This is a genomic window from Flavobacterium sp. MMS24-S5, assembly GCF_050320125.1.
Classification (GTDB): domain Bacteria; phylum Bacteroidota; class Bacteroidia; order Flavobacteriales; family Flavobacteriaceae; genus Flavobacterium; species Flavobacterium tyrosinilyticum.
In genome coordinates this window covers 5,135,296-5,250,638 of the sequence record NZ_CP190016.1, presented here as the reverse complement: position 1 = coordinate 5,250,638, position 115,343 = coordinate 5,135,296, and the positions used below count along the sequence as shown (strand labels likewise).

The following is a 115,343-nucleotide window of genomic DNA, read 5'->3' as shown; positions in this document are numbered from 1 at the left end:
TTGAACGAAAAAATTCGCTGGGTAACCAACGATGCTAAGCGAAATGTAAATGCTGTGAGCCTTCACACTTTCCGTGGAGGAAGCCAAAGCTATTGGACAGCTCCTGTAACAAGCTCTATCTACTATCCTAGTGCATCTTGGGATGCTCTATAGTGTTTAAAACACTTTAAAAAAAACATTTGAACCGAAAAAATAAACCCAGCAACTTCGATGCTATCTATTACCATAAAGCATCGAAGTTGTTATTAGTTAAAAGCTTTCTATAATTCCTTTTTGAAGCAAATACTAGTTTCTATTCCGGCATATTGTCCGTAATTTTCGATAACAGTATACGTTTTAGTGTACAATGCAACTGCTTCTGTTTGCACATTGCTGGTTTCTAAAACGGTCGATGCATAACCTAATTCTTTAGCCCAGTTTTCCAGCTCATTTAAAACCTTAGATGCTATGCCTCTTCCTCTATATTCGTCGGAAACAAACATGCGTTTTACCTCAACAGAATCATCATCAAATTGCTTTATTGCTCCGCAACCCACCGCAATTCCGTTGATATAAGCAATAATGACGTGTTTAATGGCATCAACCTTATTAAATTGGTTGAAGTATTCCTGCATATTACCATTTCGGCTTGCTAAATTCTCATCTAGTTTTACAATTAAACTGGCGAAATCTGCATTTTGAGAATTCGTTCTTACGAGTTCCAGATTTTCAGTATATGCGTATATTTTCATATCTGTCAAATCTTCTTCTCTTTTTCTATAATCTTTTTTTAGAAGCCCTTCATATACAAATCCAGAACGTTCGGCTACTTTAATGCTTGCAGCGTTTTCTTTTGCAATTTTCATAAAAAGTCTATTAAACTTTTTAGTTGCAAAACACCAGTTTTTAAAAGCCGTTAATGCTTCGGCAGCATAATTATTACCATTATGTTCTTTTAAAATGAAATAAGCGAGTTCGCCTTTTGGAATTCTCCAATCGATTCCCCGTACAGATATATGGCCTATAAATTCATTATTTTCTTTTGAAAATATACCGCAAGCATAACTTTTATTTTCTTGCCAATCTATCTCTTTCTGTTCGAGATATTTTTTTGTTGATTCTAAGCTATCATTCACTTTTATCATGTTTGCAAAGTAATCATACAAATATTCGCTGTTGTTGGTAATACTTTTAAAGAATCGTTCTGAATCTTCTATTCTGTAAGGTTTTATTAAAAGGTTTTTGGTTATTATCATTTTATGGTTCTTTGGTAGTGTTTTTCTAGGGATAAAACTAGACAAAAACCTAATGCGCAAAAATGCTATTTTTTAATTTGTTAATGCGTTTTTTGCATTACGCTCCTTTTTTTGACAATTCGTTAAAGTACATTAAAAAATAAATACCAAAAATTAAAAGTCGACTCGCATCTATTGGTATTTTTTAAACAACGCCGACATGGTCTCAACATCCAAAGCCTCAAGATCATTTAGCTTTAGCGACTTGACCATCTTAAGTGTAGATGTTTTGTAAAGTAAAAAATGAGGCGTTTTTAAATGAGACTGATATGCTTCATTATTAGCATAAATTTCTAATATTTTTATCTGATTTGGACTGTCTTTTTGAAACATCGGAAAAATAGCAATCACTCCAGGCTCTAATCTAATAGACGCCTCTGCTTCTTCTTTAAGAATAGCTTTGTATTGCTCAAGATAATCAGGCATTATCTCAACTTCTGCAATGCGAACCATTTGATCTTTATTTTGTGCCATAATACCAAGTGAGAAAAAAGTAAATAAAAACGATACCTTAATTTTATTCCAAAATACATTCATAAATTAATTCTTTTGTCTTGAATTTATAATTACTCTAGTTTTAATCCATTACTAGCGCGTTTAAATATACTGAAAATATAAAGATTTGGCTGTATAATTGTTTTGGCTAATAGTTTTAAAATTGAAATATTTTACTAAATCAGCTTGTTTTTAATCTCTTTATATTTCGAACGTCCAATGGGTAGTAAGTCACCGTTTTTTAGCTGCATGCTGTACTTTCCTCCTGCTTCAACGACAATCTTGTTTGCTTGTTCCCAACAGAGAATATAGGATTTATGTATTCTTTCGAATGTTTCAGGAAGCAGTTTTTCTAAAGCTTCAAGCGATTTATCGTGTAATTCTATTTTGTTATTTGCCAAATGCAATTCGGTATAAATCCCCGCCCCTTTAATGTATAGAATCTCATTAATTGGCACGAGTCTAAATGTCTTTGCTTTTCTTACCGCCAAAAAACGAACATCTCCGCCCGATTGTTTTCCCTGTGTCGTAAAACGTGTAAAGGCTTGCTCCAATCTGTGTTGATCGAAAGGTTTGGGTACAAAATCCAAAACTCCATAATTAAAAGCTGTAATAGCTTTATCGGTATAGGCAGAAATAATAATGGTCTGAAACGGCCTGCCACAAAAGTCTGCAAGATTTCAAATCCGTCTTCTCCATTCAGATTTAAATCTAACAGCAGAAGATCGATTTGATTATTCTCAATCGCTATCAATCCGCTTTCTAGAGAATCAGAAAGTAAAATTTGCACATCTTTGTCAAAGAAATCACGTGTCATTCTTTCTATTCTTTTGGCAATACGAGCTTCGTCTTCAATTATGAGTATCTTCATCTTAATCAAAAATTTTAATGATGGTCTCCCACCCTTTTTCTACAGCATGAGAATCAAAAGACCAATTGGTGCCATAACTTTCTGTTAGTCTGGCTTCGATGTATTTAAATCCAGTTCCTACTCGCTTATCTTTTTTAGTTTGTCTATTTTTAGCTAAAGTCAATAAAGTGTATTCTTTGTATTGCTTCTCTCGGGTGAATTTTAAACAGAAAACAATACAGCCTTCTTTTGGAGGAAGACTATGCGTAATTCCGTTTTCTATTATGGTATGAAAAATAGCTGGCGGAATCGTTTCGTTTTCGTCTATTCTTTCTTCCTGCCATTTATAACAAATTTCTTTACGAAAAGACATTACTTCCAAATGTCTTCGGCACAAATCAATCTCTTGTCTAATTGGAATAAGTGTATCTTCGGCAATATCGTTCATTATATCAAATTCTTCCGCCAGAGCGCGAATAAAAATAACTCCTTCTTTAGGCGATTCCTCAATCCAATCAATCAGCGAGGTTAAAGTATTTCGAAGAAAATGCGGCTGAATATTTTTCTTAATTAGTTCTAATTGCAATCTGGAAGAAAGCAGCAATGATGCATTATGAGCTTCTTCCATTGCTTTTGCCCGTATCGTATGGAGATAGAGCATACAAAGGACCAAAATGGTAAAAGCTATAAACAATCCGAAGTCATAAAACATAAAATAGTTGACCACTACTCCTGCCAATAAACCCGCTGCAACTATAAGTCCGCCTTTTGCTTTTCTAATGGCGGCTTCAATAGCGATTACAATAGAAAAGAAACGAGCAGTAATAGTAAAATAAGCAGCCGAAATATCATAATGACCATAATAGCCAATATAAATCGCTAAAAGGACAATGAACAAAAAAAACAGCACTAGTTTCTTTCTTTTAAATTCAAACTGCAACATAAAATACCACGGCACGAGCATTGAAACAGCAAAAGTGAGCCAACCAATAATCTTTAAACGAGTATAAAATTCATTATAAGGAATATCTAAATAATACTTGACATATTCGATAATGAGCAAACAAAAGAAAAGCAGACAAATAATTCCGAAGAGCAAAACGGCTAGTTCTTTTCGGGTACTATTGAGATAGAGAAAAAAATAATAGATGCCTGCAATAAGAAAAGCACCTGCCATAATATTCATAAAAGAAACCACAATAAGCGGTGAACGTTGAAGTTGCAGATAATCTTTAAGTTTTACATCGATACCGCGCTGTGCTTCTCTATTGTAGGTTTGCGAACCCATTAAAACAACGGTGTGTTTCCCGAGTTTAGACAAATTGTTTGGTATTTGATAATAAGAGGTTTCTGTTCCTGGCACCTCAACACGATCTCCTTTTGCCATTTGACCATTTCTCCCAATCAAAACTCCATCCCAATACACATCAAAAGCACCAAAGGCGTTTATTTGAAGCCCTAACGATTGGGAAGTATTTTTTCGTTCTTCTATTTCAACGTCTGTTTCAAATCTAAAACTTGAACTATCCGGTTTACCCCAATCCATCTTCTGATGATCGTAATCAACATCATATGTTACATCGGTTGTAACGTACTCTTTGTAATAGTTACAAGAGGTACACATGAGAAGAAGTAAAACGATAAAAAAGTAAGATTTATACATAAGATAAAGATAGAACAAATATCGAATTGCCAAATGCTTTTGAAAAGCTTATAGAGCCGTTTGAATGTTTTCGAAAACGGTGCTTTCTTTTATGAATTAATCTTGTACAAGAAAATCAATCAAAATGAAATCTCTAATAATCAAAACCTTAATTCTCTTTATTCCGTTTTTAGGAATAGGACAGCAAACCATTATTTCTGGTAAAGTTCAAGACAGCGCTACAAAAGAAGCACTGCCTTACGTAACGGTAACCATACAAGACAATGCATCAAAAACATTGGCCACAGCCATAACAGACGATCTTGGTTTATTTACTATTGAAGTAGCTCCAAATGTTTCGACCACTATCTCGTTTAGTTACACGGGGTATCAAAATCATACGCAATCTTTAATTGCAGGAAAACAAAAAATTGATTTGGGAACAATTGAATTAATTACCAATATGGTACAATTAAAAGCAGTTGAAATTAGCGGTCAAAAATCGAATGTTAGTTTAAAACTTGACAAAAAGGTTTTTGAAGTGGGTAAAGATGTGCTTTCGCAAAATGGTTCTGCTCACGATGTATTAAATGGAGTTCCATCTGTGGCTGTTGATGCTGCGGGAACGGTAAGTCTTCGTGGAAATAGTAATGTTTTGATCTTAATTAACGGAAGACAGTCTGGACTTACCCAAAGCAATGCGCTTGATCAGATTGCAGCCGACCAGATTGAACGAATTGAGGTTATTACCAATCCTTCTTCAAGATATGATGCTGCGGGTTCTGCGGGGATTCTTAATATTATATTGAAAAAGAACAAAAAAAGTGGTTTTAGCGGTCAGGTTAGATTGGTTACGGGATCGCCCAATGATAGTCGTCTTAATCCGAGCCTTAATTTTAAATCAAACAAAATCAATATTTTTTCCAATTTCAGTATCCGTTCTAGCGATTATGTGGGTTTGTACACAACCAATCAGGTAACTAATAGTACCACTTCTCCAAATTACATGCATCGCGTGCAGAATGAAGACCGTCACGACGATGGAAAATTGCTTTATATGGGTGCCGATTATTTTATTAATGAACATCAAACGATTACGGCTGCTTTTTTAAAGAATGCCACACATGATAATGATAAAACCGATTTGCGTTATCAGTACGATAGTGATCAAGGTAATACCACAGCTGATAGTCTTTTGACGAGACATGGAAAATCATTGGAAAAACGGGATTACAGTCAAATTGAGTTTAATTATACGCGAACATTCCAACAGAAAGCAAAAAAATGGACTATTGACGTTCAATACGATTGGTGGAACAGCGACAAAAAATGGGATCTTTCTACACAACGTTTGCTTCCAGACACAATGGTTTATCCTGGCATTAGAACAAGCTCTGTAGGAAACAGCAAAGATTTTCTGGCTAAGACCGATTTTATACAGCCTATTGACAGTCTTTCTACTTTGGAATTTGGATTAAAAACTGAAATTAGAACGGTTACAAGCAATTATTTGGCAGAAGAACAACAGGACAATAATTGGATCGTTTATCAGAACATTGATAATGATTTAAATTACGACGAAACCATTACGGGCGCTTATACGCAATTTAGCAGTAAAATCAACAAGTTTAGTTATATGTTGGGCTTAAGAGCCGAGTTTACAGATATTGCCATTAAAGATGTAGAAAATGCGTATAGCGATAAAAAAAACTATAACAAACTCTTTCCTACTATCAATCTAGCTTATAAGTTTGATGCTTCGTCATTACAGTTAAATTACAGCAAACGCATTAAACGTCCGTCATTATATGCTTTATATCCTTTCAATGAAGTCACCGATTTAAATGCACAATATATCGGAAATCCTGATTTAAATCCTTCTTATACGGATGCATTTGAAATGGCATTTCTTAAAAATTGGAAAACATTTACTTTGAATCCTTCGGTTTATTATCAATACGAAAAAGGCTTTATTCAAGATTATACGTATCGTCAAGATGATATCTTTCTGACCACACCCATAAATATTGATTACGAAATAAGAAGCGGAATTGAATTATCGACATTATATAATCCGTTAAAATGGCTTCAGGTTAATGCCGAGATGAATTATTATCACTTCAAACAAAAAGGAAATTATAGAGACGAAAACCTAGATTACAGCAGTCAAAACTTTACTGCTCGATTAAGCACGCAGATTAAACTTCCTGCTAAATTTAGTTTTCAAGGCCGTTATAACTTTCGTGGAGAAAAACGCAATGCACAAATTACCAGCGAAGCATTACAATCAATTGATTTCGGGTTTAGCAAACTCCTCCTTAAAGATAAAGCTACTATTGTTTTTGATGTTACCAATGCTTTTAATCTTCGTCAATACAAAAGCGTTACAACGGGAACAGATTATGTCATTAAAGATAATAGCATTCCAAATGCAGCGAGATATCGCTTGAGTTTTGTTTATCGTTTTAATCTAACCGATGCAAAAGCAATTCGACAAGCCAATGATGCTAATAGAGATTGATGTTCGTACAATAGCTAAGAAAAACAAGAAGTTGTAGTATAAAACAGAAATAAATGAAGAAAATAATCATTATATTCACAGTACTTTTAACTGCATGTAATTCTAAAAAAAATAGTATGAGTTCAACAGAAATATTTCCAAAAGGAGAACCTCTTTCTAAAGATTGGTTTACAGGCAATGCATTTTTGAAGCCTTTGATTGCAAGAGACAAGAACAATGAGTTTTCAGCAGGCAGCGTAACTTTTGAACCTGGAGCGAGAACAAACTGGCATACACATCCAAAAGGTCAAGTTCTGTTGGTTATTGAAGGTCATGGACTTTATCAAGAAAAAGGCAAACCTGCTCAAATCATTCAAAAAGGAGATGTAGTCAATATTCCTGAAAATGTAGAACATTGGCACGGTGCTAGCGCAACAACTACAATGGTTCATGTGGCAATCACTAACTTTAAAGAAGATACTCAAGTTACTTGGCTTAATCCTGTTACTGATGAAGAGTATAAAACTGCAAATGAAAACTGAATCATAAAAAAGCCCTCTATAAACAGAGGGCTTTTTTCATTCTTTTTATCAAAACTTATCGCCAGCCCAATGCAGGTGCAACGTGTTCTAAAATAGAAGACAAAATATGAATATTGTAATCTACACCTATGGTATTCGGAATAGTTAACAATAAAGTATCTGCTTCTTGAATAGCTTCATCTTGAGCAAGTTCTTCAATTAATTTATCGGGTTCTGCAGCATAGCTTTTACCAAAGATGGCTCTTTTGTCTTGCTCGATATAACCAAAACTATCATTGCCTTTGGCTTGTCCGCCAAAATAATATCGATCCTGCTCATTAACCAATGCAAATATCGAACGACTTACCGAAACTCTTGCTTCACGCTGATGCCCAGCATTTTTCCAAGCTTCTTTGTACAATCTTATCTGTTCGGCTTGCTGCACATGAAAAGGTTTTCCGTTTTCATCATACTTAAGCGTAGAACTCTGAAGATGCATTCCGTTTTCGGCAGCCCAAACAGCAGTTGCATTCGACGCCGCTCCCCACCAGATTCTTTCTCTTAATCCTTCAGAATGCGGTTCAATACGCAACAATCCAGGCGGATTTGGAAACATTGGGTACGGATTTGGTTCTGCAAATCCTTCTCCTTTAAGTTTATCCAAAAATTCTAGTGCTTTCTTACGGCCATATCGGCATCAGTTTCTCCTTTTTCAGGTTCATAACCAAAGTAACTCCAACCGTCAATAACTTGTTCTGGTGATCCTCTACTAATTCCTAACTGCAAACGACCTTCCGATATTAAATCGGCAGATCCAGCATCTTCTACCATGTACAATGGGTTTTCATAACGCATATCGATTACGCCAGTTCCGATCTCGATTTTACTTGTTTTCGCTCCTACTGCCGCAAGCAAAGGAAAAGGCGATGCCAGTTGCTGTGCAAAATGATGTACTCGAAAATAAGCACCATCTATACCTATTTCTTCAGCAGCCACTGCTAAATCAATGGATTGCAACAATGTATCTGCCGCTGTACGAGTTTTATATGACGGATGATTAGCCCAATGCCCAAATGATAAAAATCCTATTTTTTTCATAATGGCTTTATTTTTTTATTCTCTCAAATATACGCATAACTAATAAGAAAAAGAAAACCATGTCTTTTCTAGAAAAGTACATGGTTTTGCTTATCTATAAAATTATCAAAGCAGATAATTTTGCCTTCTAATTTTCTAATTATTGCTTAGGGTCTACGCTTAAAGGAGGAAGATTAACTTTCTTTTCATTCATCATTTTTTCACTTGTTCGATAGTTCTATATCGTTCAATCTGCATTTCACCCGTAAAAGTTTCGCTCTGAGGTGCTCTTGGAGGAATCTGAGCATAAGTTTTCATCAGATCAGCAATAGCTTGATTAAAAATTATTGCAGTCCATGTTTTCTCTGTCCAGCTGTTCATAAACAAATCATAACGTTCTTGTGGATCTTGCCATAAATTATAAATAGCAGGAACTGTCGCTACATAGCTTTCATCTCCTCGCCAACCAAGCTGTTGTCCAGGTGCGTCACTTCCGGCAATAGCACCATTATCTCCTCGGGTATTAAATACTGCTTTGAATTTTCCGATTCGTACAGCACCTGGCGATAATTCGGCTTCTGTAAAATAGAACCATCTATCACGAAGTGGCGTTCCTTTTTTAAACAACACGTTTGACATATCATAACTATCAAAAACCATATCGGCACCAGCTCTGTCTTTTTTAGGAAGTTCCACTCCAGCAAGGCTGGCAAATGTCGCCATAAGATCAAGCCCACCTACAATATCATGGCTTTGGCTTCCTGCTTCAATTTGTCCTGGCCACCAAGCAATTGCAGGTACACGACTACCTCCTTCTCTATCGGTTCCTTTTGTACCTCTAAAAGGAGTATATCCAGAATCAGGATGCACATCTTGCCAAGCACCATTATCTACTGTGTAAATAACAATAGTATTTTCGGCAATACCCAAAGAACGAATCTTATCCATAATTCGGCCTACATTGTAATCCATTTCTACTACAGCATCTGAATATTTGCTTTTACCTGGAGATTTGCCAACAAATTGTTTTGAAGGAAGGTTTGGCTGATGGTTTTTAGCAAAATTGATGCACATAAAAAACGGATCTTTGCTTTTTCCATATTCATCAAGCTGCTTTAAGTTATTTTCTACCATCATCATATCCAGCTCAGCAATATTCTCTTCTGTTACTTTACTTACCTCTCGGGCTTTTCCACCTGCTTCACCTTCAAGTACACCTGTAGTCACTTTTTTGAAAAGTTCTAGCATCTCTGAAGACATCTCCGGATTCCAAGACTGGAAAGCATAAGTATAAGCATTTAAATGATAAAGCACTACATTCTGCATTTTATCAAAACCATGAGCAATCGGCATCGAATAGTCTGCTTCTCCAAGGTGCCATTTTCCAGAAAAGTAGGTTTTATAATTGGCTTTTTTAAGCACCGAAGCCAGAGTCCATTCTTCTTTGGGCAATCCGCCTCCTTGTCCCTGAAAAGCAACGGTAGTCATACCGCTTCGATTCGGAATACGCCCTGTTAGCATCGCAGCTCTTCCTGGTGTACAACTTGGCTGTCCGTAAAAAGACCAAAACTGCATTCCTTCTTTAGCCATTTTGTCCAGATTAGGCGTAGGCATTCCGCGTCCAACTCCTCCGCCGTACACTCCTAAATCTCCCCAGCCAGTATCATCAGAAATTACCATAATAATATTAGGCTTCTTTTTGGTTTGTCCGTTTATGCTTCCCATGACAGTGCAACATAACAGACCTGCAAAAATTAATTTTAAGGCATTTTTTTTCATGGTTTTAAATTTTAATTAAATATGAGTTGTTTAAAATCTTGGCAAAAAAGTGCAGTAAGAAATAGCGTTTTTTACTTCTCAAAGAATTCCAGAATGAGAAACTTTTTTGATAACCTAAATTACTGCTAATAAGAGAGCCGTTTTTTCTAAAGTGGTTGCAAATTATAATATGCAACGAGAATATAAATTTTCTAAATAAACCTTTCTTAAAATTTAATTCTTAAAAACGCTGCTTGATTTATAAATTTTCACCTTATTATATTTTTTCAAGCTTAGGAGAGATTTCTTTAAATTTCTAAAAAAACAAAGACAATTCGAGCAAATATCTTAATTATCAAAATGTTAAGTTGCAAGTTTTCTTGTTCCAAATTATAATTTGGAACATCTCCACCTGTCATTTTATGCAATTATTCTCACTTTATGAAATATTTTTGAATGGCTTAAAAAATTCCTTCCTAAACGCCTCTCCCCATATCTTTTTGTACTCCTCGATTTTCATAATCAATTATTGATACATCTAAACTAAAAACAAATAATTATGGATTGGATTATTACTACATTAAAAGATTATCCCGAACTGGCCATTTTTCTCACCCTGTCACTAGGTTATTTTATCGGAAAATTTAAAATAGGAAGCTTTTCTTTAGGAACGGTTACCAGTGTTTTGCTTGTGGGAGTCTTAGTCGGACAATTAGACATTGTCATTTCTCCCAACGTTAAATCGGTCTTTTTCCTTATGTTTCTTTTCGCTGTTGGATACAGTGTCGGACCCCAATTTTTTGGAGGTTTAAAAAAAGACGGACTGCCTCAAATGCTTTATGCCGCAGTAGTATGCGTTTTATGTTTGATCTGTCCGTATCTAATAGGGAAAATTATGGGCTACGACATGGGATTAACCTCTGGAATGCTTGCAGGCTCTCAAACCATATCTGCGGTAATTGGTGTCGCTTCTGACACTATCAATCAGCTTAGTATTCCTGCCGATCAAAAAGCAGCATTAATCAACAAAATTCCAGTTGCATACGCTGTAACTTATATTTTCGGAACTGCAGGATCTGCTTGGCTATTGGCTTCTATTGGTCCAAAGTTATTAGGCGGTAATTTAGTCGAAAAAGCAAAAGAACTCGAGATTCAGCTTGGAGGCGATGCCATTGGCGATGATCCAAGTATTGCCTCTGCTTATGATCGTGTAATATATAATGCATATCAAATCTCTTCAAACTCGTATGCTAATAACAAAACAGTGGCAGAAGTTGAAAATGAATTGGAAAGAAATAAAAGACGTTTGTTTATACAGCGCATCAGAAGAGGAAAAGAAATTATAGATGCTTCTCCAGAATTTGTAATTCAAGAAAATGATGTTGTTGCACTCGGCGGAAGAAGAGAATACATGATGAATTACGTTGCTGTAAATGAAAAAGAAGTTTTAGATATCGAACTTCTAAATTTTCCAGTAGAAGTATTAAGTGTACTCGTTGTAAAGAAAGAAGTAATAAATAAAACCCTTGCCGATTTACGCCATTTAAAATACATGCATGGTGTTGTCGTGAGATCTTTAAAAAGAGCTGGAATCCAGATGCCCATATTACCCAATACTGTTCTTCAAAAAGGAGATATGATCGAATTAATTGGAATTAAACGAGACGTAGATCAAGTTGCGACACATATTGGCTATCCAGATCGTCCAACAAATTCTACCGATATGGCTTTTGTTGGTTTAGGAATAGTACTGGGAGGATTACTTGGAGCATTAACCGTTAAAGTTGGCGGAGTGCCAATAAGCCTTAGTACAAGTGGTGGTGCCTTAATATCTGGGCTTTTCTTCGGATGGCTAAGAGGTCAGCATCCTACTTTTGGGCGAATTCCAGAGCCTGCCTTGTGGATTATGAATAATGTGGGTTTAAACATATTTATTGCTGTAGTGGGTATTACAGCAGGACCAAGTTTTATAGTAGGTTTTCAAGAAGCTGGCTGGGGACTTTTCATTGCGGGTGCTGCAGCAACAGCCATTCCGCTAATACTCGGACTTCTTATAGGAAGATACATTTTCAAATTCCATCCTATTATTACTTTAGGATGTGCTGCCGGGGCAAGAACAACTACTGCCGCCCTTGGAGCTCTGCAAGATGCCGTAAAAAGCAAAACCCCTGCATTGGGTTATACCGTGACCTATGCCGTTGGTAATACGCTACTCATTATATGGGGTGTCGTCATTATTTTAATCATGAGTTAGTCGAATTTTTTATATAATCTCTAAACATTTTAGTTATGGCAATTGATATTTCAAAAATAAAAACATCAAGAGAGGTAGAAAAAACACTTCAGACCCTCAGCCCATTTGAAATTAAAAATGAATTAATTCATTTGGCAGATGAAAGTGCGCTTAAATCTACAGCGATTACACTTAATGCCGGAAGAGGAAATCCGAACTGGATTGCTACAGTTCCTAGAGAGGCTTTTTTCCTTTTTGGACAATTTGCTCTAGAAGAATGCCGTAATGTTATGGAAGAACAAGGCATTCTAGCAGGAATTGTACAAAACAAAAGCGGAGTGGCTTCTCGTTTTGAAGCTTTTTTATTGAAACATAAAGATACTCCTGCCGCTGCACTTTTAGAAAAAACATATCATTATGGTGTAGACAAACACGATTTTGATGGTGACGCATGGATCCGAGAATGGATAGAAGCTGTAATCGGATTTAACTATCCTGTCCCAGATCGTATGCTAAGTCAGATAGAAATTATTGTTCATGATTATTTGGTACAAGAAATGTGCGGTGCAGGAAACGACAAGGGCAAGTATGATATTTTTGCTGTTGAAGGCGGAACTGCTGCAATGTGTTACATTTTTGATTCGCTTATGCAAAATCACCTTACCGAACGTGGCGATAAAATAGCCTTGCTTACGCCTACTTTTACTCCTTATATCGAAATTCCGGAATTAGAACGATACAAATTTGATGTCGTTTATGTAGAAGCTAGCGGAGTTGGCGAAAACGGATTCCATACTTGGCAATATCCAAATTCTGAATTAGACAAACTAAAAGATCCTGCGGTTAAAGTGGCTTTTGTGGTAAACCCAAGTAATCCGCCATCTTCGGCGATGAGTACTGAGACGCTCAATTATATCGCTGATATAGTAAAAAATCATAACCCAGGTTTGATGGTTATTACAGATGACGTTTATGGAACTTTCGTTAATAATTTCAGATCATTAATGGCTATTATTCCACAAAATACGATCACGGTATATTCATTCTCAAAATATTTTGGCTGTACAGGCTGGAGACTTGGAACGATTGCCATTCATCAAGACAATATTTTCGATAAAAAAATTGCCGATTTAAGTCCAGAACTTAAAAAAGAACTGCACGATCGTTATTCTTCTCTCACATTAGAGCCAGAAAAAATCAAGTTTATTGACAGACTCGTTGCCGATAGCCGACAGGTAGCTTTAAACCACACGGCAGGATTATCGTTACCGCAGCAATTTCAAATGATGCTTTTCTCTGCATTTTGTTTATTGGATACTCAGGATGTTTATAAAACCCTTACACAGTCTATTATTCACAAACGCCTTAGCTTATTATGGGAAGGATTAGAAGTTCCGATTCTAGAAGATCCGATGCGTGCAGGATATTATTCTGAAATCGATATTATGGTGGCGGCAAAACACTTTCACGGGGATGATTTTGCCAATTGGCTGAAAACAAATTTTGAACCCGTTGATGTATTGTTCCGCTTGGCAGAAAAAACAGCAATCGTACTTTTAAACGGTGGCGGTTTTGCAGGACCTGAATGGAGTATCAGAGTCTCTCTTGCTAATCTTCCAACGGATAGTTATCTGATACTTGGAAAAAATATCCGTAAAATTTTATTGGAATATGTAACCAGCTGGGAAAACTCAACAAAATAATAGAAGCTTAAATTAAAAATATTAAACCTATGAAAAATTTATTTACTTTATTATTGTCCGTTTTATTGGTAACAGGTATTTATGCCCAAAAATTACCTAGAATTAAGATACTTGCAACTGGAGGAACAATTGCCGGACAAGGCGCATCTGCAGATCGCTCTGCTTATACTGCAGGACAATTGCCTATAAAAGATTTAATCGCAGCGGTTCCAGGAATTGATAAAGTTGCCGAAATTTCTGGAGAACAGATTTCAAACGTAGGGAGTCAGGACATGACTGTCGAGATTTGGATTAAGCTGAATAAAAGAATCAACGAAATTTATAAAAATAATGAAGCCGATGGCATCGTAATCACTCACGGAACCGATACGCAGGAAGAAACAGCTTATTTTTTATCGTTGACGGTACGATCTGATAAACCCGTAATCGTTACCGGATCTATGCGTCCAGCAACAGCCATAAGCGCAGACGGTCCAAAGAATTTATACGATGCCGTAACTTTAGCAGCGTCTAAACAAGCAGCACACAGCGGTGTTTTACTGGTATTTAATGAATATATCTTTACGGGAAGAAATGCCGTAAAAACGAGCACTACTCACTTAAATGCTTTTACAGCACCAAACAGCGGTCCAATCGGACAGGTTTATGACGGAAAAGTTTCTCTTTACGAAAATCCGATAAGAAAAACCAATAAAAATACTCCTTTTGATATTACAGGCTTAACCACTTTACCAGAAGTAGCTGTTGTCGAATTATATGCTGATGCGCCGGCAACTGCCATAAATGCGTATGTAGCTTCTGGAGTAAAAGGAATTGTAACTGGCGGTTTAGGCAACGGAAATCTAAACAAAGTAAACTCTGATGCTGCGGCTAGCGCTATTAAAAAAGGAATTGCCGTTGCAAGAGCTTCTAGAGTACCGTCTGGAAGAGTTACTTTATTTGACGAAACCGATGATCAAAAACTTGGTACTATAGTCGCAGATGATTTAATTCCGCAAAAAGCGAGGATTCTATTAATGTTGGGACTTACCCAAACTACAGACAGTAAAAAACTCCAAGAATACTTCTTTGAGTATTAAACCATTTGATATTGTAAACTATGCGTATCTTAACTTCAATAATTTTGAGTGTTTTTCTGGCCGCTGGTGCCTATGCCCAGCAGGAAAAACAGACTGATACCGTTCTCAATCATAAAACTCCCCTAATAAAAGCAACCAAAGTTGATTTGCTCAATAATGTCGATTTAATTTTCAATACTCAGGTTGGTTTTAACAGCTATATTGAAGACGGAAAATATACTAGCAGTAAATTTGAAGTGAACCAATTTAGATTGGAAGTAAAAGGGAAAGTGTATAAGGATAAAGTATTTTTTAGGTTTAGAGACCGATATACTAAAGAGACTGAACCACAATCTACAGACAATATCAGCAGTTCTACAGACTTGGCTTTTATTGGGTATAATATATCCAACAGGACAAGTATTGCCATTGGAAAAATGACCGCAAACTGGGGTGGTTATGAGTTTGACATGAATCCAATTGACATTTATCAGTACAATGATATTGTCGATAATTCAGATAACTTTTTAACTGGAGTTCAGTTAAACTGGGAACTCAATAAGGATCATGTTTTTTCTGCTCAGATTTTAAATTCTCGAACTAAAACTTTTCCTGAACTCTATCAAAATGTGCCAAATGTCGAAGAAGCAAAATTCCCTGCTGCCTATGTTGGAAACTGGAACGGTAGTTTTTTAGATGGAAAATTTAAAACGATTTACAGTTTCAGTATTTTTCAGGAAGCTTCAAAAAATGGACACCCCGTAAATATGTATTATACGGCATTAGGAAATCAGTTTCGAACCAAAAAATGGCTTTTTCAATATGATTTCAAATGGAGCAGCGAAGATCTGGATCGAACAGGAGTTGTGACTTCTTTAATTCCAGACACGGTTTTAGATCATGCGGCAGAAAATGTATATTATATCGAACATTGGCTGAGAACTGTATATTCATTGAATGAAAACTGGAAAATTTCGGCAATTGGAATGGTTAGCACGGCTTCATGGAAAGATATACCCGATCCAAATATCAGTTCTAGCCGAATCCGTACCGCATGGGGCGTTATTCCGACAGTAGAATTTTATCCAATTAAAAACTTTAATTTAAAGTTCTTTGCTACTTATGTCGCTCGTTTTTATGAGTACAGCGATTATTCAAAAACAAGTTTAGGGCAATCTAATAGCACCACTGGAAGAATTATGATTGGTATAATTTCGCCTCTAGTTGTATTATAAAATTTTAAATAATTAACTCCATTAGAAATGCTGGAATAAATCGAGTTTTACGATTTATTCCAGCATTTCTAATTTGTTCTCTCGCAGATTAGGCAGATTTAAGAATAATTTAAAATGCTTTAAGTTAAGCTTCTTTTCGAATAGCCTCCAGCTTCAGCTGGAGGTATTTAACAATCTCAAGAATAAGGCTTTAGCCAAATCGCTATTTTTGGCTAAAGCCATTATGATTCTCTTTATTTAAACTTTAGCTAAAGCTGGAGCCAATTCAAATTAATAACTGGTTTATAAACATTTCACCCGTGTCCCCGTGGTTGAAACCACGGGCTATGTTTAAATATATGCATAATGATTAGGCAACACGCATAACTCATCCCGCATCCCCGTGGTTAAAACCACGGGCTATATTTGAATATATGCTGCGTAATGATTAGGCATAACTCACAACTCTTAATCCTTTAATCTTAATTCTTTAATCTTTATTCTTTATTCTCTCCTCATCAAATATTTTAAACGAATAAAACAAATCGTACTATAAAAAGCAAAAAGCAGAATAAGATGCAATAAAACAGACGGATTATCCCATAAACTGGCACCCGATTGTACAATGGAGGTATACAAAACAATAAAAGGCGTTGTAGGTAAAAGATTAGACAGCCACTGCAATGCTAGCGGAAGCGATTCAAAAGGCCAGCTGTATCCTGTAATCAAGAAAATCGGATAAGTTGAGAAAGCCATCATCTGCAAACAAAGCAATTGTGATTGGAACAAAGAACCAATAAACTGCGCCATCGGAATTAAAGTAACAATAAACAAAAGCAGCAATAAGCTTAATTCAAATCCGCTGCCTCGCATGGGTAAATTAAGTAGTTTATAATTTACATTTAAAAAGAAAAAGCCGTACGAAGCAAATAGTATCAGATAAAACAATCCTTTGCCCCAAATACCATTAGAAATGCCCGAACCAAGCCATTCTCCTAAACGAGAACGCTGCCGCTCGCCTGCTACACTTTCGCATAAGCCAATTAATAAGGTCTGCTGTAGAATTAAGGCCAACAATCCTGGCAATAAAAATGCGCCATAACTGGATCTTTCGTTAAATAGAGGACGATAATCTAAATTTACAGGCATCACATTTTCCATAGCAATAGTAGTGCTCATGCCTTCTTTTTTCTGATAATATTGAAGACGTACTCCTGCTCCAACTGTCAGGCATATATGCTGTACATTTAACAACAAATCACTCGATGGCAGAAATCTTGCAGCATTGATTGCCAATACTACATTGCTTTGTTTTAAACTCAGCAAATTGGCTTCTGTTCCTTCTGGAATATAAAAATATCCCTGACAATTGCCTTGATACATCTGCTCCTTTGCCTGTTCCAAATTCGAAAAATGAATTAGTTCTACAATTGGAGAATCATCTATATTCTGCTGCAGCAAACGTGATAATCTCGAGCCATCATCATCTACGACCGCTAATTTTACATCAAATTCTTCTTTATTGATATAAATACTTCCATAAAAAAAAGCATAAAGCAAAGGAGCGATAAGAAGCGTCAGCAGCAAACTATGATCCTTTACTACTTGCGAAGCTTCTCTCAAAAAGAGATTAATCAGCGATTGATGCGGTTTCTTTTTCATCTTTAATCGAATTAAATTGACGTTTAAACAACAACATCGCAGTAGGATACATGACCAAGCAAAACAGCAAGAGTTTGGCGAATTCGCCTTGAGCATATTTTAAAGGCAAATTCATATAATACACCTTAAAAAATCCGTCTAAAAAAGCGGTATAAGGCATAATAAGCGCATAATACTGATCGTACCAAGGCATTGCCCATCTCGGAAAAGTAAATCCGCTGAACACAAAAGCGGGCGAAGTATAAAAAAGAGCCACATCTCCCGAAAGCATTACATCTTTAAACAAAGCCGATATAAACATTCCGATACCAATGCATGCCAAAGAAAGCATGGTGTATAGTACAAAAAACTTCCCTGTGGCTACGGGAACCCCGATATCGAAAAAAGTAAAAATAATTCCCGTAATAATGAGAAAATTAATCCAACTGATGGCTAAATGAGCTATTGTTTTTCCAACAATTACTCTGAGAACAGAACCATTTGATGAATCGTACAGTTCGTGCATCGTTCCTGTAATCCATTCATAATTTAAAGCCAGCATAGAACTGATAATTAGAATCATCTGCATTCCGACTGTTATTAATCCCGGAACCAAATATTCCTGATAATTGTAAGTTGGATTATAAAGCTGATAGGTTCTCAGACTGATCGGATTTGCAATCGCCATGGCCTGATCAGATTTCATTCCAGTTTTTACCAATTTCTGTAAAATTACGCCTGTACTTCCTGTAATTACAACTTCGGCAACAGCCTTATAAACTAACTTAGCAGGAACAAGCGCGGCGGCATTGGTGTACAAAGTAACATTACTCGGATGACGGCTGTAGATGTTCTTTTGCAGATTGGCAGGAAAATGTACGGCGCCCAGTATTTTCCCTTCTTGAATCAGTTTTTTAACTTCGGCTTCGCTGCTTACTCTTCTCGTAATCTGCAAGGTTTCTTTCTGTTCTAATAAAAAAATCAGCTCTCTGCTTATAGCGCTTTGATCTTCATCCCAAATCGCAAATGCTAAGTTCTTGGCATCTTGTTTTTGGTAAATAAGAGCATAGAAGAAAAACAAAGCGACAGGAACTATAAGCATTACCAAATAAAATACCTTTAGACTTAGAATGCGCTTCCATTCCCTAATCATTATGTTCAGCATCAAAATCATTGAGGAAGAATTAAAGAAGCAGTCATACCAGAACGAAGTCCTTTAATTTGTGTAAGGTTTTCGGGTTTCACTTCTATTGTAAAAGTTCTAAGTTCAAATTCTCCTTTATCTTTTGACGGAACCCAATTGGCAAATTCTAATGTAGGCGCAATAGAATGCACAACGGCATCAAAGGTTTCAGGTTCGCAACCTGGAACTTTAACCGCTGTCTTGCGCCCAACTTTTAGCAGATTTGATTTATCCTGTCTGATATTAAACTTAATTATAGTAGAGTTTTTCTTCTCTATGGTCATAATCGGATATCCTATAGAAATAATTTCGCCCTGATGCGTAACCAAGTTAGAAATTACGCCATCTGCTGGCGCATAAACTCTAGTATTATCTCCAAGCGCTTTAGTCAGTTCATAAGCTTGTTCTGCTTGTTTTACGATAGCATTTGCAGTTTTTAGTAATTCTGGTCGAGTTCCGTTTTTTAGCATCTGAAGATTTAACTGAGCGGTTTCCATTTCCTTTTTAGCCGCTTGAAACTTAAAATAGAAAACATCTTTTTCCTGTCCTGATATTACATCTTCATTATACAATCGTTCCATGCGATCATAAGTCGTGCTAAACAATTTATATTGTTCCTGACTGATCTGATAGAGTTTAGAAGTCGCTTCTATCAACTCTGGTCTTGCTCCTTGTGTAAGCAGTTCCTGCTGACCTTTTGCTGCATCAATTGCCGATAATGCCTGCGCTTTTATGGCGTTTATTTCGTTAGATCGAAGTACAGCCAGCAATTGTCCTGTTTTTACAGTATCGCCCTGTTTTACAAGCAACGAATCCAATCTACCTGGGAATTCGGCCGCAACGTCAACACTTGTTGCATCAACCATTCCTATAAAATTATCGTCTTCTTTGTTATTGTCTTTTAAGAAAAAAATCAGTCCTGCTATTACTACAAAGATTGGAATGATCAGCGCCCAGTAGTTTTTAAATATATCTTTCATCTATTTAATAAATTGCGTTATTTGACTTGGATTTCCTAAACTATTAAAATATTCAGCTAATGCCAGATAGTATCCTAAAACAGCGGTATAATACCCTTTTTCTATCTCTGTTTCTACCAGCAAAGCATCATTAACGTCTTTTGGCGATGATAGCTGATTATTCATTCTTTTGGTAATTAAACTGCTGGTTGTATTGGCTTCTTTTCTCGCCGCATCCATAGCCATAACATCATTTTGCAGCGAACTCATTTTATTCTTTGCCACTCTCGACTGCACCTGAAGCATTAAACTAGAATTTTCCTCTCCTAACTTGGCTTCTTCTATTAATTGTTTTGCAGCTAAAGTTTTTTTGCTAGTCTGTCCGTTATACAAAGTCCATTGCAATTCCAGTCCTACAAACCAATCTGGAATAGAAACCGGTAAATCTTTCTGATATAAATTGTAATTTCCAATGGCAAAAACATTCGGCAAAGCCAATGATTTACTGATTTTTTCAGCAGTTTCTGCATAAGAGATTTTATTGCTTGCGATTCTATAAACCGGATTTGTAAGCCAATAATCTTTCATAGGTTTTTCTAGATTGATTTCGGTATATCGTAAAGTGTCAGAAATCACTATTGTGGTGTCAAGATCAACTCCCATTAATTTATTCAGTTCAAGATGGGCATTTTGTTTATCCATCTTAATATTGTTATACTGACTCTGCGCCTGAATTAAAACCACATTCGTCCAGTTTTGTTGGTACGGAGGCAATATTTTATTTTTGACCAATTCTTCGGCGTAAATTTTATTTTTATCTAAAGCATTTACAATCTGTTCCTGCTTTTTAATTAAAGAGTTGAGGTATAATATTCTGAGGTATTGCACAACAATTAAAAAATCAACTTCTTTACCTGCTATCTCAACACCAATTCCTGCTGAATTGGCTACTGATTGAGCTAGATCTATGCTCGAATTTATTTTATTTCCAAGAAAAATAGGCTGACGAACTCCTACTCCTGCAATAAAATAAGACTGCTTGCTTAAACTAGGATTATAATCGGGATAAATACCTCCAATAACCGTTTTTGATGCATTATAAATACGATCCTGTGCTGCCTGCGATAAGTTATTTCCAGTAATTTCATGATAAATTTCGTTTGCCGTATTCACACTTTGCTGTGATGAACCCTCAACAACTCCGTCTTTAACGGTCTGCAGATTTATCGTAAGCGGATTACTCAAATAAGAATAACTCGATAAAAGATCTACTTTAGGCAAGTAGCCTTTCTTTTCGGCCTGAAGATTATATTCGCCTGTCTTTAATGCAGATTTTGCTTGTTTTATGGTAATATTATTTTGCTGTGCTATAGAAAAACATTCTTCCAGAGAAGTGGTCTGCGCTTTTGTTTCCAGACCGAACAAAAAGCAAAACAAGATAAATGGCTTTAGAAAATTTAGTTTTATGTGCATCTATATAATATTCTTATAAATTGAAATTACTTTTAACTAGCGACTTCTTTGCTGTCTAATTAAAAACAGCAGGATAAAATAGAAATGAGATAAAAACTTATTATTCAGATAAATTCTGAAATGGTTTAAATTTATTTAGAATATACTGCTTACGAAAATTTGGGTACTTAACCTAAACAGCGAAAAAAGTATACCAGCAAAAATCATATATATACCGATATACCAACTAGTTAAAGATAAAGATTTTATTTTATAAGTGCTATTTTAATTTACGGAAAATCAGCATAATGCAATCTCCTTATCTAAAACCATTTTTTACATCGCTCCTCTGGAGCTTTTTTGTAGATGCGAAATAGATTCTTCTATAAATATTTTGCTCCTGTGGAGCATTTAAACACAGTTCTTAATAATTTTGCTTTTATAACGTCATTCCCCACTGGCACATTTCTTGAAAATAATTATCATTATTAACTGATTTAAAACTATTTATCATGAAAGTTACTTACTACGGGCATTCGTGTTTTTCTGTTTATGCTGGCGGAAAACACCTTCTTTTTGATCCTTTTATTACACCAAATGAGTTAGCAAAAGAAGTTGATGTAGATGCTATAAAGGCAGATTACATTTTTATCTCTCATGCGCATTATGACCATATTCTCGATGTCGAGCGAATTGCCAAAAATACGGGCGCAAAAGTGCTCGGAAATTTTGAAATCTATAATTGGCTACTGAAAAACGGAATCGAAAATGCACATCCCATTAATCCAGGAGGAAAGTTTGATTTTGATTTCGGAACCGTAAAATGTGTGATAGCCCAGCATCCTAGCAGTTTTATATACGGCTCTTACGGCGGAATTGCGTGTGGTTTTGTGCTTTCAACCACAGATGGAAATTTCTATTACAGCGGCGATACGGCTCTAACTTTAGACATGCAGCTTATTCCGAAATTTACCAAACTTGACTTTGCTGTTTTCCCTATTGGCGACGGACTTACTATGGGAATTGAAGAAGCTATTGAAGCCGCAAAACTCGTTGGGGTAAACAAAATATTAGGTGTTCATTACGATACTTTTGGATTTATTGTAATGGACAGATCAAAAAGCTTTAGAGGAGTTTAACAAAGCTTCTTTTCAATTATTCTTACCTAAAATAAACACAACTATCGAGATTTAAATTGGTTATTTTTCTTTGCTATATTTCGCTAAAATGTGGGTTTTAGCGAAATATCATTTTATAAAAAAGAACACAGAAAACAACACCAAATTTTTTTCATAAAAAAAAGGAATAGCTGCTGACACTATTCCTTTTGCATATAATGAAGTTTTGCTGATGAACTTCAAATTATATGTATTCCACAAAATTAATGATATATTGCGCGGTAAGTTCCGGATATTGATGTTGAGGTTCCGTGCCCTGTTGCGGCATAAACAATCATTTGAGCATTTGTCATTTGATTGATAATCGGATACCAATTGTCTACGGCAAAACTGATATCATGATCTCCAGAAATAATTAGAATGGGAGTTTTGGTCTTTTTCAGCTGTTCTCTAAAGTTTAAAGCATCTTCTCTAAAAGTATCTCCTCCGCCAAAATATAATTGAAAAACATCCATTGTAGAAGGAATTTTATCTACGGCTATCTTTTTATGAATTCTATCGTGCGAAGCTTTTGCTGCCAAACGGCTTGATTCTGATTTTGGCTCAAAAAACAGCACAATTTCATCATCAAAGTCATTTAAAGGTTTGAGTGCGGCATCAAAAAACGCTTGCTCAATAGGAACTTTGTTTTCTCCCGGCGGATTTGTTCCTACCAAAACGGCATGCGTTACCAAATTAGGATAAAGCAAAGTTGCCGTCTGTGCCACCAACCCACCATAAGACCATCCTAAAACAACAACCGAATCTAATTTTAAGGCATCTGCCAAATCTTTTACATCTTTGGCTACAACGGTAATGTCTGGAGCGAGACTTCCTGTAGAAGAGCCAATTCCAGAATAATCAAATACGATAACGTTGAACTTTTCTGCCATCGATGCCACAAACAACGGATCCCAAGTATCTAGTGTTCCTCTAAAACGGTTCACAAAAATTACAGCTTTTCCTTTGCCGTACGAACGATAAGCAATTTTACGATCGCCTAAATCGGCAAAACGTGTCTCTGCGTCATAAATTTTTTCCATAATTATAAGTTAAAGATTGAAATCAATATTCGTTTTCATCAAGTAGACAAAGATTAAACCAAAACGCAGAACACTAACAATAAAGCATTTAACGATTATTCGTATACTAAAGAATTATGATATTTCAAGAATCCAATCTTCTTTTTAACGATATATAATAATTCCTAAATCTGTTTTACAAACAATGCTTTTAGAATCAATACTTTATAAAAAAGGCATTCCTTTTGTTTTTTGTAAATGAAATAGTACTCTTTTCAAAACATTAATCTAACAGCTTCGATATGATGTATTTATCTACTAAAAAAACGATTATGTTTATTACTGGAACATTCATCAGCCATGCTTGCTGGAAAGAATGGATTGTTTTTTTTGAAAATGAAGGCTATAAAACGGTTGCTCCGCCTTGGCTTTACAAAAACGAATTGGCAGTCGATTTGAGACAAAACCATTCAGAGTCCAAAATTGCTTTAATCCGTTTAGATAACTTATTGGATTATTATACTGAAATCATTGACAAGCTTCCTGAAAAACCAATTTTGATAGGCCATTCCTATGGCGGACTTCTAACGCAGTTACTTCTTCAAAAAGAATTGGGATCGCACGGAATCTGCATCAATTCTATTCCGCCTGGCAATCTTATGCATTTTAATTTTTCGTTTTATAAAGCAATTTGGAATCTTTCCGATGGTCTTAGTTCAATAAATAAGACCTTTTTAATGCCTTTTAAGACATGGCAATACTATTTTGCGAACCAAATGCCGTTTGACAAGCAAAAAGAAGCTTACGAAGCTCTATTGATTCCCGAATCTAAATCAGTTATACGAAACATTTATTCCAAATCAGCTAAGATTGATTTCAAGAAAAAACACAATCCGCTTTTGTTTGTAGCGGGTTCACAAGATGCTTTTGTTCCTGCTTCTTTAAATAATTTAAACTTTAAAAAATATAAAAACCTTCATTCTATCACTTGTTACAAAGAATTTCAAGATGGCAATCATTTGAGTATAAATCAAGAAAACTGGCAGACTACAGCTGAGTTTATCGCCAATTGGCTAAAGAAAATTTCTTAATGGATTGCGGATTTTTTTTGTGTTCCCGTGGTGGAAACAACGGGCTATATCTTTAAACATGACTAAAAAACGGAATCAATAAATCTGCTAAATAATCCCTTTCTTTATTTCCAATTTTTTAATCTTAGAATTTAAAGTCGACGGATGAATGTCTAAAATTTCGGCAGCGCCACCCGCTCCAGAAATTTTTCCGTTGCATTTTTTAAGGATATATAAAATATAATCTCGTTCATTTTCTAATATCGTTTTTATTGAAAATGATTCTTGTACTGGTTCAGGATGAATTTTGGAAGACATAGAAAGTTCAATTTCTTTAATCGTATTTCCTTCTGTCAGCAAAATGGCGCGTTGCATTACATGTTCTAGTTCTCTAATGTTTCCTGGCCAATTGTAATTTAGAATCTGCTGCAAAGCAAAATCGGAAAGAATGGGCGCTTTTCTGCCCATTTTCTCACTATAAACTGCTATAAAATGATTGGCTAAATCTGGAATGTCTTCTTTTCTCTTTTTTAGCGGCGGAACCATAATCGGAAAAACATGCAAACGATAGTACAAATCCATTCTAAATCGTCCTGCTGCCACTTCTTCTTCCAAATTTTTATTGGTTGCAGCAATAATCCTAACATCTATTTTCATTGACGAAGTGCCGCCCACACGCTCAATTTCTCTTTCTTGCAGAACACGAAGCAGTTTTACCTGCAATTCGAGAGACATCTCTCCTATTTCGTCTAAAAAAATAGTTCCCCCATCTGCCAATTCAAATTTACCGATACGTCTGTCCAAAGCGCCTGTAAAAGCTCCTTTTTCATGTCCAAAAAGTAATGATTCGGCAAGATTTTCAGGAATAGCACCGCAATTAATTATAACCAAAGGTTTGTCTTTTCTCGGAGATAAAGCATGTATGCTTTGCGCAATTTTTTCTTTTCCTGTTCCGCTTTCTCCTAAAACCAAAACCGAAGTGTCTGAAGGCGAAACCTTTCGAATATAATTAAAAAACCGTACTCATTTGCGAACTATTGCCAATAATGCCTTCAAAGTCTTCTTGTGGCTTTACAGGAGAAATTGTGCTTTTGACTTCCGTTTTTTTAATAGGCAGATTTAAATCTTCTTTCGAATAAATTTTAGCAATAAATTGATGAAAAAGTGTTTCGAGCGACTCCAATAATCGTAAGTGTTCTTGAGAATAAACAGTAAGATTACGACTGTAAAAAGTAAAATGATAGCTCTGGATCGAGGCAATAGAAAGTGGAAAAACCAAATAAGATTTGATCCCAAAATTATGTGCAATTAAAGCTTTAATTGGCGCTTCTTGTAGGTTGTTAATCAAGGTTTCTTCGCTATAAATTATAGGTTTCTTGTCTACTTTTGATTTCCTGTAGGTTTCATTGATTTCCTTTTCAGATAATACCGCTATTTGCGAAAGTTTCTGCAAATTGATGATTTGATATTGCTCTAAATTTCTGCGCACAATTCCGATGTTATCATAATGTGTCGAGGTGACAAAACCGGTTTCCAAATAATCAAAAGGAATAAAAGTTTGAGCCACTTTTGCAAATGCCAATAACGCCTCTTCTTTCTTCAGGTTTGAATTTATAATTTCTGTAATTGCGGCCTGAAGCTGAAACTGCTGCATTAGCTGACTTTCTAGGCTATACTGCTGACGATAAAATGCAATTTCAAGAGTCGTTAGCACATCTTGATCTCGAAAAGGTTTTACGATAAACCCATAAGGATGAGTAGTTTTGGCTTTATCTAATACAGTTTTACTTGAATTGGCAGAAATAAATATGAAGCCAATATATTTCTCTTTAAGAATATGCGCCAACTCAATACCATTTCGGCTTCCTTTGAGCATAATATCCAAGAAGACCAAATCTGGTTTTTCAATTTCAATTTGCTCTAAAGCCTGTTCTACCGACCGCGCGATTCCGATCACTTCATAATTTGCTTTCTCGAGAATTAACTGTAAATCGTGAGCTTCAATAAATTGATCTTCTACAATTAAAATTCGTTTTTTCAAACTAGCAGCAACAGTTTCATGTCCGTTATCGGGAGAGTTTTTCATAAGTGAGTATTTTTTATCTTATCTTGCACTTAATTTATTGATACAAAAATAGTTAATTATCGTAATTAAAATTAGTCGTTTTCAAATTACAGGCCGTTCCGCTTGGGCTTATTTTAAACGAAGCGATTACCAATTCAATAAAATACGCTTTTCCAGACAACAGGACAGGAATGATCTATGTAACGCTCCAAGCGACAACCGAAGACAAATACCTGCTGACCATTGCCGATAACGGAGTGGGCTTTGATGCAAACATCAGCAACAAAAAAATCAATTCGTTTGGCTTAAGCCTAATAAGAGGTCTTAGCGATGATTTGGATGCGGCTTTTTCTATGGAAAACAATAACGGAACAATACTTAAAATAGAATTCTCTAAAGAGTTTCCAATCAATGAAAAAAGAAGATAGTATAAAAAACAAAACCTAATTTCTTTTGTAGCGAAATCTCACGAATCGAAATGGGTTTAGCGAAATATAGCGCTTTTAATCTCCATAAAAAGCGCTAAAACCGTATTATTAAAGCTTTTATTGCCATGGCATGTAAATTGGTTTTCTAGAGAAGTTAACCCTTAAAAACCAATTTATTATGAAAAAATCAATATTGCTAATCATCATTTTATTTCTAAATTTTAGCGCTGCAAAAGCCTGCGACAAATGCAGTTCCTACAATAACAGTGATTTTAAAATAAAATCGGCCACAATAACTCATAAAGCAGATTTAGGCCTTACGGTTTGGGACATTAAAGTAGAAGGAACTGCAGGAAAAACAATGCCCAAACCAGTTGGTCAATTAAATGGTGCGCCAGTTTTGGCCTATGTTTTTCCGACTACTTTAAAATCTTCTGATATTGGTTTCGGTCAAGCCGAAGGAATAGTAGCACTTGCACTTACTTCTCATCCCGATTTTGAAGACACTCCGCTTTGGGATGAAAATCTTGATGGAAATTATCTAAATGATGGTTTAATCTGGCATGCACACTGGGTTTTGTTAGTGGAAGACAAACGTGTTGCCGGCGGACTTTCGGTTAGAGAATTTACAAAAGGAGATCCAAATGTGGTTCTTCCTCCAACAAATCCTGGAATGGCAATGTATATGGATAGTCCTGGTTTTAATATCGTGGCTAAAGGAAATTCTATAAAAGTAATCGTACCCGATTTTAGAATCAACAACAAAACCAATTTTAAGTTTGATGCTGTAAGCTGCTATATGGAAGTTAGCACAGGAGCTGGCGGTTCGCATGATTCTGAAGGTTCTAAGCCAATGCTCGGGGTATACAAAGTTTATACTGTTGCCAGCGGAAATCTTTCATTGCCTTATTCTGTAAAATAAAACATAATTCTAAAGCTTAAACACAATGAAAAAATCAATTCTCTTAAAAATGATCTTTATCCCTTATATTATTCTAAACACTTTAACAACAAAAGGTTATGCGCAAGGCGATTATGCTACAGATCCGCATTTGACTCCAGCCGTAAAAGCCTTTTTAAAACCTCTAAATTCTGGAGGAGCTCCATTAGAATCGCTTCCGGTTGCAGACGCCCGAAATGTATTGGTCGGCGCTCAAAATGCTTTTAAAGTTGATTTGTCTGGAATTGAAGAATCGGAAAAAGAAATTACAGCCGACGGTTACAAAATCAAATTGAATATTGTTCGTCCCGCTGGCGCAAAAGGAAAACTGCCTGTTTTTATGTTCATTCATGGCGGCGGTTGGGTACTGGGCGATTATCATACGCACAAAAGAATGGTTAGAGATTTAACCGTTTTAACGGGTTATGTGGGCGTTTTTGTCAATTATTCTCTCGCTCCAGAACACAAATATCCTCAGCCTGTAAACGAGGTTTATGCAGCTGCAAAATGGATTGCTGCGCATGGAAGCGAAATCAATGTGGATGGAAGTAAATTAGGAATCGTAGGCAACAGTGCAGGTGGAAATCTCGCTACAGCGAGTGCTTTGATGGCGAAAGAAAAAGGAACGCCGCTCTATAAAGTGCAGATTCTTTTCTGGCCTGTAACCGATGCCAATTTTGAAACAGAATCGTATAAACTATATGGCAAACAGCGCTTTCTGACCGATTCTTTAATGAAATGGATGTGGGATCAATACGTAGATCCTTCCAAAAGAAAAGAAATATACGCTTCGCCACTGCAAGCCAATTTATCTCAGCTGAAAGGCCTGCCTCCAACTTTGATTCAGGTTGCCGAAAATGATATTTTGAGAGATGAAGGAGAAGCTTACGGACGTAAATTGAGTGATGCTGGAGTTGTCGTTACAACTGTTCGTTACAACGACGTCATTCACGATTTCGGATTATTGAATGGTTTAGCTGAAATTCCGCAGACAAAAGCACTTTTTATTCAAGCCGCAGCAGAACTTAAAAAGTATTTGAAGTAAGACTAATTCTTGAACAAAACAAACATAACAACCTGTAATTAAATATTTTACAATAAAATAAATTTGTAAATTTAATTCTCAAAAACAATAAAAAGAAGTCGTTATGCTTGTACAAGAAAAAACTGGATTGATTGTAATTGATTTTCAAGGAAAATTGGCCGAATGGTGCACAACAGCGAAAAGCTGACCGCTAATTTGGAAAAACTTATCCGAGGTTGTCAATTACTTTCAATTCCGATAATTTGGGCCGAACAAAACCCAAAAGGACTTGGCGCAACGATACCTGAATTAGAAAAGCTTTTTCAGGATCAGAAGCCAATTGAGAAGTTTTCTTTCAATGCTTTGGATAATGAAACCTTTAAACAGGCGATTATAGATTCTGGCAGAAAGCAATGGCTAATCTGCGGTATAGAAGCTCATATCTGTGTGTATCAAACGGCAATAGGATTATTGGCCTATAATTTTGAAGTCGAAGTTGTAGCCAATTGTATTTCTTCCAGATCAGAGGAAAGCATTGAAATTGCTTTGCAAAAACTGCAGCACAAAGGAGCTTCAGTAACCAATGTTGAAATGTGCCTTTATGAACTTGTAAAAGATTCGAGACGGGAAATTTTTAAAGAAATTCTAACATTAATCAAATAAAAGAATCATGTCAAAATCGAAAAATATTGTACTCATTCATGGAAATTTTGTGAACGACAAAACGTGGACAGAATGGAAAAAGTACTATGAACAAAAAGGATATACGGTTTATACTCCCGCAAATCCAGGACACGAAGGAGTTCCTGCCGAATTGAGAGCAAGAGTCCATCCTGATCTTACCAAAACTGGATTTATAGATATTGTTACGGCTATCAGCAAATTAATAGACACTTTACCCGAAAAGCCTTTGGTAATTGGACATTCTATGGCTGGTATGGCCACCTTAAAACTGGTTGAATTAGGTAAAGCAGCGGCTGGAGTAAGCATTGATGGAGCGCCTCCAAAAAATGTGTTTCCGCCATTTCAAACCTTAAAAACAGTAATACCGGCTTTTGGTTTTTTCTCTACAAGCAAATATTTTATGGGAAGCAGAAAATGGTATGATTATGCTTTTTTTAATACCATTCCGGAATCGCAAAAAAGCATTGCTTTTGAGAAATTCGCAGTGCCTGAAAGTTATAAAGTGAGTAGAGAATTGGTTTTGAATTCTTTCTCCAATATCAATTTCAAAAAACCGCACGAACCTATTTTGTTTATTGGCGGTGGAAACGACCATATCTTCCCTCCTAGTTTAACGGAAACAATTGCAAGCCGATATAAGGAAAATACAGGTCGTGTTGATCTAAAAATATTTGATGGCAAAAGCCACTTTATTTGCGGAGAACCGGGTTGGGAAAGTGTTGCCGATTATATCTTAAATTGGTATGAATCGTTATAGAAATTATATATTTCAACTTTAAAAAATATATTAAAATGCTAGATCTTTTGGATTTAGCATTTTTAATTTTCTTTCAAACCATCATTCCGATTAAGATTGCTGCTCCTTTTTTATTTCTTCAATTCCGCTTCTATAGCTTGTTACTGCAAAATCCGGAAAACGCTTTCTAAATTTTGAATCATCAAAAACATTGGCATGCTCATATCTTGGAAGCAATTCCTGGAGTTCTTTTGCTTGTTTACTGAAAAACGCTCCAATGGTAAAAACAAACTTTGGAATAACTTTATATTTTAGTTCTCTCCCATATATTTCAGAAGCTAAGGCAATGAATTCTTTATAATTAAGATGGCTTTCATCTACTGGCAAATGCCACGTCTGCCCAAAAGCATCTGGTGTATTGCCTATTAAAGCTGTGGCACGGCTTGCGTCTGGTGTCCAAATTAGGCTTCTTTTTTTAGAGTCTTTCAAAGGCACTTTTAGTTTTTTATTTTCTTTAATAGCCTTAAAGATTAAAGTATTGGTAATGCTTTGCGTTTTGGCAGGTTGCCATAAAATTCAGGCGCACGACAGATTACGGCTTCCAATTGTCCCGTTTTTATTTCGCTTAGCACCATTTCCGTCATTTGTTTTCTAATTTCTCCCTTTCTGCCGACAGGTTCAAAAGCCGTTTCTTCGGTAAGCACTCTGCTGTCTTGCGGATACATATAGGTATTATCAAAAAAGACCAATTTCGTTTTATTGATTTTACAAGCTTCAATAACATTTCTTAAAATCAGCACAAACTGTTTTTCCCATAAATCAGTATCCATTGGAAGTCCTAATGTAAAATAGGCTATTTCACTGCCTTTGACGGCTTCTATTGCATTTTCTTTAATGGTTAAATCTGCCGAAAAAACGGTATCTGTATCATTTACTTTTTGTGCTTTACGGCTTACAATTCGTATATCTGAGGTATAATTTCTTTTTAGTTCTCTGGCCAATTCTTCTCCAATCTGTCCGTTGGCTCCTAATATAGTTTGCATACTGCTTAACTTTTTAAATTGCTTTATTTTTTCTAACACTTGTATTTACTGCAGAAATTGCAACAAGTCTCATAAACTCTAACTCATTTATATTCTACTTTATTGCTACTTTAAAACCTATAAATCAGTTAATTTATTTCTAAATTACAACAAAAAAACATACCATTTTTGCCGTCTTTCTTATTAGTAAAATCAAAGAAAGTTTTGTTACTGAATTCTATAACTTTTTTGCTTTTTTAAATTGAACTATGTAGAAATGCGAAAGCAAAAGCCCTGTATCATTTAAGATACAGGGCTTTTTTTTAACTCAAAAAAACAACAACATTTTTTATTTTACATCAAACCATAATTTGGTTGTCAATAAATCTTTTCCTTGTTCCGCTACAGCTGCTTGGTAACTAGCACCGTTTAGTGATTGTTCTGTACCCGGATAGAAAAGACGAGAAGGAACTTTTCCGTCCAAAACAGTAGCAGGACCAGCTGTAAGAACTGGATAATCCAATCTTCTCCATTCTGTAAAAGCATCTAAACCTTGTCCGAAGAAAGAAATCCATTTTTGTGTACCAATAGATTTAGCATAATTTGACGCATCATATTTCACACTTGCTTGATCTAAATAAGTTGAAATCGTAGTCGCATTCGTAATTCCAAACTGATTCAAAGATGCTGTAATAGCATTTTTGTAATACTGTTCTGCATCTCCCGAAATATATCCGCGGGCTGCTGCTTCTGCAAGATTAAACAATGTTTCCGAATAAGAAGCAATTATCGCAGGAGAAGCCGATGTTAAGAAATAAGTTCCTGGTTTTGATGTTTTAGCAAAACCTTGGCTATTGGCATCACTATTTGATAAGCCGTTTGCACCTCCAACATATTTCCCTACAGTTGCATCTGAAGGCAATTGTGCAAAAACAGGCAAACGTGGATCAGACAATGCATACAATTGATCGACCATAGTTTTTGAAATACGGAAATCATCTCTAGTTTCAAACCAAGCCGAAGCTGGATTTTGCTGTGGCGAACTTGTATAAACAAATTGGAAGGTTTCTGCATTACTGCCAATTAATCCTCCTGCGTCGCTTGTAGCGTCTATAGCAGCTTGTTTTGCCAAACCTGGTTCTTTGTCTGAAATTCTCAGCGCAATACGCAAACGAAGTGAGTTTACCAGTTTTTTCCATTTCAAAATATCGCCTTTGTAAGCCAAATCACCCGTAACAGAACCATTTGCTGGATTTAACAAAGATTGCGCTTGTTTTAAATCGTCAAGCAATCCTGTATATACTTCTTTTTGTGTGTTATATGCAGGCGTTACATTTTGACCCGCTTCTTTGTACGGAATGCTTCCGTAAGCATCTGTCAGCAATAAAAATGTCCATGAACGCAACGTTAAGGCGATACCTTTATAGTTAGAGTTTGCCTGAGCATCGGGAAATTTTAAAATCGTATTCAAATCTGTAATTAGAGTCGAATATCCCTTATCCCACAATGTCGTGAAAGAAGCATTAGAAACATCGTAACGATCTGGTTCTGTATATTGAATTTTAGCCCAATGCTGCACAAATAGTAAAGTCGAGTTAAAGTTATTTGCATCTCCCCAGTACAAATCGGCACTTTGCTTTAAAGTACCAGTTAAAAGATATGGTGCAAGCGGGGTTTCAGTTGCATTTGGATTTTTATTAATATCGTCCAAAGTATCACTGCAAGAGCTCAGTGTCAATGCAAACAGTATTGTATATGATAGTTTTTTTAGCATGATTCCGAGTTTTTAAAATTTAACGTTAAGGTTTAAACTGAAATTTCTAGTTGTTGGTAAAGCTAAACTTTCCAATCCTTGTGCATTTCCAGTATTGAAAGCCGTTTCAGGGTCAATATTTGGAGCATCTTTGTAGATAAAGAATAAGTTACGGCCAGCAGCGGTAACGCTTGCTCCTTCTAAACCTAATTTTTTAATCAGCTTTTTATTAAAATTATAAGTCAGTTTTATCTCTCTCATTTTTACGAAAGTTGAACTATAGATGTAAGCTTCACTAATATTGTATGATGCTTTATAATATTCTTGTGCGCTAATCACTTTATTATTAGGAGTTCCGTCTGCAAATACACCTCCGAAAATCATTCCGTCATCATAAATTGTTGCACCACCTGGAGCTGCTCCGCCTGTTACCAAAGTTTTCGGATTAGCGGTATTGTTTCCTGGATAATAGTAGCTTAAACCACCATTTTCAGCACCACGACCTGGAAGAGTCTGTGCTAAAACCCCTGTATAGTTACCTGTTCTGTTTGTTCCTGAGAAAAGTTCTCCACCAACACTAGCATCAACAAGGAAAGAAAGCTCAAGATTTTTGTAAGTCAAAGTATTCGTAAGACCAGCTAAATAATCTGGAGTATAATGTCCTAATACTTTTTTTGTCGGATCTGCTTTTGGAAGACCATTTGCTCCTACTACAATATTCCCACTTGCATCACGCTCGTAAGCTGTTCCGTAAAGTGCTCCATACGCTTGCCCTACAGACGCCAATACATCTACACCTCCAGAAGAACCAATCGTATAGTTTTTAATATCTCCTGCGTAATCTAGAATTTCTACTTTACTTTTATTTTTAGAATAATTCACCGCAACATTCCACTTAAAGTTTTCTGTTTGCACAGGATTTCCGTCTAACTGTATTTCAATACCTTGGTTATTAATTTTACCTGCATTGATTAACTGCGAAGTATAACCGCTTGCTGCTGTAGTTTTGATTTCTAAAATCTGGTCAAAACTATTGGTATTGTAATACGCGATATCAAAATGAAGTCTGTTTTTCCAGAAAGAAGCTTCACCACCTATCTCAGTAGAACGTGTCGTTTCTGGCTTCAAATTTTCATTCAGTTTTCTTTGAGAAGAAGTCTGGATCGGATTTCCGTCAAATGCAGTCTGGAAATTATAAACTGTAGCCAATTGGTACGGATCTGCATCGTTACCTACTTCAGACCATCCTCCGCGAAGCTTTAAGAAATCTAATGTACTGCTCTTAATATTTAATGCATCTGTTAAAACCACACTACCGTTAATAGATGGGTAGAAATAAGAACGGTTGCTGCTTGGTAATGTAGAAGACCAGTCATTACGCGCCGTAACGTTCAAGAAAGCATAATTTCTAAAACCAAACTGAGCAGAAGCGTAAGCACTGTAAACTCTCAATCTAGATAATGAGTTTGATGATGTTAACGGATCTCTAGAGTTTGTTAAAGTATACAAATCTGGAACCGCTAAACGAGGCGCTTTCTGATAGTTGTTGGCATCGCTATGGTTACGAATGTTGAATCCCGCAAGTGCATCTACAGTAAAATCATCGTTAAGCTGTTTTGTATATTGAAATATACCCTCAGTATTTTGCTCATTTACAGTGTAAGCATCTTCTGCGTACGATCCGAAAGGAGTTCCATTTGTACCATATTTAATAGTATATTTTCTTCTATCGTTATAATAATCAACTCCTGTACGGAATCTGAAGTTTAATCCTTCAGCCAATTTCGCATCTAAATGGATATCTCCAATTAAACGATTACGCTGTTGACTTGTTGTATTGTAATAGGCATTCCAATACGGGTTGCTGTAATAGCTGTTATTCCAGTTGGTATTTCTATCTTTTTCCAATTCATTAATATCAACCTGACGTCCGAACCAAAGAAACTGAAGCATTACCCCAGCCGCACGACCACCAGATGGACCACCTGGCAATTGAGGAGCATTTGTAGCGATATAATTGGCATTAACCCCAACTTTTACACTTTCAGAAATCTGATAATTAGTATTAATAGAAAAGTTGGTTTTGTTGATTTCACTGTTTGGTACAGTTCCAAGCTGTTTTTGATTGTTTACACCTAAACGGAAATCTGATTTATCGTTAGCTTTTGCGATAGAAACACTATTATCGTAAGTAAGTCCTGTGTTGAAGAAATCTTTCACGTTATTTGGGTGCGCAATAAAAGGAACTGCTTCTCCTTTAGAGTAAAATTGCGGAATAAGGCGTCCGTCCATTCTTGGTCCCCAGCTTTCATCAACACCATCATTAACTCCTCCACCTTTTCCGTCTACATAGCTAAATCTTCCGTTAGATCCTTGTCCAAAAGTGTTCTGGAAAGAAGGCAAAGTAGCCACTTGAGAAACAGTTAGACCTGTATTAAAAGTAACACCAAATCCTCCTTTTTGTCCTTTTCCTGATTTTGTTGTAATAAGCACAACACCATGAGCAGCACGCGATCCGTAAAGAGCAGCGGCATTTGGCCCTTTTAAAACAGTCAAAGTTTCAATATCCTGCGGATTCAAATCGGCAATTGCATTTCTGAAATCACGAGTAGCTCCACCAAAATTCAATTGAGAGTTATCTACAGGAACACCATCTACCACAAAAAGCGGTTGGTTGTTTCCTGCAATAGAAGTTTCTCCACGAATAATAATACGAGAAGATCCCATATCTCCTTGCGAATTGGTAATACGCACACCCGCTACTTTACCAGAAAGAGCATTCAAGAAGTTGGTTTCTTTGGTAGTCGCCAATTCTTTTCCTTTTACTGATTGAGTTGTATATCCTAAAGATTTCTTTTCTTTTGAAATCCCAAGTGCTGTAACCACAACTTCAGATAAAGCGTTTTGTTCTTCGGTAAGATCGATCGTAATATCGTTTTTGTTTACTACAACTTCTTGTTTTTTATATCCTAAATAACTAACTAAAAGTACATAAGGGAATTTTTGTCCTGTTTGGAAATAAAATTTTCCATCTGTATCTGTAATAACACCATGTGTAGTTCCTTGAATCGTTACCGAAGCCCCAATAATAGGCTCTTTTGTAACGGCATCGACAACTGTTCCTTCCAGTTTAGACTGAATTAGTGGCTTTGTCTCTTGAGCTTTAACTCCTATGGAAATCAAGAAAATACATAGCCAAGCATATCTTTTTAGTTTTATTTTCATTACTTTGTTTTAGTTTAATAAATAAGGCGAGCTTAGAGCGCTTTATGCTATTCTAGCTTTCCCTTTTAGAGATGACAATTTCTTTTTAAGCTTCTACCATTTCTGCTGCAACAGAAATGGTTTTTTCTTTTTATCTGCAGCACATTCGTTTTTTCATTTTTATTTTTTTTTTGGATTACTATTCTTTTAAATTGGCCTATAAAATTTTAACCCCTATTCGGGATTATTGTACTTTTTAAAATTTATAATGAATTAAAAAAGAGGAATTTTAACCGTAGAATGCATAAGGACGAAAACTGCCGAATGCTTTTGCGTATTTTGAAATGAAATATCGTGGTTCTTAATCTCTGGCTTTTAACTTATATTTTTAAACTCTACTAATTTGATAGAACAAAAGTAAGTTAAAAATAATATTACCCAAATTTTAATTAAACTTTTTGCAAAAAAAATGTTAACCTTTTTAAACGGATGGACATAAATATCTAAAAACAAATAAGTTATAAAAAACAAGCGTTTTTATGGTTTTATAAGAATTGTACTAAAATCTTAAAATTAGAAAACCTTTTTTGGCTATTTTAAATTCCAATTCAGGAAGTTTAAACCAAAAAAAAACTCCACGATCATAAGACCTTGGAGTTTCTATTTTTTTTGTATTTCTTACTTATTATAGCTCGTTGAATTCGTGTAGAGATTTCAATGTAGTTTCATAAAATAAAATCGCTGCAATGAGATTTCCTTTATCGGAATAAGGCATCATTTTTCTCTGAAACTCTACTGTAGTATCTAAGAAACTAGTTGTACCTAACGCCTGACCATCTAATATTTTTTTATTGTCAGCTGTATCAGGAATACCTAGATCTGCCATTGTAACACCTGGCTTAGTAACCAAAGCAATGTAAGGAAGTGTTTTTACTAGAACTTTAATACGTTCAATGTACAATTCTAAAAGCTCTCCTTTTTGCATACCGCTTAATTCTTTTTGATCGTGGTATTTGCGAATTAAGGCTGTTGTACTAATGATACTTCTTGGTGCGTTTTTTGCCTGTGCAGAAACAGCGGCAGTCGTCAAGAAGAAAAGTGCACATAATAAAATAATTTTACTCTTCATTTTCTTAATAGATTTGGTTCTTGAATAAAAACAAAAATATATAAATTAACTTAAAATGCAATTTTTGGAAGTCCTTTTTACTAAAATTATAATAATCTTTTAATGTTATTAGCAAAATAGAAATAAAACGCTTACAAATTACGATATTCCAATCGTTCTTTTTTAAGACTTAATGATTCTAAAACGTCCTGGATATTTGATCCAAATGCTTTTCTTGTTTCCGTAGTAATCCATAAAGTCTTCGCAAACAAAAACAGCATGAGCTTTAGACCAAGCTACAACTCCGCAATATTCGCTTCCAGATTCTCTTTTTAACTTCTGAATTTGTTTGCCTAATTTAAATCCTAAATATTTGTAGATTGTTGGAGTGTATACAGTGCCTTCTTCTAATTCTTCTAAGGCTTTCTCAAAAGTGGGTTCTTTATCGATAATCTGCATGTATTTTGCCATAACAGCATACGTTAAAATAGCATAATCACGTATTTTTTCGCTGTCGCAATTATCTTTAATATAAACAAAACCTGCAGATTTTCTCGCTTTAGTAACTTCGCTGCTGTCCAAATTAAAGGTTGCATTGTTTTTTAGCGTAATCCTATAAGAATTATTGTGTAGTTTTTCGCTTTCAAATAGATTATCTAATCCGTACACATTTAAAGAAGCTTTAATAAATGCTATCGATGAACAATTTGTACGTTCACCTTGCTTAAAGCTTTCAAATATTTTGTCTGCACTCAATTGCGAATATGAACTTGAACAGACAAAAATTAAAAGTAAAAAAAATGAAGTAACCGATTTCATGCCTTATTATATATTATTTCTCAATTATGGTTTGAAAAACTGTATTAGATTTTTACAAATCTATAAAAATCCAACCATACTTTTACTTCTTTACTTTTATCAATTAAAAAAAAAGTGCTTTCCGAGTGAAAAAAAAATGAAAAAACGTCTCAAATAAACTTTGAGACGTTTCTGGATTATTTTTTTTCTTCGTTGTTCAATTTATCATCGAGTTCAGGTTCTTTGCCTTTAAACTTTTTCGTATCAACATCATAGTTTTCATCATTTGTCAAAACTTCGTCATGTTCTTTATATTGATGTTTTCTCGTATCGTTTCGATGATCTCCTCCACCCTGTTGTTTAGGATTCGGGTTTTTCTGAGTTTGATTATTCTTCTCCATAATTCCTAGTTTTTAAATGATTATTAAAATTAGCTCAAATACAATGGCTTGGTTTATATAATCATTTTTAAAAATTATAAAATAAAACTGCTCCTATTTATATCACACCTATTCAATAATTTGACAATTACAAAACTTCAACATTGAAAATCAAATAGTTTAAGCTTAACTTTGCATCCATAATACTTAAAGAGGTTATACAATAGAATATGTGGACTATATGTCATGAATGCCAGGGACAGGGTAAAATAAATCGCGGACTCAGTAAAAAAGTGCAACGCCTTTATAAAACGGAATTGGCTTTATATGAGAACAAGCAGAGTAATACTGCTCCAATACGCCCTAAGGCACATTTGCATTTGTGCACAAATTGTTCTGGGTCCGGATTGATGCAATCTAAAAATTATCTTGAACCCGATCTCACAAAACCGCACGTTGCCATTATTGGTGCAGGTATTGGCGGAGTTGCTCTAGCGGTAGCGTGTTTGCATCGCGGTATTCCGTTTACGATTTATGAAAGAGACAGCAACTTTGATGCCCGATCTCAAGGTTACGGACTTACGTTACAGCAAGCCAGTAAAGCTATGAAAGGGTTAGGAATTACTTCTTTAGGAGGTGTAATTTCTACAAAACATATCGTACACAATACCGAAGGAAAAATATTAGGCGAATGGGGAACCAGAAAATGGCTGGAAACCGCAATTAAAACGCCTACAAAACGCACAAACATACATATCGCAAGACAATCGCTTCGTTTAGCTTTATTAGAGCAACTTGGAGGAAATAATACTATCCAATGGGGACATCAACTAATAGATTTTGCAGCATCTGAAAATGGTGTAGAGTTAAGTTTTCAGGTAAACGGCGAAATAAAAACTGCAAAAGCCGATCTTGTTGTCGGTGCCGATGGTATTCGCAGTACCGTGAGGAATCTAATAATTGGTGAAGAGGCAACACCGCTACGTTATTTGGATTGCATTGTAATCTTAGGAATTTGTCCTTTAAGTTCGCTCGAAGGACTTTCGAGTGATTTACTTGATGGTGCAACAATATTTCAGACTGCCAACGGAAATGAACGTATTTATGTAATGCCTTATACTGCAGATTCTGTCATGTGGCAATTGAGTTTTCCGATGTCTGAAGAAGAGGCCAAAGAACTAAGCGCAAAAGGACCGAAAGCCTTGAAAGAGGAAGCCTGCCGAAGAACGCAGTGGCATACTCCTATTCCTCAGATTTTACAGGCAACACAGGAAAATCTAATTTCTGGATATCCGGTTTATGATCGCGAGTTGTTGAGTTCTGAATTATTAGAAAAGAATCAAAATATTACTTTAATTGGCGATGCCGCGCATCCGATGAGTCCGTTTAAAGGTCAAGGTGCCAATCAGGCTTTATTGGATGCTTTAAAATTGGCTAGAAAAATTTCGAAAGGCTGTAACGCTAAGTCCAAATGGAAAGAAAGAGGATTGAGAGAATGTGTATTAAACGAATTCGAATCTGAAATGCTTGAACGCAGTGCCACGAAAGTACTAGGTTCTGCTGATGCCGCTCAGTTTTTACATTCCGAAATTATACTTCTAGAAGGTGATGAACCGCGAGGAAGGTGTTCTAAAAGGAGTAAAGAGTAAAGAGTAAAGAATATAGGATAAAGAGTAAAGAATATAAATTGGAGATCAATAAAAAATGCTAAACCTATTGTTTAGCATTTTTTGTATAGAGTTATTATTCAGTCATATACATGGGAATTAAACAATAATTTAATATTTTTTTATAACTGATTCTGACGCGATCTATTTACTTTTATGATCTCATTTACAAACAATTAAATAGTTGCGCCATGAAAAATACACAAATAAATTTCAGTCCAAACAATAAAACCTGTACAGGCCGAACTTTGGTTTGTGATGGTGATAATAATGAATTAATATTTCGTAAAACTTATGTAGGAGATTGGGGAGATTGGGACGAGAAACCAGATGAAATTTTAAAAGATCAGCATCTTTACCTGGATCAAAATACTAGTTTTACAAATGCAATTTAAACTAAAAGCTACTTATTAAGTATATAATTTAAGCAATACAATCTTGCGATTCTATCTATTAGGCTAGAACGCTGATTGTATTGCTTAAATTTTCTTTGTTTATAAAATCCAAAATAAATTCTCTTACCTCTTTACTTGCTTCTGTTTTGGTTGCAAAAGAGTTAATGTAGAATTCATCGTCCTTGTCACTAATATGGATAATTTCTGTGTAGCCTTTGGTTATTAAACTCCCTTTTAGTTTAATAATGTTTACTTCTTGTTTTCCATCAAGTTCTTTACGAACCTGTAATTTTATAGCTCTTTCCATATTCAAAAATTTTTAAATAATTAACTATCATTCAGTTATAAATTTAAAACATTTAATCTATCGAAATCAGATTTTAACACAGTTCGCAACGTATTATTTATCAACATATTATAAACATTTTCCTCTTTTTTAAAAAGAAATGCAAAACATCAGTAAAATCAATACTTTTCAAACTAATTTCCTGTAAAATCTTTGTCGCTCAGGGTTTTCATAAATGCAAGAAGATTCTCTTTTTCTTGTTCTGTAAGCGGAATTCTATTGCCATTATTTTTAAAAATAGGATCTAAATTCTCTGCACTCAAGACTCCAGTATCAAAATAATCCAAAACAGCTCTTATGGTAGCAAACTGACCAAAACTTCCGTAAGGGGCTGTATATTCAACATTTCTTAAACTCGGAACTCTAAAACTCATAAAATCAGCCGGAATTCCGGTAACTCTGCCTCGTCCTGCCTCATTAGAATCTATGTTTAAAGGAAAACCGATATTTCTAAAACTCTGATCTGTAAACAATTCGGTACTATGACAGCTAGCGCATTTCTGCTGAAATGTGGCATAGCCTGCCGCTTCGCTTTCTGTAAACGTTTGCCCTTCTTTTCGTTTTACTTTATCGTATTTGCTGTTAGCAGAAATTAAGGTGTATTCGAACTGAGCAATACTTTTATAAATTCTATCTGGTGTAATTTCCTGATCTCCAAATGCTTTTTTAAACATCTCTTTATACGAAGCATCATCTTTAATTTTTCCGATAACTTCTAGAATTGAAGAATCCATTTCTTCGTGAGTTATAATAGGAACCAAAGGCTGTGTTTCTAATTGCAATCTGCTTCCATCCCAATTAAAGAATTTTAAAAATATCAAATTCTGAAGCGGTGGTGCATTTCTAAGTCCAACTCTTCCTTCAATTCCAATAGCTCGCGCATTATGATCTGCAAAAGCATTCGCTTGGATATGACAGCTTGAGCACGAAATGGTATTGTCTTTACTAAATCTTTTGTCTGAGAAAAGCTTTTCGCCCAATTCGGCACCATATTTTGTGGGTTTGTTCAAACTCACATAACTGTTTACCTCTGGAAAATCAGTCGGAATAGGCAATGAAAGCTCAGGATTATCAAAATAAGTCTCATCAGAATCACTACTGCTACAAGAAGTGAAAAAGAGTACCATTAGGATAAAGCCAACTATTTTTTTCATTTTAATGAATTTTAAAATAGAGCCGTCTTTTAAAATTTCAGACGGCTCTGAAATATTTTTACAACATTTAGATTAAATTTAATCTGTATAAATCTGCTTTAATCCTTTTTAATCTGCGTGAAAAAATCTATTCGGAAAAATATTTCACGCAGATTTTAAAAGATTTTAGCAGATTAAATTTGATTTTTGCTTGATTAAAGTTTTCCAATAGCCCCTAGTTTTAACTATGGGATTTTAGAAATGTAAATTAGCTAGGCTAAAGCCTTATTTGCGCAAATTTTATTTACCTCCATCTAAAGATGGAGGCAATTAATCTTCAAAACCTAAGTGTTAATTTAGTTTTCTACACTAGTAATAGAAAACATACCTGTAATGTCGTTTGTTCCGTTTCCTCCTAAATTATCTACAAATTTTACCATTTGCGCTGCAGTATGAACATTCGGAGTTGCATTATCGCCCATTCCTGTTCCTGTAGACAACGTAATTGTATTGATTTTTCCGCTCAACAATTTGTCGAAATCAGCTTTAATTTTGATTTTCGGAGCATTTTTACCTACAGTTGCATTTGTAGTAAGGTTTAGCGTAATATCTCTGTATGCATTTACACCTTGTGTGTAAGCCCCTTCAGTACCCGCAACAGTACTTCCTGTATGAATAGATAGGGCTTTATTGTCTGTATCATAAAAGCCTTCAACTTTTGTAAAACGATATCCTGTTCCCCACTCCCACATCATTGCCGTGTCGTTGGCACCAGCTGCTGCGTAAAACTTAGGAAATCTTGTTTGGTCTAGCGTATTTTGTTCTGTTTTAATACCTAAACCAAATTTTATCTGCTTGTATGACGCAGAAGGCACATTGCTCAAAACATAGCTTAATGAAGCTGCTTTTGCCTGATCGATTACTGTTGCACCTTTGTCTAAATCATTTACATTGTAAGGCACTTCACTTCCGTCATCTTTTATTAGACGAATATTGCTAATCACATATTTTACTTCAGAAAAATGATGCACTTGTCCTACCGCTGAAGTATTTGTAGACGCAGATGCTGAAGTTGCATCTCCCAAAACAATGGTTTTATCTTTAAACGTATTGTTGAATTCCAACGTTACATTGTTTGCTGCTGGAGCATCGTCATCGTTTGAACATGAAACAAATGCCAAAGCGGCCACTGATAATAAAAGGTATTTTTTTAAATTTTGCATTTTTATGATTTTAATTTTTGTACTGTATTTTATGAATCGAAAGGAAGATTATAAAATAGGCGGCGGTACAAAAATTTCAAGGCAAGGTTCTAGTCGATCCGATTCTTTGTAAATCGACACTTTCTTGGGTGTTATAGTTTTTAATAGTGGAACCTGAAACTCAAATGTTGTGTTTAAAGTAATATCGATCTTTTTGCTAATGCTTCTCAATTCCAAATCGGTATTTTTTTCCGATTCTTGAAGTTCTTTCTTCAAATGGCATTTACCATGACATTGCAATTCTGGCTTGGCTTTGTTAACACAAAATTCTTTTTCTATAGCAACTTGATTCAGTTTAAAGTGCACCACGATAAGTGCCTGCTGGAAAGAAACCAGCAGGAACAGAATCGTCATTGTGATACTAAAAACTTTTTTCATTTTTAATTATAATTATCCTTTTTATGCACTTTTTTGTCATCCTGACAAACGTTGTTGTAGAACTATGTGTTAGAAACTAGTTTCTTTCTTTTTTCTATTCTCTATTTTCTATTCTCTATTTTCTTTTTTCTTTTCAACATTAAAAAAACTATGTTTCTATGTGTTTCAATTTAATTTTACTAAACAGATTAGAAATTCAATTTTAAAGAAGTGAAAATATTACGTCCCATTCTCGGGATATTTCCCCAGTCAGCATAAGTACTGTAATACGCATTTAATACGTTCTCTCCACCAATTTGTATCCTACTTTGCACCTTATTAATTTTAAAAGAATAATCGGCAGAAATATTCCAAATAGCATAAGATGCTGTCTGATCTTCTCCATATTCTGGACTGTAATTAATCTGTTCAAAATCACCATTTACAGAAGTCTGAATTCCGAAATTTTTATACATATAATGAATCGAAGTCAAATAGCTTAACGGACGTATAAAAGGCAGATTTCCTCCTTTATTATCCATTCCGCGTGCATAGGTAAGTGTTCCTTTCCAATGTAGATGCTCTAAAATATCGTAACTCACATTGGCAGACATATTTAAGAGCGTTGCATAATCTAATGACGTATACCCTTTTACTCCAACCGATTGATAATTCATCGGACTTCCCATGCTCAGGATTTTACCAATAATATAGTTCTGAATATAGAAATAGTTGACTTTTCCTTGAATGCTCAATCTTTCGGTTTTAAAACCTGCGCTTGCATTTCCTTCATACGAAATTTCATTTTTTAGATTCGGATCTCCGATGTAATCATAACGGTCAAAACTATTATAGATATAATAACCGTAACCCTCAGAAACAGAAGGTGCTCTATGGCCATAACCCGTTCCGACAGAAAAATTAAACTGATCAATATTTAAGTTATATGCCGCATTTAGACTCGGCAGAAATCTCGTTTTTTCTTGAGGCGCTCCTGGATGAAAAATCCAATTGAATTCTACATATTTAGAATAATTGTAATTGACTCCCAAAGAACCTCCCAAATGCACTTGACTTTTTTCAGAAATGTCCCAAGAATTATTCATAGAAAGTCCTGCATAACGAGTCGTAACCCAAGGCCAGCTGTAAGCAAACATCGTTCTTTCGCTTCGATCTTGCGGATACATACGCATTTCTGCAATAGACAAATTATCGTAAGCATTGAGCTGAATTTCAGAAGAGTAATCATTCTTTTTCAAATTCGCTTTCGAAACCAATCCGTATGTTGTGCTCCAACCCGGCATATCCATGTGAACCAAGTTTTCTGGTCGTGTTGTATCGTCCATATAATGCTCAATGGCATTAAAATATACTTTCGTGTCCACTACTCTAACCAAACCTTCTTCGAACAATTGTTTATAAGAAGCTGAAGTAATTAGCGCTCGCGAAAGCCACAAATCCATTGGCAAAGCAGGATAACCCACATCTTTTGCCACATCAAAAATCGCGTCTAATCTAACCGATGATAAATCGCTGGTTTTATAAGCCAAACCTAACGAAGTATTGAATTTATTGTATTGAGAATGCTTTACTTCGTTGTTATTTCCGTCAGAATAATTATCGGCAGTACGGTACGAAATGCTTCCGTCGGCCACAAATTTTGTTCCTGAGTAAGCAATATTTCCTAAATTGAAAAACTGCTTATTATTAAATTCAAATCCTGTTTGATACGCTCCATTCCATTTCTTTTGAAGTCCAAAGGGCGTGCTTTTTCTTTTTAAATCGATACTTCCTGCAACAGTTGCTCCATGCAAGCTTCCCTCCTGACCCGATTTAATATCTACTGCCGCCAGATTATTACTTTCAACATAAGACGTAATCGGATCCATTTTATCGGTACAAGCGCCAAAAACATGCATTCCGTCAATGGTAACCGTAGAACGTTCTGTACTCATGTTGTTTAATAAAGGTTCCCAAGCGTAAGCTCCGCGTTTTATAAAACTAATATTATCAGATGAAGACAAAAATTCATCAACAGAAACAGCCATTTTCATCTCGGTTTCTATTTTCTTTTTCGTCGCGTTTTTTACCGTTACTTCTTCTAAGTTTTTTATGCTATCGTGATGTGCATGCTGATTTTGAGCTGTAACTGAAAAACCCAAGAAAAGCAGCATTATAATATATTTCATGTTTTTAAAATAAAGTATCAATATAAAGTTCACTTTTCACGCCTTCTACTCCTGGCGTATGATCGGTTGGAACTATAGTTCCTTTTACGATTAAACCGTTTTGGTTCATCATAATTAAGTTTAAAGTCCAGTTACCTGTCATCGTATAATTAACAACACCGTGATACAAACCATCGTTTTCTTGTGTCAAATCCTTATTATTTGGCGAAGAATGATTTCCCATAGAAGGTTCTGGCATTCTAGGATCTAATTTTAAAGTGTATCCCACCACTTTAGAATAAGAAAACTGTGACGGATCTGGAAAAGTTCCTGCTGGAGTTGTTGGTTTGTTGTATTTGTAAACACCAGCAACCAAAGCGTTTTCTGAAACTGTAGGCTTTTGAGGAGAAATCAAGGCAATTACATATTGCTCGCCGTCATTTCCTGCAAAAGCAGTCATATTGAGGTTTTTATTGCTTTGTTTTTCAACCGTAACATCTTTATTGATCTCATATTTTTGGTTATCAGCGGTAAAACTGATGTACAATTTCCAGCTTGCTGTTGTAGTGCTTTCTCCCGTAAAAACAGCATAACCGTTGTAGTATTTATTGGTAGAATCATATAACACATTATACTCGTGCGGACAAGAACTTTTGCTTCCGTCGGCATTACTTATTATGGGTAAAAAAGTTACCGCAGCTGTCGTTAATTCTTGGTTGTTTTGAGTATTAATAATTTTAAAATGAAGCTCATTATATCCTTTATAAAAAGCTCCGTTTAAAGCTTCTATACTAATCTTATAGTTACCGCTTGTAAGAGATGTTGCTTCTTTAAATTCTAGATTTTCAGGAACTTCAGAACCTATTTCAGCTTCGTAATCTGTTTTATCAATTGTACAGGAAGTAACCGCAAACAATAGTGCGATTATCCAAAAATTAAAAGATTTCATTTGATGATGTTATAAAAAACGTTTAAAAAATAGCACCCTGCCATAAATTTTTGAATACCAAAAAAAGAGCCAAAATGCTGTGAGTGAGCCAAAAAAATGGCGACGTAAATGAAAATGGAAGAGTTTTCCTTTTCAATTACAAAGAAGATCAAAATCAGTTTTTAGAATAATAAATTATATCATCCTAGCCTAAACTTAGAATTTTTAATCCCAGCAAGTGAATCAAACCATTCAATTTCAGAATTGGAATTTGGAATTTAAAAATATTGGAATTTAAAACTAAATGTTGATCTCTAAACTGTGTAGAGAGGAGGATGAAAAGTAAGATTAGAAGCACCGATTGGTTTCTTCTCAAACAAAATTGAAGTGTTATTTTTTGATTCCATCACTGGAATTGCGCCAAAAGTGATTTCAGCAGTATTTTGAACATACACAAGCTCTAATTTGTCTTTTAGACTGTCTTGCATTTTTCGTTCATTATCAGAATATTTTTTAATGCTTTTTTGAAGTTCGCATCGACCGTTACAACTGTTAAAAGCTTGTTTACGCTGAACGCAAATCGTTTTAGCAATTTCTTTCTGATTGATTTTAAAAGAAGCATAAATAAACAAGCTGCCAAAAGATGGCGACATAAGTAAAATAGAAAGTGCTATGATGATTAACCTTTTCAAGTGCTTGTTCAAATAGTTTGGTCGCAAAAGTACATACTATTTTGTATTTATTTTAACTAATTCAGATTTTTTATTTAATAAAAGACAAATCCATTTTTATTTACAAAAAACGGAATATTCATAAAATAACGAAATATCGTAAATAAAAAAAACGTCCATTTTTAAACAATCCCCTTAAAATAAAGGCACTACGAATAAGGCACGTTAATTGGCAATAGTTATGGCATTCTGCTAAATCACTTAAAAATGCTAAACATTATGAAACCAAAACTACAGTCATTTTCAGGTCAAGATCCAGCTTTTTGTAGAAAAGAAAAAGCAAACTTGTCTAGGAAAGATTTCGATAAACTAAAATTTTTAACATCATTTTTCACTTCTTAATCTAGGTTAATCGATGTACATGCTTTTCCGTAATAAGTTTGCATCAGAAACATAACAACATCGAACATATATCAAACTATATGTTAAAAAACTAAACATAATTATTAAGTATTCAAATATTTCAAAATAAAATTAATCCTAAAATCAAAAAATCATGAGCACATTTACAGTAAAAGACGGAACACAAATTTATTACAAAGACTGGGGAACAGGACAACCAATTGTTTTTCACCACGGATGGCCTTTATCAAGTGACGACTGGGATGCACAAATGATGTTTTTCCTTCAAAAAGGCTACAGAGTTATTGCACACGACAGACGCGGACATGGTCGTTCTAGTCAAGCCTCTGAAGGAAATAACATGGAAACTTATGCATCTGATATTGCTGAATTGGCTGAAGCTTTAGACTTAAAAGATGCTATTCATGTTGGGCACTCAACAGGTGGTGGTGAAGTAATTCGTTACGCTGCAAAATACGGAAAAGGTCGTGTTGCAAAAGCGGTAATCATAAGCGCAGTTACACCAATAATGATTCAAAACGAATCTAATCCAGAAGGAGTTCCATTGTCAGTTTTTGACGAAATCAGAAAAGGAACAGGATTCAACAGAGCACAATATTTCTACGACTTCCCTATTCCTTTCTACGGATGGAACCGCGAAGGGCAAACTGTTCAAGAAGGCATCAAAGCAAACTGGTGGCGTCAAGGAATGATGGGTTCTGTATTGTCTCACTACGAAGGAATTAAAGCATTCTCTGAATCTGATTTTACAGAGGATTTAAAAAGTTTAGATATTCCAGTTTTAGTATTGCACGGAGAAGACGACCAAATTGTTCCTTATGGTCAAGCACCAAGAGCTGCAAAATTGTTGAAAAACGGAAAATTAATTTCTTATCCTGGATTTCCTCATGGTATGCCTACAACAGAGGCAGAAACGATCAACAACGATATTTTAGATTTCATCAAATAATCCATAACAACTACCTGTAAAGGTTTATTTACAGGTAGTTTAATCTTCTCACATTATGAGTTTTTTTCAACAACCTTCTTTTGATACGGTTACAGAAGCTTTGCAATGGTTGAGTACACAAGGTTTTACAGAAAACTTTAATCTGGATTCTAACTGTATTCGCTACAATAACAATACGCAGAGTATGTCGCCAGAAGAATTCAAAATCGAATATTTATTCCGTTTTGAAGGAGATACCGATCCAGGAGATGAAGATATTGTCTACGGGATTAAATCTGAAATCTACAATATCAAAGGTGTTTTAACTAGCGCTTTTGGAATTTATGCCGATTCAATTTCTTCCGAAATGATTAAGAAATTGTCTACACACTAATCTTAAAAAAAACACGAAATATCGCTAATGATTACTCTATTTCATTAGCCTAACCAATTAAAAATCTTAAAAATAAATAGTATGAAACCATCAGTTAACTTATTATCACCAGATAATCACGCATTAGTATTAATCGATTTTGAAGGACAAATGGCCTTCGCAACGCACAATATTCCAGTAAGCGAATTACGCACGAATGTGGCAATTGTTGCTGGAGCATCGAAAATTTTTAACGTAGCAACAGTTGTAACTACAGTTGCAGAAGAAAGCTTTTCTGGACCTGTTTTTCCAGAATTAGAAGAGTTTTATCCAATTGCTACTTCTGGGTACATTGACAGAACTACCATGAATACTTGGGAAGACGAAAATGCTTATAAAGCTATCGTAGCAAAAAACAAAAAGAAAATTGTGCTTGCTGGACTTTGGACAGGCGTTTGCATTGTAGGTCCTGCATTGTCTGCAATTGAAGAAGGTTACGAAGTGTACATTATTACAGACGCTTGTGGTGATGTTACTGCCGAAGCTCACGAGCGTGCTGTACAAAGAATGATACAAGCTGGAGCAATTCCGGTAACTTCTATCCAATATTTATTAGAACTTCAAAGAGACTGGGCACGCGAAGCAACTTATGGTCCTGTTACTTCTTTAATGAAAAAATATGGCGGTTCTTACGGAATTGGTATTCACTACGCTCATAACATGTTGAAACACTAATCGGACTAATTCATTTTATTATAAATCTCTTACGCTTCATTATGTTGGAATCATCAAAATCCATATTATCAAAAATCCTTTTCCTTTGTATTGTTTCTTTTCTTTTAATAGGAAACACGGCATCGGCTCAAAGTTTTAAGCTGCTCCGTTACGATGAAAATTATGAATTCTTAAAAGATTCAAATAGAAACTTTTACGAACGATTAAAGTTCATTCCCTTAAATCAAGATAAAGACGTTTACATGTCAATTGGTGGCGAAGCCAGATATGAATATGTTGATTTCAACAATGAAGACTGGGGACGATTCAATATTGGACACAACAATTTCTTACTGCAGCGTTACGATCTTCATGCCGATGTGCATTTAGGAAAACGCGTTAGAATATTTGCCCAATTGAGAAGCGCCCTAGAAGATGGCCGTGTAAATGGCGCTCGCGGTATAGACGAAGATCAGCTGAATGTACAGAATCTTTTTGTAGATGTGAATGTATGGCAGCAAAAAGACAAAAAAATAACCGTCCGCGCTGGAAGACAAGAGTTGGACTATGGTTCTGGAAGGTTGATTTCTGTTAGAGAAGGTTCAGAATACGAGGCTTTATTTTACAGGAGGAAAACTAATGTATAGTTCGTCAAGAGTATCAGTTGATGCCTTTGCCATGATGGCCGACACGGTTCACAAAGGTGTTTTTGATAATAAAATGTCTAAACAGCTTAACCTTTGGGGAGCCTATTCTAAAATAATTTTTCCAAAAGCAGGAAATCTTGATCTGTATTATCTCGGATTCAGAAGAGATGAATCTGTTTTTGAAGAAGGAATTGCTCCCGAAAGAAGGCATACAATCGGTTCGAGATTATGGAAATACGGTGGCGGTTTTATTTACAACCTCGAAGCAGCATACCAGTTCGGAACTTTTGGTTCTGGAAATATCAACGCCTGGACTGGATCTGTAGATATTGGGTATATGTTTGAAAACGTAAAATTTAAACCCACCATAAATCTTAGAAACGATTATATCTCAGGAGATAAAAATCAAGGCAACGGAAATCTTCAGACATTTAATCCGCTGTATCCAAAAGGAGGATATTTTGGTTTTAGTCCGCAAGTTCGGACCAGTAAACCTTATCGATATTCATCCGTATGCAACGATGGATTTATTGCCACAGCTAAAGATGCAGGTCGATGTGGTTTTAAACTGGAGATTTTCAACACAAGACGGAGTTTATAGGCCAAGCGGAATTTTAAATCTTCGCGGAAACGATTCTGACGAAAGATATATCGGAACTGCCTATCTCGCCAATTTTACCTATAGCGTAAACAATTATATTTCGGTTGTCAGCGGTATCCAGTATTTCAAAACCGGCGCTTTTATCGATGACATGATTCCGAACTCAAAAGACGGGGTTTTCTTTAATGCCCGACTTGGATTCAAATTTTAATCAAATACATAAATTAATTTTTAACACATAGAAACATAGTTTTTGAGGCGTGAAAAGGCCTTTCACTTGCAATACTACACATAGAAGGTGTACTAGCACTATTTGCATTACAAACTTTGTCAAAGTTTAAAACTTTGACAAAGTTCTCACAAATCGTTAAAGGAGCTATGTACTAGAAACTAGTTTCTTTCTCTACTCTTTTTCAAAGTAAAAAAAATCTATGTCTCTATGTGTTTAAAAAATTTTAACAACACTAAACCCTTAACAATGAAAACAAACACTTCAAAATACAGTTTTAGATTTTCCCATCTAATGCTGCTAATTATAGCATTTGCAGGCTCTCTTAGCAACAATGCTTTTGCACAAACAGCTTCAATTGGTTCTACGGTAACTTGGGGGAAAGTAGACGGAATTGCAGTAAACGGATTGGTTCAAGGGCCATCTGCAGCAGAAGCTGACTTGCAAGTTGCCTGCGTTTTTGAATATACAGAAGGTGATATTTTTAACCCTCCTGCCCTTCCTGCCAACTTAAACGGAATGGTGCATTTAGACGACGCGTTAAAAGGCATTATTACCGAATTACGCAAAAGTGGCAGATTTACAGGCCATTCTCTTGAAACTTTATTGATTACACCTCCAAAAGGAACTTTAGCATCCAAACAATTACTATTAATCGGATTGGGAGACCGCAATAAATTTACTCCAGATTTAATGATTAGTGTGGGAAGCACTGCCATGCGCGAAGCTTTACGTTTAGGGGTTTCAAACTATTCTTTTGCAAGTGATATTAAAGATGCAGGGATCGATTCTCCAACTGCTCTAGTAGCCGAAAATGTGGTTTTAGGTTCTTTTGAAGCTTATAGAACTCAATCTTATTTAAAAGAAAAAAAGCTAACAGATTATAAGCCTCTAACCAAAGTTATCTTGCTTGCTGGCCCTGCTTTTTACACCGTTGCCGGAGAAGGAATAAAAGAAGCAATTACCAAATTGAACGCTAAATAATTAGACTATGAAAGCAGATTTAATTTTATTCAACGGGAAAATTCATAGTTTCAATGCTGAAACTCCAAACGTTACAGCTGTTGCCATTAAAGACGGAAAATTTATTGCAGTAGGAAATGACAGCGATATAATGGATTTTGCATCTGAAGAAACCAAAATAATTGATCTTCAGAATAAAAGAGTCGTTCCTGGAATTAACGATTCGCATATTCACCTTATTCGAGGCGGATTAAATTATAATCTTGAACTACGTTGGGATGGCGTTCCTTCTTTGGCAGATGCGCTTCGAATGCTGAAAGAACAAGTAGATCGCACTCCAAATCCGCAATGGGTTCGTGTCGTTGGCGGTTGGTCAGAATTTCAGTTTGCAGAACGCAGAATGCCTACCTTAGAAGAAATCAATGCAATTGCACCAGATACTCCTGTTTTTATTCTGCATTTGTACGACAGAGCCATTATGAACCGAGCAGCGCTGAGAGCCGTTGGTTACAACAAAAATACGCCTGCGCCTCCGGGAGGACATATTGAACGTGACTCCAACGGAGAACCGACGGGACTTATTATTGCGACTCCAAATGCAATGATTTTGTATTCGACTTTGGCAAAAGGCCCAACACTTTCTTACGAACATCAGATTAATTCGACGCGTCATTTTATGAAAGAATTGAACCGTTTCGGAATCACAAGTGTTATTGATGCTGGAGGCGGGTTTCAGAACTTTCCAGATGATTATAAAGTGGTTAACGAATTGAACGAAAAGAAACAATTGACCGTAAGAATTGCCTACAATCTTTTCACTCAAAAACCAAAACACGAATTTGAGGATTTCTCCGATTGGATTGATACCGTAAAATTATATCAAGGAAATGATATGTACCGTCATAACGGAGCTGGTGAAATGTTGGTTTTTTCTGCTGCCGATTTTGAGGATTTCCTGCAGCCAAGACCAGATCTTCCGGAAAACATGGAAGCTGAATTGGAAAAAGTAGTTCGCCTTTTAGTAGAAAATCGCTGGCCTTTTAGACTTCACGCGACTTACAACGAAAGCATTACAAGGTTTTTGAATGTTTTTGAAAAGATCAATCAAGATGTTCCTTTCAACGGACTTCCGTGGATTTTTGATCACGCAGAAACGATTGATGAAAGAAACATCGAACGTGTAAAAGCTTTAGGCGGAGGAATCGCAGTTCAAAGCAGAATGGCGTATCAAGGAGAATATTTCACCGATCGTTACGGAGCAAAAGCTGCCGAAAACACGCCGCCAATCAAAAAGATGATTGAAATGGAAGTTCCTGTTGGTGCAGGTTCAGACGCTACACGTGTGAGCAGTTACAATCCGTGGGTTTCAATGTATTGGATGACCGTCGGAAAAACTATTGGAGGATTGCAATTATACAATGAAACGAGATTGAACAGACAAACTGCTTTAGAATTATACACCAGAGGAAGCGCTTGGTTTTCGCAGGAACAAACTAAGAAAGGAGATATTAAAGTGGGAATGTTTGCCGATTTAGTGGTTTTAGATCGTGATTATTTTACCATTGACAACGAAGACATCAAAAAAATCGAAGCCGATTTAACTATTGTCGATGGAAAAATTGTGTATGCCAATGGAGATTTTTCTTCGTTCTCGCCGCCTCACATTCCGATTTTGCCAGATTGGTCGCCAACCAATATTTACAACGGATATCCTGCGAGAAGCAGTTTCCAGAGTGCGATTGAAAAAAACGCAAAAGCAGATGCAAAACCAAAATTGACTTCGCAGATTCACAGCTGCACCGGAAGTTGCGATGTTCATTTGCACAATCACGATGCTGCGAGAATGAGCAATGTTCCAGTAAACAATTATAATGCATTCTGGGGCGCTTTGGGCTGTTCTTGTTTTGCTTTCTAAATTTTAAAAATATGATCGAAATTATAAAACAAATATTGCATTCCGATTTAGGAAATTCATTCAACAACGCAGCGCTTTTAGCATTTAGAGTGCTGCTGGCGATTGAGCTTTTCAGAGTACACGGAATGAAGAAATTCAGAGTCGAAAACGGTCAGAAAGAACAAGTTCCAAATCCGTTGCATTTGCCCGAAAAATTAAACGGTTTAGTTGCAACATTTTCAGATACTGTAATTCCGTTTTTCATTATTCTCGGACTTGGAACACGTCTTGCCGTTCTCCCAACAATTGGTGTAACTGCCATTGGGTATTTTGTGGTTCACAGAAATGATTCGCTAGAAGTGCGTGACGTTCCGTACATGTACACTTTATCCCTACTATTGCTTCTTGCTCTAGGCGCAGGAACGTATTCACTTGATGATTATTTATTATCGTTATTAAACAATTAATTTTTAACACATAGAAACATAGCTTTTTTGAAGCGAGTAAAAGGCGTTTCACTTGCATGAATACTCATAGCTTTTTCAACTTTGTCAAAGTTTTAAACTTTGACAAAGTTCTCGCAAAGAACTATGTTTTAGAAACTAGTTTCTTTCTTTATTCTTTTCCAAAAACAAGAAAAATCTATGTTTCTATGTGTTAATTTAATTACCCTTAACACAAATATTATTTATTAAACCTAATTTAAAAATGAAAACAAACATCGGAATTAAACAAGAAAACATCTCAAAAATTGTTGATGTATTAACTAAAATTCTTGCAGACGAATTCGTACTTTATACCAAAACAAAAAGAGCGCATTGGAACGTTGAAGGCCCAGATTTTTACAACAAACACCTTTTCTTTGAACAGCAATACGACGCAATTGACGAAATTGTAGACACCGTTGCAGAAAGAATTAGAGCTTTAGGCCACTATACTCCAGCGACTTTAAAAGATTTTCTAGCGCTGACGCATTTAACAGAAGAATTAAAAGAGAAAAACGATAGTAATGGTTTTATCAAAGAATTGCTTTTAGATCACGAAAGCATTATTATTTATCTTAGAGAGAATATTAATCCTATTGCTAACGAATGGCAAGATGCAGGAACTAGCGATTTTATCACCGGTCTTGTAGAAAATCATGAAAAAATGGCATGGATGCTTCGTGCACATTTAAACTAAAAACAAATTATGGAAATTCAACAAAAAAATATTTGGTACGTAACCCTGCTTCTCACCATAATAGCAGGGTATTGCGATACCGTAACTTTTGTCGCAGCCGATTCGATATTTTCGGCGCACGTAACAGGTAACTTTATCGTTTTTGCCTATCAGATTGTAAAAGGTTCAGACCTTCATGCCTGGGTAAAACTGCTTACTTTTCCTGTTTTCATTATTGCGGTAATTACAGGAGGAAGAATTGCGCTAAAAGCAACCAATCGCTACACCATTTTATTTTGGGAAGGCATAATATTGGTTTTAAGCGGTATTGCATCATACGTTTTTGGCTATTTGCAAAACTTCGAACAATCGGACCATGTATACGGTTGCTATGACAACAGTTTTTGCAATGGGGCTTCAGAATGCTTTTGGAAAACTTTATGCTAAAGAAACCTACGGACCAACCACTATGATGACAGGAAATGTGACCCAAGCTTCTCTTGATTTAGGAAGTTTATTAAAAAATGGGTTTAAAGATGCAGAAGTTCTTTTAAGTTTTAAAAAACAGTTTATAACCTTAATCGGATTTCTTGTTGGATGTTTTCTAGGAGCAGTTGCAGGAAAGTTTTTCGGATTAGGAACTCTAATTCTACCCGGAGCAGCCATGATTATTTGCTATTTATACCACCGAAAAAGCTAGTTAAACCCACATTTTCGGATTGCAGATTTCTGATAATATAGTATCTTTAAAAAATGATTTTAGTTCCCTTTTCTCAAAAGGGAATTCTAAAATCAATCCAAAAAGAAATTTCTAAAAAACTCCAAATTCTTGGCTATTCCTGAAAATTCTGAAATTATACAAACAATGTAATGAAGGAGAAACTACTAATTGTTGAAGATGAATTTATAGTTGCAAATGATTTAAAAATCATGCTGCATAAAGCGGGTTATCAAGTTGTTGGTATTGCTGCCTCTGTAGCTCAGGCTCGAAAACTAATCGAAGAAAAAAGCCCTGACTGGATTCTGCTTGATATCATTTTAAAAGGCCAATTGACTGGAATTGATTTAGCTTGGGAACTTCGCCAAAAAAATCTGCCTTTTCTCTATATTTCAGCAAATACCAATCAAAGTACACTTGAAGCTGTAAAAGCTACACATCCGTACGGGTTTATGGTAAAGCCTTTTAGAGAAAAAGATCTTGTTGTAATGCTGGATATTGCCAGATATCGATTTAATCAAGAAAAAGAAGATTTGGGAGTAACGCATGTAAATCCAGAAACTCAAGAAATTCAAGGAATTATTGGTCAGAGTCCTCTCCTAAAAGAATCCATTGAAAAAATAAAAATTGTCGCTCCAACTGAAACTTCTGTTTTAATTTTAGGCGAAAGCGGTACAGGAAAAGAAAGAGCAGCAAACGCCATACACGAACTTTCGGCACACAACTCTCATCCGATTGTAGTAGTAAACTGCGCCGCTTTACCTCAATCTTTAATAGAATCTGAGCTTTTTGGACATGAAAAAGGCGCTTTTACAGGTGCCAATGCGTTAAGAATCGGTAAATTTGAGCAAGCCAATAACGGAACTATTTTTCTAGATGAAATTGGAGAATTACCTCTTGACTCTCAAGTTAAATTATTACGAGTTCTGCAAGAAAAAGAAATTCAGCGTCTTGGAGGCAATAAAACAATTAAAATTAATGTTCGCATTGTAGCGGCGACCAATAAAATTCTTGAAAAAGAAGTTGCAGAAGGCCGCTTTAGATTGGACTTATATTACAGACTAAATGTGTTTCCGATACAATTGCCTTCTTTAAGAGAACGAAAAGAAGATATTGAAATGCTTGCTACTTATTTTCTGAAAAAATATGCCGCAATTTCGAGAAGAAACGTAAACAGTATAAGCGCAAAAGCCTTAGAACAATTAAAAAATTACAACTGGCCAGGAAATATACGCGAATTAGAGCATTTGATTGAAAGAAATGTACTTCTCGCCAAAACAAACGAAATCGAAAAATTTAATTTATCTTCCATTGCCCCTATTGTCTCTTTAGAAATCGGTACAGATAAAATAAAGTCGATGGAAGAAATGGAAAAAGAACATATTATGAATGCGCTTCAAATGTGCAATGGCAAAGTTTCGGGTATCGGCGGCGCTGCCGAACTTTTAAAACTGCAACCGCAGACTTTGTATTCAAAAATGAAAAAATTAGGTATAAAACAAGGATATAATTAAATTTTATTTAACCGCAGATTTAACCGCAAAGCTCGCTAAGGTTTACGCAAAGTACGCTAAGTTTTAATAAAGATTAATTGAAAATTAAAAGTTCGCAAAGGCTTTGTGTATATAAAGCTTTGTCTTCATAAAGTTTTATCCGCACAAACCTTTGCGAACTCAATATTTAGATCTAGCTTAAGTTCTTTAAAAAAATCTTAGCGTACTTTGCGTAAAACTTCGCGAACTTTGCGTAACCCTTGCGCCTTTGCGGTTAAATTTCACAAGCTATAAAAAACAAAATATATGGAAACAATAAAACTAGAATTAGACGAGAAAAAACATGGTGCTTTTAATCTCTATGTAGATGATAAAAAACTAGGAGAAATGACTGTAAGCATCAAACCAGATTTACTGACGGTTTACCACACAGGAGTTGAGCCAGAAGAAGAAGGAAAAGGTTATGCTAAGAAACTTTTAGAAGAAATGGTCTCTTATGTACGTGCCAATAACCTAAAAGTTTTACCGCTTTGCCCTTACGTTCACGCGCAATTTAAAAGACATCCGGACGAATACGAAGATATCTGGAAGAAATAATTCTTGATAAAGTGGAGTAAATCTGATGACCGATTTTTCTCTCGCAGATTTAGCAGATAATGCAGATTCTTTAAAATCAAAATCTGCTAAAATCTCTTTAAATCTGCGTGAAACATTAATTCGCTGTTCTAATAATTTAAAACAAAAAACTATGAATACAGATATTTTAACAGATGGTATTCCTTTAAATGAAGCTAAAAAAGCCCTGATTCTAATTCACGGACGCGGTGCTAGCGCTCATGATATTCTTTCGATTGCAAAACATCTTAAAGTAGATGACTTTGCATTGGTTGCGCCTCAAGCAGAAAATAGAACTTGGTATCCGTATTCGTTTCTAGCTCCTTTGAACGAAAACGAGCCATCCTTTTCAAATTCATTAGAAGCCATACATAAAGTTGTGGTCGCTATACAGCAAAACGGAATCGAAAAAGAGAATATTTATTTCTTAGGCTTTTCTCAAGGCGCTTGTCTTGCTTTAGAATTCACTACAAGAAATGCAGCAAAATATGGCGGAATCGTGGCTTTCACAGGCGGATTAATTGGTGATCAAGTTTATGAAAATCATTACTCAGGAAACTTCGAAAATACACCTGTTTTTATCGGAACAAGCGATCCCGATTTTCACGTTCCTGTAGAAAGAGTCAATGAGACTGAAGCGCTTATGGAAAAAATGGGCGCAGATGTTACTAAAAAAATCTACCCAAATATGGGACATACGATCAGCCAAGACGAAATAAATTGTGCCAACGCATTAATTTTTAATAAAAAATAATGATTACGATAACTCGTGTTTACAGCGATGCCAATGGAGAAAGTCATTTTGAAGATTTTGAAGTTCCGTTGAAAAACAATGGCGATATCGGATTTTTATCTGATGATAAACCTGTGAAATCGATCGTTTTTAGAGAAGTTAGTCCTTCTTACGATTACGATTTTCATAATGCTCCAGATCGCCAATACATTGTTTTGCTGGAAGGAGGCGTAGAAATTGAAACTTCATTAGGAGAAAAAAGAACATTCAATACAGGCTCTATTTTATTGGTAGAAGATACCACAGGAAAAGGTCACAAAACCAAAAATATGGAACCTAAACTGAGAAAATCTATTTTTATAAAGTTGGTTTAAATAGTTTCAGGTTTCAGGTTTCAGGTTCAAAGTTTCAAGTTCTGTCGAACTTTGTCAAAGTTTAAAACTTTGACAAAGTTTTACGCTGTCAAAAAAATCAATCCAAAAAATGCTCTTTTTTAATTCCTAGCTTCTTCATTCTAGAAGTTAATGTTGTAGACGGTAAACCGAGTAAAACAGCTGCGCCTTGCGGTCCTGAAATTCGTCCGTTGCATTTTTTTATGACTTTTAGAATGTGCTCCTTCTCTACTTCTTGAAGGGTTTTGGTATAAAATTCATTGACTAAAGTATCTGGGCTAGCCATTACAATTTCAGGAAAAATCATTTCTTTGATCTTTTCATCTTTGGCAAACAAGATGCTTCTTTCTACCATATTCTCCAGCTCACGTACATTTCCGGGCCATGCGTTAGTCATCATACTGTTGAGTACTTTTTTAGAAAACCGTTTTACATTTCTTCCCATTTTTGTGGCATGCTTTTCCAAGAAAAAATGTCCCAAAACCGGAATATCTTCTTTACGGTCGCGTAAAGCAGGAAGCTTTATCGGATAAACATTCAATCGAAAATATAAATCACTTCTAAAACGCTCGCCATAAACTTCTTTTTCAAGTATTTTATTGGTTGCGGCAATCACTCTAGCATTCACTTTTATGCTTTTGTTTCCTCCAACGCGTTCAATTTCTTTTTCTTGTAAAACACGAAGCAGTTTCCCTTGCAATTCTAATGGCAGCTCTCCTATTTCGTCTAAAAAAATCGTACTGTTTTCGGCTTGCTCAAACTTACCAATTCTTTGTTCGGTTGCTCCTGTAAAAGCGCCTTTCTCATGACCGAATAATTCGCTTTCGATTAAATTTTCAGGAATTGAAGCGCAATTTACCTTAATCATTTTTTGGTTGGAAACTTCAGATAAATTATGAATTGCACTTGCTACCAATTCTTTTCCGGTTCCAGTTTCTCCCAAAATTAAAACCGTAGAATTTGAAGAGGCTCCTTGAGCAATCAATTCACAAACGTCTTTCATAGCATCGCTAGTTCCTATAATTCCGTGAAAACCTTCCTTTTTCTGAATGTTTTTTTCTTTCTTTCCTAAAATATTTTGCTTCAATATTTGCAACTCAGCAAGCGTATCTTCATTTTGCTGCGTCAGCATAATGTTTCTCACTGTAATAGAAAGCTGCATCACAATTCCTTTCAAAACGCGATTCGATTCTCTGCTGAAAGTTTTAGCATTTTTAAAAAAAAGAAAAAGAACATTTCGATTTCCTTTTATATAAGGAAGTCCAATCCCAAATGCATTTTTAGATCCTTTTTTATAAATGTTCTGAATATAATCTGGATACTTTGAATTTGATAAATCGGAAGAAACTACATCAGCAGAATTAATACAATCATCAAAAAAGCCATCATTTATAGCATAACTTTTTGAATCTACATATTGATCTGTTGAATGAAAAATGAAATAATCTCCTTTGCTTTCATCAGAAGAAGCCAAAATAAAATCATCAAATTGGAAGTTATCTTTTAATATTCCGTTCACAACAGATTCTAGTTCCTTTTTGTTTAAAGCCCGAGAAAGTGCTGTACAAATAGACATAATAATCATTTGTTCCTTTTCTCTTTCCTGCAATCGGTTTATTGCGATCGCAGCTTTATCTATAGGCTTTTCCATAAACGGTATTTATTGTGGTATTTTGGCAGTGATAGCGTAAAAATAAGGAATAGCATTTAGTAAACAAGTATAGATTTTCTAAATATGCCATTTTTAAATCATAAAATTACGATATATCGTAGGTTCTAAAATCTTGTACTTCTCCCAAAGCCTTGTTTTGAAAGCCTTTATTAAATCGGAATGTTATTTGATTTGCTTTTGATGTTTTCAAAAAACAGTGCGTTTTTATTTCTTAATCTAGGTTAATCGATGCAGAAGCATAACCGCCGTAAATTTGTAAAAGAAAAATCAATAACAATTTAATATAAAAAATACCATGGAAAATAAAATTTTAGGCTTACACCATATTACTGCAATTGCAGGTGACGCTAAACGCAATTTTGACTTTTATTCAAAAATTTTAGGATTAAGATTCATTAAAAAAACAGTGAACTTTGACGATCCAGGAACGTACCACTTTTACTTTGGTGACGAAGTAGGAAGCGCAGGAACTATCTTAACCTTTTTCCCTTGGGGAGCCGGAATTCAGCAAGGAAGAAAAGGTTCTGGAATGGCAACTGAAATTGGATATTCTGTTCCTAAAGGAAGTCTTGATTTCTGGCAAAAACGTTTCGAAAAATACAACGTAATTTACAATAAACCAGCTGAAAAGTTTGGTGAAAAATATTTGACTTTCTTAGATCCAGACGGATTAAAATTGGAATTAATCGAATCTAAAACAGACGATAACAGAAAAGCTTGGGAAACTGACGAAGTAAAAGCAGATGTGGCTACAAAAGGTTTTCATAACATAACTTTGACTTTAAACAACGTTAAACCAACTGCGGCTATCTTAACTGATATTTTTGGTTATAAATTGATTGACCAAGATGTAAACCGTTACCGTTATGCTACAGATGCTGTAGAAAATGCTGCAATTGTTGACTTGGTAGAACTACCGGAAGAAAAACGCGGTTTAAATGCAAACGGAACTGTTCACCACGTGGCTTTCCGAGTACCAAACGATGAAATTTTAATGAAATTCAGAGAAAAAATCGAAGACTACGGATTGCAGATTACTCCGCAAATTGACAGACAATATTTCCACTCTCTATATTTCAGAGAACCAGGCGGAGTTTTGTTTGAAATTGCAACAGATAATCCTGGATTTACAGTCGACGAAAGCTTAGAAGAATTAGGTCAAAACTTAAAACTTCCAGCTCAATACGAATCTCAAAGAGCTGCTATTGAAGAGCATTTGGTTAAAATTAATTAATTTAAATGCTAAACTGGGTTTAATCCCGAATAACACAACTACTTTTTTGAAAAAGCTGTCCAAATTGGGATGGCTTTTTTTGTTTTGGAAATTAAAATGGTTTGATTTTTTATAGGAAAATATTTTATATTTGAGTGATTGTAAAAACTGACTTTTGTTAGGACTATCTACTCTATTTTGCTGTAATGGGTCTCATATTGTCGGTAGTATATAATAGTTGTGAGTTATTTTACCTATACAGAAACGAAAAAAACATAAAATGAAAAAAAACTTATTATTTCTTTTAATATTAGCACTTATATCTTGTAACTCAAAAAAGGTTGAACAAATGATAAATCAAGAAAACAACAAGCCTATTACAACAATAGAAAACGCAAAAAAATATATTAAAGAGAACTTTAAAAACAATGAAGAAACTCTTCTAATTTCTGATGAGTTAAATGACCCAACTGGAATGAATATGGCAATTATTGTCAACGATATTTTAGGATTAGGTTACGTTGTAAATGGATTTGAACAAAAAGAAGGTTATCGAATTTATAAATATAAAAGACTTTAATTCTAATAATGTTTGGGAATAATAATAATAATAATAATAATAATAATAATAATAATAATAATAATAATAATAATAATAATAATAATAATAATAATAATAATAATAATAATAATAATATAAAGAATTTTCAAATGCAAACAGAATTTGCAAAAAAAAGAATGATTCCATTTTGAAAAACCTTCAAAATAGAAAATAAAAAACGAACGTACAATGGATTTAAGCAATTGGCTTAATTCAAAGTTGGTTTGTTGTGTTTGGGATGATTTGACAAATCAGAAGAATATCTTAATTTAATCCCAAACCCGCTGTAGCCAGAACGTTGGCGGATGGCCTAAAAAAGAAAATAAACGAATACTCTATTGATGAATAAACCCCGATAGCGCGGATTTCCAATCCGTGCCCTTAAAAGATAATCGTTTTTGATAATTTGCATTATGTCTCACTGTTGCGGGCACGGATTGCAAATCCGCGCTATCGGCTTCTACAATTTTGAAAAAGCTGTCTAAATTCTAGACAGCTTTTTTATGATTACTTTGTAACATAATTCTTCTTCGGAGCAATAAATTATCTATAAAAATGTTTTCTAAACACTTTTAAATCCCTTAGTTTTACTCCTCCAAACAATCCTAAACATGAAAAAAGTAATTTTCTTACTTTTACTAACTTTCTTTACCACAACCACTTTTAGCCAAAATGAATCCAATAAACTTAAGCTTCAGAAAGATAGATTGATGCTGCACAATGTCGCTATTTATCTTCGTAACGTTAATCAAGGTTCGATAGATATTGACAGCGCGATGATTTTGGCTAGCAAAGCGCACAAACTTCCGTACACGCTTGCCAATGATGAAGGTTTTAATGATGGATCTAACTTTCCGGGAAATAATTTAATTACCAATAATTACGCTCGTGGAGCAGAATTGCTATTGCCAAGATTAAATACAGTCGATCAAATTAGACTGTCCTTGCAAATTGGGAGCTTTTATCTTTTTAAAGCTGGCGCGAAAAAAGATGATCTAAAAAATGCGCTTTTGTATATTAATAAAGCCCAAAAACTGGCAGAAAAATCTAAAATTCAAAAGTGGCATTTTCAATCTAAATATCTTCTTGCCAAATATTATTACCAAGCAGACAAACCACAACTGAGCAGCACCATTTTTTCGCAACTGGTTAATGCCGCAAGAAAAACACAAAACGAACAAATATTAGCAGAAGCTATTGACAACCAAGGCACGTTTATGCCAGATAGCAACAAAGAAAAAGCAGTTATTCTAGCTGAGGCTTTGGCTATTTATAAAAAATTAGACAACAAAGAAAAAGAGCTTGAAACCTATATGAAAATAATTCCGGTTCATTTTTGGACTGGTAAAATGAAATTGGCCAGACAAGAACTCCTTACAAGTCTTAATCTTCAGAAAAAAATTGGTTTTCTATACACACAATATACCGAAACGACTATTTCGTATATTGATTTATTCAACAATAATTTTAAAGATGCGCTATATTACGCTTTAAGGAGCGTTAGCTCGATGGAGAAAACAAAAGATTATGCTTTTGCAGATAGCTTTTACATACGCCTCGGCAATATTTACAACAGCACGGGCTATTATGACGATGCTATTAAATTTTATCAGAAAGGAATTGAATACAATCAAAGAGAAATTAATGCGGGGACTTGGTACAAAAGTTTTTTTGGTTCTGTAAGGGCATTAATGGATAATTCTAAATACGCAGAAGCATTAAAATATCTGGAAAGCAACTCTAAAAAATACCCTCCAAAAAATGATTTGGATAATATGATCCTAAATCAGCTTAAGGCGCGCTGTTATGAAGAATTAGGAAAGTTGAAAGAAGCAGAAGCTTGTTATGAAAAACTTGATTTTTTTGCAAAAAAACTAAATTCAGCAGAAACGCGCAAAGATGTCGCGACCTGTACTTCGATTATGGCGCTGTTTTATGTCAAAATTCACAAACCTCAAAAAGCAGAAGAAATAACCAATCGCATTCTTGCTACAACTCGTAATACAGAGGGTTTTAGCCATTATGTTTTGGAACTTACTTTATTCAAAATTGACTCCGTGAACGGAAAGTATTTTTCTGCGATCGAACACATGAGAAACTATACTCGAATTCAAGATTCGATGGATAACATGCGTAAAAACCTAGATTATGAAAATTTGAAATTCAAGTTTGAAACAAGTGCCAAAATACAAAATATAAAATCTTTAAAACAGCAGACCGATCTTCAGAAACGTGAATTGCATTCGTCCAAACTTTTAAATATAATCTCTATAAGCAGTTTATTTTTATTGCTGATTATCATTATTTTATTGTACAACAGAGCCAAAATAAAACAGCGCAGCACGAGCCGTCTTCAGTTAAAAGAAAAAGAAATTAAGCTAAAAAATGTAAAATTGGAGCGTTTGGTCGAAGAAAAAGAATGGCTTTTGAAAGAAATTCATCATCGGGTAAAAAACAATCTTCAAACCATCATTAGCCTGCTTAATTCTCAATCTTCTTATTTAAAAGATGATTTGGCGATTTCTACCATAAAAAACAGCCAAAACAGAATTTATGCGATGTCATTGATCCATCAAAAACTGTATAAGGAAGACAATGTTTCTATGATTGATATGCCCGATTATTGCAACGAATTGGTTGAGTATCTAAAAGAGTCTTTTAATGCCGAATACATTCATTTTGAAGTGAAAATTGATGCGATCGAATTGGATATTTCGCAAGCCATTGCATTGGGTTTAATTATCAACGAAGTAATTACCAATTCGATAAAATATGCTTTTAAGGATACTGAAAATTGCATTATCAGACTTTCATTATCTGAGATTTCAGAAAACTGCTATAAGTTATTTATTTCTGATAATGGAATCGGCATACAGGATATTGTAGAGTTGCAAAACAGCAATTCGTTCGGAATGACACTTATAAACGGCTTAAGCAATACGCTTGAAGGAGATTTAGCGATTAAAAATGAAAATGGACTTAGCTTTGAGTTAGTATTTAAAAAGGAATTTAGATAAAAAAAATTAATCTTCGGCGCCCATTAATTCTATTTTAGCCATAATTAATGCAAGATTATTTTCTAAAGAAATCTTGCCATCGCGCCATTCTTTTTTATTAGATCCTCTTGAAATTCTAAAAATGAAATCGCCTGTAAAAATGTAGCCAGAAGTTTCTCTTAAACCTGTTTTGGTCATTCTTTTCTGCGCTTCTCTTAAATCGATTTTTATTTCATTTTCATTTTTAAAGACGATTGTATCCAAACCATCAAGACCTTTTCTAAATTCATGTCCGCGATATTGAATCAGTTTGATTAAAGCATTCATAAACAGCAAAGCCCGATTTACGTTTTCTCTAGAAACATTTAAATCTAAAATCTCTAATTTATCTGGTTGAATATCTTGATTTAAAATTTTGTGTTCCCAATATTGCTTGGTTGCCGTAATAATCTCAAACGGATTTTCTAGCTTATCGCTAATGGTCAACGGAGCATAAACATCGTTTTTGATGCTTTGAGCCAAATCAAGCAAAGGTGTAGATTTTGAAGGAACTCGAAGTTGCATTTCGTACGTCTTTTTTAAAATGGCAATTTCATTATTTCCTTTAAAATCCGATGAAAGTTGAGGAACATTTTTTCTCTTATATGCGGGTCCAATCCAGTGTCTGCTTTTAGGAAGCGGAATATTCATTTTTTCGCAAGCATTTTTAATTCCCATACTGGAAACTTCATAATGTTTTGCAATCTGCGGAATTGGAAATTTCCAAACCAAGCTATAAAGTTCTGATGGGGTAAAAGTAATTTTGTCCATAAATCAGATAAAATCAATTCAAAAGAAAATTCACCATCTCTATAATTTCTTATAGTAATGGTGAATTAAGAAAAATTAAGTACTACTCTACTCCGCCTCCTAAAGCACGGTACAGGTTAATTGCTGCATTCAGTTTTTCGAGTTTTATGGTTACCAGATCCAATTCGTTTTGAAGCGAACTGTCCTGCGCTGCGATCACTTCAAGATAATTGGCCATTCCGCTCTTATAAAGCAAAGAAGCATCCGAAGTTGCTTTATCTAGAGATTCTGCTTTATCTTTTGCTAAAACAATTCGTTCGTCTGCATATTTTAATCTAGACATGGCATCATTTACTTCGCCAACTGCTGTTATAAAAGACTGTTTGAATTGTACAACCGCTTTTTCTTGTTCTAAAACCGCAACTTCATAAGCTGTTCGCAAGGCTTTTTTTCTAAAAATAGGCTGCGCTAAATTGGCCGCAATAGTTTTGGTAACAGAACCTGGAAAATTAAACCAGTTTTCAAATTCAAAAGAGTTCAAACCAATCGACGGACTCAGACTTAAAGTCGGATACATCGTTGCTTTTGCTAATCCCGTTTTAGCATTGGCAGATATTACCGCATATTCGCTCGCTTTTACATCTGGCCTTCTGCTTAAAAGTGAAGCTGGAATTCCTGTTGGAAAAAGTACCGAAACTTCGGCAGCATCAATATTTCCAGCTCTTTCAATCTTATCTGGATATTCTCCGCATAAAATCTGCAAAGCATTTTCCTGAACCGCAATATTCGCTTTCGCTAAAGGCACTAGCAATTCAGCCGTTTTTTTCTGAGCCTCAGTTTGGTTTACTGCCAAAGAACTAATAGAACCCGATTTGTATTGCAATTGCATCATGCTCAAAGTATTCGTACTCAGTTCGATGTTTTTTTCTGCAATTTTCAGCTGTTCATCTAAACCTAAAAGATTGTAATAAGACTGCGCTACCTGAACAATAATTCGAGTCTTTAATGCTGAAAGGTTTTCTTTTTGAGCAAAATAAGCCGCTTTAGCATCTCTTTTCTGCATGGCTGCCTTTCCCCAAATATCGACTTCCCAAGAAAGACGAAGATTAGCACTATAGTCATCCATATAATCTTTACCAATAAACTGTTGACTCAAAGATCCATTCAAAGAATTTTTTGATGGATAAGAACGGCTCGCTCCAGCATCGAAATCTAGTGTGGGTAATAACGATAATTTGGCTTGTTTATAACTGAGGTCGAGCTGTTCCATGCTTTTCATAGCAATGATAACTTCATTGTTTTTGACTAAAGCTTTTTCAATCAAAGCAATCAGCAAAGGGTCTTTGTAATAGTTTTTCCACGGAAGCAAAACTGTATCTCCAGTAACCGCGACTTCTTCGCGGTACTTTTCTGGAGCATTTAAATCTGTACGAGAATATTTTTTGCCTACCACACACGATGTCATGATCGCTCCGGTAAGTAAAACCATTCCGATTTTATATAATGTTTTCATTCTTATTCTTTTATCGTTTGAACTTGAGTTGCGATCTTTTTTCTAGATACTTTTTCCTGTAAATATTGAAATACAATGAAAAGCAACGGAATCACAAAAACCCCCAGTACAACACCGCTAAACATTCCGACAGCAGCACTCACACTGATTGATCGGTTTCCAACTGCAGTTCCTCCAGAAGCAAACATTAGCGGAATCATACCTACAATAAAAGCTAGCGAAGTCATGATAATTGGTCGTAACCTTGATCTGGAACCTTCAATTGCAGCTTCAACTATCGTCAATCCAGCAAGACGTCTCTGCAAAGCAAATTCTACAATCAAAATGGCATTTTTAGCTAGAAGTCCGACAAGCATGATTAATCCGACCTGAACATAAATATTGTTATCTAGACCAACCGCTTTGATTCCGGCGAAAGCTCCTAAAATTCCTGTAGGTATAGAAAGTAATACGGCAAGTGGCAATAAATAACTTTCGTATTGAGCAGCAAGCAGGAAGAATACAAACAATAGACACAACCCAAAAATGGCAACTGTCTGGCTTCCTCCTGCTTTTTCCTCCAAACTTAAACCTGTCCATTCGTACGTATAATCAGATGGAAGTTTATCTAAAACTTGTTCCAGATTTCCCATAATTTGTCCGTTACTATAACCTGGCAATGCCATAGCTGTAATGTTCACCGAATTATAAAGGTTGTAACGATTTACCGATTCTGGTTCGGTAAACTTTGTGGAACTTCACAATCGATTTTACTGGAACCATCTGCATATCGGCATTTCTAACGAAAATTTCATTAAACGCATCTTCATCCATTCTAAAAATACCATCCGCTTTTACATTCACACGGTAAAACTTACCAAATCTCGAAAAGTCAGCCGATTGATCTCCTGCAAAATACGTCTGGATATTTCCTAAAAGTTCCTTGATATTTACGCCCATTTGACGCGCTTTATCTTCATCAACTTCCAATTCCAATTGCGGATAATCGGCTCTAAAAGTCGTATACGCATACTGCACTCCTGGCTGCTGCATAATCTGTCCGATTACTTTATCAGACATAGCTTTTAAAGTTTCTGGACTTCTCGCCATTCTATCTTGCAACACAATCTCAGCACCACTCGTTACCCCAAAACCTTCAACTGGAGGCATTCTGAAAACCATAATCTGACCTTCTTTAATTTTAGCCAGTTTACCGTTTACGATATTCATGATTTCTTCAATATCCTTAACTGCTCCCCTGTCTTTTTTCGGCTTCAGTTTGATAAAACCTAAACCATAAGCGGGGCTGGCACTATTACTCAAAATATTAAATCCTGTAATACTCGTATTCACATCAATCGCTTCTATAGGAGCTAATTCTTTTTCTAATTTCTGAATGACAGCTGTTGTACGATCCAAAGCCGTTCCTGGTGGCATTGATAAACTGTATACCATGAAACCATCATCTTCTAGAGGCACAAAACTTTTTGGGGTTGATGTCATCATGTACACGGCAAGTGCTGTAATTCCAGCCACTAAACCAGCCGCAATCCATTTTCTTCCAATTAAAAAACGTACACCTTTAATATATCTACCCGTTAAATTGTTGAAACTTGTATTGAATCCGACGAAAAAGCGGTCTTTAAAAGTAGTTTTGTGCTCGTGATCACCATGTTTAGATCCGTGATTCTTAAGCAAAAGCGCACATAATGCTGGCGTAAGCGTCAATGCGTTTACAGCAGAAATGATAATTGCAATCGCCAATGTGTAAGCAAACTGTTTATAGAAAATCCCCGAAGATCCAGTCATGAAACCAATCGGAATAAATACCGCCGACATGACCAAAGTAATCGAAATTACCGCTCCCGTGATTTCTGCCATGGCGCTGTGTGTCGCTTCCTTGGCCGAAATTCCTTCGTCTTCTTCCATTTTACTGTGCACCGCTTCGACAACTACAATCGCATCATCGACCACAATTCCAATTGCCAATACCAACGCAAAAAGCGTTAAGATGTTAATCGTAAATCCGAAAACCAAAAGGAAGAAAAACGTTCCCACAATCGCAACCGGAACTGCAATAGCTGGAATAATCGTCGAGCGAATGTCTTGAAGGAAAATGAATACTACAATAAATACCAGAATAAAAGCTTCAAAAAGAGTCGATTTTACCTGACCTGTGGCTTCATCCAATCTTTCTTTGGTACTCATTACGTTAACGTATTTGATACCTGGAGGAAAAGATTTAGACAATCGTTCTACTTCTTTATTAATTCCGATTTCGATATCATTAGCATTTGAACCCGAAGTTTGTAAAATGGCCATTGTAACGGCATTTTTACTATTCGATTTATTGTCACCGCTGTACGAAATAGAACCAAATTCTACTCTTGCAACATCTTTAAGTCTCAAAACATTGCTGCCAACGTTTTTAACCACAATATTTTCATATTGCTCTGGCTTGTTCTTTTTTCCTTTGTAGCGAATTACATATTCTAATGCCGCCGAAGATTCTTCTCCCAATTTACCTGGAGCCGATTCTAAACTCTGTTCTGCAATGGCCTGTGTTACATCTGAAGGCACCAAACCTGCATTAGCCATTTTACGCGGATCCAGCCAGATTCTCATCGAATAATCTTTTTGCCCAAAAATCTGAACCTGTCCTACTCCCGGAACACGTTTCATTTGAGGCACTAAGTTGATATTGGCATAGTTCTGCAGAAACAACTCATCATATTTGCTATTATCATCTGTATATAAGTTGAAGATAACAATCATACTATTTTGCTGTTTTGAAGTCGTTAATCCCATACGGATAACTTCCTGAGGCAATTTTGGAGTGGCTTGTTGTACTCTGTTCTGTACGTTTACCGCAGCCTGATCTGGATCTACACCTTGTTTGAAAATGACACTGATCGAAAAAGACCCATCATTACTCGCAGTAGATTTAATGTACTGCATATTTTCAACTCCGTTAATCTGCTCTTCTAAAGGCGTTACTACCGAACGGATAACGGTTTCACTGTTTCCTCCCGGATACGAACCGCTTACCATAACTGTTGGTGGCGAAATATCTGGGAATCGCGTTACCGATAATCGGGTAAGACCTATAATCCCCAGTATAACTAGTACAATAGAGATAACTGTGGCCAATACTGGCCTGTCTATTATTTTCTTTAACATGGAAATGTTATTTTATTGAATGAAAAATTATTTACTGCTTGCGCTTTTAGCAGCGATTTTTGGAACGACTTCCATACCATCAAAAAGGACATCGATGTTATTGAGTGCCACTTTATCTCCAGGTTTTAATCCAGATTTTACAAAATAATCTGCTCCAGCGCTTCCTGCAATCTCGATTGGAACCATGCCTACTTTGTTTCCTTCTTTTAGAACAAAAACAAAAAATTTATCCTGAATATCTTTTACACTTGCCATTGGAACTGTAATTACAGATGACAAACTTTTGTTCAAGACAATTCTTGCCGAACCGCCCGCACGCAATTCTTTTTTCGGATTTGGAAAGATGGCTTTTAAGGGAATTGTTCCCGTTGCACGATCGATGTTTCCGCTGGCCACTTCTAGTTTTCCTTTTTGATCATATTCGCTGTCATCGGCCATAATTAAACTTACGGTCTGATTGTTTTTTGCGTCTTTCGAAAAAGCCAGATAATCTGCTTCTGTTAAAGAGAAATAAACAAATACACTGTTAATCTCTGAAAGTGTCGTTAACGGAACGGCATCGCTTGGCGTAACCAAATTTCCGATACGGTTTGGAATACGGCTAATATAGCCGCTTACAGGAGCTTTAATCAAAGAGAAATCGGCATTTAACTGAGATGATCCTAAAGCGGCTTTAGCCTGTGCTACTTGTGCAGTTGCGGCCTCGTAATTGGCTTGCGCTGTTTTTAACTGCATGTCTGAGAAAACTTTTCCTTCAACCAAAGGTTTGATTTTCTCTACTTCTAGTTTTGCATTTGCCTGATTGGCCAAAGCGCTTTTGTAAGCTGCGCGACTATTGTTTACTTGTTCGGCGTAAACATCGCCTTTTATTTTAAAAAGGGATTGTCCTTTGGTTACATAGTCTCCTTCTTTTACATAAATGGCTTCCAAATAGCCTGATACTTGTGCTTTTATGTCAACGTTTACTGTACCTTCGACTGTTCCTGGATATTTCTTTTCTACTTCTCCTGTTGCCGAATTAGTCTGAAGAAAGTCTACTTCTGGCTTTGGAGGAGCCATTTGTGCCTCTCCGCTTTTTCCGCATGAAGAAAGGGAAATGGTTATTAATAAAATGGCAATCCTGCCAATTGCTTTATTATTTTTAAAAAACTGTTTTGTCATTTTACTTTTCATTTTTAAATGAATTACCTCAAATTTGGGCGCAAAATAACAGATCAAAACCCGTTTTTTAGGGAAGAACTTTACCCAAACGGCATTTTTTGATACTGAAACGGATATGCCGCGAAGGCACTAAGACGCAAAGTTTTTTATCTGCTAATTTTTACCACAAAGGCGCAAAGGCTCGAAGTTTTTTTAAAGAATAAAGGAAAAAGGAATCTCGCAAAGACGCCGAGGCGCTAAGTTTTTTTGCTAATTTTTGCCTCGAAGGCGCTAAGGCTCGAAGTTTTTTTTAAGAATAAAGGAAAAGGAATCTCGCAAAGACGCTGAGGCGCTAAGTTTTTTTTCTGCTAATTTTTGCCACAAAGGCGCTAAGGCTCGAAGTTTTTTTTAAGAATAAAGGAAAAGGAATCTCGCAAAGTTTTTTTGCCACGAATTCACGAATTGTCTCTAATTAAAATTGTTTTGTTAAATACTGTGGATACAATTTCTCGAATTTTTATCAGCAAGAATGATAAAACACAAAGTTTGTCATTTTGATTAAGGAGACCCAAGCGATAGTGAACGGATGAAATAAATCTCCGCGAGAAACTCTACAAAGATTGGCTATAGATTGCGGAGCTACTTGTGGAGATTTGCTTCGCCTGTTCGCTATCGCTCGAGTCTCCTTCGTCGAAATGACAAAAATGAGAGCAAAACATCATAAACACAGGAAAAAATTAGCGGAAATTCGTGGAATTTGTAGCAAAAAAAATTCGCATCTTCGTATCAAAAAAATTCGTGAATTCGTGGCAAAAAAAACTTTGCGTCCTAGCGCCTTCGCGGCAAAAATTCGTGGCAATACAAAAAACCTCAGAGCCTTAGCACCTTTTCTAGCGATCCATCCACTGTTTAAAAAAAGGTGTTTTTTCTCTGCTGATGATTACCTCCCGTTCGGGATCTAATTTTAATTGGATTTTGAGTTTTGCGTTGAAGTAGTTCGCAATAGATTTGATGCTTTCTGCACGAATGAAAAACTGACGGTTGGCGCGGAAAAAAATATTTGGATCTAATTCCTGCTCCAGTTCTTCCATAGTTTGCGGAATCGAAATAATTACGCCTGATTTTAGGAATAAATTACTGGTTTTGAATTCCGAATATATAAAGTCTATATCGGAAACGTCTACGCTTTTATAGCCGTCACGATAGGTTACTAAAAAGCGCATTCTGAAAACTGGTTTTTCAATCAGTTCCTTTAGAATTCCGGCGATATTGGTCACGCTGGTTTCGTTTTTATTTAAAGATTTAAATTTGGTTAAGGCAAACTCCAATTCGTTCTTTTCGATAGGTTTCATCAAATAATCGATGCTGTTTACCTTAAAAGCACGAATCGCATATTCGTCATATGCAGTAGTAAAAATTACAGGGCAAGTTATAGTAATTTCGTCAAAAATGGCAAAACTTAATCCGTCGGCTAAACGAATATCCATTGTAATCAAATCTGGACAAGGGTTTGATTTTAACCATTCGACTGTATCCACAACTGTATCAATGATTCCTAAAATCTCACAGTTGGGTTCTAGTTCTTCGAGCAGCCTTTTTAGTCGACTGGCATTAATACTTTCATCTTCTACAATTAAAATTTTCATAACTTTTAAATTAATGGCAGACGTACCTCATAATAGCTGCTTGATTCATTAAAAATCGGCATTCTTTCAGATAAAATTTTATAACGAAATTCGATGTTTTTATTTCCTATTCCTGTTGAAGCCAAGCTTTTTCCAGCGGTTCTCTGCAAGTTATTTCGAACGATAATATCACCAGAATCAGAAAAAACAGTAATAGTAAGCGGATTGGCCAAAGTGGCCATATTGTGTTTTACAGCATTTTCTACCAACAACTGCAAGGTTAATGGCGGTAAATGAAGTGCTAAAGAAGGAGAATCAACTTCAATTTTCAAATCGATTTTATCGCCCAATCTTTTCTTTAGTAAATAAAAATAAGCATTTAGGAATTCTATTTCCTCTTTTACAGTAATGGTATCTTTATTGGAATTGGAAATCATATAACGATATACTCTCGTTATATTTTCTAAGAACGAAGCCGCTTCTTTCTGATCTTCATAAATCAGCTCGGTCAAAGTGCTGAAGTTATTGAACACAAAATGCGGATCTAACTGCATCTTAAGAGATTCCAATTTTGAACGTGTTACCGATTCTTGAAGTTCTGACGCTTTAATTTTTAATTCGGCCGTTTCAATAGCGTTTAAGCGCCATCTGTTTAGCAAAAATATTCCGGTATGAATGGCACTAATGAAAAGCGAGATAATCGCTGCCATAATTTTAGACTGCCAAATGGTAACCAAATCATTTTCTTCCAGCGCTGTACAAGGGTATAAATAATCCCAAAGGCAAGAAAAAAAGTAGTTTAAAAGTATATTTCCAGCAATAAGACAAATAAACTGTGCTATTGCTCTAAATGCTGGATTTTGCTCCCAACTTATGTAGTAGTTTAATTTTCGGCCAACAAACAAAGTTAGTTCTGTAAGGATGGCGCAGTAAAGCAAAATGATGAAGATATCGAAGGTCTGATCTAAATCGAGCAAACCTTCCTCTTCAAAATTCCTATATGGATTTAGAAAATAATAGGACGAAAGATAGACCAAAAAAACGGCTGGAATCACTATAACCCTGTAGTATTTATAGAAAAAATTCTTGCCTGTTTTTTTATTTTGGTTCTTTCTCCCCATTTATTCCCTCAACTGTAAAAATTGAAAAATCCTATCTTATTAGTGTTCTACTAGAACACCTTCTTCTTTTTTGTCTGCTTTTATGGTAGCAGTTGGATTTTTCTCACGCATAACGCCCCATTTTAAGCACGTTGCACCCCAAGAAAATCCTGCACCAAAAGTAGTGATCAATACATTTTGTCCTTCTTTAAAATCATCTTTGAAATCCCATAAACACAACGGAACTGTTGCAGATGTTGTATTTCCGTAACGATCAATGTTTACTTTTACTTTGTCAAAATCAATATTCAAGCTTTCGCTTACAGCATTAATGATTCTCAAATTTGCTTGATGTGGCACAACCCAATCAATTTTATCTGCTTCTAGTTCATTTTTTGCCAAAGCATCTTGCGAAACTTGACTCATTGCTGCAACGGCTCTTTTAAATACAAAAGCACCGTCTTGTTTTAAATAATGTGTTCTGTGCAAAAGACTCTGCATAGAAGTTGGATTTCTAGAACCTCCAGCCGGTACAGCTAGAGAAGAAACTCCGCTTCCGTCCGTTTTTAGAATCGTTTTCATTAAACCAGCATCAGATTCTGTTTTTTCTAACAAAACTGCTCCTGCTCCATCTCCGAAAAGAATACAAGTATTACGGTCTTCATAATCTACGATAGAGCTCATTTTATCTGCTCCAACGATGATTAATTTTTTGTAACGACCGCTTTCGATCATGTTTGCTCCCATTTCTAGCGCATACAAAAATCCGCTGCAAGCCGCATTCATATCAATTCCAAAAGCATTTGTAAGTCCGCTTTTATCGCAAACAATACTTGCTGTTGGCGCTAAAATATGATCTGGAGTTGCTGTCGCTACCAACAGCGCTTCTATTTCCTCGCGATCTACCTTATAGTTTTCGATAAGATTTTCAATCGCTGCTGCGGCAAGATCAGATGTTGCTGTGTCGTCGTCTGCGATTCTACGTTCTCTAATTCCAGTTCTTTTAATGATCCATTCCTCCGATGTATCAACAGTTTCTGAAATCTTTTTATTGGTCAAAATTGATGATGGCACGAAACCACCTATTGCTGTAATAACTGCGCTCATTGTTTTTATTTTTTTTTAAGCTTTGTACTCTTAGAACGCAATGCTTAATACTTTTTCTCTTTTTTTCAGCTCAGCTCAATTAAGAACTGATGCAGGAAACAGAGTGGTATTTCTTAAAAAGCCGATTAAATCTGCTGGCAATATCATTTATTGAGAAATATTGTTTTTTTAAACCTGAACAAGCTAAAATCATTATACAAAATCCAATTAAAATAAATTAAAAATATACACCAAGTGCTATCTCGGTATTACTTTGGAATAAAATCTTTAATTTATCTTATTTTTAAAATCATACAATGCTATTTCAGTTTGTAGATAATTCCCAATTATAGCTGCTGCCATACTGATAAAAAAACCTATTGCATTTAAGTTTTTAGAGTGCCACAAAATTAATTTAAAAAAATCTGAAACTAGCAGACAATTAAGAATAATTAACAAAACTGCCTTAAATGTTAAAATATATTTTTGAAATTCGGCATCAAGCACTAAAAATTATAGAATCCCTAAAATCAAAAAAAATCTGTTAAAATTTATTTTGATAAAATTTCTTCAAAAAAACCTTGTAATTTTTATATCATTGTTTTTAAAACAAATTAATCTTTAATAATTTGGAAACGACAATAATGGAATATCTAGCCCTGCTGCCAAAATTCTAGTTTTGCTTCTGTGAACCAAAGAATCCCAAAAACCGTATTTTTGAGGCACCATAATTAGCAAATCGGCCTCATAATTTTTTATTTCTTTCTTAATTTCGTTAATCACCGCATTCGATCTTATGGTTTTATACAAATATTTAACGTCTTCAAATTCTTTTTCGATATTCGAATTCATTAAAATTCTGTGCTGTTCTTCTTTCAAATCGTCCAATTTTTCGTCTACGCTAAAAAATTCGATTTCTGCTCCAAAATCTCCCAAAGCATTTTTGATCCAGCTAAACTTTTTAATAGCCGAAAAACTCAAACTATCGCAAGCGTACAATACTTTTTTGATATTCAAGAAATGGGCATTTTCAGGAACTGCCAAAACTGGAATTTGAAGATTCTTAATGGCTGTTGTAGTTGAATTTCCTAGTAATTCTTGTTCAAAAGAACGTTCTGCCATTCCCATTACCACAACATCTGCATTGGTTTCCTTGATAATTTTTGGAAGCTCATCTTCCAAAAAAGAATAAGTGCAAATTGCGGCTGTTTCAATTTTAAACGAATCTGCTATTTCTTTGGCTAAATTTTCTAGTCTAGAAATTGCTTTGTCAATCTGTTTCTGCATTGCATCTGCAGTAATATGCGAGTTTGCACTGTGTACACTCAGCGAAAATGAATTAAATAAAACTAATTTTGCTCCTGTAGCTTTTGCAAGCCCAGCGGCATAATTAACTGCATTAGTGGCAATGGCAGAAAAATTTGTTGCGGCGATTATAGTAAGAGGTGAATTCATAGAATATAATTAAGCTTTTGCGCAAAATTGCTTAAATAAAGGCTTCAAGCATTTTTTATATAACTGAATGATCATTTTTAACGACTCAACCGTAAAATATCATTTCTGAAAAAACAGACTTTCCTTTTTTGTTTCTTACTTTAAAAACCATAGAAAATAATCGGCTCTGTCCGTTTTAATATTTATTACTTTTACTTTTATTAAAACTTCAGCTATGGATGCCAAATCTTTATTAAAAGAACATGTTTCTAAAATTGTCACCTTAACAGACGAACAGTTTGATTATTTCTTTTCGCATTTTAAAACAGAAACTTTTAAAAAAGGGCAAACTATTATTAGTGAAAGTCAGGACGTTGAAAAAGAGTATTTTGTAGTTTCGGGCTGTTTAAAGTCCTTTTATGTCAATGATGACGTAAAAATGTACATCCTACAGTTTGCTATGCCAACTTGGTGGGCTTCTGATTATGCGGCACTTTACAACAAAACGAAAGCTACAATTAATGTAGATTGTGTGTCCGATGTTGAAATTCTTTCTCTTTCAAATCAGGATTGAGAGAAAATCTGTAGTGAAATACACGAAATAGAACATTTTTTTAGATGGAGAACCAATCGCGGTTATGTCGCTTCTCAGAAAAGATTGCTTTCTTTTATGAATAATGACACCAAAACGAGATACGAAGAATTGCTTGCCCTCTATCCTGCCTTGTACAACACCGTACCTAAACATTTAATCGCCGCTTATCTTGGTGTATCCAGAGAAACTTTAAGCCGATTGTACAACGCTTCTAAACCGCATTGACGAATGTGATCTACATCACGTAATCTATCTTGAATACCGCCATTACTTTGTACTATAAATTAATAACAATTTAAAATACAGAATAATGGAAACTAAAAATTTTAAAATTTCGAATACTGAAAGTCAAGTAAACTGGATTGGAAAAAAAGTTACTGGACAACACAATGGAACAATTAATATCGAGAATGGTCATTTTACTTTTTCTAATGACGAACTTAGTGGCGGAAATGTCGTTATAGACACTACTTCTATCTTAATTCTTGATGTTACCGACTCTGCAACAAATCAGCAATTTGCGGGACATTTGGCCTCTGAGGATTTCTTTTCTACAGACAAATTCAAAACTGCATCTCTAGACATTACAACTGTTTCTAAACAATCTTCTTCGGCTTATTTTATCGAAGGCAATCTTACTATTAAAGCCATTACACATCCAATTGGTTTCAATTTGGAAGTGGAAAAAAATGAAAACGATTTGAAAGCTTTTGGTAAAATCATCATTGATCGTACCAAATATGATATGAAATTCCGTTCTGGAAATTTCTTCACCAATCTTGGAGATACTTTGATTTACAACGAATTTGAATTGGATGTAAACCTAACAGCAAAACTTGCTTAATACTTAGAAATCATGCCATATGTAAAAATTGAAGTAACTCGTGAAGGTGTTACAAGAGAACAAAAACAGCAGCTCATTTCTGGTATTACGCAACTAATAACAGATGTTTTGGACAAAGATCCGAGTCTTACACACATCGTGATTCAAGAAATAGAATTGGACGATTGGGGATTTGCAGGCGAACAGGTTTCTGTATTGCGCGAAAGAGGTATTACTGCTCAAAAGAAATAATCAATTTAAAATCAGGAAAAAATGAAAACAATTATAGTAACCGGTGCTTCAACAGGCATCGGTAAATCAATAGCTCAGTTATTTTTAGAAAAAGGCTACAATGTAGTAATCAATTCTGCCAATTTGCAGAATCTTGAAACTACTTTTAAAGAATTAGGACATGCGAATCAACTTGCAATTGTACATGGTGATGTAAGCCGTATTGCAACCGGAAAAGAATTAGTTGAAACTGCTTTAGACCGTTTCGGAAGTGTTGATGTATTGGTAAACAATGCAGGGATATTCCAGCCACAATCTTTCTTAGATGTTGAAGAACAAGACTTAGATCGTTTTTTAAACATTAATTTAAAAGGAACTTATTTTACAAGCCAAGCAGCCGTAAAACAAATGCTGCAACAAGGTGAAGGATCAATTATTAATATCGGAACTGTTTTGGTAGATCATGCCATCGACGGATTTCCAGCAACTGCGCCTATTTCAAGCAAAGGCGGCGTTCATGCCTTTACAAGACAACTTGCCGCAGAATTCGGAAAAAACAATATTAGAGTAAATGCGATTGCTCCAGGGATTATTAGAAGTCCGCTTCAAGCTAAAACAGGCGTCGATAATGCCGATAGTTTGGCAGGATTACATCTATTGAAACGCATTGGAGAAACCCACGATGTGGCACAATTGGCTCTTTATTTGGCAGAAAGCAATTTTGTAACTGGCGAAATCATTAATTTAGATGGCGGACACGTTGCTGGACACAGCATCTGATAACTTCAAAACTTAAAATCATGGAAAATTTTTGCACAAATGCAGCGCTGATTACAGCTGTGCTTATGAATTATTTTAACGGAATTTATACTGGTGATGTTCCTTTATTGCGAAGTGTTTTTCATCAAGAGGCAATTGTTGGTTTTGATATTAATGGGGAAACTCATTTTAAAACCGTAAATCAATATCTGGAAGGCGCAAAAAACCGTAAAAGTCCGGAGGAATTGGGAGAAGAATTCAAAATGAAAATCCTATCTTTAGAAATTATCAATAATACCGCTGTCGCGAAAGTTCAAGTTCCGATATTCGAGTATGATTATTATGACCTTTTAAGTCTTATCGTTGTTGATGGAAAATGGGTTATCAGTAACAAATTAGCAACTAAAGTAAATTAAAATACAATGTGGAATTCAACCAAAATAACACAGTTACTAGGCATTGAGTACCCAATTTTACAAGGTTCCGATGGGCGGTGGTTTTTCAACTGCCGCTTTATTGGCTTCTGTAAGCAATGCAGGCGGATTGGGCAGTTACGGTGCTTATACGCTCACTCCCGAAGAAATTCGTGAAGCTGGAAAAGAAATCAAACTCGCTACTTCTAAACCTTACAATATCAATTTATGGGTTAATGATGTTGACAAAAGCCTTCTAAATTATCCTCCAGAAAAACTGGAAAAGATAAAACAGAATTTTAAACCTTATTTTGATGAATTAGGAATTCCGCTTCCTGATTTATCTTCGAACATTCCTTCTAAATTTGAAAAACAGGTAGAAGTTGTATTTGAACTCCAACCTGCTGTTTTCAGTTTTATTTTCGGAATTCCGTCAAAAGAAATACTGAAAGAAAGCCGAAAACTAGGCATAAAAACCGTTGGCGCTGCAACGACTTTAGAAGAAGCGCTTGCGCTAGAAGATGCCGAAGTAGATGCGATTATCGCTGCAGGATTTGAAGCTGGCGGACATAGGCCATCGTTCCTAAAACCAGCACAAGATTCTTTTACAGGATTGTTTACTCTTGTTCAGCAATTAAAAGCAAAAACTAAAACACCAATCATTGCTGCGGGCGGAATCATAGACGCAAAAGGAATAAAAGCAGCAATGGCTTTAGGTGCCGATGCTGTACAATTAGGAACTGCTTTTATGGTCACAGATGAATCGGGCGCTGCACCTGTTCATAAAGAAATGCTGTTTACTCATCCGAATGTTCCAACTACGGTTTCAAAATCGCTTACAGGAAGAATGGGCCGAATGATTAGCAATACAATCTCTGACGCTGTTCCCTTTGAAACGGAAGTACTTCCTTTTCCTCTTCAAACCAAATTAATCGCCCCTTTAAAAGTAGCCGCACTCGCTCAAGGAAGAACCGACATGATTAGTTTTTGGTCGGGACAAAATACAAGCAATTTAAAACATCATAAAGCTAGCGAACTAATGCAGTATTTAATTGCTGAAATGTCGGTGTAGTTTTTTAACGCAAAGTTCGCGGAGGATTTTCGTAAAGCACGCTAAGTTTATTTAATCTCGCAAAGTCGCAGAGTCGCAAAGTTTTTTTACCTCTCGCAGATTTGGCAGATTGAGCAGATTATATTTTTAATATTAAAAAATCCCAATAAATCTGCCAAATCTGCGAGAGAGAAATCCTTTTAATCTTTTTAATCTGTGGCTTTAAAAAATAAAAATTCTTGGCGACTCTGCGACTTTGCGAGATTAAAAAACCACAATATTTGCACAACTTTGCGAACTTAAAACGCAATCTAAAGAAAAAAAACTTAGCGAACTTTGCGTTAAAAAACACCAAGCCCATTAGCGTCCAGTTCACCCCAAATTTTGTCCGTTTCAACATAATTTCGATTTCGTTTTTAAGGCTTTCAACGCACATTTGTACCGTTAAATAACTTTAAATATCAAAATCATGAACTCAAAAACAACAAAAATTATCTATTGGACAGGCGCAGTATTAACTTCTTTATGGTTTGGCGCAAGCGGTTTCTTCGAATTAACAAATAATCCATTGGTTTGGGGCATTACACAACAATTGGGTTATCCAGCACATTTCATTTACATCCTTGGCGTTTTTAAAGTAGCCGGTGTCATTACCCTTTTAATTCCGAATAAATTATTACGATTAAAAGAATGGGTTTTCGCAGGCGTATTTTTCGATATTATCTTTGCTTTCTTTTCCAAAATTGCCGTTTTAGGTTTTGGCGCAGCAACCGATGCCATTATTGCCTTTGTAATGGTAAGTGTTACGTATGCAATGTATAGAAAATTATACACCGCAACTTATACTCCATCAGAAATAAACTAAAGAAAATATATCAAAATAAAATGCCTAATAATTGATATTAGGCATTTTATTATTTCTTATTCTTAATAACAAATCAAGATGAAAAAAATCATTCTAATTCTCTGTTTTATACTTTCGGCTTTGTTTTTTATAAGCTGTTTTATGTTTCCTGGATTGTAAAATCAAGCCAATTAGTTTGTCTGAAAAAAGATAAATTAATTGGTTTTATCGGTTTTCTAACCAGCTTAAAAATGCCGTTGCTTTTTCTTTTCCTACCAATAATTTTTCTTCTGTTGGAACGCTTAATTTCACGATTATTTTACGCGAAAAATAATGTTCTGCTTCTCGTATAGCCGAAAAATTAACCAAATATTGTCTGTTGATTCTAAAGAACTGAATTGGCGATAAAAGCTTATGAATCTCATCTAATGACTGCGTTAACGGATATTCGTTTTTGTCTAAAGTCATAATTGTCGGCGTTTCATTTTTGATGTAGAAAAACGCAATATTCTCGGTTAAAACCGTCTGATATTTATTGTTTTTGAAAACTAAAAAACTGCTTTTTCCTTTATTTTCGCCATTTCTGGTCAATAAATAATCAAAATCGGGCATGGCTTTTTTATTTCTCTGAAAGAAGTTTTTCAATTCTCCCGCTTTCTTTAAAGCTTGGGAAATGCTGTCTCTTGAAAAAGGCTTCAAAACATAATCAATTCCGTTTGATTTAAATGCTTCGATGGCATAATCATCAAAAGCGGTACAGAAAATGACAGGCGACAAAACCTCAACATTCTTAAAAATCTCAAAACACTGACCGTCTGCAAGTTGAATATCCATAAAAATAAGATCTGGCTGATCGTTTTCTAAAAGATACTCTACTGCGCCGTCAATGCTTTGTATATAAGACAAAATCTGAACATCGGGTCTGATGCTCAGAATTAATTGACCAAGTGCTTTGGCCGTTTTTACTTCATCTTCAATTATTATGATAGTCATAATTTAGTGGTATTTTTACTTTAAAGGTAGTTTCGTCTTTGTCAATTTCAATTTCTTTATGAATCAGGTGCATAAAACGCTGATTGATATTATCTAAACCAACACCTGTAGACACGGCGCCTCTTTTGAGCTGAATTTTATTTTCAACTACCAAAAACTCATTTTCTGTATAAAGCTTTATTTTGAGAGGTTTATCTAAAGAAACAACATTGTGTTTGATGCAGTTTTCAATTAATAATTGTAAAGTAAAAGGTGGAATTGCCGAATCGTACTGCTTTGGATCGATTTCATTTTCTAAAACAAATCCGTCTTCAAAACGCGCTTTCAGCAGATACACATACGAATCCAGAATCTGAATTTCTTCGCTCAGCGGAATCAAATCCATTTTTCGGCTTTCTAGCGTAAAACGGTAAAAATCGGATAATTTCAAGATAAAATCAGAACTCTGCGGATCTTGGATATCGACCATAGATTTTAGCGTATTCAGACTATTAAATAAAAAATGCGGATTTACCTGCTGTTTCAATAATTCGTATTGAGCGCCAAGGTTTACAGCTTTTGTGCGTTCTAGCTCAACTCCCATTTGCTGTGTCTGATAATTTTGAAAAAGCAGATGCAGGAACATATAGACAATCAAGTTGATTAAAACTCCTCGAAGTTCGAACATGATTGGCGCATCCATTTTTGAAACCTGAAACAGTTCCTGATGTGCGATTACCAAAATCACCATTAAGACAATCCCTAGAATAACACTCAGTAAAAGTTTCCAGTTAAACAGGCTTTTGTTGGCATGATTAGCAGAAAATTTTGGTAAACTGTAAATGTTGTAATACCATATAAAAAGGGAGAACAACAACGTAATCGAAGAGTTTATAATAAGGTCTCCAGGTGTAGAATCGGCATCAAATAATTTAGGTATCGAAGCCATGACCGCCAATGCAATCGAACTTCCCCAAATGACTTTGAGCGAAACCTGAAAACGTTTTGTTTTTTCCATATTGTAATTGGTTAGTTATGATCAAAGATAAGTTTATTTGAAAAAGATTTCACGCAGATTTTTACTGATTTTAGGAGATATGCGCAGATAAATTTTAATCTCGCAAAGTCGCTAAGGCGCAAAGTTTTTTTTATTCTCATTTTGTAGAGCTACTCACGGAGATCCCTCGTTCCTCGGGATGACAAACAGGGCGGAAAACTAGAATCAAAAAAAATCTGCTAAATCTGCTAAAATCACTTTAAATCTGCGTGAAATAGAAAACTAAGCCTTCTTTACTCCCAAAATAGCACCTGAATTCATATCTTGTACAAAACCAATGATTTCGAAATCCTGTGCATTATAATTTTTAGGAAGACGAATTGATGCTGCTCCTTTTTTGGCTTTGTTTAAATCTACAGATTGGAGATTACGAACAATTTGATAATGCGATAAAACCCGATGCGCATTCTCGCCTCTTTTTACATTGCTTTTAGCTTCTTTCTGAACAACTGCAAGCAATAAACGGCTGTTTTTTGAAGTGGCTTCGACGTTATAATTTACTGCAAGCGAATTCTCTTTTTGAATGCTTTCTAAACTTAAGCTTGTCGAAACTGGCTTTGAAAGCGCCGATTTAATTCCGTTTCTGAGACTCGTTTCTTGAGAACCGATATAATCAGTTTTTCCGTTAATAATTACTTGGGGCGTGTAAATTGGTTCTTTCCCCATAAATTGGGCATAATCGTATTGTCTTTTGGTAAAATCGGCATTACTAAAAATGTCTTTCCAGCCCTGTTTGTCCCAATAATCTACATGATAAGCCAATACATAAACGTTTTTATCTCGGTATTCATTCTGAATTTTTCCAAGCAATTCATCAGCAGGCGGACAGCTCGAACAGCCTTCGGAAGTATATAATTCTAAAAGTGCAAAACCTTTTGAGTTGTTTTGACTAAAAACGCTGTTTCCAATTAAAAAAAACAGCATTATAAAACCACTTAAAATTTTTATCTTTTTCATAATTAAATTTATTAAACCTGACAGGTTTTAAAATCCTGTCAGGTTTGTTGAGAGCTGAATTATCGCATCAACTCATAACTTAAAACTCTTTTTAAAGAATATTAATCTCAACGTTTATATTCCCTCTAGTCGCTTTAGAATACGGACAAGTCTGATGCGCTTGTGCCGCCAAAGTTTCTGCCGTTTGAGTATCAATTCCTGGAAGACTAATATTTAATCTTGCCTGAAGCGAATATTCTCCTTCTGTTACGCCCAAATCTACTTCGGCGTCGACAGCGGTTTCGGCTGGAAGTCGAACCCCAAGTTTAGAAGCTGCAATTCCAAGTGCTCCAATAAAACAAGCTGACCATCCTGCAGCAAACAATTGCTCTGGATTTGTTCCCGGACGTGAAGATCCTGGTGCGCTTAATTTGATATTCAATTGTTCGTCTGAACTTTGAGAAGCTCCTTCTCTACCGCCTGTTGTGTGTGTTTTTCCTGTGTATAAAACTTTTGTTTCCATGATTTTTTTGTGTAAAATGTTATTTGTAAAAAGTGAAATGTTTATTGATATTGATTTTTGCTATTGCAATTGCTATTGAATTTGGGATTTAAAAATTGGAATTTACTTAGAGACGTCAATTATCGCTTGTGCAAACGCCTTTGGATCTTCTTGCGGAACATTATGTCCGATTCCTTTTAAAACTCTGTGTTCGTATTTTCCGGTGAATTTGTTTGCATAGACTTTTCCATCCGCGAAAGCGCCGTCAAAATCACTTCCTATTGTAATGGTTGGAACTTTGATTTCTGGTTTTGCTGCCAAACGTTTTTCTAAAGAATCGTATTTAGCTTCACCTGCTTCTAGAGATTGTCTCCATCTGTAATTGTGAATCACAATCGCTACATGATCTGGATTATCAAAAGACTGGCCGTTTGATCGTAAGTTGCTTTGTCAAAATTCCATAAAGGAGAAGCGATTTTCCAGATTAGTTTATTAAAATCGTAAGTGTTTTGAGTGTAACCTTCTTTTCCCCTTTCGGTTGCGAAATAATACTGGTACCACCATCCTAATTCGGCTGTTGGAGGAAGCGGTTTTAAGTTTGCTTCTAAGTTCACCACCAAGTAACCACTTACAGAAACCAAACCTTTTACACGTTCTGGCCAAAGTGCCGATACTACCACCGCAGTTCTCGCTCCCCAGTCGAAACCGCCAATTACAGCTTTGTCAATTTTCAGCGCATCCATAAAAGCGATAATATCACTGGCTAAAGCAGCTTGTTGACCGTTTCTGAAAGTTTCTTTCGAAAGAAAAGTCGTAGTTCCAAATCCGCGTAAGTATGGTGTAAAAACGTGATAACCTTTTGCTACTAAAATCGGAACGACTTCGTTATAACTGTGAATATCATAAGGCCAGCCGTGAAGTAGTATTACTGGAGTTCCGTTTGACGGACACTGCTTCTGTATAGCCCACGTTCAATAATCCAGCATTAATTTGTTTTAAAGTTCCAAGTGAACTGTTTACTTCAATTGTTTTTTGTTTTGAAGTTTGTGCTTGAGTGAAAGCTGCATTCATAAAAAGAATAGCGATTAGAATATTGGATAGTGTTTTCATAATTTTTTATTTTTTGCTTAGTTGATTATCAGTTAATTTCTTCGTCAAAGGTATCTTGACATTGTTTGTTTTAAAAGGTAAAAAAAGGTGAAGTGGACAAACTTTAGGTTGAAATGGACAGGCTTTAATTTGGGATAACTTTAACGCAAAAAGCACAAAGGATTCGCAGAGAACACAAAGATTTTTTTGAGTTGAAACTAAGTTTCTTTTAAGTTCACAAAGGCTTATTTACCAAACTTTACGTTTTTTTTGCCACAGATTAAAGGATTAAAATGATTAAAATCTGTAAAAAACAATTTAATCTGTGGCTAAACTTTCAACACAAAGCTTTGCGAATTTAATGTCTATTGACATTCTCCTTAAACAGAACTTCCCGTACTTTGCGAAAATCCTTTGCGCGCTCTGCGTTAAAAACTATATGCATTTCAACTCAAAACTTTTTTTTCAAATGATTAAAATCTGTGCAAATCAATTTAATCTGTGGCTAAAATTTCAATACAAAGCTTTGCGAACTTTGCGTATTGCAGCAGAAAGCAAGAGTAAAATACCTTGCGTACTTTGCGGTTAAAATTTTTAGTTTTTCATTACAAGTATCGGTTTCCCTTTTTCCACAATATAAGTCGCGAGTTCTGATGCTTTTACATTTGTATTATTTTTAGCCGAATGCGCCACGCCCGCTGGAATAAAAAGTACTTCGCCTGCTTTTAGTGTCACTGGCTTTTCTCCTTCAATCTGATACTCCAGCGAACCTTCAACCACATAAATCACTTCTTCGCCCGGATGAGAATGTTTCCCAAAAGCCGAATGTCCGTCAAAATCGATTCGTGCCTGAACCATTTCGCGTCCCGGAACGCTTAGATCGTGTTTTTGCAAATCAACGCGTTTAACTCCTGTCTGCGCCGCAATCTGATTCGGAACTAAAAAGGCAATGATTCCTAAAACAATAATTGCGATTATAACCCATGTTTTTTGTTTTTCCGTTTCCATAACTTCTGATTTTAAATTATTTGTTTTCGTTAATTTCTTAGTCAAAAGTATTTCGATAACCCTTCATACGAAATCAGAAAATAGTTGAAACGGACAAACTCAAAGGTGAAATGGACAGGCCGTGAGTTGTGAATTTTGAGAGGTAAAATGTTTGAGAGTTTAACCGCAAAGGACGCAAGGATTTACGCAAGGTTCGCGAAGTTTTTAATCTCGCAAAGACGCGAAGTCGCAAAGTTTTATTCTCACAGCTTTGTGTTCTCAATACTTATAATAAGTTTGACTCTAAAAATATCTTTGTGTGCTTTGCGTAAACCTTTGCGCTCTTTGCGGTTAAATAAACAGCATGTAAAGCCTTTGTGGCAAAATGAGCAAAAAAAAATCAGGATTAGCATTTTACCGCCATCCTGATTTTCTGAATTAAATTTAACCTTCACTTTTATCTTCTGCCTCTAAAGCCGCCTCCGCCTCTGAAACCGCCACCGCCGAAACCTCCACCATTAAAATGGCCTCCATCTCTTTGGATATTTTGGAAATTACGCGTTTGCATTTCTCCGCGATCTCTAGAAAGAGCCGAGCGATTTAGATCGTTTGTAACATCTGGATGTCCAGCTTCTCCAAGCGGTTTATTTGGCTGTCCGAGGGTTTGATCTGCTTTAGGGAAATTATCGCGTTGCATTCCATCTCCTATTCGGGTTTCGCCTCCTAGGTTTTGACCCGCTTTTGGCAAATTATCGCGCTGAACTCTCTCTCCTGCTCCATTTGCACCAAGTCCTTCATTAGGTCTGTCACGCTGAATTCTCTCTCCCGCTCCATTTGCACCAAGTCCCTGATTCGGCTTATTACGCTGAATCGCATCGCCCGCTTTTTTGGACGAACCCAAAGTTCCTGCTTGCGTCCAGCCACCATTTCCATTATTGTAATGACTCCAGTTTCCGTTGGCATCTCTTTTATAAACATGTCCATCGTGACCAGCGTACACATTATTATTGGTATGAATCGTAGTTCCTCCGCCTCTTCTATGCGTAATTACACCTTTATTTCCGCCCGAAGTTTCATAACCAATTGCCGTTCCTCGTCGCGTTGTAATATGACCTGTCTGCGCCCACTGATTCCCGTTTGTAGCAGCCGAATGTCCCCATTGTGCATACGCGTTATGTCCTTGGTTGGTTCTCGCATAATTTCCCGTCCACGGATTATAAGTACTTGCAGCAGTGCGCCCGCCATACCAACCCTGAACACTTGCAGAACGACCGTATCTTCCCGTTGCAGGATTATACCAAGCCGAAGTTCCAGCTGCTCCATAAGGTCCGTAAACGCGTCTTCCAGCTGCATAACCACCCGTCCACGGATTATAAACCGCTCCTCCTCCATACGCATATGGCCACGGACGATAAATTGGATACAGTCCGCCGTAATACATATAAGGCGGATAATACCATCCTGTGCCATAAGTCAATATCGCGCCAAATGTAGCACCAATAATAAAAGCGCCTAAATAACCTGCCGTTGCACTGCTTTCAACCGTTGTATCGGTTGTAGTTTGCGTTACATACGTTACATTGTATACTGGCGAACTTGGCGGAATCGTATAAATTTCTTTGGGCACAGAATCGCATGTTTTCCAAGGTGCCGTTCGGATTTGTTGACATAAACCAAACCGCCTGAAAACACAAATAATACAAATCGCCCACTTTTATAATCTTCTCTTGCGTATTGCTTGCATATTGCATTTTGGTTCCTTCGATTGGTTTAAATTGAGGTGTTCCACCATCATACGATACTTTTACTTTCGCTTCAGCATCCGATTTCTTCAAAATAGCTGTTGTCGGAACTTGTGATAACATTACAGCATCATTTGCTTCCTGCGTTCCTGGCACCGATGACAATACATTGGCACGCGGAGAATCTTTAGGAATTTTAGCAAAATCGGCAGGAAGACTATTACTAGCATAGCTCCACGGTCCAGTTAATTCTTTAGACTTAAACCATCTTCCTGACAATAATACATAATACTGACCTTTGTTTTCATCGGCAAAAATATCATTCTCGGTATTGTCAATGTACAGCAATTTCGTCCCTGGAATTTTAACGAATTTCGGACTTCCGTTTATCGCAATCAATTCAGCAGGTTTATTACTGTAGAAAACTTCAGGAGCTGCTCCAGAAGACGGGGGCGGAATCATTTTATTAACATCATCAAAATTCTGTCCCGAAGGTAGATTGCTTAAACCCGAAGGCAATTTGTCTGTTTTAGTCCATTTTCCCGCAATATTTTTCGAAGTCAGCCAAATGTTCTCTACCAATAGATAATAATCTTTTGTGGTTTTATCAAAAAACAAATCCCAATTGGTATTTACCACATACTGAATATCCGATTTTTCTACAGGCACCAAAACCGGTTCGCCTTGCACAATAAGCAAAATCGACGGATTCGTACTGTAAAAAATGGCTGGAGGATCATTTTTAGCCGTAATTCCCTTTGGCGGACTTTTGGTATGACTTAAATCTGCCAAAATACGATCTACCGAAATAGGATCTCCGCTCTGAGGCAACGTTTCTTTAAACAGCTTTTCCATTTCAGGAACTTTCTTTTCGTCCAGAGCTGGAAACCGGATATCGGTTACCTGAAGATTTTTAATAAAAGCACTTCGGTTGTCTTTGTCTACCAATGTTTCTGCCTTCAAAGAAGCCACACCCAAAACCTGTTTTCCATCTTTTGGAGTCAGCGAAAAAGCTACTCTCGCTGTAAGTTCCTTAAAATCTTTCCAGTCGTCTACCTGAGGCTGATAATAAACCAGTTTTGTACCCTTATTCTCCGCTTCACGAGGCCAACCACGATCTGCAATTAATGTAGAGTCGGCAGTATCAGTCTTTTCCGCTTCTGTACTTACTTGCTCTTTATCCTTATCTTTTTTGCAGGAGAACAAAATTGAACTCAAACAAACTCCAATTATTAGAAAAGCATTTCTCATAAATTTAAAAGTTAGATTATTCATTGAAAATTTATTTTCTCGATCGTCTTATAAAATTCTTTCGTATAAAATTAAATTCACCACATAAATAAAACTACAAATCGGCCGCTTACTTTGTTTCACATTATAATTTGAAACCAAATAAGTGCCTAAATACCCCTTCTTTTCTTGAACCAAGATTTTAATCTGCTCCAATAAATGAACTAAAATGAAGCATTGATATTGATTAGGAGCTATTTCCCGCTATCCGTTACAATCTTTTGTGCTGAACCCCAGCACAAAAGGATTTTCACTTCTATCAGGGCTAGGGCACTCATTTCCAAAAGGAAGTTTTGCAGAAAATTATTATTTAAAGTCTTTTGTGTTCTAACCTCAATCTAATCAGTAGTTATAAAATATTTTTATAACCACTAAAAATTATTAATTTGATTAATAAATACCTTCCCTATACCTTTGTCTCATCAAAATCAAAGAAATGATTTGAACATCTTAAAAAATAACTTAAAAAATAGAAATCATGAAATTTACAAGAAGAGCAAACGCAAACTGGAAAGGTACAGGAATGGAAGGAAAAGGAACAATCAGTACACAAAGCACAACTTTAGATAATGCCCAATTATCATTCAAAACTCGTTTTGAGCAAGGTGTTGGAACCAATCCTGAAGAATTAATCGCAGCGGCACATTCTGGGTGTTTTACTATGCAGTTAAGCTTTTTATTATCTGAAGCAGGTTTCGTTCCTGAAGATTTAGATACAACAGCTAAAGTAACTTTTGAAGACGGAACTATCACCTTAATTCAGTTAGAATTGACTGGAAAAGTTCCCGGAATTTCTGCAGAAGAGTTTCAGCAAACCGCGCAAAAAGCAAAAGAAATTTGTCCAATTTCTAAATTGCTGAATACTGAGATTACTTTATCAATCACTTTACTTTAAATAAATCCCAATACAAAAATCCCAAATTCCAAGTCTGAATGGAAAATTGGAATTTGGAATTTTTAAAATTGAAATTTCTATTCAAATTTAAAATCTAAATAAAATGAAAACAATATTTAAAAGCTTTTTAGCATTCGCAATACTAATTTTTAGTTTAGCATTCACAAGCGTAAATGCACAAACTAATCCTAAAATTAAAAATGTCGTATTGGTTCATGGTGCATTTGCAGATGGCTCAGGATGGCAAGGTTTATACAAAGTTTTGACTAAAAAAGGCTATAATGTAACCATCGTTCAGAATCCGTTGAGTTCTTTAGAAGATGATGTTAAAGCCACAAATTTAACTTTAGACAAACAAGACGGAACCACTATTTTAGTTGGACATTCTTGGGGAGGAACAGTAATTACAGAAGCTGGAAATCATCCTAAAGTAGCAGCTTTGGTTTATGTAGCGGCTTTACAGCCTGATAATGGCGAAAATTCTGTCCAATGGTTGCAAACTGCTCCTCCAGCTCCAGAAAATGGTGTATTGCCTCCAGACGAAAAAGGAATTGCGTATTATGACAAAGCTAAATTTCACGTTGGTTTTGCGGGAGACTTGAGCAAGGAACAAGCCGATTTTATGTATGCTTCGCAAGGTGCTTTTCATGCGCAAGGTTTTTTAACTCCGATAACTAAAGCCGCTTGGAGAACTAAACCTTCTTACGGAATCGTAGCGACTGAAGATAAAAGTATTGTTCCGAGTATTCAGCACGCCATGTACAAACGTTCTAACACCAAAATCACTGAAATTAAAGGTAGCCACGTGGTATTTATTTCTCAGCCAGAGAAAGTGGCGAATGTGATTATTGAAGCATCAAAATAATTGTGAATTATGAGTTATGAGTTATGAGTTATGAGTGATTAGCCGCTTAGTTTACAACGCCCAGTTTGTCATTTCGAGGAACGAGAAATCTTCGTAAGAAACTCTACAAAGATTGGCGATTTTGATTGCGGAGTTACTTGCTTGGTCTTCGACTTCGCTCAGACTAACAAAACTAAATGTAATTCTTTTTTGAATAGATTCGTAAAAAATAAAAAATCCAAATTCCAAGCTATACAGTAATTGGAATTTGGATTTTTCATTTTTGAATTTCTAACGATACTTACTAATCTCCTTAATAAAATAAGGCGAATCATTCCAGCGGATTTTTTTATAATTGAAATCTTTTTTGAGTGATTCGGGAAGACAATTCCAGATTGCTTCATTCATTTTTTCTAGTAATAATTTCTTGGAGAAGGAATCGGAAACTACTAGACTTATTTCTCTTACGGGAACAGGTTCCTTGAAAGGTTTAAAAAGTCCGCCAGATTCGTTTAAGGTGGAAAGTTTAGGAATAATTGCAAATCCTAAATGCGCTCGAACTAGATTTTTTAAGGTTTCTATCGAATTGATATCGTACGTAAATTGTTCCTTTATTTTATCCGATGTTTTTAGTCCGCAGATGTCCAATAATTGTGCGTTGTAGCAATATTCGTGATGCAATAATAACAATTCGGTTTTGTCGCCAGGCTGCATTTCGTAAAATTCATCATTCGCCATAGGATGCGTCTGATTTAAATAGGCAATAAATGGTTCTTTAAAAACAACATGTTCGATTAAATTCGGATTTCCTGTTGGCGTAGCCATAATCGCAACGTCAATTGCGCCAGTTTCTAAATCGCGCATTAAATGCCCCGTATACCCTTCTTTAATAATAAAATGCACTTTGGGCGCCACTTCTTTCATGGCCTGAATAAACAGCGGAATCAAATAAGGCGATAAAGTAGAAATAATACCAAGTTTCAACTCTCCTTCCAATAGATTTTTTTCGTTGATTACAAAATCACGAATTTCATCGACTTCACGAAGTATCTTTTTGGCTTTATTAATAATTTCAATTCCTAAAACGGTTGGTGTCAACGGCACTTTATTTCGATCAAAAATCTTAATTCCGATTTCTTCTTCCAGATTTTTTAACTGAATGGTAAGTCCAGGCTGCGTTACCATACAAACTTCGGCAGCTCTTGCAAAATGCCGTTCTTCGTCTAAAGCGACTATATATTTTAACTGCTGAATGGTCATGTCTTCTAGTTTCTAAGATACTGAGATGCTAAGGTACTGAGTTGCTCTTTTTTATTGTTAGTTTTTTAAGAAAACTTTGCTTTTGTTTTTATTTAGCGATTCTTAAAATACCCTATTCTATTATTTTTTTGTCTTTTAGAGGTAGTCACTATTATTTCTCCCTGTCTATATTTACCATAATACCGCACTAAAAATACTGCGCATATACCAGCAGTAAATCCAACTACATTTTAGAAATCCCACTATTCTCCTCTATATCAAAATAAAGGATCGCAAAACTATTGCATCAAATTAACCTTAAAGCAAACAGCATGAGCTTTCTAGCAAACTACAAATCAACGAAGAAGAATGTAACAGCATGAGCAAATTCTAATGCTCTTATCCATAGAACTGACAGCCAAAGAATCGGTTTTTGGCAATGCCAAGTTCTTTAAAAAATAGATTTCAATTTAACCAATCACTACCCTATTTAAATTTATAAAAAATGTCAAAATTCTCCGAACAGGTACATATTACCATAGAAGGCTTTACCCAAAATGTTATCTACTACAATCTTGAGCTCTCTCAAAAAATGGCAGACCACCATCATTTTTCTTTCTTTTGGCAATACACAGGAAAACCTATTATTGCCCCGCAGGATCAGGAAAAAGCCTTTAGCAACTATATTGGCAGCGAGGTCATTTTTACCTTTAAAGTAAAAGGCATCCGATTAATGTCTAAAGGAAGAATTACAAAACTAGGCTCTATAGATCTGCACGGAAGCCCCGCCGGACTGCATGTAACGGGAACAAGCCATACCATTGCTCTGGATGATATGCCAAAATCCAGAATCTTTCGCGAGAAAAGCCTTCAGCAGATTGGGCTCGAAATTTTTGCAGAAGAAAGTTCGGGAGAATTTTATCAGAGAGAAGCCATTGTGCCTACTTATACAAAAGAATTCAGTTTTAAAATCCAGTATAACGAAACAAGCTTTGATTTCCTTAAACGCCTTTCTGCACGCTATGCCCAATGGTTTTATTTTGATGGAATGCGCATGCAGTTTGGCCAGATTAAAAACACCGACATAAAACTCATAAACGAATCGTCTCTGCATAACTTTAGCATCGAGGCCAATCTGGTTTCGCACAAAACTTCGTTCAGCAGCTATGACTACAATAGCGCTTCCCCCATAAAAAATGGTGCAGAAAAAACCTCAGAAGGAAGCCGAGATCGTTTTGCATCGCTTGCCGTCTTTAAACAGCCTTACATTGTAAGACCCGGACTCGAAAACGGCGCGTATACCAGCAACGCTCAAAATAAAGAAGAAATTGATGAAATGGTGAAAATGCAGACTGCAGGGCGCGATGCCAACAGCATATTCTACAGCGGCACCTCTTATCTGCCTATAGGTTTGGGACAGACTTTTTCTATTGAAAACAAAAATGTAGAGCACCATTTATTGGCAGTTGAAATTGTACACCGCTCTGAAGTAAACGGAAATTACACCTGCCAGTTCAAAGCAATTCCAGCCGATGTGGCAGCGCCACACTACACAGACGTAACGGCATTTGCTCCCGCCGAAAGCCAGCCCGCAATAGTAATTGACAATAATGACCCTGAAAAGATGGGACGCATAAAAGTGGAATTCTTCTGGAATGGCTGGTCAAGCAAAAGCGACTGGATGCGTGTGGTTCAGCCTTACTCTGGTTCTGGAAAAGGGCTTTATTTCAGACCCGAAATTGGCGAAGAAGTTCAGGTGAGTTTTGAAGGCGGCAATGCGGAACGCCCGTATGTTTCTGGCACCTATTATAACGGAAAAGAAATGCCCGATTTTTTTGACGACAAAAACCGAATTAAAGGCTGGAAACTCCCTTTTGGACAGCTTTTCAAGTTTATTGAAAAAGTAGGTATCTGGCTTTCTGACCCAAGCGGGAATGAAATTCAGCTAGATGAAGAAGGCAAAAATATTAATATGACCTCTCCTGAAACAGTTACCATACGCGCTAAAAATATTGTTTTTGAGGCTTCTGAAAGTATTACACTGAAAGCAGGATATGACATTGATAATAATGCAGATAATAATATAACACAAATCGCAGGAAATAACATTACTATAAACGCTAGCGGAAATCTTTTCGAAAAATCTGATGACCGAACAGAAATTGCAGATGATAACTATTTGAGAGAAGTAGGCGGAACTGCAGGAGAAATAGCCGGAAAAATAAATATTAGTACAACTCAAGACGATATTAATATTCATAGTGCAAAAAATATAAATGGACATTCAGCAGAAAATTCAAGCTTTAACTAAAAAGATTATGGCAATACTAAAACAAGCAAAAAATATTATAATAAAAGCGCAGTCAGACAGTAACATTATCGTGAATAAAACTATATCAAAAAATGCATCAAAAATAGTTTTAAAAACCACTCTTGGAGACGTACAACTGATTGCATCAAAACGACTAAAAACAAACAGCAATGGCGATTAATTTTTATGATTATGTAAGCAGTTACGACTTTGTGCCTTTTGCAGAGTTACAAAGCAATGATGATTTTAAAGTAATTTCTTCAAACCAATCAAGTTTAATATCTACCGCAATAAAAGAAGTTTACAAAAAGAAATCTGAGGTTACAATTGAATTTAAACCTGAAACAATCAAAAAAGAAAAAACGATTTTAAAGTTTAAACTCCAGAAGGCGCATCAGTATGCAAGTGATCCCGACGGTTACTTACGGTACAAATTGACAGCCGTAAACGGTCAGGCTTTTGTTTCGAACCACAATAAAAAAGAAGTTGAACACGATTTAGGCGTAAAAAGATACGACGACATTGTTGAGATTGTATTTAGTAAAAACTTAATGCAATCTGTAAAATACATTGATTTCTATTATAAAGACAACTCTGATGCATGGCTTGATCTTAAAGGTAATTTGCCCGATAGCTGGGAACATTGTGGAAGGATTACGATTGGAGCAAGTTCTACTTGCTATTGTAATCGAGATTTTACAGAAGAAGATATAATTGGAATTATATATAATCTAAGAACCAATCAAAAGATGGAAAAAAGAAAGGAAGCATTTTTTGATGCTGGATTGGAATTTATTTCTATTATTAGAATTATTGAAGGGAAAATAGATGAAGAAAAAAACAGAAACAAAATTAAAGCATTTACAGTTGAGTTGAATAAAATGTTTGAAAAATTTAAAATAACTTCATGCAAACGAAAAATTCATTTCCTTGGTCAAATGTATTTAGAGACAATTTACTTTAGATATACATACGAAAGTAGATCTGTAGTCCCTAGCAATTATAGAGGAGGTGTAGCTTTTCAAGGAAGAGGCATGAAACAGATTACTCATGACTCTAATTATTTGAAATATTATGATTATATAAATGAAAGCAATTATTATCAAATATACGAAAAGTATAGTTCCAAAGATTCTAATGGTAATATAAATGAAAGTGTAGAATACTGTATAAAAAATAATTTAGATGTAAGAAATAAAGGTCTAGATGAGGCTTTTTATGAAAAATTAAAAATATTTGCTAAAAAATTATCTGAAGATTTATTTCATGCATTTAATTCAGCTGGCTGGTATTCTACAATTTTTCAAAAGAAAACTTTGGCAGCTATGGATAAGGGATTTTCTGATGAAATAATCAAAGAAGTTACAAAAGCAATTAATGGCGGAGATAATGGATTGAAAGAAAGGATTAATTTTACTATATGGACAAAAAACTTTTTAAACTATGATAAGAAATGTATAAACAAGTAGTGTGTTGTTTTCTAAGCTTTTTTACTATTCAGCTTTATTCACAAAGTCAATACAAAATTCCCGTCTATGAAAACAAAAAAAAAATAGGAAACATTAATGAGATAACAAGTAGAGAATGTGATAATTGCTATTCTATATATAGATATAAGATCTTTGATCAAAATGTTACAATAAAGATTCCTGTTGAAATAAATGGAATACAAAATGGTAAAACAGAACAAAACTATTTAAAAAGTATTTGTACTATAGAAACAATAAGAAAAAATAAAAACACTGTAATAATTAAATTTAACAGTATATATAATGGTAATAGTTATTGGCTCTTTGTTTCTAAAATCAACGGACAATTATATATAACAAAAAAATTCAAATATTCTAATAATGTATATAACAAAAAAATAGGTAAAGATGATATAGAGTCTTTTCCCTCTACATTGATTTGTAGTCAATCGCTAAAATCCATAATAAAAACAGAAATTAGTTTTTCCAATCTTTTTGAAAAGGAAGACATAAAGAATATATGTTTTGATTGCCCAATAAATTACACAATAAATGAATGTCTAAAAATTCAACAAAAAAAACAAAAATTTGTTTGGAAATAGGTATACACTGATTTAATGCAATCTGTAAAATATATTGATTTCTATTATAAAGACAACTCTGATGCATGGCTTGATCTTAAAGGTAATTTGCCCGATAGCTGGGAACATTGTGGCAGGGTTACAATTGGGGCAAGTTCTACCTGTTATTGTAATCGGGATTTTAAAGAGGCGGAAGTAAAAAAAATTGTAAAAGAATTAAAAGAAAATACATTTTATACAGCTAAAGATCCTGAAACAAAAAAAACAAAGAATTTCCAATTATAAATTTGCCATATCATGGAATAGACAAATTATTTCACTTTGAAAATAACATGCCTAAAGATCATAAATCTTATACAGCTTTGACAAAAGCTTTAAATGACACATTAAGAAAATTTGAAATAAATAGTTGTTTAAGAAAAATACATTTTATTGCACAGATATATTGGGAAACAGGATACTTTTCAGCTACAACTGAAAAAAATGCTGAAAATCAACCTTATTATCCATATGTCGGAAGAGGTTTTATGCAACTCACATGAACTAAAAAAGGTGAACCTGGATTAGAAGATAGTAGAACGTATAACGCAACTGCATATCTTGGGTACAAAAAGTACTCTGGATTAGATGTTATAAAAAATTTAAATCTAATTTCAAATTCAATTTATTATTCAGCAGATTCAGGTGGTTGGTTCTGGAAATATGGAAAAGTTTTAGAAGATGGATTTATCTTAGACATAAATACAATAGCAGATATGGATAATTTAAATAGAGTATCTGTACTTGTTAACGGTGGAATTAATGGAAGAGATGAAAGAATTAAAGCATATAACCTTTTAAAAAAAATAATGTCATATGAAAAATGCTTTCAAAATAAAAAATAAGTTTTTTTATATCACTATAGTGACTTTGATGATATTAAGTTGCAACAGAAATAAAGAAAAAAACATTGTATTAAATCCTGGTGAAAAGGTAGTAGATACCACAAAAGGTGTTTATATAAAATATCCACTTATAGAATGTGTTGATTATTTAGAAGAAAAAAATGAAGATAAAATAATACAAACTATTTTAGAAAAAAGAATAACAAAGGATTCAATTAATTATTACTTAAAAGTACGTAGCTATAAAAAAAAATGGAGTTCTTGGAATCAAAAATTAATCATTTGTAGATATGTTCAAGATTATGAGCCAATTTTAGATAGTAAATTAGATGTTGAAATTGAAAAAAAATTCTTCAAAACGCCGAAAAATACGTTTGTTGTGAAATTTGAATATGGTACAAGTCATGTTACTTGGAATTACATGTTTCAAATAGATGATTTCAATAAAAAATTATGTTTGAAAGATATATTTTTCATCGAGAAATATAAAAATATGGAGCCAATTCTACAAGATACACTTGCTTATATTGCAAAAATAAAAATTGACAAAGAGATGAATCATCTTTCTACACAAAAAATAGATTCATTATTTAATTATCTTGATAAAGTTAAGGATAAAGAAGAAAAATGGATTGTTAAATAATTATTTTCTAGAAATATTAATAGTAACCGATAGCGCGGATTTGCAATCCATGCCCTCAAAGATTGGTTTGCTTCTCTATTTTAAATACCAAACAAAAGCTGTATGATTCTTTATAGCTTCTTTCTTGATAATTTTTGTAGTGTCTTATTGTTGCGCGCACGGATTGCAAATCCGCGCTATCGGGTAATCGATATCTAAAAAAAGTGATATCATCTTCACATTTTATGAATAATTATAATGGTTACATTAAAGCAAAATAATGGAAATGAAAAATAAAATATATTTTACTACTTGTTTAATTTTTGTAATTGGATTGTATGCTTATTTAAGGGTGCGTAAACAAGACAACATAAAAGCTGAAATTTACACCAAGTGTACGAACGATACTATTGTTAATTTAAGAAATGGCAATCTATCACTACATTTTAACAATATCTACGAAAAAATTGCTAAAAATAAAATGATAATACAGATAATACGAAAAGGTAAAGTTTTTAAAAAGTTAAATCACATAAAAAAAAACGATAATATTGAAATAGAGCTAAAAAAGTATCAACTATATACAACTGATAGCTTAAAAATAACTTTTGACAATAACAAATCTATCTATATTCACGGATTCGAAAACGAGATAGAATACGCATATGGAGAACAACACATTATAGGTTGTTTTTTACTTTATTACAATGTAGATAATCATGTAAAACAAACTATTCATGACGGATTCAAAATTGATATTTTATAATATTAGATGCGTCTTAAGTATAATCAAGATACTTAAGAAAAACAATAAAGTCAAATCATTTTATGAATAATTATAATGGATATATTAAAGCTAAATAAAATGAAGAAAATTATATTGTTTTTTTTTTACTAACATTTTCATTTTTCGATTTTTTTATTTTACTGCTGATGATTATAGTAATCACAATAAATGTGAAAATAGCAATTTTGTAGGTTCTAGCAATATTATTATTAAATTTTCAGACACTCAAATAAATGAAAATCTTAAAATACTAATCACACAAAAAGGAGGTTCAAAAAAACGATTAGATACCATAAAATAGATACGTTGTCCAAAAACAACTTATCGTATTATTTGGACGATAGAATATTAAAAACAGATACATTATTAATTAAACTGAGAGACAAGACAGTAAAAATTTATGATTTTAGAGGCGAAGGCTCAAGACAAAAATACGGCAAGAACAAAGGTATATTTTTCTGCTATAATTACATGAAAATAAACAATATAGAATATTGTTTAGAATCTGACACAATTTATTTAACCTCTCGCGACTTATTATCTAGGTAATTTTAAGCTTGAAATTTTATAAATAACCCGAAACAGAATCATTTGATATATTGCGAAAGTATTTAGAAATTATGCGTGCCGCTTCAAAAGAAGAAAACAAAGACAAAAATTCAACCTACGAGATAGATTACGAGATCTACAAACACATACACCACAATTACGTTCATTTATCAGCGCATTATGGCGGTTTTGAAAATGATTTTTTAACAGTGCAAACAGGAGATCATCATCTTTTGGCAAATTATGTTTTTATCAATGAACCTGTTGAACCAATTATAAAAGAGGATAAAGTAATTTATAAGCGAGAAATATATGTACCCAAAAGTTAGATTTTTTTTATGCTGTTTTTTAATTATCGGTTTACTTGCAAGTTGTCAGCCTAAAGGTACATTTGACTGGAATGCTGCTTGGTCAGCACCAAAATACTTTGCTTGTTCTCCTACTGTAGAATATTTTTATCAAGGAAAAAGCATTGCAGGCGTATCTGCAAATATTGGTAACGATCCTGGTTGGGGCATTACCAGTGGAGGGTATGTTGGCGGCGAAAAATATAAGCCTGTTCCCGATAGTATTGCTGTAAATTGGCTATGTGAGGCTGATAGATATTATTATCAAGCTAGTTTTAGATTACCACGAGAAAAAATGCTCGAATTGTTTCAAAAAAAGGTAATAGATTCTTATGGTGTTAAACAAGAATACAGTCTGATTGTAGCAGGAATGGCTCCCGGAGGAAATGTCACTATTTGGATGCAGGGAGGAACTTGCAATACAGAAATATGCAAATTTAAAACTATGAATAAAGAGATATGGAGGGAAAATGACATTGATTATAATAAGTTTGAGTATAAAGCCCGTCATTCCGAAACATATATAAACAGTGAGATGAATATTTTTCGCTATTTGCATGGCATTCCGTATTCTGTTTGGGAAAAGGAGAAAAAGAATATGATTATGATATTGGGTTCACAACTGAAGAAGAAGACAAAAAAGATTATAGCATTGCTATTGCAGGCTATACCAAAGACGGCAGCATAATTTACTCAAATGAAGATCCGATTCCATACATAAAATGGAATGAGAATGTCAAGCTAAAAGTTACAAAAGGGAAAAAGCTTCCTGTGCAATTTTGGATGAGATGGCATTCAAGAGATGGCAACGAATGGTATGAATCACAAATTGTTTTACCTATTAATTTAGATAAACAACTATTAAAATTTCAAGAACAATATGGGAAAGATGTATTTCTTGCTGTAGGAATGGATAAAGTTTCGAAAAATAAACCATACACATTTGGAAAGATATGGCTTGAAAATTCAAAAGAAAAAATTGAAATAATGAAATTTAGAGCATCTAAATTCAATTTAGAAAAAAATGATTTTGAAATATCACAATACTCGCTTCCAAAAGATTTTGTATTCCCTAAATGGCAAGGCAGAGAACCTATTGTGTTTCCAGAATTAAATTATTGGCAGGAAAAATAAAAGAAACTAAAAAATTAAATATGATCACATTAAATAATAACAAGAAATCACTAAAGGCAAAAGTATTTTCAATTTTACTCTGTCACATTGTCCTTAACTTTGCATACTCACAAAAGGGTTATACCAATTTTGAAAATTTGAACAAAAAAGTAAATGTAAAAGAATTTTTTCTTGCAAATTTTGTGGATAAAGATTCTACCCAATATTTATTGCCCAATGAGAACAATATTTATAAAACGATAAATGCGAAAGAAGCATTTTCCAAATATTATGAAACACGATATGTTTCTATGAAAAACATATATGCTAACGAGTTAAACAATCAAATTAATTATACAGATGATGCGGAAAAAATAATTGGAAAAGTATTTTCTCTCAACAGATATACAGAAGATGACACATCATATTTCTATAAAAATTTAAGATTTAATCATTTTCAAATGATGTCAGATACTAATAACCTACTATTAGCTGTTATTTGCTATAATTCAAAAGAAAAAGAAACCAGTTATGAAAAATTGTTATCAGAACTTAAACTAAAATTTCATTTTAATGTAAAAGAAGACAACAGAAAAATAAGTACCATTTTTCAATTAAAAAACTATAAACTAATAATAAATAAAATAAAAACATCTTATTACAGTGAAAGTGAACCGATAGTACAAACATTAGATATGGAAACACCTCACAACATTGAAAAAACAATAAATCTAGAAGCAATAATGCAGTTCGATACGTTAAATAATGACCAACAAAAATGGATTAATAATTTGCAAGAATATTAAAAAATCTTCCTAGCGTTTCGCTCGAACTAATGACCAACTTCACTACAAAAAAATACCACTACTTCCTAGAGCAATCATTTTCCCCTGCCGGCGCGAGTGTCCCGCTCGTGAACACAAAGAATGACACAATTAAAGACAAATCTTGCAAATGCACGAGCGAGACGCTCGCGCTAGCAGGGGCGTAGCTGGGTATAGCATTTTTTGGAAAAAGATAAAAATTTAATTATGAAAAAGATTTCAAGGACTTACTTTATATCATTCATATTATTAACGTCTAATATGAATGTTTTGGCACAATCATCAAAATTTTACACTACAGTCTATATTCTTAACAAAATTATTGATGAGGGTGAATATGTAAATGATGAAAGAATCAATAAAAAGCAAGAAATCAATACAAATCATTTAATTTATACATGTAACTTTAAAAAAGATACAATAGTTTATTATAAATTTTCTGGATCCGAAATAAACACAAAAAAGACGCCTTCTATATGCACACTCATAAAAAGAAGTGATACTTTATTTTTGAGTTTTAAAAGAAATAGTTACGTAAATAAAATTAGGGTAAATTTTAATACTCAGGAAAAATCAATATCAATAAATGATAAAGATATTTTTTATCTGAATGGAGTTTATTACAAATATCTTTACAAAAGTGTTAATCAAAGCCTTAATATTAAGGATATTGTAGACCTTCTGGAAGATTTTTTAGAGGATTATAACCTTGAAGATTTAAAGTTCATATCCTCAAATGAAAAATATAAGCATAGAGATTTTAAGTTGATCAAAGCTTATATGGAATCCTACAGATCACAAGCGACAGATTATTTAGACAAATGGAATATAAAATTTTCATACAACAAGAAAGGTGCCCTAAATTACGTATTAAAAAAATCAGCCGAAGATGATCAATCTTTAGAAAAAAAATTAATTATTTCAAAAGATAAAACTTTTAAATATCGTATTTGCAGAAATAGCGAAAGTAGATTAATTGTAAATAGTGAAGAGTCTTTTAATACAAGTAAAAATAGTTACAATTCAAAGATTTCAGCTTTCCAAGTCGGGTTAGGAAAAGAAACAAAATATGAGATTAAAAGAACTGCTTATAAAGTGTTTAATTCTAAACAATTATTTTTAAATGAAAAAGAAATATTTAAGATTATTAATAGGGGGTAATGTTTAACCGCTTACAAACGAATCCTTTAGTGTGGAGCTATTTTTAGTCAAGTATCATTTTCTTTTTAAAATTTTAAATAATTATGAAGTATAATTTATATCTCCTTTTATTATCAATTATTCTTTCTTCATGCAACAATAAAATTGAAAAAAATGTGATTTTAAATTCACATGATTTATCAAGAGACACTTTATTTAGACCAAAAAATAATTTGTTAGAAAAAAAATGTTTGGATCAAATTAAGGGTTACAAAAACAGATATGGAATTATATTCTCAAATTATTATACAGACCAACCTATTCCTTTTGATTTTGACAACAATAAAACAATAGATACAATTGTTGTTTTAAAACCTTATTATGAAAGTAGTAATGACGATTGTTTTCCTAATAATTCAGAGTTTGATTTTCCGATACTTTTGATAAGCAAAACCATAAATAAAAAAAGTACAATTTTCAAAATCTACAAAAACGTTTTAGAATGTAATACTCCTGCTTATTACGAAAAAATAAAAATAAATAAAAGTGGTTTTATTGTATTTAAAGAGCTTACAGGAAATAGTGGTTTTTATACAAAAACATATATTTCATTCAAGGCTAATGAATTTTATGTGGATAGCATAAATGTTGAGTCGTGGGGTCAGAAACAATATAGAAAAACATTAAAATATGCTGACACAAGCTTTTCTCTTTCTAATTTCAAAAGAACAGATATTGACTCAATAAGAACCTTATTAGATAAAAATAATCCATAAACAAACACATTTCAGTTTTAAAAATAGCTCAACAGGTAAATTATGAGAATTACCACGTTTTTTTTCTGTCTTTTTCTTAATAAATTAATTGCACAAAAGAATACTCCTGACTTTATTCAAAAGGAAATAAAATCATGCAGAATAGCAATTAATGATTCTTTAAGTGTTTATAAAATTCACGAGAATCTGTTTAACAATGAAATTACTTTTTTTCTAAAAACTGAAAATGTAATTACCTCAGAATGCAATAAAAATTCGCTAACAAAAAAGCTAATTGAAAAACTAAATTTTTCACAAAATCCAATAATAGAGATAAATAATTATGACATTAAAAATATTGTTATCAAAGATTTTACAAATCTCATTCCTATTAAGATCGTCGCATTAAAAAGATTAAATTATACAAGTATAATAATCGAAATAAATAGTTTTTCATATTCGACAATAGGCAATGGATATATCTATATATGCTTCAAAATTGATCAGAAAGGAAAAGTAATTGAGAAAAAAGTACTTGAATCAAAACTGTCTTTAAAAACAAATAAGTGTAAGAAAATTTTCTAAGTCACAATTCTGCAGACAAAAAAAATACCGATAGCGCGGATTTGCAATCCATGCCCTCAAAGATCGGTTTGGTTCTCTATTTTAAATACAAAATAAAAGCTGTATGATTCTTTGTAGTTTCTGCCTTGATAATTTGTGTCGTTTCTTATTGTTACGGACACGGATTGAAAATCTTCGCTATCGGAAAAATAAAAACTTAAGAATTATACTACTTTTTATACTATTAAACCAACTTCTTTTTTAATATATTTGCGATTCCTAAATTACAGAATTATGATACTTAAAAAACTTCTTGCCCATGTGGTATGGTGGCGGCATTGGAAACAACCGTAACGCTTCTGTAAGCGTAGGACACCTTAGCTACATGGGTTTTATATTTCCTAAATTACAGAGTTATGAGTACCAAAACCCTTTCAAAAGAAGCCGAAATCGGTCTAATGAATTTCTTCAACGACAGAATTGACCCACTCGATATGGCGAGAGCCATAAGACAGGTAAATCTAACCCTCGCATTGGGCGTTCTAAACGATCAAGAAAACATTCAGTTAAACGCTGCCAAACTTGGAGACAGCTTCTATTGGCTCAATGAACTAGCCGAAATTTTAGATCCTTATCTGGATTTGGAGTAAAGGTTTATTTCTTTTTTGAAAAAATTAAAACCCTTGGTCTTTATAAGATTGAGGGTTTTGTTTTTTATTAAACTTTGATCTCGCTTTAATAAATTATGTTTTTACCTAAACAAATAAGAAAAAATATTCTTAACATTACCAAATACAAACTAAAAACTTTATCTATGGAATATATCATTGAGCATTATACTTTAAATCTAATTGACCAAGAAGATAACAGCTGTAGAACAGAGCTTTCCCCTACAAAAGGTCAAGCATTATTGCAAGAAAGAAGAAAGCTTTATATAATTCATTATAAAGGTGAAATTCTATATGTGGGAGAAGCTAACCACTCAATTAAAACTAGATTTCAAAGAGGGAGCACTTCTTTTAATTATTTCATAAGGAAAGGTAAAGCTAGAGGTGGTTATAAAGGATATAAATGGCTAAATAAAGAATACAATGTTTCCAGAAATTTATCAGTTTGTGTAGCGATTTTCAATGAGAAGTATGATCATAATCGAAGTTTTATAGAAGCGATAGAAGGCGAATTAGTCTATTTAGTTAGGAAAAAGCTTGATTATTGGCCTAAATTCCAACATGAAATTCATTTTAGCAATTATGATGGAGCTACAGAAATCGCAGAACAAATATTACTTAATATATGATTAGATTCTAAAAAAACTACATAAACATTATAACTTCATCCCATATATTTTGGAATCCAACTCTTTCCAATTTGAAACATACTTAGATAGTTCAGCCCAAAATTCTTTAGAGTGACTTTTTACTTTTGTATGAACTAATTCATGAACAACCAAATATTCTATAAGCGAATAAGGAAGTTTAATAGCATGAAAATTTATGATGATGGTATTTGATGGTGTACAACTCCCCCAACGCTTTTCAAGCTTCATAAATTTAATATTATTATACGCCAATCCAGTAGCTTTTGCTTTCTTTTTTAAAATAGGTTCAATTTTTTCTTGCGCCTTTATTCTATAATAATAATCAAAAGCTTGACGTAAATTTTCTTGAGTATTTAAATTATTCGGTAATGTAATTTTGAACTTAGATTCTGTGAAATCAATTTCAATCTTGTCGGTATCATTATCAATAATTAATTCTACATAATATTTTCTTCCAAGATATTGAATTCTTGAGCCAGTAACAATATCTCCATCGTGTATTGAACTCACCAAATCTAATTTATCAATAATCCATTTGGCTTTTTTTAGAATCAGTTTATTCGCTAATTCTTTTGAAATTGATTTGCCTTTAAGAATAACACCAACTCCCTTTTCTACAGTTATATAGTGCGATTTAAGGCCTTCTTTTTCTAAAATAGCATACTCGATTGTACGGTTGCCGTATTGTACACTAAACATCTTTATTTCGCTTTAAAACTTCAATCATTTCTCTTGCTTTTTCCTTAGCCTTGTCTCTTTCTAGCTTAGTTTTTACGAAGCGGAATACTTTGTTTTCGATATCTTTTAAAACCTGTCCTTTCGATTCCCAGCCTACAATGTTTAGTTCTCCGTTTATTAGGTCAAATAAAGTTTTAGTTGCATCTTCAGCATCTTCGTTGAAAATTATCTTCATAGAATTGTAAACTGCCCTTTCTCTTTCAGTCACAAAACCTTTTTGCTCTCCTTCAGTTTGTTCATTAATAATTTCGTCTTGTATTGCAGTGTAGGCAATTAATAATTGTGCTTCATCAATTCTTTGTGCTTCTTTTTGTTTCAATAGCTCTTCTAACCTTTGAGCAAGTGGTTTATAAAAATCAGGGTTTTTATCCAGTCCAACTTTGATTGTATGCTTCAAGTTATTTCGCATTTTTAGCTCTTTGGTAGCTGGCGAGGCATTCAAAATCTCTTCTTTAAATCTCTCTTTGTCTATAATAGAAATGGGTTCAGCAAGCATATTTTGAATGCCTAAAGATTTCAAGTGTTCGTCAATCATAGATTGAAGCATTTTACTTTCATCTTTTGTGATTTTTAAATCTTCATCATCAGGAAAGGCATTTCTGGCTCTTAATTTAATTTCATTGAACAATTTAAAATCACCTTGGTATTTCAAAGCTTTAGTATTCGGTAATACAATATTAATTGACTTATTAAAGTCTTTTAGCAATGCTTTAAAATCATCACGTCTATTAATTGGTTCTATAAAACGAACAGCCGAATCAATATAATGTTCTCTTTCATAGTTTCTGTCTACTTTCATTGGTTTAAAGAAATCTACCATTTTAGTATGATTCATTTCCAATTTGGGAAATTCTTCATTCAAATTTTTCAAAATATCATCTGGACGAATGTCTCTCGAAAAGATTTCCAAAGCTTGAATCAAATAGGCTGTAATTCCATTGTAATCTACAATAAAACCAGCTTTTTTTCCTTTTCTAGAACGGTTTACCCTTGCAATAGCTTGTAAAAGGTTGTGTTCTTTTAATGGTTTGTCTAGATATAAGCAGGAGGCAATTGGAGCATCCCAACCCGTTAATAGCATATCTGAAACAATCATTATTGCAGTGTTGTCAAACTTCTTTTTTCCTGATTTCTCCGTTTCATTTTCATTACCAAAAGGTAATTTAAAATCATCTGTTGCATCTTTAACTCCTTCAGGAGGTACAACATAAATAGGTTTCTTATTATCTGGATTTGTTCGGTTCCATTCTAACGTTTCATAATATTCTTTTGCAATGGCATCTGATTTTGGAGAGCCAATACTTATTACAACTTTTGATTCAAAATTATGATAACCTTTTTCTTTTAAAGAATGTAATGCTTGTTGATATTTGATAGCCGATTCACGACCATTACAAACTAACATCCCTTTATTTCCATCAGGAAAAATCTTATCTCTGAAGTGGTCAATAATATGTTTGGAAATATCATTAATACGGTCAGCCGACAATTGATATTTTTGTAATGCTTGACGTTTGAGTTTGTCTTTTTTGTCTTCGGATGAATCTCCAAATTTTTCTTCAAACTCTTTATCCAGTTCTTCTTTCTTTACATCTAATTTGCATATACCTTCATCATACAATAATTCAACAGTAGCTTCATCGGCAACAGATTCTTTAATAGTATAAACATCAATATATTCACCGCCATAAAATTCACCTAGAGTTGATTTATCTTCTTTAGAAATAGGAGTTCCTGTAAAGGCTATAAACTTTGCGTTAGGCAAAACAGTACGCATAAAAGATGCTAGAAAGCCATAATGACTGCGGTGCGCTTCATCTACTAAAACATAAAGATTTTCTTTTTTCGAAAGCTCTTCAAATTGGATTTCAACTCTTTCAATTTCTATCCATTTTCCCTTTTGTAGTTCTTTGGTAATCTTGAAAAGTGTTTTATCTTTTATATGTTTTTCAATCATAAAATTACCACGCTCTTCCAATTCGGTTTGGTCTACTGAAATTGTTGCTTCTTTGTCTGTTTCTTGAAATTTTTGGATTGTTGTGGTAATAATTCCGCCGTAATCATTACGAAGCAATTTATCTAAATGCACAACAGACGATGCTTGGTTTACATTTTTGAATCCTACATTTTGTAAAGTAGTTGTTATCTGTCTATCCAAATCCTTTCTATCGGTCATGATTAAAACCGTCGGATTATCAAAGCCATATTCTGGAGCTTGCAGTTTACGGGCTACATAAGCCATAGTTAACGATTTTCCAGAACCTTGCGTATGCCAAACCACACCACCTTCACCATTTTGTAGGCGTTCTATAGTTTTATTGGTAGCTCTTAATTGTTGGTAACGAGGTAGTTTTTTGATAGTTATTCCTTCATCCAATTCGAATAAAACGAAGTGGCGAATAATATCTAAAACTCGCTCTTTTTGAAAAATAGAATATAGTAATTTATCTTGTTCCGTTGGATTGTCCCCCAATAAATCAAAATTATCTTCTTTATTAGTTCTGAAAACTGAAAAAAACTGTTGTGGAGAACAAATTGCTCCATATCGTCCGCCTATTTGCCAGATTCCAACTAAGATTTGATTGAAATGAAATAGTTTTTGATTTAAATCTTGATATTCTTTTAAATCGTTATAAGCCGAGTCCCAAGCATTTGGAGCAACTGGAGATTTGCATTCAATAACTGCAATAGGCAAACCGTTGATAAAAACAACTAAATCTGGTCTCGATTTTCTGCCAACTCGGTTATGAAATGACATTTGGCTGACAATTAAAAAATCATTATTTTCTGCATTGTTATAATCTATAAAATGAACTGGACGAAATTCTTCCTTTCCGTTAATTAGTTGTTTTGGAGTGAAAGTTCCCCCTTTTAGAATATCCCAAACGGCCTCATTAATTTCTATTAATGAAGCTCCATTAACAGAAGTGATTAAACTATAGGCTTTGTTAAGATTATTTTCATCTATCCAAGGATTAATACGGTTGATGGCATCCAATAATCTTTGTTTGAGAATCACTTCAGTTATGTCACTCCGTTCGTCAAGCATTTCTCCGTTACAATAGCCATATTTCATTTTTTTGAATAATTCTATTGCTGGAATTTCACTGTGGATATATTCTGGAGAGTTGCGCATATTATTACTTTAAAATAATTGTTCCATCTATAAAAAATTCATACTCTTCTGTTGATTCATTTTTAAAATCGACATGAGTGATTTCATTATACTCTCCACTCGTTAAACTTTTTATAATTTCATCACTTACCCCAATGGTTCGGATAAAGGGCATTGAAAAGAAGAGCTCTTCTATTATTTCAAATGACAAATCAAAATCTTCGTATCTGCCAAAGTGTTTTGGCAATCTCCATAAAATCCAGTATTGTTTGTCATCAATAGTAGTTTTACGAAAGTACCCTTCGTTAAAATTTATTTTCTCACCCTGAATAAGTCTTTGCGCATTTTCAAAATCACCAATCATATAAAACCATGACGCATAATGAAACCTCATTGGAGCCGAATTTATATCTTTTTGATAAGTTTCATTTTCGGGGTCAACAAAATGAAGTATTGAATCAGTTGCATTGTTTTCATCTGACCATTCACTGCAAAAGCCTAAAGATTTAACTACATTATAGCCTATATTACTTGTATTAATTATATTTTCTCCACTTACACATTGGCTAATTGCTTTTGCTAATTTGGATTTTATATCACCCTTAGAAGTTTTTTCTTTGCCTTTTGATTCAACTAAACATATTTGATTAGATAGATTTTTGTCTTGACAGACAAAATCTGGCGTAGAAGTCTTTGCTGGAATACTAATTTGATTATTCTCGCAAAAAAAATGAAAATCATTTACATAAGGAAAACCTGTGTTCTGCATGTAGAGATAAACTAAACCTTGAGAAATTTCTCCAATTCTATTTGTTCTGGAAAAATCCCTTAATGAAGAAATTCTATTGGAATTAATTCTAACATTAGGTTGATGTGAATGTATTAAATTTGATAAACTTAATAGGCTCGAAATGTATTCATACCAGTATTCAGGTTGTGTTAAATATCTTGCGCATGTTGTCCTTGCAACTCCATGAGCTATACGCCATCCATTAAATTGTAAGTCGGGATTAGTTCCTGTCGATATTAAAGTTGCACGCTTTATTGTAACTGAAGCATGCGTATATTCTTCTACATTAATTGTTCTCTGTTTAGTAAATAACATATTATGAAAGATTTATTATTTAATTCTTCTGATAATTATTTGCAGTTTTTTCTTTTGTCTTCTGCCTTTATTTAATACAATTGCTAATAATATACTGCAAATGTTCCTTATTAGCTACTGCAAAATCAAATAATTCTTGGGCTTTTCTTTTGCTATAAACAATTGAATTTTCTGGTAAAATCATTAGCAATGAATCAAAATTATTAAAATTTTCATTGACATTTTTATATGATAACCACCAAGCGTGATTGATAAAATTAGTTATATTATTCTCGTTTAGCATTCTATAACTATTAACTTTTGCCATGTCGAGCTTAGTAAAATCCATCCATAAACCCATGGATTGGTCACTTGCCAAGTGCTCATAAATAAGCCCTGCTTTTTTGTTATTATTGAGGTATAAAAAGCATTTTGAATTTTTATGAAAAATATCTAGGTCTACAAACAATTTAAAATCTTGATTGTTTTCATTTATTAAAATATTCAGTTCCTTTTCTACATTTTTCCAAAACTCAATGATTAATTTTCTTTTGATGCGATTAACATGAGTAGCAATTTCAAATGCTGATTTAAACTTTTCTTCAGTAGCAGTTAGGGTATTGAAAATTCGGTTTTCGTATTCACTCATTTTAGAATGTTTTAATAATGTCTAAATATTGTTTAGTAATAAATTTTACTTTTTTTGAATTTAATTGCTTAATATACGTTTTAAGTATGTTTTTTATATCTTGGCGATAGCTCATATTAACCAATACATCGGCTTCTTTTAATCGTTCTCTTTCTAGAAACGACATTGATGAATCTTTTGCATCTTTTTTGCACTTTGTTAAGTAAATCAACAGAATATTATCATCTGTATATCCTGATTTTTTGCAATGACTATAATACCTTGAAAGTTGCTTTTTTTGGTCTTTAGCATTTATCTTGTTTTCAATAACAATAATAAACTGTTCTCCAAGACCAAAACTTTCAATGATTATGTCTAATCGCCCATCTTCTGTAGATTTTTCTTTTTTTACTCGAAGATTTGAAATTTTTAAATTCTGATAAAGATGTTTTTTACTTTCAGGAGCTATGGCATTTATGAACAAATCAAAAAACAATAAACCATGAGCATGAGAACCTTTTGGATTTAATAAATTGATTAGAAAAGGAGTATGCGTTTTTGTTTCTGCATGTTTAATATTGAGAATTTGGAAGATGTTATAACGCTCGGCTTTTTTCCGATTCCACTCATAATATTCTTTTTTCATGGCACTAAAATCATCCAAAAGTTTATCATATTTTGGGATATCTTCATCAATTTGTTCTTGCTCAAAATTGACTTTTAACGCCTCATATTCGCCAATTAATATTTCAATATTGGTAATAGCATGTTCCATAAGTTAAAACGTTTACCTTAATTTTTCAAAGTTAGTAACTGTTATATTAGGTACTACTGCTTTAATTACAATAGTGCTTTTGACTAATTTAATAGCGGATAATTACTTACAATAGTTTTCTAAAATACTCAGCTAAGTAAATTATTTAACATATCATCACGTAGGTCTACAATTTTTTGTTGCGCTCTTTTTATAATGACTTCAATTTCATTTATTTTCTTGTTTAAAACTTTTTGTTCTTCTTCATTGTAGTTTTTAGTCTTTATTTCCTCTTCAAACTTTTGACCTTGTTCTTCCAACTCTGCGATTCTTTTCTTAAAATCTCTAATTAAATATTCCATTTACCCTAATTTTTCCCGTTAGCAATTGTTGTATCAAACCTCGTTTTAATTCTTGGTAGTTTAATTTCTTTTCAGCTAAAACTTCTAACTTGTCATCAACTGAACTTAAAATATTTGCTATTTGCTTTTGCTCCTTTTTTGGAGGAAATAATATTTGTAGATTACGTATATCTTTTAAACTTAAAGAAGGCTGTGAAGAGCCATTAGTTAATAAGTTTAATTGCTTTTGAATTTGCGAGCTATTAAATATTTGATATAAGAATTCAGGATTCTGCATGCTGGTGATAACGACTGTATTTTGACCAAGACAAAAAATTTCTTCTGTTCTAATTAAAGTGGTCTTTCCAAAAGAGCCTACTCTTGTCATTAAGATATCTCCAATTTTCGGCTGATGATTTTTATTGAAATCATCTAAAACATCTTTACTTACTTTCAAGCAATTCTTTAAGTTTAGAATGTCTTTATTTATGTCCCCAACTCTTACCATTGGATATCCTTCATCAGAAAAAACGGGAGTCTTATGCAAGCTATCTATTACTTTAGATACCTCTTGAACTTGTACTACACCCCAACTCTCAGGAATCATCCCCAAAGGAGAATCCTTAAACTCAGTATGTCCAATACCTTTTGTTAATAAACGTTGCATTAAACCTTTTTTGAGTTCTTGGGTTTCGGTAATTTGTTGGTCTATTATTTCGATTTTATCGTCAACGGTGCTTAATATTTCAGCTATTTTTTGTTGTTCTTGGAGCGGTGGAAGTAGAATTTTTATTGGTTCAATTATATTCTTTGATAAACTTGGAACTCCAGTTGCTTCACTATATTTCCGCCAATTAATTGACTGAAATACCAAATAAATAAAATAAGGAATAGCATTTTTAAATGAGTGTGTATAAAAAAGAGTATCAACAGTCCAAAATTTCCCAGTTAAGAATACAGGTTTGTCAATTGTTCCTTTTCTTCCAATACCGACACTTTCTCCATCATATAAATATTCATTAACAGATGTCATATAACCACCTGTTCCATAAACAGGAAT

114 protein-coding genes and 3 pseudogenes (2 of these 117 only partly in view) are annotated in these 115,343 nt (G+C 34.5%); 62 read left to right on the top strand and 55 right to left on the bottom strand.

What is annotated here, in order from left to right:
• Positions 1-153: the end of a polysaccharide lyase gene (locus ACPWTF_RS24180; protein ID WP_427873648.1), read on the top strand. It extends 636 nt beyond the left edge of the window; 153 of the gene's 789 nt are visible here — the last part of the coding sequence; its start codon lies off the left edge, out of view; its stop codon occupies positions 151-153.
• A 107-nt stretch (positions 154-260) separates the two neighbouring features.
• Here the strand turns inward: ACPWTF_RS24180 and ACPWTF_RS24175 are convergent, their stop codons facing one another.
• The 5 genes from ACPWTF_RS24175 to ACPWTF_RS24155 all read right to left on the bottom strand — a co-directional run bounded on the left by ACPWTF_RS24175 (position 261) and on the right by ACPWTF_RS24155 (position 4,243).
• Complete coding sequence (locus tag ACPWTF_RS24175; protein WP_427873647.1) at positions 261-1,235, bottom strand: GNAT family N-acetyltransferase; 975 nt, start codon at positions 1,233-1,235, stop codon at positions 261-263.
• A 171-nt stretch (positions 1,236-1,406) separates the two neighbouring features.
• Positions 1,407-1,811 (bottom strand): putative quinol monooxygenase, encoded by a 405-nt coding sequence (locus tag ACPWTF_RS24170; RefSeq protein ID WP_427873646.1) that lies wholly within the window; start codon positions 1,809-1,811, stop codon positions 1,407-1,409.
• Positions 1,812-1,945: 134 nt separating this feature from the next.
• Complete coding sequence (locus tag ACPWTF_RS24165; RefSeq protein WP_427873645.1) at positions 1,946-2,227, bottom strand: LytTR family DNA-binding domain-containing protein; 282 nt, start codon at positions 2,225-2,227, stop codon at positions 1,946-1,948.
• A gap of 23 nt (positions 2,228-2,250) precedes the next feature.
• Positions 2,251-2,640: a response regulator gene (locus ACPWTF_RS24160; protein ID WP_427873644.1), complete on the bottom strand. Its 390-nt coding sequence runs from the start codon at positions 2,638-2,640 to the stop codon at positions 2,251-2,253.
• 1 nt (position 2,641) lies between these two features.
• Positions 2,642-4,243 (bottom strand): histidine kinase, encoded by a 1,602-nt coding sequence (locus ACPWTF_RS24155; RefSeq protein WP_427873643.1) that lies wholly within the window; start codon positions 4,241-4,243, stop codon positions 2,642-2,644.
• A gap of 163 nt (positions 4,244-4,406) precedes the next feature.
• Here ACPWTF_RS24155 and ACPWTF_RS24150 point away from each other — a divergent pair, with 163 nt between their 5' ends.
• Entirely contained in the window at positions 4,407-6,782 is a 2,376-nt protein-coding gene (locus ACPWTF_RS24150) for an outer membrane beta-barrel protein (RefSeq protein WP_427873642.1), read from the top strand.
• A 116-nt stretch (positions 6,783-6,898) separates the two neighbouring features.
• Positions 6,899-7,303 carry a (R)-mandelonitrile lyase gene (locus tag ACPWTF_RS24145; protein WP_379799731.1) on the top strand — a complete coding sequence of 135 codons (405 nt, stop codon included), beginning with the start codon at positions 6,899-6,901 and terminating at the stop codon, positions 7,301-7,303.
• A gap of 55 nt (positions 7,304-7,358) precedes the next feature.
• On the opposite strand, the gene ACPWTF_RS24140 is transcribed toward ACPWTF_RS24145, so the two are convergent.
• From ACPWTF_RS24140 to ACPWTF_RS24130, 3 genes are all read right to left on the bottom strand, one after another.
• Positions 7,359-7,946 carry an LLM class flavin-dependent oxidoreductase gene (locus ACPWTF_RS24140; RefSeq protein ID WP_427873641.1) on the bottom strand — a complete coding sequence of 196 codons (588 nt, stop codon included), beginning with the start codon at positions 7,944-7,946 and terminating at the stop codon, positions 7,359-7,361.
• A gap of 5 nt (positions 7,947-7,951) precedes the next feature.
• Positions 7,952-8,380 carry an LLM class flavin-dependent oxidoreductase gene (locus ACPWTF_RS24135; RefSeq protein ID WP_427873640.1) on the bottom strand — a complete coding sequence of 143 codons (429 nt, stop codon included), beginning with the start codon at positions 8,378-8,380 and terminating at the stop codon, positions 7,952-7,954.
• A 192-nt stretch (positions 8,381-8,572) separates the two neighbouring features.
• The gene (locus ACPWTF_RS24130) at positions 8,573-10,138 is read right to left on the bottom strand and encodes an arylsulfatase (protein WP_427873639.1); all 1,566 of its coding nucleotides are present in this window, start codon (positions 10,136-10,138) and stop codon (positions 8,573-8,575) included.
• Positions 10,139-10,676: 538 nt separating this feature from the next.
• Here ACPWTF_RS24130 and aspT point away from each other — a divergent pair.
• The 4 genes from aspT to ACPWTF_RS24110 are packed head-to-tail and all read left to right on the top strand — an operon-like array spanning position 10,677 to position 16,346.
• Complete coding sequence (aspT, locus tag ACPWTF_RS24125) at positions 10,677-12,371, top strand: aspartate-alanine antiporter (RefSeq protein ID WP_427873638.1); 1,695 nt, start codon at positions 10,677-10,679, stop codon at positions 12,369-12,371.
• A 35-nt stretch (positions 12,372-12,406) separates the two neighbouring features.
• Positions 12,407-14,053 carry an aspartate 4-decarboxylase gene (aspD, locus tag ACPWTF_RS24120; RefSeq protein ID WP_427873637.1) on the top strand — a complete coding sequence of 549 codons (1,647 nt, stop codon included), beginning with the start codon at positions 12,407-12,409 and terminating at the stop codon, positions 14,051-14,053.
• A gap of 29 nt (positions 14,054-14,082) precedes the next feature.
• Positions 14,083-15,132: a type II asparaginase gene (locus ACPWTF_RS24115; RefSeq protein WP_427873636.1), complete on the top strand. Its 1,050-nt coding sequence runs from the start codon at positions 14,083-14,085 to the stop codon at positions 15,130-15,132.
• A 44-nt stretch (positions 15,133-15,176) separates the two neighbouring features.
• The gene (locus ACPWTF_RS24110; RefSeq protein ID WP_427873635.1) at positions 15,177-16,346 is read left to right on the top strand and encodes a porin; all 1,170 of its coding nucleotides are present in this window, start codon (positions 15,177-15,179) and stop codon (positions 16,344-16,346) included.
• A 483-nt stretch (positions 16,347-16,829) separates the two neighbouring features.
• On the opposite strand, the gene ACPWTF_RS24105 is transcribed toward ACPWTF_RS24110, so the two are convergent.
• From ACPWTF_RS24105 to ACPWTF_RS24090, 4 genes are all read right to left on the bottom strand, one after another.
• Positions 16,830-17,987, bottom strand: coding sequence for an ABC transporter permease (locus tag ACPWTF_RS24105; protein WP_427873634.1), 1,158 nt, complete (start codon positions 17,985-17,987; stop codon positions 16,830-16,832).
• Positions 17,956-19,074 carry an ABC transporter permease gene (locus ACPWTF_RS24100; RefSeq protein ID WP_427873633.1) on the bottom strand — a complete coding sequence of 373 codons (1,119 nt, stop codon included), beginning with the start codon at positions 19,072-19,074 and terminating at the stop codon, positions 17,956-17,958. Before ACPWTF_RS24100 ends, ACPWTF_RS24105 begins: the two co-directional genes overlap by 32 nt.
• A 62-nt stretch (positions 19,075-19,136) precedes the next feature.
• The gene (locus ACPWTF_RS24095) at positions 19,137-20,129 is read right to left on the bottom strand and encodes an HlyD family secretion protein (RefSeq protein WP_427873632.1); all 993 of its coding nucleotides are present in this window, start codon (positions 20,127-20,129) and stop codon (positions 19,137-19,139) included.
• Positions 20,130-21,581: a TolC family protein gene (locus ACPWTF_RS24090; protein ID WP_427873631.1), complete on the bottom strand. Its 1,452-nt coding sequence runs from the start codon at positions 21,579-21,581 to the stop codon at positions 20,130-20,132. It lies immediately after the preceding gene.
• 491 nt (positions 21,582-22,072) lie between these two features.
• Here ACPWTF_RS24090 and ACPWTF_RS24085 point away from each other — a divergent pair, with 491 nt between their 5' ends.
• The gene (locus tag ACPWTF_RS24085) at positions 22,073-22,699 is read left to right on the top strand and encodes a metal-dependent hydrolase (RefSeq protein ID WP_427873630.1); all 627 of its coding nucleotides are present in this window, start codon (positions 22,073-22,075) and stop codon (positions 22,697-22,699) included.
• A gap of 242 nt (positions 22,700-22,941) precedes the next feature.
• Here the strand turns inward: ACPWTF_RS24085 and ACPWTF_RS24080 are convergent, their stop codons facing one another.
• A complete protein-coding gene (locus tag ACPWTF_RS24080; RefSeq protein WP_427873629.1) occupies positions 22,942-23,760 on the bottom strand; it encodes an alpha/beta fold hydrolase in 819 nt (272 codons plus the stop codon).
• 281 nt (positions 23,761-24,041) lie between these two features.
• Here ACPWTF_RS24080 and ACPWTF_RS24075 point away from each other — a divergent pair, with 281 nt between their 5' ends.
• Positions 24,042-24,830, top strand: a complete 789-nt coding sequence (locus tag ACPWTF_RS24075) for an alpha/beta fold hydrolase (protein WP_427873628.1) — start codon at positions 24,042-24,044, stop codon at positions 24,828-24,830.
• Positions 24,831-24,917: 87 nt separating this feature from the next.
• Here the strand turns inward: ACPWTF_RS24075 and ACPWTF_RS24070 are convergent, their stop codons facing one another.
• A complete protein-coding gene (locus ACPWTF_RS24070) occupies positions 24,918-25,814 on the bottom strand; it encodes a sigma-54 interaction domain-containing protein (protein WP_427875785.1) in 897 nt (298 codons plus the stop codon).
• Positions 25,815-25,818: 4 nt separating this feature from the next.
• Positions 25,819-26,895 carry a response regulator gene (locus ACPWTF_RS24065; RefSeq protein WP_427873627.1) on the bottom strand — a complete coding sequence of 359 codons (1,077 nt, stop codon included), beginning with the start codon at positions 26,893-26,895 and terminating at the stop codon, positions 25,819-25,821.
• Between the two features lie 107 nt (positions 26,896-27,002).
• On the opposite strand from ACPWTF_RS24065, the pseudogene ACPWTF_RS24060 reads away from it, so the two are divergent.
• The 5 genes and pseudogenes from ACPWTF_RS24060 to ACPWTF_RS24040 form a co-directional block, all read left to right on the top strand.
• Positions 27,003-27,302 (top strand): annotated as a pseudogene (locus tag ACPWTF_RS24060) (sensor histidine kinase); the annotation flags it as partial.
• Between the two features lie 178 nt (positions 27,303-27,480).
• Positions 27,481-28,224 carry a hypothetical protein gene (locus ACPWTF_RS24055; RefSeq protein WP_427873626.1) on the top strand — a complete coding sequence of 248 codons (744 nt, stop codon included), beginning with the start codon at positions 27,481-27,483 and terminating at the stop codon, positions 28,222-28,224.
• A gap of 25 nt (positions 28,225-28,249) precedes the next feature.
• Positions 28,250-29,287, top strand: a complete 1,038-nt coding sequence (locus tag ACPWTF_RS24050; RefSeq protein ID WP_427873625.1) for an alpha/beta hydrolase — start codon at positions 28,250-28,252, stop codon at positions 29,285-29,287.
• A 162-nt stretch (positions 29,288-29,449) separates the two neighbouring features.
• Complete coding sequence (locus ACPWTF_RS24045; RefSeq protein ID WP_427873624.1) at positions 29,450-29,929, top strand: hydrolase; 480 nt, start codon at positions 29,450-29,452, stop codon at positions 29,927-29,929.
• A gap of 7 nt (positions 29,930-29,936) precedes the next feature.
• The gene (locus tag ACPWTF_RS24040) at positions 29,937-30,707 is read left to right on the top strand and encodes an alpha/beta hydrolase (protein ID WP_427873623.1); all 771 of its coding nucleotides are present in this window, start codon (positions 29,937-29,939) and stop codon (positions 30,705-30,707) included.
• Positions 30,708-30,797: 90 nt separating this feature from the next.
• Here ACPWTF_RS24040 and ACPWTF_RS24035 read toward each other — a convergent pair.
• From ACPWTF_RS24035 to ACPWTF_RS24010, 6 genes and pseudogenes are all read right to left on the bottom strand, one after another.
• Positions 30,798-31,729 (bottom strand): annotated as a pseudogene (locus tag ACPWTF_RS24035) (NAD-dependent epimerase/dehydratase family protein).
• A gap of 328 nt (positions 31,730-32,057) precedes the next feature.
• On the bottom strand, positions 32,058-33,482 hold the full coding sequence (locus ACPWTF_RS24030; protein WP_427873622.1) for a SusD/RagB family nutrient-binding outer membrane lipoprotein: 1,425 nt from the start codon (positions 33,480-33,482) through the stop codon (positions 32,058-32,060).
• Positions 33,483-33,494: 12 nt separating this feature from the next.
• The gene (locus ACPWTF_RS24025; RefSeq protein WP_427873621.1) at positions 33,495-36,686 is read right to left on the bottom strand and encodes a SusC/RagA family TonB-linked outer membrane protein; all 3,192 of its coding nucleotides are present in this window, start codon (positions 36,684-36,686) and stop codon (positions 33,495-33,497) included.
• A 664-nt stretch (positions 36,687-37,350) separates the two neighbouring features.
• Entirely contained in the window at positions 37,351-37,794 is a 444-nt protein-coding gene (locus ACPWTF_RS24020) for a hypothetical protein (protein WP_095929165.1), read from the bottom strand.
• A gap of 162 nt (positions 37,795-37,956) precedes the next feature.
• Positions 37,957-38,592: a hypothetical protein gene (locus ACPWTF_RS24015; protein ID WP_250835952.1), complete on the bottom strand. Its 636-nt coding sequence runs from the start codon at positions 38,590-38,592 to the stop codon at positions 37,957-37,959.
• Positions 38,593-38,768: 176 nt separating this feature from the next.
• Positions 38,769-38,972 carry a hypothetical protein gene (locus tag ACPWTF_RS24010; protein ID WP_250835951.1) on the bottom strand — a complete coding sequence of 68 codons (204 nt, stop codon included), beginning with the start codon at positions 38,970-38,972 and terminating at the stop codon, positions 38,769-38,771.
• Between the two features lie 209 nt (positions 38,973-39,181).
• Here ACPWTF_RS24010 and ACPWTF_RS24005 point away from each other — a divergent pair, with 209 nt between their 5' ends.
• Entirely contained in the window at positions 39,182-40,600 is a 1,419-nt protein-coding gene (locus ACPWTF_RS24005) for an FAD-dependent oxidoreductase (protein ID WP_427873620.1), read from the top strand.
• A 209-nt stretch (positions 40,601-40,809) separates the two neighbouring features.
• A complete protein-coding gene (locus ACPWTF_RS24000) occupies positions 40,810-41,013 on the top strand; it encodes a hypothetical protein (RefSeq protein ID WP_427873619.1) in 204 nt (67 codons plus the stop codon).
• Between the two features lie 58 nt (positions 41,014-41,071).
• Here the strand turns inward: ACPWTF_RS24000 and ACPWTF_RS23995 are convergent, their stop codons facing one another.
• The 7 genes from ACPWTF_RS23995 to ACPWTF_RS23965 form a co-directional block, all read right to left on the bottom strand.
• Positions 41,072-41,320 carry a hypothetical protein gene (locus tag ACPWTF_RS23995; RefSeq protein WP_250835948.1) on the bottom strand — a complete coding sequence of 83 codons (249 nt, stop codon included), beginning with the start codon at positions 41,318-41,320 and terminating at the stop codon, positions 41,072-41,074.
• Between the two features lie 173 nt (positions 41,321-41,493).
• A complete protein-coding gene (locus tag ACPWTF_RS23990) occupies positions 41,494-42,513 on the bottom strand; it encodes a cytochrome-c peroxidase (RefSeq protein WP_427873618.1) in 1,020 nt (339 codons plus the stop codon).
• A gap of 335 nt (positions 42,514-42,848) precedes the next feature.
• On the bottom strand, positions 42,849-43,715 hold the full coding sequence (locus ACPWTF_RS23985; RefSeq protein WP_427873617.1) for an MbnP family protein: 867 nt from the start codon (positions 43,713-43,715) through the stop codon (positions 42,849-42,851).
• A gap of 48 nt (positions 43,716-43,763) precedes the next feature.
• Positions 43,764-44,132, bottom strand: a complete 369-nt coding sequence (locus ACPWTF_RS23980) for a hypothetical protein (protein WP_427873616.1) — start codon at positions 44,130-44,132, stop codon at positions 43,764-43,766.
• 188 nt (positions 44,133-44,320) lie between these two features.
• Positions 44,321-46,300 (bottom strand): TonB-dependent receptor plug domain-containing protein, encoded by a 1,980-nt coding sequence (locus ACPWTF_RS23975; protein WP_427873615.1) that lies wholly within the window; start codon positions 46,298-46,300, stop codon positions 44,321-44,323.
• A gap of 4 nt (positions 46,301-46,304) precedes the next feature.
• The gene (locus tag ACPWTF_RS23970) at positions 46,305-47,228 is read right to left on the bottom strand and encodes a hypothetical protein (RefSeq protein ID WP_427873614.1); all 924 of its coding nucleotides are present in this window, start codon (positions 47,226-47,228) and stop codon (positions 46,305-46,307) included.
• Between the two features lie 293 nt (positions 47,229-47,521).
• Positions 47,522-47,899, bottom strand: a complete 378-nt coding sequence (locus ACPWTF_RS23965) for a hypothetical protein (RefSeq protein WP_236673033.1) — start codon at positions 47,897-47,899, stop codon at positions 47,522-47,524.
• 535 nt (positions 47,900-48,434) lie between these two features.
• On the opposite strand from ACPWTF_RS23965, the gene ACPWTF_RS23960 reads away from it, so the two are divergent.
• The 16 genes from ACPWTF_RS23960 (at position 48,435) to ACPWTF_RS23885 (ending at position 59,744) form a co-directional block, all read left to right on the top strand.
• Positions 48,435-49,250 carry an alpha/beta hydrolase gene (locus ACPWTF_RS23960; protein WP_320493685.1) on the top strand — a complete coding sequence of 272 codons (816 nt, stop codon included), beginning with the start codon at positions 48,435-48,437 and terminating at the stop codon, positions 49,248-49,250.
• 55 nt (positions 49,251-49,305) lie between these two features.
• The gene (locus ACPWTF_RS23955) at positions 49,306-49,623 is read left to right on the top strand and encodes a phosphoribosylpyrophosphate synthetase (protein ID WP_095929150.1); all 318 of its coding nucleotides are present in this window, start codon (positions 49,306-49,308) and stop codon (positions 49,621-49,623) included.
• 81 nt (positions 49,624-49,704) lie between these two features.
• A complete protein-coding gene (locus ACPWTF_RS23950) occupies positions 49,705-50,337 on the top strand; it encodes a hydrolase (RefSeq protein ID WP_320493686.1) in 633 nt (210 codons plus the stop codon).
• A gap of 41 nt (positions 50,338-50,378) precedes the next feature.
• The gene (locus ACPWTF_RS23945) at positions 50,379-50,963 is read left to right on the top strand and encodes an alginate export family protein (protein ID WP_427873613.1); all 585 of its coding nucleotides are present in this window, start codon (positions 50,379-50,381) and stop codon (positions 50,961-50,963) included.
• On the top strand, positions 50,956-51,564 hold the full coding sequence (locus tag ACPWTF_RS23940) for an alginate export family protein (RefSeq protein ID WP_427873612.1): 609 nt from the start codon (positions 50,956-50,958) through the stop codon (positions 51,562-51,564). The genes ACPWTF_RS23945 and ACPWTF_RS23940 overlap by 8 nt, the downstream gene beginning before the upstream one ends.
• A complete protein-coding gene (locus tag ACPWTF_RS23935; protein WP_427873611.1) occupies positions 51,521-51,775 on the top strand; it encodes a hypothetical protein in 255 nt (84 codons plus the stop codon). The genes ACPWTF_RS23940 and ACPWTF_RS23935 overlap by 44 nt, the downstream gene beginning before the upstream one ends.
• Positions 51,776-52,042: 267 nt before the next feature.
• Positions 52,043-52,777: a M17 family peptidase N-terminal domain-containing protein gene (locus ACPWTF_RS23930; protein ID WP_202002170.1), complete on the top strand. Its 735-nt coding sequence runs from the start codon at positions 52,043-52,045 to the stop codon at positions 52,775-52,777.
• A 7-nt stretch (positions 52,778-52,784) separates the two neighbouring features.
• On the top strand, positions 52,785-54,671 hold the full coding sequence (locus ACPWTF_RS23925) for an amidohydrolase (RefSeq protein ID WP_427873610.1): 1,887 nt from the start codon (positions 52,785-52,787) through the stop codon (positions 54,669-54,671).
• 11 nt (positions 54,672-54,682) lie between these two features.
• Positions 54,683-55,117: a DoxX family protein gene (locus ACPWTF_RS23920; protein ID WP_427873609.1), complete on the top strand. Its 435-nt coding sequence runs from the start codon at positions 54,683-54,685 to the stop codon at positions 55,115-55,117.
• Positions 55,118-55,358: 241 nt separating this feature from the next.
• Positions 55,359-55,832 (top strand): Dps family protein, encoded by a 474-nt coding sequence (locus ACPWTF_RS23915; protein WP_379799661.1) that lies wholly within the window; start codon positions 55,359-55,361, stop codon positions 55,830-55,832.
• A gap of 9 nt (positions 55,833-55,841) precedes the next feature.
• Positions 55,842-56,258, top strand: coding sequence for a DUF1275 family protein (locus tag ACPWTF_RS23910; RefSeq protein ID WP_427873606.1), 417 nt, complete (start codon positions 55,842-55,844; stop codon positions 56,256-56,258).
• Positions 56,221-56,511, top strand: coding sequence for a DUF1275 family protein (locus ACPWTF_RS23905; protein WP_427873604.1), 291 nt, complete (start codon positions 56,221-56,223; stop codon positions 56,509-56,511). Before ACPWTF_RS23910 ends, ACPWTF_RS23905 begins: the two co-directional genes overlap by 38 nt.
• Before the next feature lie 170 nt (positions 56,512-56,681).
• Positions 56,682-58,043 (top strand): sigma-54-dependent transcriptional regulator, encoded by a 1,362-nt coding sequence (locus tag ACPWTF_RS23900; RefSeq protein ID WP_427873602.1) that lies wholly within the window; start codon positions 56,682-56,684, stop codon positions 58,041-58,043.
• Positions 58,044-58,328: 285 nt separating this feature from the next.
• A complete protein-coding gene (locus ACPWTF_RS23895; RefSeq protein WP_427873600.1) occupies positions 58,329-58,619 on the top strand; it encodes a GNAT family N-acetyltransferase in 291 nt (96 codons plus the stop codon).
• 151 nt (positions 58,620-58,770) lie between these two features.
• Positions 58,771-59,391 carry an alpha/beta hydrolase gene (locus ACPWTF_RS23890; RefSeq protein ID WP_250835931.1) on the top strand — a complete coding sequence of 207 codons (621 nt, stop codon included), beginning with the start codon at positions 58,771-58,773 and terminating at the stop codon, positions 59,389-59,391.
• Positions 59,391-59,744: a hypothetical protein gene (locus ACPWTF_RS23885; protein ID WP_427873598.1), complete on the top strand. Its 354-nt coding sequence runs from the start codon at positions 59,391-59,393 to the stop codon at positions 59,742-59,744. The genes ACPWTF_RS23890 and ACPWTF_RS23885 overlap by 1 nt, the downstream gene beginning before the upstream one ends.
• A 97-nt stretch (positions 59,745-59,841) precedes the next feature.
• Here the strand turns inward: ACPWTF_RS23885 and ACPWTF_RS23880 are convergent, their stop codons facing one another.
• The gene (locus tag ACPWTF_RS23880; RefSeq protein ID WP_427873596.1) at positions 59,842-61,413 is read right to left on the bottom strand and encodes a sigma-54 interaction domain-containing protein; all 1,572 of its coding nucleotides are present in this window, start codon (positions 61,411-61,413) and stop codon (positions 59,842-59,844) included.
• Between the two features lie 316 nt (positions 61,414-61,729).
• On the opposite strand from ACPWTF_RS23880, the gene ACPWTF_RS23875 reads away from it, so the two are divergent.
• The 3 genes from ACPWTF_RS23875 to ACPWTF_RS23865 all read left to right on the top strand — a co-directional run bounded on the left by ACPWTF_RS23875 (position 61,730) and on the right by ACPWTF_RS23865 (position 66,265).
• On the top strand, positions 61,730-62,668 hold the full coding sequence (locus ACPWTF_RS23875; protein WP_095929140.1) for a ring-cleaving dioxygenase: 939 nt from the start codon (positions 61,730-61,732) through the stop codon (positions 62,666-62,668).
• Between the two features lie 259 nt (positions 62,669-62,927).
• Positions 62,928-63,227 carry a hypothetical protein gene (locus ACPWTF_RS23870; protein ID WP_427873594.1) on the top strand — a complete coding sequence of 100 codons (300 nt, stop codon included), beginning with the start codon at positions 62,928-62,930 and terminating at the stop codon, positions 63,225-63,227.
• Positions 63,228-63,859: 632 nt separating this feature from the next.
• Positions 63,860-66,265: a histidine kinase dimerization/phosphoacceptor domain -containing protein gene (locus ACPWTF_RS23865; RefSeq protein ID WP_427873592.1), complete on the top strand. Its 2,406-nt coding sequence runs from the start codon at positions 63,860-63,862 to the stop codon at positions 66,263-66,265.
• 6 nt (positions 66,266-66,271) lie between these two features.
• Here ACPWTF_RS23865 and ACPWTF_RS23860 read toward each other — a convergent pair whose 3' ends face one another.
• The 8 genes and pseudogenes from ACPWTF_RS23860 to ACPWTF_RS23825 all read right to left on the bottom strand — a co-directional run bounded on the left by ACPWTF_RS23860 (position 66,272) and on the right by ACPWTF_RS23825 (position 78,111).
• Entirely contained in the window at positions 66,272-67,054 is a 783-nt protein-coding gene (locus ACPWTF_RS23860) for a hypothetical protein (RefSeq protein WP_427873590.1), read from the bottom strand.
• Between the two features lie 82 nt (positions 67,055-67,136).
• Positions 67,137-68,546 carry an efflux transporter outer membrane subunit gene (locus ACPWTF_RS23855; protein WP_427873588.1) on the bottom strand — a complete coding sequence of 470 codons (1,410 nt, stop codon included), beginning with the start codon at positions 68,544-68,546 and terminating at the stop codon, positions 67,137-67,139.
• A 2-nt stretch (positions 68,547-68,548) separates the two neighbouring features.
• Positions 68,549-71,705, bottom strand: a pseudogene (locus ACPWTF_RS23850) (efflux RND transporter permease subunit).
• Between the two features lie 27 nt (positions 71,706-71,732).
• Positions 71,733-72,878, bottom strand: coding sequence for an efflux RND transporter periplasmic adaptor subunit (locus ACPWTF_RS23845; protein ID WP_427873586.1), 1,146 nt, complete (start codon positions 72,876-72,878; stop codon positions 71,733-71,735).
• A gap of 857 nt (positions 72,879-73,735) precedes the next feature.
• Positions 73,736-74,491 carry a LytR/AlgR family response regulator transcription factor gene (locus ACPWTF_RS23840; protein WP_427873584.1) on the bottom strand — a complete coding sequence of 252 codons (756 nt, stop codon included), beginning with the start codon at positions 74,489-74,491 and terminating at the stop codon, positions 73,736-73,738.
• Positions 74,492-74,496: 5 nt separating this feature from the next.
• Positions 74,497-75,447, bottom strand: coding sequence for a sensor histidine kinase (locus tag ACPWTF_RS23835; RefSeq protein ID WP_427873582.1), 951 nt, complete (start codon positions 75,445-75,447; stop codon positions 74,497-74,499).
• 183 nt (positions 75,448-75,630) lie between these two features.
• Positions 75,631-76,677: a beta-ketoacyl-ACP synthase III gene (locus tag ACPWTF_RS23830; protein WP_095929132.1), complete on the bottom strand. Its 1,047-nt coding sequence runs from the start codon at positions 76,675-76,677 to the stop codon at positions 75,631-75,633.
• Positions 76,678-77,277: 600 nt separating this feature from the next.
• A complete protein-coding gene (locus ACPWTF_RS23825) occupies positions 77,278-78,111 on the bottom strand; it encodes a universal stress protein (protein ID WP_427873579.1) in 834 nt (277 codons plus the stop codon).
• Between the two features lie 214 nt (positions 78,112-78,325).
• Here ACPWTF_RS23825 and ACPWTF_RS23820 point away from each other — a divergent pair, with 214 nt between their 5' ends.
• The 8 genes from ACPWTF_RS23820 to ACPWTF_RS23785 all read left to right on the top strand — a co-directional run bounded on the left by ACPWTF_RS23820 (position 78,326) and on the right by ACPWTF_RS23785 (position 82,827).
• Positions 78,326-78,664 (top strand): Crp/Fnr family transcriptional regulator, encoded by a 339-nt coding sequence (locus ACPWTF_RS23820; RefSeq protein ID WP_427873578.1) that lies wholly within the window; start codon positions 78,326-78,328, stop codon positions 78,662-78,664.
• A gap of 96 nt (positions 78,665-78,760) precedes the next feature.
• On the top strand, positions 78,761-78,910 hold the full coding sequence (locus ACPWTF_RS23815) for a hypothetical protein (RefSeq protein ID WP_427873576.1): 150 nt from the start codon (positions 78,761-78,763) through the stop codon (positions 78,908-78,910).
• A gap of 85 nt (positions 78,911-78,995) precedes the next feature.
• The gene (locus tag ACPWTF_RS23810; RefSeq protein ID WP_427873574.1) at positions 78,996-79,529 is read left to right on the top strand and encodes a YceI family protein; all 534 of its coding nucleotides are present in this window, start codon (positions 78,996-78,998) and stop codon (positions 79,527-79,529) included.
• Positions 79,530-79,541: 12 nt separating this feature from the next.
• Positions 79,542-79,760: a tautomerase family protein gene (locus ACPWTF_RS23805; RefSeq protein ID WP_095929127.1), complete on the top strand. Its 219-nt coding sequence runs from the start codon at positions 79,542-79,544 to the stop codon at positions 79,758-79,760.
• A 21-nt stretch (positions 79,761-79,781) separates the two neighbouring features.
• Positions 79,782-80,519, top strand: a complete 738-nt coding sequence (locus ACPWTF_RS23800) for an SDR family NAD(P)-dependent oxidoreductase (protein ID WP_427873571.1) — start codon at positions 79,782-79,784, stop codon at positions 80,517-80,519.
• Positions 80,520-80,539: 20 nt separating this feature from the next.
• The gene (locus tag ACPWTF_RS23795; protein ID WP_427873569.1) at positions 80,540-80,914 is read left to right on the top strand and encodes a nuclear transport factor 2 family protein; all 375 of its coding nucleotides are present in this window, start codon (positions 80,540-80,542) and stop codon (positions 80,912-80,914) included.
• Between the two features lie 43 nt (positions 80,915-80,957).
• The gene (locus ACPWTF_RS23790; RefSeq protein WP_427873567.1) at positions 80,958-81,983 is read left to right on the top strand and encodes an NAD(P)H-dependent flavin oxidoreductase; all 1,026 of its coding nucleotides are present in this window, start codon (positions 80,958-80,960) and stop codon (positions 81,981-81,983) included.
• A gap of 448 nt (positions 81,984-82,431) precedes the next feature.
• Positions 82,432-82,827 carry a DoxX family protein gene (locus ACPWTF_RS23785; RefSeq protein WP_427873565.1) on the top strand — a complete coding sequence of 132 codons (396 nt, stop codon included), beginning with the start codon at positions 82,432-82,434 and terminating at the stop codon, positions 82,825-82,827.
• A 204-nt stretch (positions 82,828-83,031) separates the two neighbouring features.
• On the opposite strand, the gene ACPWTF_RS23780 is transcribed toward ACPWTF_RS23785, so the two are convergent.
• The 10 genes from ACPWTF_RS23780 to ACPWTF_RS23735 all read right to left on the bottom strand — a co-directional run bounded on the left by ACPWTF_RS23780 (position 83,032) and on the right by ACPWTF_RS23735 (position 91,342).
• Complete coding sequence (locus ACPWTF_RS23780) at positions 83,032-83,799, bottom strand: LytR/AlgR family response regulator transcription factor (protein ID WP_427873563.1); 768 nt, start codon at positions 83,797-83,799, stop codon at positions 83,032-83,034.
• Positions 83,780-84,796, bottom strand: coding sequence for a sensor histidine kinase (locus tag ACPWTF_RS23775; protein ID WP_379799615.1), 1,017 nt, complete (start codon positions 84,794-84,796; stop codon positions 83,780-83,782). Before ACPWTF_RS23775 ends, ACPWTF_RS23780 begins: the two co-directional genes overlap by 20 nt.
• Before the next feature lie 261 nt (positions 84,797-85,057).
• Positions 85,058-85,792: a DUF1223 domain-containing protein gene (locus ACPWTF_RS23770; RefSeq protein WP_427873560.1), complete on the bottom strand. Its 735-nt coding sequence runs from the start codon at positions 85,790-85,792 to the stop codon at positions 85,058-85,060.
• A 91-nt stretch (positions 85,793-85,883) separates the two neighbouring features.
• Positions 85,884-86,294, bottom strand: coding sequence for an organic hydroperoxide resistance protein (locus ACPWTF_RS23765; protein WP_427873559.1), 411 nt, complete (start codon positions 86,292-86,294; stop codon positions 85,884-85,886).
• Positions 86,295-86,396: 102 nt separating this feature from the next.
• Positions 86,397-86,666 carry an alpha/beta fold hydrolase gene (locus tag ACPWTF_RS23760; protein WP_427873557.1) on the bottom strand — a complete coding sequence of 90 codons (270 nt, stop codon included), beginning with the start codon at positions 86,664-86,666 and terminating at the stop codon, positions 86,397-86,399.
• Positions 86,667-86,671: 5 nt separating this feature from the next.
• Entirely contained in the window at positions 86,672-87,145 is a 474-nt protein-coding gene (locus tag ACPWTF_RS23755) for an alpha/beta fold hydrolase (RefSeq protein ID WP_427875784.1), read from the bottom strand.
• 28 nt (positions 87,146-87,173) lie between these two features.
• Positions 87,174-87,383 carry a hypothetical protein gene (locus tag ACPWTF_RS23750; protein WP_427873555.1) on the bottom strand — a complete coding sequence of 70 codons (210 nt, stop codon included), beginning with the start codon at positions 87,381-87,383 and terminating at the stop codon, positions 87,174-87,176.
• 573 nt (positions 87,384-87,956) lie between these two features.
• The gene (locus ACPWTF_RS23745) at positions 87,957-88,370 is read right to left on the bottom strand and encodes a cupin domain-containing protein (protein ID WP_427873553.1); all 414 of its coding nucleotides are present in this window, start codon (positions 88,368-88,370) and stop codon (positions 87,957-87,959) included.
• A 436-nt stretch (positions 88,371-88,806) separates the two neighbouring features.
• The gene (locus ACPWTF_RS23740) at positions 88,807-89,976 is read right to left on the bottom strand and encodes a hypothetical protein (protein ID WP_427873551.1); all 1,170 of its coding nucleotides are present in this window, start codon (positions 89,974-89,976) and stop codon (positions 88,807-88,809) included.
• A complete protein-coding gene (locus tag ACPWTF_RS23735; protein WP_427873550.1) occupies positions 89,888-91,342 on the bottom strand; it encodes a hypothetical protein in 1,455 nt (484 codons plus the stop codon). The genes ACPWTF_RS23740 and ACPWTF_RS23735 overlap by 89 nt, the downstream gene beginning before the upstream one ends.
• 517 nt (positions 91,343-91,859) lie before the next feature.
• Here ACPWTF_RS23735 and ACPWTF_RS23730 point away from each other — a divergent pair.
• Together ACPWTF_RS23730 and ACPWTF_RS23725 are read left to right on the top strand one after the other, a co-directional pair.
• Entirely contained in the window at positions 91,860-92,276 is a 417-nt protein-coding gene (locus ACPWTF_RS23730; protein ID WP_095929114.1) for an OsmC family protein, read from the top strand.
• A gap of 103 nt (positions 92,277-92,379) precedes the next feature.
• Positions 92,380-93,141, top strand: a complete 762-nt coding sequence (locus ACPWTF_RS23725) for an alpha/beta hydrolase (RefSeq protein WP_427873547.1) — start codon at positions 92,380-92,382, stop codon at positions 93,139-93,141.
• A gap of 270 nt (positions 93,142-93,411) precedes the next feature.
• Here ACPWTF_RS23725 and ACPWTF_RS23720 read toward each other — a convergent pair whose 3' ends face one another.
• Positions 93,412-94,380 carry a LysR substrate-binding domain-containing protein gene (locus tag ACPWTF_RS23720; RefSeq protein ID WP_427873546.1) on the bottom strand — a complete coding sequence of 323 codons (969 nt, stop codon included), beginning with the start codon at positions 94,378-94,380 and terminating at the stop codon, positions 93,412-93,414.
• Between the two features lie 484 nt (positions 94,381-94,864).
• On the opposite strand from ACPWTF_RS23720, the gene ACPWTF_RS23715 reads away from it, so the two are divergent.
• The 17 genes from ACPWTF_RS23715 to ACPWTF_RS23635 all read left to right on the top strand — a co-directional run bounded on the left by ACPWTF_RS23715 (position 94,865) and on the right by ACPWTF_RS23635 (position 107,602).
• Positions 94,865-96,670: a type VI secretion system Vgr family protein gene (locus ACPWTF_RS23715; RefSeq protein ID WP_427873545.1), complete on the top strand. Its 1,806-nt coding sequence runs from the start codon at positions 94,865-94,867 to the stop codon at positions 96,668-96,670.
• Positions 96,671-96,677: 7 nt separating this feature from the next.
• Positions 96,678-96,851, top strand: a complete 174-nt coding sequence (locus tag ACPWTF_RS23710) for a hypothetical protein (RefSeq protein WP_172426872.1) — start codon at positions 96,678-96,680, stop codon at positions 96,849-96,851.
• Entirely contained in the window at positions 96,841-98,139 is a 1,299-nt protein-coding gene (locus ACPWTF_RS23705) for a hypothetical protein (RefSeq protein WP_427873543.1), read from the top strand. The genes ACPWTF_RS23710 and ACPWTF_RS23705 overlap by 11 nt, the downstream gene beginning before the upstream one ends.
• On the top strand, positions 98,124-98,741 hold the full coding sequence (locus tag ACPWTF_RS23700; RefSeq protein ID WP_427873541.1) for a hypothetical protein: 618 nt from the start codon (positions 98,124-98,126) through the stop codon (positions 98,739-98,741). The genes ACPWTF_RS23705 and ACPWTF_RS23700 overlap by 16 nt, the downstream gene beginning before the upstream one ends.
• A gap of 15 nt (positions 98,742-98,756) precedes the next feature.
• Positions 98,757-99,005, top strand: coding sequence for a hypothetical protein (locus ACPWTF_RS23695; RefSeq protein ID WP_427873540.1), 249 nt, complete (start codon positions 98,757-98,759; stop codon positions 99,003-99,005).
• Positions 99,006-99,052: 47 nt separating this feature from the next.
• Entirely contained in the window at positions 99,053-99,262 is a 210-nt protein-coding gene (locus ACPWTF_RS23690; protein WP_427873538.1) for a hypothetical protein, read from the top strand.
• A 313-nt stretch (positions 99,263-99,575) separates the two neighbouring features.
• The gene (locus ACPWTF_RS23685; protein WP_427873536.1) at positions 99,576-100,247 is read left to right on the top strand and encodes a hypothetical protein; all 672 of its coding nucleotides are present in this window, start codon (positions 99,576-99,578) and stop codon (positions 100,245-100,247) included.
• Between the two features lie 265 nt (positions 100,248-100,512).
• Complete coding sequence (locus ACPWTF_RS23680; protein ID WP_427873534.1) at positions 100,513-100,992, top strand: hypothetical protein; 480 nt, start codon at positions 100,513-100,515, stop codon at positions 100,990-100,992.
• Between the two features lie 620 nt (positions 100,993-101,612).
• Positions 101,613-101,891, top strand: a complete 279-nt coding sequence (locus ACPWTF_RS23675) for a hypothetical protein (RefSeq protein ID WP_427873533.1) — start codon at positions 101,613-101,615, stop codon at positions 101,889-101,891.
• The gene (locus ACPWTF_RS23670) at positions 101,875-102,597 is read left to right on the top strand and encodes a DUF2931 family protein (RefSeq protein WP_427873531.1); all 723 of its coding nucleotides are present in this window, start codon (positions 101,875-101,877) and stop codon (positions 102,595-102,597) included. The genes ACPWTF_RS23675 and ACPWTF_RS23670 overlap by 17 nt, the downstream gene beginning before the upstream one ends.
• Complete coding sequence (locus ACPWTF_RS23665) at positions 102,486-103,043, top strand: hypothetical protein (RefSeq protein WP_427873529.1); 558 nt, start codon at positions 102,486-102,488, stop codon at positions 103,041-103,043. Before ACPWTF_RS23670 ends, ACPWTF_RS23665 begins: the two co-directional genes overlap by 112 nt.
• Positions 103,028-103,828: a hypothetical protein gene (locus ACPWTF_RS23660; RefSeq protein ID WP_427873527.1), complete on the top strand. Its 801-nt coding sequence runs from the start codon at positions 103,028-103,030 to the stop codon at positions 103,826-103,828. Before ACPWTF_RS23665 ends, ACPWTF_RS23660 begins: the two co-directional genes overlap by 16 nt.
• Before the next feature lie 225 nt (positions 103,829-104,053).
• Positions 104,054-105,007 carry a hypothetical protein gene (locus ACPWTF_RS23655; protein ID WP_427873525.1) on the top strand — a complete coding sequence of 318 codons (954 nt, stop codon included), beginning with the start codon at positions 104,054-104,056 and terminating at the stop codon, positions 105,005-105,007.
• An 83-nt stretch (positions 105,008-105,090) separates the two neighbouring features.
• Entirely contained in the window at positions 105,091-105,762 is a 672-nt protein-coding gene (locus ACPWTF_RS23650) for a hypothetical protein (protein WP_427873523.1), read from the top strand.
• Between the two features lie 42 nt (positions 105,763-105,804).
• Positions 105,805-106,326 (top strand): hypothetical protein, encoded by a 522-nt coding sequence (locus tag ACPWTF_RS23645; protein WP_427873522.1) that lies wholly within the window; start codon positions 105,805-105,807, stop codon positions 106,324-106,326.
• A 395-nt stretch (positions 106,327-106,721) separates the two neighbouring features.
• The gene (locus ACPWTF_RS23640; protein WP_095931884.1) at positions 106,722-106,955 is read left to right on the top strand and encodes a hypothetical protein; all 234 of its coding nucleotides are present in this window, start codon (positions 106,722-106,724) and stop codon (positions 106,953-106,955) included.
• 164 nt (positions 106,956-107,119) lie between these two features.
• Positions 107,120-107,602, top strand: a complete 483-nt coding sequence (locus ACPWTF_RS23635; RefSeq protein ID WP_427873520.1) for a hypothetical protein — start codon at positions 107,120-107,122, stop codon at positions 107,600-107,602.
• Positions 107,603-107,629: 27 nt separating this feature from the next.
• On the opposite strand, the gene ACPWTF_RS23630 is transcribed toward ACPWTF_RS23635, so the two are convergent.
• From ACPWTF_RS23630 to ACPWTF_RS23600, 7 genes are all read right to left on the bottom strand, one after another.
• The gene (locus tag ACPWTF_RS23630) at positions 107,630-108,322 is read right to left on the bottom strand and encodes a M48 family metallopeptidase (protein WP_427873518.1); all 693 of its coding nucleotides are present in this window, start codon (positions 108,320-108,322) and stop codon (positions 107,630-107,632) included.
• Positions 108,315-111,497 carry a type I restriction endonuclease subunit R gene (locus ACPWTF_RS23625; RefSeq protein WP_427873516.1) on the bottom strand — a complete coding sequence of 1,061 codons (3,183 nt, stop codon included), beginning with the start codon at positions 111,495-111,497 and terminating at the stop codon, positions 108,315-108,317. The genes ACPWTF_RS23630 and ACPWTF_RS23625 overlap by 8 nt, the downstream gene beginning before the upstream one ends.
• Before the next feature lie 4 nt (positions 111,498-111,501).
• A complete protein-coding gene (locus ACPWTF_RS23620) occupies positions 111,502-112,581 on the bottom strand; it encodes a hypothetical protein (protein ID WP_427873514.1) in 1,080 nt (359 codons plus the stop codon).
• Positions 112,582-112,648: 67 nt separating this feature from the next.
• A complete protein-coding gene (locus ACPWTF_RS23615) occupies positions 112,649-113,209 on the bottom strand; it encodes a hypothetical protein (RefSeq protein ID WP_427873512.1) in 561 nt (186 codons plus the stop codon).
• A gap of 1 nt (position 113,210) precedes the next feature.
• Positions 113,211-113,963, bottom strand: coding sequence for a PD-(D/E)XK nuclease family protein (locus ACPWTF_RS23610; RefSeq protein WP_427873510.1), 753 nt, complete (start codon positions 113,961-113,963; stop codon positions 113,211-113,213).
• A 128-nt stretch (positions 113,964-114,091) separates the two neighbouring features.
• Positions 114,092-114,304, bottom strand: coding sequence for a hypothetical protein (locus tag ACPWTF_RS23605; RefSeq protein ID WP_427873509.1), 213 nt, complete (start codon positions 114,302-114,304; stop codon positions 114,092-114,094).
• Positions 114,288-115,343, bottom strand: the 3' portion of a protein-coding gene (locus ACPWTF_RS23600) for a restriction endonuclease subunit S (RefSeq protein WP_427873508.1). The gene runs 114 nt beyond the window's last position; the window shows 1,056 of its 1,170 coding nt (coding positions 115-1,170); its start codon lies off the right edge, out of view; it ends in the stop codon at positions 114,288-114,290. Before ACPWTF_RS23600 ends, ACPWTF_RS23605 begins: the two co-directional genes overlap by 17 nt.

What these genes read in the sequence shown, in the direction of transcription:
- ACPWTF_RS24175 (WP_427873647.1), bottom strand. Translation starts at nt 1,235, where the DNA reads ATGATAATAACCAAAAACCTTTTAATAAAACCTTACAGAATAGAAGAT.
- ACPWTF_RS24170 (WP_427873646.1), bottom strand. Translation starts at nt 1,811, where the DNA reads ATGAATGTATTTTGGAATAAAATTAAGGTATCGTTTTTATTTACTTTT.
- ACPWTF_RS24160 (WP_427873644.1), bottom strand. Translation starts at nt 2,640, where the DNA reads ATGAAGATACTCATAATTGAAGACGAAGCTCGTATTGCCAAAAGAATA.
- ACPWTF_RS24155 (WP_427873643.1), bottom strand. Translation starts at nt 4,243, where the DNA reads ATGTGTACCTCTTGTAACTATTACAAAGAGTACGTTACAACCGATGTA.
- ACPWTF_RS24150 (WP_427873642.1), top strand. Translation starts at nt 4,407, where the DNA reads ATGAAATCTCTAATAATCAAAACCTTAATTCTCTTTATTCCGTTTTTA.
- ACPWTF_RS24145 (WP_379799731.1), top strand. Translation starts at nt 6,899, where the DNA reads ATGAGTTCAACAGAAATATTTCCAAAAGGAGAACCTCTTTCTAAAGAT.
- ACPWTF_RS24135 (WP_427873640.1), bottom strand. Translation starts at nt 8,380, where the DNA reads ATGAAAAAAATAGGATTTTTATCATTTGGGCATTGGGCTAATCATCCG.
- ACPWTF_RS24130 (WP_427873639.1), bottom strand. Translation starts at nt 10,138, where the DNA reads ATGAAAAAAAATGCCTTAAAATTAATTTTTGCAGGTCTGTTATGTTGC.
- aspT (WP_427873638.1), top strand. Translation starts at nt 10,677, where the DNA reads ATGGATTGGATTATTACTACATTAAAAGATTATCCCGAACTGGCCATT.
- aspD (WP_427873637.1), top strand. Translation starts at nt 12,407, where the DNA reads ATGGCAATTGATATTTCAAAAATAAAAACATCAAGAGAGGTAGAAAAA.
- ACPWTF_RS24115 (WP_427873636.1), top strand. Translation starts at nt 14,083, where the DNA reads ATGAAAAATTTATTTACTTTATTATTGTCCGTTTTATTGGTAACAGGT.
- ACPWTF_RS24105 (WP_427873634.1), bottom strand. Translation starts at nt 17,987, where the DNA reads ATGAAAAAGAAACCGCATCAATCGCTGATTAATCTCTTTTTGAGAGAA.
- ACPWTF_RS24095 (WP_427873632.1), bottom strand. Translation starts at nt 20,129, where the DNA reads ATGAAAGATATATTTAAAAACTACTGGGCGCTGATCATTCCAATCTTT.
- ACPWTF_RS24090 (WP_427873631.1), bottom strand. Translation starts at nt 21,581, where the DNA reads ATGCACATAAAACTAAATTTTCTAAAGCCATTTATCTTGTTTTGCTTT.
- ACPWTF_RS24085 (WP_427873630.1), top strand. Translation starts at nt 22,073, where the DNA reads ATGAAAGTTACTTACTACGGGCATTCGTGTTTTTCTGTTTATGCTGGC.
- ACPWTF_RS24080 (WP_427873629.1), bottom strand. Translation starts at nt 23,760, where the DNA reads ATGGAAAAAATTTATGACGCAGAGACACGTTTTGCCGATTTAGGCGAT.
- ACPWTF_RS24075 (WP_427873628.1), top strand. Translation starts at nt 24,042, where the DNA reads ATGATGTATTTATCTACTAAAAAAACGATTATGTTTATTACTGGAACA.
- ACPWTF_RS24065 (WP_427873627.1), bottom strand. Translation starts at nt 26,895, where the DNA reads ATGAAAAACTCTCCCGATAACGGACATGAAACTGTTGCTGCTAGTTTG.
- ACPWTF_RS24055 (WP_427873626.1), top strand. Translation starts at nt 27,481, where the DNA reads ATGAAAAAATCAATATTGCTAATCATCATTTTATTTCTAAATTTTAGC.
- ACPWTF_RS24050 (WP_427873625.1), top strand. Translation starts at nt 28,250, where the DNA reads ATGAAAAAATCAATTCTCTTAAAAATGATCTTTATCCCTTATATTATT.
- ACPWTF_RS24045 (WP_427873624.1), top strand. Translation starts at nt 29,450, where the DNA reads ATGGTGCACAACAGCGAAAAGCTGACCGCTAATTTGGAAAAACTTATC.
- ACPWTF_RS24040 (WP_427873623.1), top strand. Translation starts at nt 29,937, where the DNA reads ATGTCAAAATCGAAAAATATTGTACTCATTCATGGAAATTTTGTGAAC.
- ACPWTF_RS24030 (WP_427873622.1), bottom strand. Translation starts at nt 33,482, where the DNA reads ATGCTAAAAAAACTATCATATACAATACTGTTTGCATTGACACTGAGC.
- ACPWTF_RS24025 (WP_427873621.1), bottom strand. Translation starts at nt 36,686, where the DNA reads ATGAAAATAAAACTAAAAAGATATGCTTGGCTATGTATTTTCTTGATT.
- ACPWTF_RS24020 (WP_095929165.1), bottom strand. Translation starts at nt 37,794, where the DNA reads ATGAAGAGTAAAATTATTTTATTATGTGCACTTTTCTTCTTGACGACT.
- ACPWTF_RS24015 (WP_250835952.1), bottom strand. Translation starts at nt 38,592, where the DNA reads ATGAAATCGGTTACTTCATTTTTTTTACTTTTAATTTTTGTCTGTTCA.
- ACPWTF_RS24010 (WP_250835951.1), bottom strand. Translation starts at nt 38,972, where the DNA reads ATGGAGAAGAATAATCAAACTCAGAAAAACCCGAATCCTAAACAACAG.
- ACPWTF_RS24005 (WP_427873620.1), top strand. Translation starts at nt 39,182, where the DNA reads ATGTGGACTATATGTCATGAATGCCAGGGACAGGGTAAAATAAATCGC.
- ACPWTF_RS24000 (WP_427873619.1), top strand. Translation starts at nt 40,810, where the DNA reads ATGAAAAATACACAAATAAATTTCAGTCCAAACAATAAAACCTGTACA.
- ACPWTF_RS23995 (WP_250835948.1), bottom strand. Translation starts at nt 41,320, where the DNA reads ATGGAAAGAGCTATAAAATTACAGGTTCGTAAAGAACTTGATGGAAAA.
- ACPWTF_RS23990 (WP_427873618.1), bottom strand. Translation starts at nt 42,513, where the DNA reads ATGAAAAAAATAGTTGGCTTTATCCTAATGGTACTCTTTTTCACTTCT.
- ACPWTF_RS23985 (WP_427873617.1), bottom strand. Translation starts at nt 43,715, where the DNA reads ATGCAAAATTTAAAAAAATACCTTTTATTATCAGTGGCCGCTTTGGCA.
- ACPWTF_RS23980 (WP_427873616.1), bottom strand. Translation starts at nt 44,132, where the DNA reads ATGAAAAAAGTTTTTAGTATCACAATGACGATTCTGTTCCTGCTGGTT.
- ACPWTF_RS23975 (WP_427873615.1), bottom strand. Translation starts at nt 46,300, where the DNA reads ATGAAATATATTATAATGCTGCTTTTCTTGGGTTTTTCAGTTACAGCT.
- ACPWTF_RS23970 (WP_427873614.1), bottom strand. Translation starts at nt 47,228, where the DNA reads ATGAAATCTTTTAATTTTTGGATAATCGCACTATTGTTTGCGGTTACT.
- ACPWTF_RS23960 (WP_320493685.1), top strand. Translation starts at nt 48,435, where the DNA reads ATGAGCACATTTACAGTAAAAGACGGAACACAAATTTATTACAAAGAC.
- ACPWTF_RS23955 (WP_095929150.1), top strand. Translation starts at nt 49,306, where the DNA reads ATGAGTTTTTTTCAACAACCTTCTTTTGATACGGTTACAGAAGCTTTG.
- ACPWTF_RS23950 (WP_320493686.1), top strand. Translation starts at nt 49,705, where the DNA reads ATGAAACCATCAGTTAACTTATTATCACCAGATAATCACGCATTAGTA.
- ACPWTF_RS23945 (WP_427873613.1), top strand. Translation starts at nt 50,379, where the DNA reads ATGTTGGAATCATCAAAATCCATATTATCAAAAATCCTTTTCCTTTGT.
- ACPWTF_RS23940 (WP_427873612.1), top strand. Translation starts at nt 50,956, where the DNA reads ATGTATAGTTCGTCAAGAGTATCAGTTGATGCCTTTGCCATGATGGCC.
- ACPWTF_RS23930 (WP_202002170.1), top strand. Translation starts at nt 52,043, where the DNA reads ATGAAAACAAACACTTCAAAATACAGTTTTAGATTTTCCCATCTAATG.
- ACPWTF_RS23925 (WP_427873610.1), top strand. Translation starts at nt 52,785, where the DNA reads ATGAAAGCAGATTTAATTTTATTCAACGGGAAAATTCATAGTTTCAAT.
- ACPWTF_RS23920 (WP_427873609.1), top strand. Translation starts at nt 54,683, where the DNA reads ATGATCGAAATTATAAAACAAATATTGCATTCCGATTTAGGAAATTCA.
- ACPWTF_RS23915 (WP_379799661.1), top strand. Translation starts at nt 55,359, where the DNA reads ATGAAAACAAACATCGGAATTAAACAAGAAAACATCTCAAAAATTGTT.
- ACPWTF_RS23910 (WP_427873606.1), top strand. Translation starts at nt 55,842, where the DNA reads ATGGAAATTCAACAAAAAAATATTTGGTACGTAACCCTGCTTCTCACC.
- ACPWTF_RS23905 (WP_427873604.1), top strand. Translation starts at nt 56,221, where the DNA reads ATGGGGCTTCAGAATGCTTTTGGAAAACTTTATGCTAAAGAAACCTAC.
- ACPWTF_RS23900 (WP_427873602.1), top strand. Translation starts at nt 56,682, where the DNA reads ATGAAGGAGAAACTACTAATTGTTGAAGATGAATTTATAGTTGCAAAT.
- ACPWTF_RS23895 (WP_427873600.1), top strand. Translation starts at nt 58,329, where the DNA reads ATGGAAACAATAAAACTAGAATTAGACGAGAAAAAACATGGTGCTTTT.
- ACPWTF_RS23890 (WP_250835931.1), top strand. Translation starts at nt 58,771, where the DNA reads ATGAATACAGATATTTTAACAGATGGTATTCCTTTAAATGAAGCTAAA.
- ACPWTF_RS23885 (WP_427873598.1), top strand. Translation starts at nt 59,391, where the DNA reads ATGATTACGATAACTCGTGTTTACAGCGATGCCAATGGAGAAAGTCAT.
- ACPWTF_RS23880 (WP_427873596.1), bottom strand. Translation starts at nt 61,413, where the DNA reads ATGGAAAAGCCTATAGATAAAGCTGCGATCGCAATAAACCGATTGCAG.
- ACPWTF_RS23875 (WP_095929140.1), top strand. Translation starts at nt 61,730, where the DNA reads ATGGAAAATAAAATTTTAGGCTTACACCATATTACTGCAATTGCAGGT.
- ACPWTF_RS23870 (WP_427873594.1), top strand. Translation starts at nt 62,928, where the DNA reads ATGAAAAAAAACTTATTATTTCTTTTAATATTAGCACTTATATCTTGT.
- ACPWTF_RS23865 (WP_427873592.1), top strand. Translation starts at nt 63,860, where the DNA reads ATGAAAAAAGTAATTTTCTTACTTTTACTAACTTTCTTTACCACAACC.
- ACPWTF_RS23860 (WP_427873590.1), bottom strand. Translation starts at nt 67,054, where the DNA reads ATGGACAAAATTACTTTTACCCCATCAGAACTTTATAGCTTGGTTTGG.
- ACPWTF_RS23855 (WP_427873588.1), bottom strand. Translation starts at nt 68,546, where the DNA reads ATGAAAACATTATATAAAATCGGAATGGTTTTACTTACCGGAGCGATC.
- ACPWTF_RS23845 (WP_427873586.1), bottom strand. Translation starts at nt 72,878, where the DNA reads ATGAAAAGTAAAATGACAAAACAGTTTTTTAAAAATAATAAAGCAATT.
- ACPWTF_RS23840 (WP_427873584.1), bottom strand. Translation starts at nt 74,491, where the DNA reads ATGAAAATTTTAATTGTAGAAGATGAAAGTATTAATGCCAGTCGACTA.
- ACPWTF_RS23830 (WP_095929132.1), bottom strand. Translation starts at nt 76,677, where the DNA reads ATGAGCGCAGTTATTACAGCAATAGGTGGTTTCGTGCCATCATCAATT.
- ACPWTF_RS23825 (WP_427873579.1), bottom strand. Translation starts at nt 78,111, where the DNA reads ATGAATTCACCTCTTACTATAATCGCCGCAACAAATTTTTCTGCCATT.
- ACPWTF_RS23820 (WP_427873578.1), top strand. Translation starts at nt 78,326, where the DNA reads ATGGATGCCAAATCTTTATTAAAAGAACATGTTTCTAAAATTGTCACC.
- ACPWTF_RS23815 (WP_427873576.1), top strand. Translation starts at nt 78,761, where the DNA reads ATGAATAATGACACCAAAACGAGATACGAAGAATTGCTTGCCCTCTAT.
- ACPWTF_RS23810 (WP_427873574.1), top strand. Translation starts at nt 78,996, where the DNA reads ATGGAAACTAAAAATTTTAAAATTTCGAATACTGAAAGTCAAGTAAAC.
- ACPWTF_RS23805 (WP_095929127.1), top strand. Translation starts at nt 79,542, where the DNA reads ATGCCATATGTAAAAATTGAAGTAACTCGTGAAGGTGTTACAAGAGAA.
- ACPWTF_RS23800 (WP_427873571.1), top strand. Translation starts at nt 79,782, where the DNA reads ATGAAAACAATTATAGTAACCGGTGCTTCAACAGGCATCGGTAAATCA.
- ACPWTF_RS23795 (WP_427873569.1), top strand. Translation starts at nt 80,540, where the DNA reads ATGGAAAATTTTTGCACAAATGCAGCGCTGATTACAGCTGTGCTTATG.
- ACPWTF_RS23785 (WP_427873565.1), top strand. Translation starts at nt 82,432, where the DNA reads ATGAACTCAAAAACAACAAAAATTATCTATTGGACAGGCGCAGTATTA.
- ACPWTF_RS23780 (WP_427873563.1), bottom strand. Translation starts at nt 83,799, where the DNA reads ATGACTATCATAATAATTGAAGATGAAGTAAAAACGGCCAAAGCACTT.
- ACPWTF_RS23775 (WP_379799615.1), bottom strand. Translation starts at nt 84,796, where the DNA reads ATGGAAAAAACAAAACGTTTTCAGGTTTCGCTCAAAGTCATTTGGGGA.
- ACPWTF_RS23770 (WP_427873560.1), bottom strand. Translation starts at nt 85,792, where the DNA reads ATGAAAAAGATAAAAATTTTAAGTGGTTTTATAATGCTGTTTTTTTTA.
- ACPWTF_RS23765 (WP_427873559.1), bottom strand. Translation starts at nt 86,294, where the DNA reads ATGGAAACAAAAGTTTTATACACAGGAAAAACACACACAACAGGCGGT.
- ACPWTF_RS23750 (WP_427873555.1), bottom strand. Translation starts at nt 87,383, where the DNA reads ATGAAAACACTATCCAATATTCTAATCGCTATTCTTTTTATGAATGCA.
- ACPWTF_RS23745 (WP_427873553.1), bottom strand. Translation starts at nt 88,370, where the DNA reads ATGGAAACGGAAAAACAAAAAACATGGGTTATAATCGCAATTATTGTT.
- ACPWTF_RS23735 (WP_427873550.1), bottom strand. Translation starts at nt 91,342, where the DNA reads ATGAGAAATGCTTTTCTAATAATTGGAGTTTGTTTGAGTTCAATTTTG.
- ACPWTF_RS23730 (WP_095929114.1), top strand. Translation starts at nt 91,860, where the DNA reads ATGAAATTTACAAGAAGAGCAAACGCAAACTGGAAAGGTACAGGAATG.
- ACPWTF_RS23725 (WP_427873547.1), top strand. Translation starts at nt 92,380, where the DNA reads ATGAAAACAATATTTAAAAGCTTTTTAGCATTCGCAATACTAATTTTT.
- ACPWTF_RS23720 (WP_427873546.1), bottom strand. Translation starts at nt 94,380, where the DNA reads ATGACCATTCAGCAGTTAAAATATATAGTCGCTTTAGACGAAGAACGG.
- ACPWTF_RS23715 (WP_427873545.1), top strand. Translation starts at nt 94,865, where the DNA reads ATGTCAAAATTCTCCGAACAGGTACATATTACCATAGAAGGCTTTACC.
- ACPWTF_RS23710 (WP_172426872.1), top strand. Translation starts at nt 96,678, where the DNA reads ATGGCAATACTAAAACAAGCAAAAAATATTATAATAAAAGCGCAGTCA.
- ACPWTF_RS23705 (WP_427873543.1), top strand. Translation starts at nt 96,841, where the DNA reads ATGGCGATTAATTTTTATGATTATGTAAGCAGTTACGACTTTGTGCCT.
- ACPWTF_RS23700 (WP_427873541.1), top strand. Translation starts at nt 98,124, where the DNA reads ATGTATAAACAAGTAGTGTGTTGTTTTCTAAGCTTTTTTACTATTCAG.
- ACPWTF_RS23695 (WP_427873540.1), top strand. Translation starts at nt 98,757, where the DNA reads ATGCAATCTGTAAAATATATTGATTTCTATTATAAAGACAACTCTGAT.
- ACPWTF_RS23690 (WP_427873538.1), top strand. Translation starts at nt 99,053, where the DNA reads ATGCCTAAAGATCATAAATCTTATACAGCTTTGACAAAAGCTTTAAAT.
- ACPWTF_RS23685 (WP_427873536.1), top strand. Translation starts at nt 99,576, where the DNA reads ATGAAAAATGCTTTCAAAATAAAAAATAAGTTTTTTTATATCACTATA.
- ACPWTF_RS23680 (WP_427873534.1), top strand. Translation starts at nt 100,513, where the DNA reads ATGAAAAATAAAATATATTTTACTACTTGTTTAATTTTTGTAATTGGA.
- ACPWTF_RS23670 (WP_427873531.1), top strand. Translation starts at nt 101,875, where the DNA reads ATGTACCCAAAAGTTAGATTTTTTTTATGCTGTTTTTTAATTATCGGT.
- ACPWTF_RS23655 (WP_427873525.1), top strand. Translation starts at nt 104,054, where the DNA reads ATGAAAAAGATTTCAAGGACTTACTTTATATCATTCATATTATTAACG.
- ACPWTF_RS23650 (WP_427873523.1), top strand. Translation starts at nt 105,091, where the DNA reads ATGAAGTATAATTTATATCTCCTTTTATTATCAATTATTCTTTCTTCA.
- ACPWTF_RS23645 (WP_427873522.1), top strand. Translation starts at nt 105,805, where the DNA reads ATGAGAATTACCACGTTTTTTTTCTGTCTTTTTCTTAATAAATTAATT.
- ACPWTF_RS23640 (WP_095931884.1), top strand. Translation starts at nt 106,722, where the DNA reads ATGAGTACCAAAACCCTTTCAAAAGAAGCCGAAATCGGTCTAATGAAT.
- ACPWTF_RS23635 (WP_427873520.1), top strand. Translation starts at nt 107,120, where the DNA reads ATGGAATATATCATTGAGCATTATACTTTAAATCTAATTGACCAAGAA.
- ACPWTF_RS23630 (WP_427873518.1), bottom strand. Translation starts at nt 108,322, where the DNA reads ATGTTTAGTGTACAATACGGCAACCGTACAATCGAGTATGCTATTTTA.
- ACPWTF_RS23625 (WP_427873516.1), bottom strand. Translation starts at nt 111,497, where the DNA reads ATGCGCAACTCTCCAGAATATATCCACAGTGAAATTCCAGCAATAGAA.
- ACPWTF_RS23620 (WP_427873514.1), bottom strand. Translation starts at nt 112,581, where the DNA reads ATGTTATTTACTAAACAGAGAACAATTAATGTAGAAGAATATACGCAT.
- ACPWTF_RS23615 (WP_427873512.1), bottom strand. Translation starts at nt 113,209, where the DNA reads ATGAGTGAATACGAAAACCGAATTTTCAATACCCTAACTGCTACTGAA.
- ACPWTF_RS23610 (WP_427873510.1), bottom strand. Translation starts at nt 113,963, where the DNA reads ATGGAACATGCTATTACCAATATTGAAATATTAATTGGCGAATATGAG.
- ACPWTF_RS23605 (WP_427873509.1), bottom strand. Translation starts at nt 114,304, where the DNA reads ATGGAATATTTAATTAGAGATTTTAAGAAAAGAATCGCAGAGTTGGAA.